The 104,202-nt window shown below is 62.4% G+C and carries 156 protein-coding genes (2 of these 156 running past the window's edge); 104 read left to right on the top strand and 52 right to left on the bottom strand.

Annotated features, from left to right (window positions below):
* The 13 genes from M1R55_RS29945 to M1R55_RS29885 all read left to right on the top strand — a co-directional run.
* A protein-coding gene (locus M1R55_RS29945; RefSeq protein ID WP_249396641.1) for a S49 family peptidase crosses the window boundary here: on the top strand, positions 1-770 show its 3' portion. 853 nt of this gene lie to the left of the window's left edge; only the last 770 of its 1,623 coding nucleotides appear in the window; its start codon lies off the left edge, out of view; the stop codon is at positions 768-770.
* Positions 771-825: 55 nt separating this feature from the next.
* Entirely contained in the window at positions 826-1,185 is a 360-nt protein-coding gene (locus M1R55_RS29940) for a hypothetical protein (RefSeq protein WP_249396640.1), read from the top strand.
* An 81-nt stretch (positions 1,186-1,266) separates the two neighbouring features.
* Complete coding sequence (locus M1R55_RS29935; protein WP_249396639.1) at positions 1,267-2,352, top strand: phage major capsid protein; 1,086 nt, start codon at positions 1,267-1,269, stop codon at positions 2,350-2,352.
* Between the two features lie 66 nt (positions 2,353-2,418).
* Positions 2,419-2,910 carry a hypothetical protein gene (locus M1R55_RS29930; protein WP_249396638.1) on the top strand — a complete coding sequence of 164 codons (492 nt, stop codon included), beginning with the start codon at positions 2,419-2,421 and terminating at the stop codon, positions 2,908-2,910.
* Between the two features lie 3 nt (positions 2,911-2,913).
* Positions 2,914-3,333, top strand: a complete 420-nt coding sequence (locus M1R55_RS29925) for a hypothetical protein (RefSeq protein WP_249396637.1) — start codon at positions 2,914-2,916, stop codon at positions 3,331-3,333.
* Positions 3,330-4,049: a hypothetical protein gene (locus M1R55_RS29920; protein WP_249396636.1), complete on the top strand. Its 720-nt coding sequence runs from the start codon at positions 3,330-3,332 to the stop codon at positions 4,047-4,049. Before M1R55_RS29925 ends, M1R55_RS29920 begins: the two co-directional genes overlap by 4 nt.
* Positions 4,046-4,579, top strand: a complete 534-nt coding sequence (locus tag M1R55_RS29915; RefSeq protein ID WP_249396635.1) for a hypothetical protein — start codon at positions 4,046-4,048, stop codon at positions 4,577-4,579. Before M1R55_RS29920 ends, M1R55_RS29915 begins: the two co-directional genes overlap by 4 nt.
* A gap of 18 nt (positions 4,580-4,597) precedes the next feature.
* Complete coding sequence (locus M1R55_RS29910) at positions 4,598-4,984, top strand: hypothetical protein (RefSeq protein WP_249396634.1); 387 nt, start codon at positions 4,598-4,600, stop codon at positions 4,982-4,984.
* Positions 4,981-5,358, top strand: coding sequence for a hypothetical protein (locus tag M1R55_RS29905; protein WP_249396633.1), 378 nt, complete (start codon positions 4,981-4,983; stop codon positions 5,356-5,358). The genes M1R55_RS29910 and M1R55_RS29905 overlap by 4 nt, the downstream gene beginning before the upstream one ends.
* A 16-nt stretch (positions 5,359-5,374) precedes the next feature.
* The gene (locus tag M1R55_RS29900; RefSeq protein ID WP_249396632.1) at positions 5,375-5,857 is read left to right on the top strand and encodes a hypothetical protein; all 483 of its coding nucleotides are present in this window, start codon (positions 5,375-5,377) and stop codon (positions 5,855-5,857) included.
* A 5-nt stretch (positions 5,858-5,862) separates the two neighbouring features.
* Complete coding sequence (locus M1R55_RS29895; RefSeq protein WP_249396631.1) at positions 5,863-6,132, top strand: hypothetical protein; 270 nt, start codon at positions 5,863-5,865, stop codon at positions 6,130-6,132.
* Positions 6,092-6,865, top strand: coding sequence for a hypothetical protein (locus tag M1R55_RS29890; protein WP_249396630.1), 774 nt, complete (start codon positions 6,092-6,094; stop codon positions 6,863-6,865). Before M1R55_RS29895 ends, M1R55_RS29890 begins: the two co-directional genes overlap by 41 nt.
* A gap of 35 nt (positions 6,866-6,900) precedes the next feature.
* The gene (locus M1R55_RS29885; RefSeq protein ID WP_249396629.1) at positions 6,901-7,317 is read left to right on the top strand and encodes a hypothetical protein; all 417 of its coding nucleotides are present in this window, start codon (positions 6,901-6,903) and stop codon (positions 7,315-7,317) included.
* 110 nt (positions 7,318-7,427) lie between these two features.
* On the opposite strand, the gene M1R55_RS29880 is transcribed toward M1R55_RS29885, so the two are convergent.
* Complete coding sequence (locus M1R55_RS29880; RefSeq protein WP_249396628.1) at positions 7,428-7,913, bottom strand: hypothetical protein; 486 nt, start codon at positions 7,911-7,913, stop codon at positions 7,428-7,430.
* 89 nt (positions 7,914-8,002) lie between these two features.
* Positions 8,003-8,215, bottom strand: a complete 213-nt coding sequence (locus tag M1R55_RS29875; RefSeq protein WP_249396627.1) for a helix-turn-helix transcriptional regulator — start codon at positions 8,213-8,215, stop codon at positions 8,003-8,005.
* Between the two features lie 136 nt (positions 8,216-8,351).
* On the opposite strand from M1R55_RS29875, the gene M1R55_RS29870 reads away from it, so the two are divergent.
* The 24 genes from M1R55_RS29870 (at position 8,352) to M1R55_RS29760 (ending at position 35,947) form a co-directional block, all read left to right on the top strand.
* Positions 8,352-8,789 carry a hypothetical protein gene (locus M1R55_RS29870; RefSeq protein ID WP_249396626.1) on the top strand — a complete coding sequence of 146 codons (438 nt, stop codon included), beginning with the start codon at positions 8,352-8,354 and terminating at the stop codon, positions 8,787-8,789.
* On the top strand, positions 8,786-9,016 hold the full coding sequence (locus tag M1R55_RS29865) for a hypothetical protein (protein WP_249396625.1): 231 nt from the start codon (positions 8,786-8,788) through the stop codon (positions 9,014-9,016). The genes M1R55_RS29870 and M1R55_RS29865 overlap by 4 nt, the downstream gene beginning before the upstream one ends.
* Complete coding sequence (locus M1R55_RS32550) at positions 9,013-9,336, top strand: HNH endonuclease (protein WP_371827345.1); 324 nt, start codon at positions 9,013-9,015, stop codon at positions 9,334-9,336. The genes M1R55_RS29865 and M1R55_RS32550 overlap by 4 nt, the downstream gene beginning before the upstream one ends.
* A complete protein-coding gene (locus M1R55_RS29860; RefSeq protein WP_249396624.1) occupies positions 9,329-10,261 on the top strand; it encodes a GIY-YIG nuclease family protein in 933 nt (310 codons plus the stop codon). The genes M1R55_RS32550 and M1R55_RS29860 overlap by 8 nt, the downstream gene beginning before the upstream one ends.
* A 169-nt stretch (positions 10,262-10,430) precedes the next feature.
* Complete coding sequence (locus M1R55_RS29855) at positions 10,431-19,181, top strand: phage tail tape measure protein (RefSeq protein ID WP_249396623.1); 8,751 nt, start codon at positions 10,431-10,433, stop codon at positions 19,179-19,181.
* A 10-nt stretch (positions 19,182-19,191) separates the two neighbouring features.
* Complete coding sequence (locus M1R55_RS29850) at positions 19,192-20,916, top strand: hypothetical protein (RefSeq protein WP_249396622.1); 1,725 nt, start codon at positions 19,192-19,194, stop codon at positions 20,914-20,916.
* An 8-nt stretch (positions 20,917-20,924) separates the two neighbouring features.
* Positions 20,925-21,536, top strand: a complete 612-nt coding sequence (locus M1R55_RS29845; protein WP_249396621.1) for a hypothetical protein — start codon at positions 20,925-20,927, stop codon at positions 21,534-21,536.
* The gene (locus tag M1R55_RS29840; protein WP_249396620.1) at positions 21,520-23,532 is read left to right on the top strand and encodes a hypothetical protein; all 2,013 of its coding nucleotides are present in this window, start codon (positions 21,520-21,522) and stop codon (positions 23,530-23,532) included. The genes M1R55_RS29845 and M1R55_RS29840 overlap by 17 nt, the downstream gene beginning before the upstream one ends.
* A gap of 66 nt (positions 23,533-23,598) precedes the next feature.
* Complete coding sequence (locus M1R55_RS29835; protein ID WP_249396619.1) at positions 23,599-24,072, top strand: hypothetical protein; 474 nt, start codon at positions 23,599-23,601, stop codon at positions 24,070-24,072.
* Between the two features lie 5 nt (positions 24,073-24,077).
* Positions 24,078-26,267, top strand: coding sequence for a hypothetical protein (locus tag M1R55_RS29830; protein WP_249396618.1), 2,190 nt, complete (start codon positions 24,078-24,080; stop codon positions 26,265-26,267).
* Between the two features lie 133 nt (positions 26,268-26,400).
* Entirely contained in the window at positions 26,401-26,763 is a 363-nt protein-coding gene (locus tag M1R55_RS29825; protein ID WP_249396617.1) for a hypothetical protein, read from the top strand.
* Positions 26,733-27,101 carry a hypothetical protein gene (locus tag M1R55_RS29820; RefSeq protein ID WP_249396616.1) on the top strand — a complete coding sequence of 123 codons (369 nt, stop codon included), beginning with the start codon at positions 26,733-26,735 and terminating at the stop codon, positions 27,099-27,101. Before M1R55_RS29825 ends, M1R55_RS29820 begins: the two co-directional genes overlap by 31 nt.
* Positions 27,098-27,592, top strand: coding sequence for a hypothetical protein (locus M1R55_RS29815; RefSeq protein WP_249396615.1), 495 nt, complete (start codon positions 27,098-27,100; stop codon positions 27,590-27,592). The genes M1R55_RS29820 and M1R55_RS29815 overlap by 4 nt, the downstream gene beginning before the upstream one ends.
* A complete protein-coding gene (locus tag M1R55_RS29810; protein WP_249396614.1) occupies positions 27,589-28,305 on the top strand; it encodes a M23 family metallopeptidase in 717 nt (238 codons plus the stop codon). The genes M1R55_RS29815 and M1R55_RS29810 overlap by 4 nt, the downstream gene beginning before the upstream one ends.
* Before the next feature lie 15 nt (positions 28,306-28,320).
* Positions 28,321-29,904: a hypothetical protein gene (locus tag M1R55_RS29805; protein WP_249396613.1), complete on the top strand. Its 1,584-nt coding sequence runs from the start codon at positions 28,321-28,323 to the stop codon at positions 29,902-29,904.
* Positions 29,905-29,971: 67 nt separating this feature from the next.
* Positions 29,972-30,748, top strand: a complete 777-nt coding sequence (locus M1R55_RS29800; protein WP_249396612.1) for a hypothetical protein — start codon at positions 29,972-29,974, stop codon at positions 30,746-30,748.
* Between the two features lie 46 nt (positions 30,749-30,794).
* Positions 30,795-31,208 carry a hypothetical protein gene (locus M1R55_RS29795; protein WP_249396611.1) on the top strand — a complete coding sequence of 138 codons (414 nt, stop codon included), beginning with the start codon at positions 30,795-30,797 and terminating at the stop codon, positions 31,206-31,208.
* Positions 31,209-31,217: 9 nt separating this feature from the next.
* Positions 31,218-31,637, top strand: coding sequence for a hypothetical protein (locus M1R55_RS29790; protein WP_249396610.1), 420 nt, complete (start codon positions 31,218-31,220; stop codon positions 31,635-31,637).
* A 14-nt stretch (positions 31,638-31,651) separates the two neighbouring features.
* On the top strand, positions 31,652-31,852 hold the full coding sequence (locus M1R55_RS29785; protein ID WP_249396609.1) for a hypothetical protein: 201 nt from the start codon (positions 31,652-31,654) through the stop codon (positions 31,850-31,852).
* Positions 31,853-31,860: 8 nt separating this feature from the next.
* The gene (locus M1R55_RS29780; protein WP_249396608.1) at positions 31,861-32,355 is read left to right on the top strand and encodes a hypothetical protein; all 495 of its coding nucleotides are present in this window, start codon (positions 31,861-31,863) and stop codon (positions 32,353-32,355) included.
* The gene (locus tag M1R55_RS29775; RefSeq protein WP_249396607.1) at positions 32,355-33,167 is read left to right on the top strand and encodes a hypothetical protein; all 813 of its coding nucleotides are present in this window, start codon (positions 32,355-32,357) and stop codon (positions 33,165-33,167) included. Before M1R55_RS29780 ends, M1R55_RS29775 begins: the two co-directional genes overlap by 1 nt.
* A gap of 1 nt (position 33,168) precedes the next feature.
* Positions 33,169-33,927 (top strand): hypothetical protein, encoded by a 759-nt coding sequence (locus M1R55_RS29770; protein WP_249396606.1) that lies wholly within the window; start codon positions 33,169-33,171, stop codon positions 33,925-33,927.
* A 200-nt stretch (positions 33,928-34,127) separates the two neighbouring features.
* Positions 34,128-35,210 (top strand): AAA family ATPase, encoded by a 1,083-nt coding sequence (locus tag M1R55_RS29765; RefSeq protein WP_249396605.1) that lies wholly within the window; start codon positions 34,128-34,130, stop codon positions 35,208-35,210.
* Positions 35,207-35,947 (top strand): HNH endonuclease signature motif containing protein, encoded by a 741-nt coding sequence (locus M1R55_RS29760; protein ID WP_249396604.1) that lies wholly within the window; start codon positions 35,207-35,209, stop codon positions 35,945-35,947. Before M1R55_RS29765 ends, M1R55_RS29760 begins: the two co-directional genes overlap by 4 nt.
* A gap of 186 nt (positions 35,948-36,133) precedes the next feature.
* Here M1R55_RS29760 and M1R55_RS29755 read toward each other — a convergent pair whose 3' ends face one another.
* From M1R55_RS29755 to M1R55_RS29745, 3 genes are read right to left on the bottom strand one after another with little or no spacing between them, the layout of a single operon-like run.
* A complete protein-coding gene (locus M1R55_RS29755) occupies positions 36,134-37,294 on the bottom strand; it encodes a transposase (RefSeq protein ID WP_249396603.1) in 1,161 nt (386 codons plus the stop codon).
* A 2-nt stretch (positions 37,295-37,296) separates the two neighbouring features.
* The gene (locus M1R55_RS29750) at positions 37,297-37,770 is read right to left on the bottom strand and encodes an HNH endonuclease (RefSeq protein WP_249396602.1); all 474 of its coding nucleotides are present in this window, start codon (positions 37,768-37,770) and stop codon (positions 37,297-37,299) included.
* The gene (locus M1R55_RS29745; RefSeq protein ID WP_249396601.1) at positions 37,767-37,973 is read right to left on the bottom strand and encodes a hypothetical protein; all 207 of its coding nucleotides are present in this window, start codon (positions 37,971-37,973) and stop codon (positions 37,767-37,769) included. Before M1R55_RS29745 ends, M1R55_RS29750 begins: the two co-directional genes overlap by 4 nt.
* A gap of 174 nt (positions 37,974-38,147) precedes the next feature.
* On the opposite strand from M1R55_RS29745, the gene M1R55_RS29740 reads away from it, so the two are divergent.
* The 4 genes from M1R55_RS29740 to M1R55_RS29725 all read left to right on the top strand — a co-directional run bounded on the left by M1R55_RS29740 (position 38,148) and on the right by M1R55_RS29725 (position 40,032).
* The gene (locus M1R55_RS29740; RefSeq protein ID WP_249396600.1) at positions 38,148-38,423 is read left to right on the top strand and encodes a hypothetical protein; all 276 of its coding nucleotides are present in this window, start codon (positions 38,148-38,150) and stop codon (positions 38,421-38,423) included.
* Positions 38,420-38,680: a hypothetical protein gene (locus tag M1R55_RS29735; protein ID WP_249396599.1), complete on the top strand. Its 261-nt coding sequence runs from the start codon at positions 38,420-38,422 to the stop codon at positions 38,678-38,680. The genes M1R55_RS29740 and M1R55_RS29735 overlap by 4 nt, the downstream gene beginning before the upstream one ends.
* Positions 38,677-39,087 carry an IS200/IS605 family transposase gene (tnpA, locus tag M1R55_RS29730; RefSeq protein WP_249396598.1) on the top strand — a complete coding sequence of 137 codons (411 nt, stop codon included), beginning with the start codon at positions 38,677-38,679 and terminating at the stop codon, positions 39,085-39,087. Before M1R55_RS29735 ends, tnpA begins: the two co-directional genes overlap by 4 nt.
* Positions 39,088-39,282: 195 nt before the next feature.
* Positions 39,283-40,032: a helix-turn-helix transcriptional regulator gene (locus tag M1R55_RS29725; RefSeq protein ID WP_249396597.1), complete on the top strand. Its 750-nt coding sequence runs from the start codon at positions 39,283-39,285 to the stop codon at positions 40,030-40,032.
* Between the two features lie 381 nt (positions 40,033-40,413).
* On the opposite strand, the gene M1R55_RS31950 is transcribed toward M1R55_RS29725, so the two are convergent.
* Together M1R55_RS31950 and M1R55_RS29715 are read right to left on the bottom strand one after the other, a co-directional pair.
* The gene (locus tag M1R55_RS31950; RefSeq protein WP_256566080.1) at positions 40,414-41,316 is read right to left on the bottom strand and encodes a ParB/RepB/Spo0J family partition protein; all 903 of its coding nucleotides are present in this window, start codon (positions 41,314-41,316) and stop codon (positions 40,414-40,416) included.
* Complete coding sequence (locus M1R55_RS29715; RefSeq protein WP_249396596.1) at positions 41,313-42,086, bottom strand: ParA family protein; 774 nt, start codon at positions 42,084-42,086, stop codon at positions 41,313-41,315. The genes M1R55_RS31950 and M1R55_RS29715 overlap by 4 nt, the downstream gene beginning before the upstream one ends.
* 33 nt (positions 42,087-42,119) lie before the next feature.
* Here M1R55_RS29715 and M1R55_RS29710 point away from each other — a divergent pair, with 33 nt between their 5' ends.
* A complete protein-coding gene (locus M1R55_RS29710) occupies positions 42,120-42,479 on the top strand; it encodes a hypothetical protein (RefSeq protein ID WP_249396595.1) in 360 nt (119 codons plus the stop codon).
* An 18-nt stretch (positions 42,480-42,497) separates the two neighbouring features.
* Here M1R55_RS29710 and M1R55_RS29705 read toward each other — a convergent pair whose 3' ends face one another.
* The 38 genes from M1R55_RS29705 to M1R55_RS29520 all read right to left on the bottom strand — a co-directional run bounded on the left by M1R55_RS29705 (position 42,498) and on the right by M1R55_RS29520 (position 62,485).
* Complete coding sequence (locus tag M1R55_RS29705; protein ID WP_249396594.1) at positions 42,498-42,779, bottom strand: hypothetical protein; 282 nt, start codon at positions 42,777-42,779, stop codon at positions 42,498-42,500.
* 23 nt (positions 42,780-42,802) lie between these two features.
* Positions 42,803-43,588 carry a hypothetical protein gene (locus M1R55_RS29700; protein WP_249396593.1) on the bottom strand — a complete coding sequence of 262 codons (786 nt, stop codon included), beginning with the start codon at positions 43,586-43,588 and terminating at the stop codon, positions 42,803-42,805.
* A 13-nt stretch (positions 43,589-43,601) separates the two neighbouring features.
* Positions 43,602-43,838, bottom strand: coding sequence for a hypothetical protein (locus M1R55_RS29695; RefSeq protein ID WP_249396592.1), 237 nt, complete (start codon positions 43,836-43,838; stop codon positions 43,602-43,604).
* Positions 43,835-44,584: a helix-turn-helix transcriptional regulator gene (locus M1R55_RS29690; RefSeq protein WP_249396591.1), complete on the bottom strand. Its 750-nt coding sequence runs from the start codon at positions 44,582-44,584 to the stop codon at positions 43,835-43,837. The genes M1R55_RS29695 and M1R55_RS29690 overlap by 4 nt, the downstream gene beginning before the upstream one ends.
* Positions 44,581-44,817 carry a hypothetical protein gene (locus M1R55_RS29685; protein ID WP_249396590.1) on the bottom strand — a complete coding sequence of 79 codons (237 nt, stop codon included), beginning with the start codon at positions 44,815-44,817 and terminating at the stop codon, positions 44,581-44,583. Before M1R55_RS29685 ends, M1R55_RS29690 begins: the two co-directional genes overlap by 4 nt.
* Positions 44,814-45,302 (bottom strand): hypothetical protein, encoded by a 489-nt coding sequence (locus tag M1R55_RS29680; RefSeq protein ID WP_249396589.1) that lies wholly within the window; start codon positions 45,300-45,302, stop codon positions 44,814-44,816. Before M1R55_RS29680 ends, M1R55_RS29685 begins: the two co-directional genes overlap by 4 nt.
* The gene (locus M1R55_RS29675) at positions 45,299-45,670 is read right to left on the bottom strand and encodes a hypothetical protein (protein ID WP_249396588.1); all 372 of its coding nucleotides are present in this window, start codon (positions 45,668-45,670) and stop codon (positions 45,299-45,301) included. The genes M1R55_RS29680 and M1R55_RS29675 overlap by 4 nt, the downstream gene beginning before the upstream one ends.
* Positions 45,667-45,969 (bottom strand): hypothetical protein, encoded by a 303-nt coding sequence (locus M1R55_RS29670; protein ID WP_249396587.1) that lies wholly within the window; start codon positions 45,967-45,969, stop codon positions 45,667-45,669. Before M1R55_RS29670 ends, M1R55_RS29675 begins: the two co-directional genes overlap by 4 nt.
* On the bottom strand, positions 45,966-46,337 hold the full coding sequence (locus M1R55_RS29665) for a hypothetical protein (RefSeq protein ID WP_249396586.1): 372 nt from the start codon (positions 46,335-46,337) through the stop codon (positions 45,966-45,968). The genes M1R55_RS29670 and M1R55_RS29665 overlap by 4 nt, the downstream gene beginning before the upstream one ends.
* A complete protein-coding gene (locus M1R55_RS29660; RefSeq protein ID WP_249396585.1) occupies positions 46,334-46,984 on the bottom strand; it encodes a hypothetical protein in 651 nt (216 codons plus the stop codon). Before M1R55_RS29660 ends, M1R55_RS29665 begins: the two co-directional genes overlap by 4 nt.
* Positions 46,981-47,175 carry a hypothetical protein gene (locus M1R55_RS29655; protein ID WP_249396584.1) on the bottom strand — a complete coding sequence of 65 codons (195 nt, stop codon included), beginning with the start codon at positions 47,173-47,175 and terminating at the stop codon, positions 46,981-46,983. Before M1R55_RS29655 ends, M1R55_RS29660 begins: the two co-directional genes overlap by 4 nt.
* A complete protein-coding gene (locus M1R55_RS29650; RefSeq protein ID WP_249396583.1) occupies positions 47,168-47,686 on the bottom strand; it encodes a hypothetical protein in 519 nt (172 codons plus the stop codon). Before M1R55_RS29650 ends, M1R55_RS29655 begins: the two co-directional genes overlap by 8 nt.
* Positions 47,683-47,871, bottom strand: coding sequence for a hypothetical protein (locus M1R55_RS29645; protein WP_249396582.1), 189 nt, complete (start codon positions 47,869-47,871; stop codon positions 47,683-47,685). Before M1R55_RS29645 ends, M1R55_RS29650 begins: the two co-directional genes overlap by 4 nt.
* 247 nt (positions 47,872-48,118) lie before the next feature.
* Positions 48,119-48,772 (bottom strand): hypothetical protein, encoded by a 654-nt coding sequence (locus tag M1R55_RS29640; RefSeq protein WP_249396581.1) that lies wholly within the window; start codon positions 48,770-48,772, stop codon positions 48,119-48,121.
* Positions 48,769-49,245, bottom strand: a complete 477-nt coding sequence (locus tag M1R55_RS29635; RefSeq protein WP_249396580.1) for a hypothetical protein — start codon at positions 49,243-49,245, stop codon at positions 48,769-48,771. The genes M1R55_RS29640 and M1R55_RS29635 overlap by 4 nt, the downstream gene beginning before the upstream one ends.
* A 4-nt stretch (positions 49,246-49,249) precedes the next feature.
* A complete protein-coding gene (locus M1R55_RS29630) occupies positions 49,250-49,531 on the bottom strand; it encodes a hypothetical protein (RefSeq protein WP_249396579.1) in 282 nt (93 codons plus the stop codon).
* A complete protein-coding gene (locus M1R55_RS29625; protein ID WP_249396578.1) occupies positions 49,528-50,061 on the bottom strand; it encodes a hypothetical protein in 534 nt (177 codons plus the stop codon). The genes M1R55_RS29630 and M1R55_RS29625 overlap by 4 nt, the downstream gene beginning before the upstream one ends.
* Positions 50,062-50,374: 313 nt before the next feature.
* A complete protein-coding gene (locus tag M1R55_RS29620; RefSeq protein ID WP_249396577.1) occupies positions 50,375-50,752 on the bottom strand; it encodes a hypothetical protein in 378 nt (125 codons plus the stop codon).
* Between the two features lie 178 nt (positions 50,753-50,930).
* On the bottom strand, positions 50,931-51,734 hold the full coding sequence (locus M1R55_RS29615; protein ID WP_249396576.1) for a nucleoside 2-deoxyribosyltransferase domain-containing protein: 804 nt from the start codon (positions 51,732-51,734) through the stop codon (positions 50,931-50,933).
* A complete protein-coding gene (locus M1R55_RS29610; RefSeq protein ID WP_249396575.1) occupies positions 51,731-52,111 on the bottom strand; it encodes a hypothetical protein in 381 nt (126 codons plus the stop codon). The genes M1R55_RS29615 and M1R55_RS29610 overlap by 4 nt, the downstream gene beginning before the upstream one ends.
* Positions 52,108-52,578: a hypothetical protein gene (locus tag M1R55_RS29605; RefSeq protein ID WP_249396574.1), complete on the bottom strand. Its 471-nt coding sequence runs from the start codon at positions 52,576-52,578 to the stop codon at positions 52,108-52,110. The genes M1R55_RS29610 and M1R55_RS29605 overlap by 4 nt, the downstream gene beginning before the upstream one ends.
* On the bottom strand, positions 52,575-53,582 hold the full coding sequence (locus M1R55_RS29600; protein WP_249396573.1) for a hypothetical protein: 1,008 nt from the start codon (positions 53,580-53,582) through the stop codon (positions 52,575-52,577). Before M1R55_RS29600 ends, M1R55_RS29605 begins: the two co-directional genes overlap by 4 nt.
* Positions 53,579-55,375 carry a MarR family winged helix-turn-helix transcriptional regulator gene (locus M1R55_RS29595; RefSeq protein WP_249396572.1) on the bottom strand — a complete coding sequence of 599 codons (1,797 nt, stop codon included), beginning with the start codon at positions 55,373-55,375 and terminating at the stop codon, positions 53,579-53,581. The genes M1R55_RS29600 and M1R55_RS29595 overlap by 4 nt, the downstream gene beginning before the upstream one ends.
* A 113-nt stretch (positions 55,376-55,488) precedes the next feature.
* Positions 55,489-56,601, bottom strand: coding sequence for a winged helix-turn-helix domain-containing protein (locus tag M1R55_RS29590; RefSeq protein WP_249396571.1), 1,113 nt, complete (start codon positions 56,599-56,601; stop codon positions 55,489-55,491).
* On the bottom strand, positions 56,598-56,915 hold the full coding sequence (locus tag M1R55_RS29585) for a hypothetical protein (RefSeq protein WP_249396570.1): 318 nt from the start codon (positions 56,913-56,915) through the stop codon (positions 56,598-56,600). Before M1R55_RS29585 ends, M1R55_RS29590 begins: the two co-directional genes overlap by 4 nt.
* Positions 56,912-57,055, bottom strand: coding sequence for a hypothetical protein (locus tag M1R55_RS29580; protein WP_249396569.1), 144 nt, complete (start codon positions 57,053-57,055; stop codon positions 56,912-56,914). The genes M1R55_RS29585 and M1R55_RS29580 overlap by 4 nt, the downstream gene beginning before the upstream one ends.
* A complete protein-coding gene (locus tag M1R55_RS29575) occupies positions 57,052-57,534 on the bottom strand; it encodes a hypothetical protein (RefSeq protein ID WP_249396568.1) in 483 nt (160 codons plus the stop codon). The genes M1R55_RS29580 and M1R55_RS29575 overlap by 4 nt, the downstream gene beginning before the upstream one ends.
* Positions 57,531-58,316 (bottom strand): N-6 DNA methylase, encoded by a 786-nt coding sequence (locus tag M1R55_RS29570; RefSeq protein WP_249396567.1) that lies wholly within the window; start codon positions 58,314-58,316, stop codon positions 57,531-57,533. Before M1R55_RS29570 ends, M1R55_RS29575 begins: the two co-directional genes overlap by 4 nt.
* The gene (locus M1R55_RS29565; protein WP_249396566.1) at positions 58,313-59,155 is read right to left on the bottom strand and encodes a DNA adenine methylase; all 843 of its coding nucleotides are present in this window, start codon (positions 59,153-59,155) and stop codon (positions 58,313-58,315) included. Before M1R55_RS29565 ends, M1R55_RS29570 begins: the two co-directional genes overlap by 4 nt.
* Complete coding sequence (locus M1R55_RS29560) at positions 59,152-59,952, bottom strand: hypothetical protein (protein WP_249396565.1); 801 nt, start codon at positions 59,950-59,952, stop codon at positions 59,152-59,154. Before M1R55_RS29560 ends, M1R55_RS29565 begins: the two co-directional genes overlap by 4 nt.
* Entirely contained in the window at positions 59,949-60,155 is a 207-nt protein-coding gene (locus tag M1R55_RS29555; RefSeq protein WP_249396564.1) for a hypothetical protein, read from the bottom strand. The genes M1R55_RS29560 and M1R55_RS29555 overlap by 4 nt, the downstream gene beginning before the upstream one ends.
* Complete coding sequence (locus M1R55_RS29550) at positions 60,152-60,763, bottom strand: hypothetical protein (RefSeq protein WP_249396563.1); 612 nt, start codon at positions 60,761-60,763, stop codon at positions 60,152-60,154. The genes M1R55_RS29555 and M1R55_RS29550 overlap by 4 nt, the downstream gene beginning before the upstream one ends.
* The gene (locus tag M1R55_RS29545; protein WP_249396562.1) at positions 60,760-61,059 is read right to left on the bottom strand and encodes a hypothetical protein; all 300 of its coding nucleotides are present in this window, start codon (positions 61,057-61,059) and stop codon (positions 60,760-60,762) included. Before M1R55_RS29545 ends, M1R55_RS29550 begins: the two co-directional genes overlap by 4 nt.
* Positions 61,056-61,292: a hypothetical protein gene (locus tag M1R55_RS29540; protein WP_249396561.1), complete on the bottom strand. Its 237-nt coding sequence runs from the start codon at positions 61,290-61,292 to the stop codon at positions 61,056-61,058. Before M1R55_RS29540 ends, M1R55_RS29545 begins: the two co-directional genes overlap by 4 nt.
* Complete coding sequence (locus M1R55_RS29535) at positions 61,289-61,465, bottom strand: hypothetical protein (protein WP_249396560.1); 177 nt, start codon at positions 61,463-61,465, stop codon at positions 61,289-61,291. The genes M1R55_RS29540 and M1R55_RS29535 overlap by 4 nt, the downstream gene beginning before the upstream one ends.
* Entirely contained in the window at positions 61,462-61,698 is a 237-nt protein-coding gene (locus M1R55_RS29530) for a hypothetical protein (protein ID WP_249396559.1), read from the bottom strand. The genes M1R55_RS29535 and M1R55_RS29530 overlap by 4 nt, the downstream gene beginning before the upstream one ends.
* Positions 61,695-62,090 carry a hypothetical protein gene (locus M1R55_RS29525; RefSeq protein WP_249396558.1) on the bottom strand — a complete coding sequence of 132 codons (396 nt, stop codon included), beginning with the start codon at positions 62,088-62,090 and terminating at the stop codon, positions 61,695-61,697. The genes M1R55_RS29530 and M1R55_RS29525 overlap by 4 nt, the downstream gene beginning before the upstream one ends.
* Positions 62,087-62,485 (bottom strand): hypothetical protein, encoded by a 399-nt coding sequence (locus tag M1R55_RS29520; protein ID WP_249396557.1) that lies wholly within the window; start codon positions 62,483-62,485, stop codon positions 62,087-62,089. The genes M1R55_RS29525 and M1R55_RS29520 overlap by 4 nt, the downstream gene beginning before the upstream one ends.
* Positions 62,486-62,692: 207 nt before the next feature.
* Between M1R55_RS29520 and M1R55_RS29515 the strand changes: the two genes are divergently transcribed.
* Together M1R55_RS29515 and M1R55_RS29510 are read left to right on the top strand one after the other, a co-directional pair.
* Positions 62,693-64,165: a hypothetical protein gene (locus tag M1R55_RS29515; RefSeq protein ID WP_249396556.1), complete on the top strand. Its 1,473-nt coding sequence runs from the start codon at positions 62,693-62,695 to the stop codon at positions 64,163-64,165.
* Between the two features lie 258 nt (positions 64,166-64,423).
* Positions 64,424-64,600, top strand: a complete 177-nt coding sequence (locus M1R55_RS29510; protein ID WP_249396555.1) for a hypothetical protein — start codon at positions 64,424-64,426, stop codon at positions 64,598-64,600.
* Here M1R55_RS29510 and M1R55_RS29505 read toward each other — a convergent pair.
* Positions 64,597-65,055, bottom strand: a complete 459-nt coding sequence (locus M1R55_RS29505; protein WP_249396554.1) for a hypothetical protein — start codon at positions 65,053-65,055, stop codon at positions 64,597-64,599. The genes M1R55_RS29510 and M1R55_RS29505 overlap by 4 nt on opposite strands.
* Positions 65,056-65,335: 280 nt before the next feature.
* On the opposite strand from M1R55_RS29505, the gene M1R55_RS29500 reads away from it, so the two are divergent.
* A complete protein-coding gene (locus M1R55_RS29500; protein WP_249396553.1) occupies positions 65,336-65,587 on the top strand; it encodes a helix-turn-helix domain-containing protein in 252 nt (83 codons plus the stop codon).
* Between the two features lie 101 nt (positions 65,588-65,688).
* On the opposite strand, the gene M1R55_RS29495 is transcribed toward M1R55_RS29500, so the two are convergent.
* Positions 65,689-66,204, bottom strand: a complete 516-nt coding sequence (locus tag M1R55_RS29495; RefSeq protein ID WP_249396552.1) for a hypothetical protein — start codon at positions 66,202-66,204, stop codon at positions 65,689-65,691.
* Positions 66,205-66,266: 62 nt separating this feature from the next.
* On the opposite strand from M1R55_RS29495, the gene M1R55_RS29490 reads away from it, so the two are divergent.
* Together M1R55_RS29490 and M1R55_RS29485 are read left to right on the top strand one after the other, a co-directional pair.
* Positions 66,267-66,560, top strand: a complete 294-nt coding sequence (locus tag M1R55_RS29490; protein ID WP_249396551.1) for a hypothetical protein — start codon at positions 66,267-66,269, stop codon at positions 66,558-66,560.
* Positions 66,557-67,054 (top strand): hypothetical protein, encoded by a 498-nt coding sequence (locus tag M1R55_RS29485; protein WP_249396550.1) that lies wholly within the window; start codon positions 66,557-66,559, stop codon positions 67,052-67,054. Before M1R55_RS29490 ends, M1R55_RS29485 begins: the two co-directional genes overlap by 4 nt.
* Here the strand turns inward: M1R55_RS29485 and M1R55_RS29480 are convergent.
* A complete protein-coding gene (locus tag M1R55_RS29480) occupies positions 67,043-67,222 on the bottom strand; it encodes a hypothetical protein (RefSeq protein ID WP_249396549.1) in 180 nt (59 codons plus the stop codon). The genes M1R55_RS29485 and M1R55_RS29480 overlap by 12 nt on opposite strands.
* Before the next feature lie 58 nt (positions 67,223-67,280).
* On the opposite strand from M1R55_RS29480, the gene M1R55_RS29475 reads away from it, so the two are divergent.
* The 6 genes from M1R55_RS29475 (at position 67,281) to M1R55_RS29450 (ending at position 71,930) form a co-directional block, all read left to right on the top strand.
* Positions 67,281-67,646, top strand: coding sequence for a hypothetical protein (locus tag M1R55_RS29475; RefSeq protein ID WP_249396682.1), 366 nt, complete (start codon positions 67,281-67,283; stop codon positions 67,644-67,646).
* Positions 67,646-68,425, top strand: a complete 780-nt coding sequence (locus M1R55_RS29470; RefSeq protein ID WP_249396681.1) for a hypothetical protein — start codon at positions 67,646-67,648, stop codon at positions 68,423-68,425. The genes M1R55_RS29475 and M1R55_RS29470 overlap by 1 nt, the downstream gene beginning before the upstream one ends.
* Positions 68,426-68,762: 337 nt before the next feature.
* Complete coding sequence (locus M1R55_RS29465; RefSeq protein WP_249396680.1) at positions 68,763-69,164, top strand: hypothetical protein; 402 nt, start codon at positions 68,763-68,765, stop codon at positions 69,162-69,164.
* Positions 69,165-69,172: 8 nt separating this feature from the next.
* Entirely contained in the window at positions 69,173-69,667 is a 495-nt protein-coding gene (locus M1R55_RS29460) for a hypothetical protein (RefSeq protein ID WP_249396679.1), read from the top strand.
* 566 nt (positions 69,668-70,233) lie between these two features.
* Positions 70,234-71,478 carry an IS200/IS605 family element RNA-guided endonuclease TnpB gene (tnpB, locus tag M1R55_RS29455; protein ID WP_249396678.1) on the top strand — a complete coding sequence of 415 codons (1,245 nt, stop codon included), beginning with the start codon at positions 70,234-70,236 and terminating at the stop codon, positions 71,476-71,478.
* 38 nt (positions 71,479-71,516) lie between these two features.
* A complete protein-coding gene (locus M1R55_RS29450; protein ID WP_249396677.1) occupies positions 71,517-71,930 on the top strand; it encodes a hypothetical protein in 414 nt (137 codons plus the stop codon).
* Here the strand turns inward: M1R55_RS29450 and M1R55_RS29445 are convergent.
* Positions 71,914-72,882 (bottom strand): site-specific integrase, encoded by a 969-nt coding sequence (locus M1R55_RS29445; protein WP_249396676.1) that lies wholly within the window; start codon positions 72,880-72,882, stop codon positions 71,914-71,916. The two genes, M1R55_RS29450 and M1R55_RS29445, sit on opposite strands and share 17 nt — an antisense overlap.
* Positions 72,883-73,078: 196 nt before the next feature.
* Here M1R55_RS29445 and M1R55_RS29440 point away from each other — a divergent pair, with 196 nt between their 5' ends.
* From M1R55_RS29440 to M1R55_RS29300, 30 genes are all read left to right on the top strand, one after another.
* The gene (locus M1R55_RS29440) at positions 73,079-73,555 is read left to right on the top strand and encodes a hypothetical protein (RefSeq protein WP_249396675.1); all 477 of its coding nucleotides are present in this window, start codon (positions 73,079-73,081) and stop codon (positions 73,553-73,555) included.
* Positions 73,552-73,929 (top strand): hypothetical protein, encoded by a 378-nt coding sequence (locus M1R55_RS29435; RefSeq protein WP_249396674.1) that lies wholly within the window; start codon positions 73,552-73,554, stop codon positions 73,927-73,929. Before M1R55_RS29440 ends, M1R55_RS29435 begins: the two co-directional genes overlap by 4 nt.
* Positions 73,930-74,003: 74 nt before the next feature.
* On the top strand, positions 74,004-74,816 hold the full coding sequence (locus M1R55_RS29430) for a phage antirepressor KilAC domain-containing protein (protein WP_249396673.1): 813 nt from the start codon (positions 74,004-74,006) through the stop codon (positions 74,814-74,816).
* Positions 74,813-75,106: a hypothetical protein gene (locus M1R55_RS29425; protein WP_249396672.1), complete on the top strand. Its 294-nt coding sequence runs from the start codon at positions 74,813-74,815 to the stop codon at positions 75,104-75,106. The genes M1R55_RS29430 and M1R55_RS29425 overlap by 4 nt, the downstream gene beginning before the upstream one ends.
* Positions 75,103-75,354: a hypothetical protein gene (locus M1R55_RS29420; RefSeq protein WP_249396671.1), complete on the top strand. Its 252-nt coding sequence runs from the start codon at positions 75,103-75,105 to the stop codon at positions 75,352-75,354. The genes M1R55_RS29425 and M1R55_RS29420 overlap by 4 nt, the downstream gene beginning before the upstream one ends.
* A gap of 251 nt (positions 75,355-75,605) precedes the next feature.
* Positions 75,606-77,054 (top strand): helix-turn-helix domain-containing protein, encoded by a 1,449-nt coding sequence (locus M1R55_RS29415; RefSeq protein WP_249396670.1) that lies wholly within the window; start codon positions 75,606-75,608, stop codon positions 77,052-77,054.
* Between the two features lie 49 nt (positions 77,055-77,103).
* Positions 77,104-77,316, top strand: a complete 213-nt coding sequence (locus tag M1R55_RS29410) for a hypothetical protein (RefSeq protein ID WP_249396669.1) — start codon at positions 77,104-77,106, stop codon at positions 77,314-77,316.
* Complete coding sequence (locus M1R55_RS29405) at positions 77,313-78,212, top strand: 3'-5' exonuclease (RefSeq protein WP_249396668.1); 900 nt, start codon at positions 77,313-77,315, stop codon at positions 78,210-78,212. The genes M1R55_RS29410 and M1R55_RS29405 overlap by 4 nt, the downstream gene beginning before the upstream one ends.
* An 80-nt stretch (positions 78,213-78,292) precedes the next feature.
* Positions 78,293-78,622, top strand: a complete 330-nt coding sequence (locus M1R55_RS29400; protein ID WP_249396667.1) for a hypothetical protein — start codon at positions 78,293-78,295, stop codon at positions 78,620-78,622.
* Between the two features lie 105 nt (positions 78,623-78,727).
* Positions 78,728-78,982 carry a hypothetical protein gene (locus M1R55_RS29395; RefSeq protein WP_249396666.1) on the top strand — a complete coding sequence of 85 codons (255 nt, stop codon included), beginning with the start codon at positions 78,728-78,730 and terminating at the stop codon, positions 78,980-78,982.
* 85 nt (positions 78,983-79,067) lie between these two features.
* Positions 79,068-79,466 carry a hypothetical protein gene (locus M1R55_RS29390; RefSeq protein ID WP_249396665.1) on the top strand — a complete coding sequence of 133 codons (399 nt, stop codon included), beginning with the start codon at positions 79,068-79,070 and terminating at the stop codon, positions 79,464-79,466.
* On the top strand, positions 79,463-79,705 hold the full coding sequence (locus M1R55_RS29385; RefSeq protein ID WP_249396664.1) for a hypothetical protein: 243 nt from the start codon (positions 79,463-79,465) through the stop codon (positions 79,703-79,705). The genes M1R55_RS29390 and M1R55_RS29385 overlap by 4 nt, the downstream gene beginning before the upstream one ends.
* Positions 79,702-80,040, top strand: coding sequence for a hypothetical protein (locus M1R55_RS29380; protein WP_249396663.1), 339 nt, complete (start codon positions 79,702-79,704; stop codon positions 80,038-80,040). Before M1R55_RS29385 ends, M1R55_RS29380 begins: the two co-directional genes overlap by 4 nt.
* Entirely contained in the window at positions 80,037-80,276 is a 240-nt protein-coding gene (locus tag M1R55_RS29375) for a hypothetical protein (RefSeq protein WP_249396662.1), read from the top strand. Before M1R55_RS29380 ends, M1R55_RS29375 begins: the two co-directional genes overlap by 4 nt.
* Positions 80,273-80,935, top strand: a complete 663-nt coding sequence (locus tag M1R55_RS29370) for a hypothetical protein (protein ID WP_249396661.1) — start codon at positions 80,273-80,275, stop codon at positions 80,933-80,935. The genes M1R55_RS29375 and M1R55_RS29370 overlap by 4 nt, the downstream gene beginning before the upstream one ends.
* A 9-nt stretch (positions 80,936-80,944) precedes the next feature.
* Positions 80,945-81,358: a hypothetical protein gene (locus tag M1R55_RS29365; RefSeq protein WP_249396660.1), complete on the top strand. Its 414-nt coding sequence runs from the start codon at positions 80,945-80,947 to the stop codon at positions 81,356-81,358.
* Positions 81,351-81,569, top strand: a complete 219-nt coding sequence (locus tag M1R55_RS29360) for a hypothetical protein (RefSeq protein WP_249396659.1) — start codon at positions 81,351-81,353, stop codon at positions 81,567-81,569. Before M1R55_RS29365 ends, M1R55_RS29360 begins: the two co-directional genes overlap by 8 nt.
* Positions 81,566-82,084: a hypothetical protein gene (locus M1R55_RS29355; RefSeq protein WP_249396658.1), complete on the top strand. Its 519-nt coding sequence runs from the start codon at positions 81,566-81,568 to the stop codon at positions 82,082-82,084. Before M1R55_RS29360 ends, M1R55_RS29355 begins: the two co-directional genes overlap by 4 nt.
* Positions 82,081-82,812 (top strand): hypothetical protein, encoded by a 732-nt coding sequence (locus M1R55_RS29350; RefSeq protein WP_249396657.1) that lies wholly within the window; start codon positions 82,081-82,083, stop codon positions 82,810-82,812. Before M1R55_RS29355 ends, M1R55_RS29350 begins: the two co-directional genes overlap by 4 nt.
* Positions 82,809-82,940, top strand: a complete 132-nt coding sequence (locus M1R55_RS31945) for a hypothetical protein (protein WP_256566081.1) — start codon at positions 82,809-82,811, stop codon at positions 82,938-82,940. The genes M1R55_RS29350 and M1R55_RS31945 overlap by 4 nt, the downstream gene beginning before the upstream one ends.
* Positions 82,937-83,236 (top strand): hypothetical protein, encoded by a 300-nt coding sequence (locus M1R55_RS29345; RefSeq protein WP_249396656.1) that lies wholly within the window; start codon positions 82,937-82,939, stop codon positions 83,234-83,236. Before M1R55_RS31945 ends, M1R55_RS29345 begins: the two co-directional genes overlap by 4 nt.
* Positions 83,233-83,475, top strand: coding sequence for a hypothetical protein (locus M1R55_RS29340; protein ID WP_249396655.1), 243 nt, complete (start codon positions 83,233-83,235; stop codon positions 83,473-83,475). The genes M1R55_RS29345 and M1R55_RS29340 overlap by 4 nt, the downstream gene beginning before the upstream one ends.
* Complete coding sequence (locus tag M1R55_RS29335; protein WP_249396654.1) at positions 83,472-83,939, top strand: hypothetical protein; 468 nt, start codon at positions 83,472-83,474, stop codon at positions 83,937-83,939. Before M1R55_RS29340 ends, M1R55_RS29335 begins: the two co-directional genes overlap by 4 nt.
* Positions 83,936-84,274: a hypothetical protein gene (locus tag M1R55_RS29330; RefSeq protein ID WP_249396653.1), complete on the top strand. Its 339-nt coding sequence runs from the start codon at positions 83,936-83,938 to the stop codon at positions 84,272-84,274. Before M1R55_RS29335 ends, M1R55_RS29330 begins: the two co-directional genes overlap by 4 nt.
* Positions 84,274-84,888 (top strand): hypothetical protein, encoded by a 615-nt coding sequence (locus M1R55_RS29325; RefSeq protein WP_249396652.1) that lies wholly within the window; start codon positions 84,274-84,276, stop codon positions 84,886-84,888. Before M1R55_RS29330 ends, M1R55_RS29325 begins: the two co-directional genes overlap by 1 nt.
* A 201-nt stretch (positions 84,889-85,089) precedes the next feature.
* The gene (locus M1R55_RS29320) at positions 85,090-85,797 is read left to right on the top strand and encodes a metallophosphoesterase (protein WP_249396651.1); all 708 of its coding nucleotides are present in this window, start codon (positions 85,090-85,092) and stop codon (positions 85,795-85,797) included.
* The gene (locus tag M1R55_RS29315; RefSeq protein WP_249396650.1) at positions 85,794-86,906 is read left to right on the top strand and encodes a hypothetical protein; all 1,113 of its coding nucleotides are present in this window, start codon (positions 85,794-85,796) and stop codon (positions 86,904-86,906) included. Before M1R55_RS29320 ends, M1R55_RS29315 begins: the two co-directional genes overlap by 4 nt.
* A 119-nt stretch (positions 86,907-87,025) precedes the next feature.
* Positions 87,026-87,628: an HNH endonuclease domain-containing protein gene (locus tag M1R55_RS29310; protein WP_249396649.1), complete on the top strand. Its 603-nt coding sequence runs from the start codon at positions 87,026-87,028 to the stop codon at positions 87,626-87,628.
* An 88-nt stretch (positions 87,629-87,716) separates the two neighbouring features.
* Positions 87,717-87,950, top strand: a complete 234-nt coding sequence (locus M1R55_RS29305) for a hypothetical protein (RefSeq protein WP_249396648.1) — start codon at positions 87,717-87,719, stop codon at positions 87,948-87,950.
* 65 nt (positions 87,951-88,015) lie between these two features.
* Positions 88,016-88,216 (top strand): hypothetical protein, encoded by a 201-nt coding sequence (locus M1R55_RS29300; protein WP_249396647.1) that lies wholly within the window; start codon positions 88,016-88,018, stop codon positions 88,214-88,216.
* Here the strand turns inward: M1R55_RS29300 and M1R55_RS29295 are convergent.
* Positions 88,213-88,446: a hypothetical protein gene (locus M1R55_RS29295; protein WP_249396646.1), complete on the bottom strand. Its 234-nt coding sequence runs from the start codon at positions 88,444-88,446 to the stop codon at positions 88,213-88,215. The two genes, M1R55_RS29300 and M1R55_RS29295, sit on opposite strands and share 4 nt — an antisense overlap.
* Before the next feature lie 600 nt (positions 88,447-89,046).
* Between M1R55_RS29295 and M1R55_RS29290 the strand changes: the two genes are divergently transcribed.
* From M1R55_RS29290 to M1R55_RS29210, 17 genes are all read left to right on the top strand, one after another.
* Positions 89,047-89,229 carry a hypothetical protein gene (locus M1R55_RS29290; protein WP_249396645.1) on the top strand — a complete coding sequence of 61 codons (183 nt, stop codon included), beginning with the start codon at positions 89,047-89,049 and terminating at the stop codon, positions 89,227-89,229.
* Positions 89,230-89,265: 36 nt separating this feature from the next.
* Complete coding sequence (locus tag M1R55_RS29285) at positions 89,266-90,165, top strand: terminase small subunit (protein ID WP_249396644.1); 900 nt, start codon at positions 89,266-89,268, stop codon at positions 90,163-90,165.
* Positions 90,162-91,934 (top strand): hypothetical protein, encoded by a 1,773-nt coding sequence (locus M1R55_RS29280; RefSeq protein ID WP_249396643.1) that lies wholly within the window; start codon positions 90,162-90,164, stop codon positions 91,932-91,934. Before M1R55_RS29285 ends, M1R55_RS29280 begins: the two co-directional genes overlap by 4 nt.
* 174 nt (positions 91,935-92,108) lie before the next feature.
* The gene (locus tag M1R55_RS29275; RefSeq protein ID WP_249396642.1) at positions 92,109-93,527 is read left to right on the top strand and encodes a hypothetical protein; all 1,419 of its coding nucleotides are present in this window, start codon (positions 92,109-92,111) and stop codon (positions 93,525-93,527) included.
* Between the two features lie 36 nt (positions 93,528-93,563).
* Positions 93,564-95,186: a S49 family peptidase gene (locus M1R55_RS29270; RefSeq protein WP_249396641.1), complete on the top strand. Its 1,623-nt coding sequence runs from the start codon at positions 93,564-93,566 to the stop codon at positions 95,184-95,186.
* A 55-nt stretch (positions 95,187-95,241) separates the two neighbouring features.
* A complete protein-coding gene (locus tag M1R55_RS29265) occupies positions 95,242-95,601 on the top strand; it encodes a hypothetical protein (protein WP_249396640.1) in 360 nt (119 codons plus the stop codon).
* An 81-nt stretch (positions 95,602-95,682) separates the two neighbouring features.
* Positions 95,683-96,768, top strand: coding sequence for a phage major capsid protein (locus tag M1R55_RS29260; RefSeq protein ID WP_249396639.1), 1,086 nt, complete (start codon positions 95,683-95,685; stop codon positions 96,766-96,768).
* 66 nt (positions 96,769-96,834) lie between these two features.
* Positions 96,835-97,326, top strand: coding sequence for a hypothetical protein (locus M1R55_RS29255; protein ID WP_249396638.1), 492 nt, complete (start codon positions 96,835-96,837; stop codon positions 97,324-97,326).
* A 3-nt stretch (positions 97,327-97,329) separates the two neighbouring features.
* Complete coding sequence (locus M1R55_RS29250; protein WP_249396637.1) at positions 97,330-97,749, top strand: hypothetical protein; 420 nt, start codon at positions 97,330-97,332, stop codon at positions 97,747-97,749.
* Complete coding sequence (locus M1R55_RS29245) at positions 97,746-98,465, top strand: hypothetical protein (protein WP_249396636.1); 720 nt, start codon at positions 97,746-97,748, stop codon at positions 98,463-98,465. Before M1R55_RS29250 ends, M1R55_RS29245 begins: the two co-directional genes overlap by 4 nt.
* Entirely contained in the window at positions 98,462-98,995 is a 534-nt protein-coding gene (locus M1R55_RS29240; protein WP_249396635.1) for a hypothetical protein, read from the top strand. Before M1R55_RS29245 ends, M1R55_RS29240 begins: the two co-directional genes overlap by 4 nt.
* A gap of 18 nt (positions 98,996-99,013) precedes the next feature.
* Positions 99,014-99,400: a hypothetical protein gene (locus M1R55_RS29235; protein ID WP_249396634.1), complete on the top strand. Its 387-nt coding sequence runs from the start codon at positions 99,014-99,016 to the stop codon at positions 99,398-99,400.
* Positions 99,397-99,774 (top strand): hypothetical protein, encoded by a 378-nt coding sequence (locus tag M1R55_RS29230; protein WP_249396633.1) that lies wholly within the window; start codon positions 99,397-99,399, stop codon positions 99,772-99,774. Before M1R55_RS29235 ends, M1R55_RS29230 begins: the two co-directional genes overlap by 4 nt.
* Before the next feature lie 16 nt (positions 99,775-99,790).
* Positions 99,791-100,273, top strand: coding sequence for a hypothetical protein (locus M1R55_RS29225; RefSeq protein WP_249396632.1), 483 nt, complete (start codon positions 99,791-99,793; stop codon positions 100,271-100,273).
* A gap of 5 nt (positions 100,274-100,278) precedes the next feature.
* A complete protein-coding gene (locus M1R55_RS29220) occupies positions 100,279-100,548 on the top strand; it encodes a hypothetical protein (RefSeq protein ID WP_249396631.1) in 270 nt (89 codons plus the stop codon).
* The gene (locus M1R55_RS29215; protein ID WP_249396630.1) at positions 100,508-101,281 is read left to right on the top strand and encodes a hypothetical protein; all 774 of its coding nucleotides are present in this window, start codon (positions 100,508-100,510) and stop codon (positions 101,279-101,281) included. The genes M1R55_RS29220 and M1R55_RS29215 overlap by 41 nt, the downstream gene beginning before the upstream one ends.
* A 35-nt stretch (positions 101,282-101,316) precedes the next feature.
* The gene (locus tag M1R55_RS29210) at positions 101,317-101,733 is read left to right on the top strand and encodes a hypothetical protein (protein WP_249396629.1); all 417 of its coding nucleotides are present in this window, start codon (positions 101,317-101,319) and stop codon (positions 101,731-101,733) included.
* 110 nt (positions 101,734-101,843) lie between these two features.
* On the opposite strand, the gene M1R55_RS29205 is transcribed toward M1R55_RS29210, so the two are convergent.
* Together M1R55_RS29205 and M1R55_RS29200 are read right to left on the bottom strand one after the other, a co-directional pair.
* The gene (locus M1R55_RS29205) at positions 101,844-102,329 is read right to left on the bottom strand and encodes a hypothetical protein (RefSeq protein WP_249396628.1); all 486 of its coding nucleotides are present in this window, start codon (positions 102,327-102,329) and stop codon (positions 101,844-101,846) included.
* Positions 102,330-102,418: 89 nt separating this feature from the next.
* On the bottom strand, positions 102,419-102,631 hold the full coding sequence (locus M1R55_RS29200; RefSeq protein ID WP_249396627.1) for a helix-turn-helix transcriptional regulator: 213 nt from the start codon (positions 102,629-102,631) through the stop codon (positions 102,419-102,421).
* Between the two features lie 136 nt (positions 102,632-102,767).
* Between M1R55_RS29200 and M1R55_RS29195 the strand changes: the two genes are divergently transcribed.
* The 4 genes in view from M1R55_RS29195 to M1R55_RS29185 are tightly spaced (each overlapping or abutting the next) and all read left to right on the top strand, a layout consistent with a single transcriptional unit that may run on beyond the window.
* Positions 102,768-103,205: a hypothetical protein gene (locus M1R55_RS29195; protein ID WP_249396626.1), complete on the top strand. Its 438-nt coding sequence runs from the start codon at positions 102,768-102,770 to the stop codon at positions 103,203-103,205.
* Positions 103,202-103,432, top strand: coding sequence for a hypothetical protein (locus tag M1R55_RS29190; RefSeq protein WP_249396625.1), 231 nt, complete (start codon positions 103,202-103,204; stop codon positions 103,430-103,432). Before M1R55_RS29195 ends, M1R55_RS29190 begins: the two co-directional genes overlap by 4 nt.
* Positions 103,429-103,752 carry an HNH endonuclease gene (locus tag M1R55_RS32545; protein ID WP_371827345.1) on the top strand — a complete coding sequence of 108 codons (324 nt, stop codon included), beginning with the start codon at positions 103,429-103,431 and terminating at the stop codon, positions 103,750-103,752. Before M1R55_RS29190 ends, M1R55_RS32545 begins: the two co-directional genes overlap by 4 nt.
* Positions 103,745-104,202, top strand: the beginning of a protein-coding gene (locus tag M1R55_RS29185) for a GIY-YIG nuclease family protein (RefSeq protein ID WP_249396624.1). Its footprint extends 475 nt past the window's final position; only the first 458 of its 933 coding nucleotides appear in the window; the start codon lies at positions 103,745-103,747; its stop codon lies beyond the right edge, outside the window. The genes M1R55_RS32545 and M1R55_RS29185 overlap by 8 nt, the downstream gene beginning before the upstream one ends.

The raw sequence follows: 104,202 nt of genomic DNA, 5'->3' as shown, positions 1-104,202 counted from the left end.
AGCAATCTGCCGCCGCCCGTGAGCCTGCCCGAACCGCCCGCCGCGCCCAGTCGCCGCGCATGCTCGAAGCCACGACGCAACTGCGCCTGGCCGAGCAGCGTGTGCGCGTCTCCCTCACCCCCGAAGCTGCTGCTGAAGAGCATGCCGCCCTCAACCAGCTTGAAGCGGAGCTGCAGTCCGCCGCGCCCTACGCGGACGCTGATCTCAGTCACGACCTCGCCCAGCTCACGCAGCGCCTCACCGCCACCCGTGCCCGCATTCAGGTTTCCGCCCCTTCCCCGGAGGTTTCCCCCATGAAGATCACCCTCAAAGACCGCAGCGGCGCGGCACACGAGTTCGACGCCGCCGATACCGCCGCCATTCAGGCCTTTCTCGCCGAGCAGGACCGCCTCGCGGTGGCTGCAGGCCGTCAGCAGGAGCGCGAGAGCACTGCCTCTGCGTTGGGCCTGGAGCCCAAAGACATGGGTGCAGACAGCCTGAGCCGCCTCGCCGCACAGGCGAAAGACGGTGACGCTTACCGCACCGAGCTGCTCTCCGAGATTGAAGCGCTGGCCCTCGCAGTGACCGGTGATGAGACCAAAGCCGCCCGCGTGCGCAAGGCCAACAGCGCCCTTGACACGGACATGTTGAAAGAAGTGGCCCACGGCTACCGCGATCAGCGTGATGCCTTGGTCCCCAATGGCCGCCAGAGCAAAGAGCCGGACCTCAATCCTGCCCCTCCTGTCGAGGCCCAGACCACGGCGCGTCGGCCCAAGCCTGTCCGCTGGTAAGGGCCCAGTTCGTTGATCCTCGGCCCTCCGTCCTCTCTTGCCCCAGGAGGCATTCATGAGCACTATTGTTGCTGGCATCAACCTGAACGACACCACGTCGTTCCCCACCCTCGTTATCGCTGCCGGAGCCGTCGTTGGTGACGCTGTGGCCTACACCGCTGAAGGCACCGTTGGACGCGGCGCAGACGGCGATCCCTTGTTCGGCAAGGTCCAGAACATCGAGAGCGACCGCAAGGGCCTGGTCAACACCATCGGCAGCGGCGCCCAGACCCTGACCGCGCAAGCTGCCGTGCCCCTTGGCCCTCAAAACCTCGTGGTGGACGGTGCAGGTGGCGTGAAAGTCGGCGCTGCTGGCACCCGCGTGCACGTGTACAAGTACGACGCGGTCACCAAAGCCCTGTTCATCCGTCTCTAAGTCCGGTTCTCGCCGCGCCCACTGTCTGCCCACCGCAGGCCGGGGCGCTTCTCTTTGCCCCATGTCCCCAGGAGGACTTCCATGAGCTACAAAATTGCCAAGCGCACTGACCTTGCCGACAAAGGTCTCTATCAGGACGCCAAAGCTGCAGGCGTCAACCTCGCCGATTACATGCAGATCCAGGCCGATGAGGGCAAGATCAGCGAGGAGTTCTACAACCCCGACGACTCCACCCCGGCCTTTAAGCAGGTGCTGGGCAGCCTCGGCGTGGACCCCAAAGGCCGCGACGCAGCCCGTCCAGTGGAAGACGTTTTTATGCAGGACCCCAGCAAGCGTGTGCTGTTCCCCGAGTACATCGCCACCCGCTACCGCGACCTGTCGCGCCCCATGCGCAATGAACTGACCGTGGAAGACCTGGTAACGACCATCACCCCTGTCCGCAGCGGTGCGTACACCTACGGCGTGATCACCGAAGAGCACGACGCCGGGGCCAACCTGAGCCGCGTGGCAGAAGCTGCTGAATTCCCGACCATCACTGTGCAGATGGGCGAGCAATCGATCCGCCTGCTGAAGTACGGTGGCAAGCTGAAAGTGAGCTATGAGGTCATCCGCCGCTCCAGCGTGAGCGTGATGGACCGTTGGATTGGTGCGGTGGTGCGGCGCGCCCTTAGGAACAAGGTGAACGCCGCCCTGGCCGTGGTTCTCAACGGCGACGGCAACAACGGTGCGGCTCCCAACCTTGATGTGGCAGGCCCCGGCTACACGGTGGCGGACATTGTGGAGCTGTCTCTGTTGGCCGGTGATTACGGTGCAGACCCCACCATCCTGGCAGGCGACCGCACCGAATTGGGCAAGCTGCTGACCCTGCCCATATTCACGGGCACGGACAGCACCACGGCGAGCGACTTCCGCGAGACCGGCCGCTGGCCCGCCGCGTTCGGCATGATGCCCAAGCGTGCGCCGAAAGGCAGCCTGCTGGACGGTGCGGCCAAACTGTTGGCCCTGGACCCTGAAATGGGCCTGGAAATGGCCTTCGATCCCAGCATGGACCTGGTGGAGAACGACAAGATCATTGAGCGCCAGATCGAGTTCATCACCTTCAGCGAAATGATCGGCTTCGGCAAGCCTGAACTGGGCGTTGGCGTCACCGCACACCGCTCGAGCTAAGGCCCACCGCCTCCCTTGCGTCGTCCCTGATGTCTGGGGGACGGCGCGTGCTGTGAAGGAGTTTCCATGGCCACCCGTGCCGAGAATGCCAAGGCGATTCAGACCGCCCTTAGCCTGCAGATCGATACCGAAAAACCCGACCCCAAAGCCGCGCAGCTCGAAGGCTGGGCCACCCGCCTCACCACTGAACGTGATGCGGTGCAAAAAGAAATCCTGACTTGGCAGGTGCAGCAGGCCCTGGACGTGGAAGTCACCGATCCGGGCGTGACAACTGAGCAGCTCCAGGGCTGGCTGGCCCGCGCCGAGACTGAGCGCGACGCGGTGCTCGGTGAAATTCAGAGCGCTTCTACGCCCACGCCTGCGGCTGACCTGCCCACGCCGCTTGCCGACGGTCTGCCCACCGTGACCGTTCGCGTTGTGGGCCGCACTGCCAGTTATGGCGGCGCTTACACCGATCCCGAAAGCAAGAAGAGCCTCGGCGTGGAGCCGGTCACCGTGCCGCTCACGGGGTTCGTGCAGTCCTTGCTCGACAGCGGCACACTCGTCGAGGCGGAGTAAGCCGTGGCGCTGGCCGTCTCGCCAGATCAGGTCACTGAGCTGATCCCAGGGGCGCCGGAGCCAGAGGACGCACATGTCACGCTGGCCCTGATTTGGGCGCGGGGTGAGCTGGCGCGTCGGCAGGTGGTGGCGGACACCTTGACGGGGGATGCCCTGATGGCAGCCCGGACAGCAGTGGCGGCCAAAGCGCTGGCCTACCGGGCGGGCCTAGGGGGCACGCTGACGTTGCTAAGCGGCAGCACCGGCGGCGGGCTGAAAGCCATTAAGCTGCCCGGACTGGAGCTGAGCCTCACGCCTGCTTCGGACAGTCACGGTTCCTCGGTGCTGGCGGCGGGTGACCTCGATGCTTTTGCCGCCGCCCTGCTGCTGCTCGCGGTTCCAGTGGGCGGGTTTGCCTTCGCCTTCCCTGGGGCCGCTCGGTGACCCTGCTGGACTCGGCCTACGAATCGGTGCTGGCTGCCCGGCCTTACGTGGACGAGGCGCTTAGCAGTCCCTTTGCCCAGACTGTGACGGTCACGCGCTTCACGGGCCAGAGTGTGCAGGTGCGTGCCCTGATCGGACAGGAAGAGGACGGCACCACCGTCGCCCCTGATCCCGACGAGCCAGGGTTCACTTCGCGTTCGACCACCCTTGTGTTGGCGCATACGCCGCTCGCTCAAACGCCCGGCTTCACGGTCGCGGCGGCAGGTGGACGGGTGTTCGTGCCCGTGGCTGAGCCGCTCAATCCGGGCGGGCTGGACTGGGTGACGGTCGTGCGCGGTGCGCCGCTGATCGAGCGCACCCGTGTCGATCAGCTCTCTTTTCAGACCGCTGGCCCGCTGGTCGCTGATGCACGCGGCAACCAGCGCCCTGGCCCCGGCGTGCCCATCAACGTGGCTGTGCGCCTCACCGCGACTACCGACCCCCGCATCCGCGAAACGGTGGGGGCAGACGCGGCCGAAGTTGCCCTGATTGGGCGCTGGGGCAGCCTGACCGCACCAACGGCCAGGCCTCCAGGCGTGGTGTGGGGCAGTTCCAGCCCCCTCACGTTGGATGGCCAGCCCGGCACCCTGACCGTACAGCTCGCCTTTCCCGACGCCGATCTCTGGCGAGAAGCGCAGTTCGGCGGACGCTTTTTAAGTCTGTGGAGGACACGATGAAGACCCCTATTCCTGAAGCGCTCAAACGGGTCATGGTGACCGAGGACGCAGCGCAAGAGGCTGCGGCCCAGATTGCGGTGGACTATACCGGCGGCGCGAACCTCGCCACCCTGACCATCAACCCTGATCTCGTGCCACCCGAAGCCCTGGAAGGCTACCGCGTCCGCGCCGCCATCCAGGCCGCACTGGAGCCGCTGCGGAAGTACAACCGCGCGGTGACCCGGCGCTACGGCAGCTACGACCATGAGCAGGCCCTCTTCAAGTCCGGCATTGAGCAGGCCGCCCGCGAGATCGAGCAGCTTGTGCACCTCACGCCCACAGGGGAGGCCGTTCCGGAACTGGCTGAAGTGGCTAAGGCTGCCGCTGTTCAGGACGCTCTTTTGGCAGATGACTTCCCGGAAGTCGAAGGCCTGCGTTCGATTGGCCTGCGCACCCTCCAGGCTGTGCGCGACGCCACCGACGCGGAACTGCGCGAAGCCCCCGGCGTGGGCGTCAAGCGGCTGGAGGCCATCCGCGCCGCGCTGGAATAGGCCGTGGGGAGCGTCCGAGTGACTGTGGATTTAGGGGCCTTCGACCGCAAAGTGGGTCTCGCCTTCCGCCGCACCGTGCGGGACGTGGAGGTGGCCGCCCGCGCCGCTCACGATGAGGTGATCTGGGGTTGGAGCGGCTCTACCCGGCGGGAGAATGGTTCCACGGCCAGCAGCCCCCGCAATGTGGTCGATCTGGGCACCCTGCGCAACAGTCAGCAACCGGCGGTCTACGCGGGCCTGAGCGCCCGCGTGGTGTGGACGGCAGAGCACGCCGCCGCCACCTACCTGGGTGCGGTCTTCCGCAAGCGGGCCTACTCCCTCCCGGCCCGCAACGTGCCGCGCTACGCCCTCCAGAAAGTCAACCTGGTGGCCAGCTTTGACCGCCACCTGCGGGCGCTCCGGTGAATTCTGCCCTGATCGCCGAACGGGTGCGGGTGGCGTTCGTCGAAGCTGGGGTCGTGCTGGGTGTGGCCACCTTCCCCGGTGGTCAAACTGCTGACGGCCTCACCGTGGGCGACTGGCCAGAGGGCACCACCGTCACGGGCCTTGAAGTGATCATCTCCGCCAACCCCCGGCAACGGGTTGTCCCCGCGTTTGCCTTCCTCGGCTTCCAGACCTCGTTTCCCATTCGCCTCGTGAACCAGAGCGGACAAGAAGACCTCGAAGCGGCGGTCAACGCCATTGCTGAGGCCTTCTGGCCGCTGGCTGACGATCCGGCGCTGCTCGAAGAGAGCCGCGATTACCCCGAACAGGTGACGCTCGCTGTCACCGCCGACTAATCCCCAGGAGGGACTCATGGCTCCAAAGTTTCGTTTCGGTAAGAACGCCATTATTCGCGTGGCCCCCGTCACCGCCTTCACCGGAGAACTGGCCACCAAGCCCGCCACCGCCGCTTTCAAGCTCCTGTGCCTTGCGTCCGAAGTGACCATCGGCATTGAGAACACCACCATCGACATCGAGAACTTCTGCACGGGCGGGCGCACCATCTCCGTGCGTGACGGGGGCCGCGACGGCACCATGAGCCTGGGCGAGACCACTTGGGTCGAAGACGATCCCGCCGTGGTGATCATGCAGACCGCCGCGTTTGCCGAAACCGAAACGGGCGGCCTGGTGTACGTGGAAGTGTTGCCCCTCGGTGCGGGCGCGGGCAAGCCAGTGTTCGATCTGGTGGTCGATGTGCGCACCTGGGAACTGACCGTACCCAGCAAGGGCGTCATCACGGCCACCCACGAGCTCAGCGTGCAGGAAGGCCCCCTCCCCGGCGTCATCCCCGCCTAAGCCGCGTGATCTGGCGTGACGTGTGGAACGACACGCCCAGACTGGTGATTCTCTCTGAGGAAGACGCACAGGACGGCGTGATTGAAGACGCCGTCCTGTTCCTTTTGGAGCTCCTCCCCAGTCCCGTGACCGTTTCGGACGCTGAAGGCCACCGCCTGAGCGTCACCTTGCCCCTCGACCTGCCTGAAGGCGTCGGGATGTATCCCCATATCGACCTGCCCGTGGAGACCCCAAATGAAGAAAAACAAATTGATTCTGACCACCCGCTTCCATGAAAACCGCCCCGTGTCGATTGGTAATGTGGGTTTCTGGAGCAAGCGCCTGAACGGCGAAGAGGAAATGCTGTTGCAAGAGGTGAACCTCAGCGGCATCTCCACCAAGACGGTTGACCGCCTGCACGCCGAAATTGACCTGGTGCGCCACCTGCTGAATTCCCGCAAACAGGGCGAAGGCTACCTTGACCGGGACTGGGTCACTCAGCATGTAGGGAAAGTCAGCGGCACACGCCTGATTTCCTACCTGCGGACAGGCGAGGGGCTGGCTCCCGGCGAAACGCTCGACCTGCCGGTGTTCGAGCCGATCGAGCTCGAAGGCCGCACTTTCACAGCCCGCGCCCTGAGCTACGCCGAGGTGCTGGCCGCCGCTGAGAAGGCTGACGAGCTGGACGCCCTGACGGTGGCTGACGACGCGCAGAGCCTGAGCGAGGTTGAAGTGCTCGACGGCGAAGACTCGGCAGCCATGTTCGAACGGGTGCGTGGGAAAGCCTTCGAGTTGCAGGGCCGTTCCAAAATCATCATCCGGGCTACAGCCGACCTGCTCGCGGACAACCTGAACGCCCGGATTGCCGACGACGGCGCGGCCATTGACGGCGCGTGGCTGCTGTCGCACCTGATGAACGAGGGCCTCGGTCAGGTCACGGCCTACCTGCGCGACGGCTCGACGCCGGACGACGAGCCCGAAGAGGGTGAGACCCCAAACGCCGGGGCGGACGCCGCCGCGTCGACCTAGCCCCGATTGATTGGGGAGAAATCCTATGCGACATCGTGGAGCATTACCCGGCTTACACTTGGCGGGCGGCCTGCGACGAAGCCAGTCTGGTGCTGGCGGTGCTGTTCGGACGAATTCCCGGCATCCATTACAAGCGGGCGTGGCCGGTGGCCCAGCTCACGGCCATGCTCGGCAACGTCAACGGCGGCAAAAGCAAGGGCGGGGGCAACACGCCGGACTGGAAGCTGTTCAAGGGTTCGGAGTTCCTGCCTGCCTACGCCCGCACACCTGACTTGGACGGCCCCCAACTGCTGGCCCCCCACCACTGTGCGGCGCTCGCTGAAGCCCTGGAGAACAAGCACCTCGCCCACGCGAGTTGGGTGGTGCAGCTCGTGGCCGCCGATGACTCCCTGGAGCGCATCTTCACGGTGGCCGAGCAGTACCTGGCCTTGGACGCTGGTGCTCCAGCTTAATTTGGGGGTGAATCCAGCATTCCACGGCACCTGACGGGGCTGGGTGTGCGTCCACCCGGCCTTTGAGGGGGAAAATCTGCTATTGCCCGCAGCCGCGCTTTCCCCTTTGCTTAACGTGATTCACTCATAATAGTGACCAGGGCGATTCCAGTATCCACGCAAGTCATCTTGCTCTGTATAGCTTCCTGGGTGTCAGAGAGCTGGTTCATAACGAAGATCATTGGGAGATCTTGTCCAGTTTCGCTCTTGATCAAATTTTTGATGTTGGTCGCAATGTCAGCCACCTTTTCTCCGTTTTCCGGGCAGGCTGCATCTAACCGCGCAAAGGCCGTCGCCATCTGGGGGTCGTTCCGTTCTCGGCCATCGCCAGTAGCTAGCAATTGAGCGGGGGTCATTCCAACTGTGGAATTCGAAGTGGCCGTAGTGGTACTTCCGCATCCTCGAAACATGAACATCAGAAAGGCAATCCCGCCAAGCAATAGTAGGCCCGTGACGGCATTGAGGGCCATGCGCTTCTGAGGCGATAACGCGGCTACGGCAGCAGCATTCTTCCGATTCCGTTCCGCCTTAGCAGCAGCCTGTTCCTTTTTATTCATATCCCCAACCGTACCCCACATCTTTTGAGCGAGGGGCTTCACTTGCCCAACCCTCTTCAAGATGAAAGTACGTAAACCGCTAAAGCACGTTATTTAGGGAGCTTTTGCCGAGGCTGGGCCACCAGTTCAAGGTCTAACTCATCCAGAATACGTTGCCAGTTCTCAGGGACGCGCCCAACCGTGCCATTCAACAACTTGGAGACAGCGGGGCGCACTAACCCGGTACGTCGAGCCAACTCACCCTGCGAAAGCTCACGCTCAGTCATCGCTTCCTGCACCGCCTTTCTGACCTGCTCATTCATTCCAGTCACAATATCACCCCTCTAGATGGTAGCAGCTATTGCTTCCGGTAGCAATGGATGCTACTATGCAGGAACCAAAGAAAGCTCAGCGCCTAGGAAACGCGCCTTCTTTGGAATCCGAACTAGAGGTGGATTAATGACAGTTTACACCGAAGCACACGCAAAAGCACCCGCCATCACCCGCACTTGGGAAGTTGTCACCCTGTACCGCGAATGCGGTGTGGTGACGGACAAAGCACGTGACATCGTGACCCTGACCCGCACGGCGGCAGGCATCGAAGGCACAGTCAACTGTGAGCCCGTAGAGGCCATCAAAGCCATCGCCCTGCTGCACGGCGCTCACGACCTGACCGTCATCAGTGAGAAGCTGGAACCCGCCGCTATCGGCAAGCCTGCCGCCGAAAGCCTTCACCGCCGTTTGGCCCGCGCTGGTGTGCCGAGCAAAGAGCATTACGGCTTCGCCTCCGCTGCACTGGACACGCCTGTCTACAGCCTCGCCCTCTTGACCGCTGACGAACGGGACACGGTGCTGGCTTTTCTGTCCTTCACGCACGGCAAGGAGCGGGCGGCATGATGAAGTCCACCCCCCAGTTGGACAGGAAATATAAGCTGGCGAACGTCAGCATCAGCATTAATGAGCTGGAATCCATCAGCAGCCTTATTGCGACTACCGTAGAGGTTGACCAAGACGGGCGGTTCCTGATTGCTTTCGATACCGAAAATGATCGCCACACGGCCAGTTTGGTGCTGAGCGCCCTGCGGATGCACCTCTGGCGCAATCACAGGCGAGATCACGAGTGATTCGCGGCGGCGATGCGTACAGGTCGAAGCATCGCCGCCGCGCCCAGCAACACGGCGCGGTTGGCAGCTTCGACAAGTGGGATGTTCAGATCAGGTTCGGCAAACAGAAAGGGCTATGTCATTACTGTGATGAAAAGCTTGACCTCATCGGCCCGAACAAGTTTCAGGTAGACCATTTCATTCCGCTCAGCAAAGGGGGCAGCAACTATATGAACAACCTCGTATGCGCGTGCCCCGACTGCAACCGGGCGAAGTCAGACAAGATGCCTTGGGAGTACCGCCCAGCGCGGTTTGAAGTGGGGTGCAAAAGAGATGGGTAAGTCGGCTGTGGTTGGGGAGCGTCAATGCACGAAATGTCAGCGTATTTTGCCCGAGACTTCCAAATTCTTTTACCGCGATAGGGGCGCTTGGGCAGCTCGCTGCAAGCCGTGCTTTATTGCAAAGCAGAAGGACTGGGCACTGTCTAAACGGGTCGCAGGAATCTATGTCATCCAACACTGCTCATCGGGACAGGTTTATGTTGGGAGCGCAGGCTGCTTGCGGCAGAGATGGAGTCAACACCGACATCTTCTGCGCTCGGGAAGGCATCACTCGCCCCGGTTACAACGCGCATGGACGCGAGATGGAGAAAAAGCCTTTGCCTTCAAAGTGCTGGAGTTAGTGGATCGGGAAGACTTGCTGATAACAATTGAGCAGGCTTGGATTGAGTTTTTGGGGGCGTACAACAAGCGCGGTGGGTACAACGCCCTCCCGCAAGCCGGACGCGTCACGGGGTACCAGCACACTGAGGAAACCAAGGCGTTACTGCTTAAGCAAAACGTTGCTAAGGCGCAGGCTTACATCGTCACGTTTCCTGATGGGCGGGAAGAAGAAGTGCAGCATTTGGGCCAGTTCTGCCGTGAGCGTGAGCTTCACACCAGCACGATGTTTCAAGTGGGCAAAGGTTCAAAACGAACCTACAAAGGATATTCATGTCGCCTCGCCACCATGTCGCGAGAGGCTTGGGAATCAAATGTTGCTCTAGAAGAAGCGAGGGTAGTCGCCAAAAGAGATCCAAACAACCGCAGATTCCCAACACAGCGGCGAGTTTTGATACACCCCGATGGCACAAGGCAGGAGTTTGTAAATATTTTAAAAACGGCCAAAAGCCTTGGCGTGCCCCCTCGCACCTTCCATGCATTTGTGACTGGAGAATATAAAACGCCTGTTCTGTTTGCAGGCTACGCAGTTCAAGACATCCATTAGCTCTGAATCCTGATGTAGCTACAAAACCGCCTTTTGGGGCGGTTTTTTGATCGCGTGGAGGTGATCTTCTCTGTCTACTCAAGTCGCGTCGGCCCATTTAGACGTCACCGCCAACACCGGGCGTGCCCGGCAGGCCCTGCAAGACTTTGCCAAGCAGGCCCAGACCCAGTTGGCCGGGCTGACCGGCCTCAAGCTGGAAGCCACCGTCAAGCTCAAGGCCCCCACCAAGGCTGAGCTGAACGCCGCCCTGTCCGGCCTGAAGGGCGAAAAGACAGTCAAGATCGCCATCGACTCGGCAGACGCGGCTACCCGGATCGCGCAGATTCGCACTCTGCTGACCAGTCTCGGCACCACGGTGTCGGGCTTGTTCAACATCAACACGGCGGGTTTTGGGGCCATCCTCTCTGGCGGAACAGCCATGATTACTCAGTTTCAGGCGGTTGTCGCTGAGCTGAAGCGCGTCTTGGCGGAAATCCGCAACACGCGGCCTCCTAACGGGCCACCCGCTGGGGGCGGCGGGGGTGGCGGTGGAGCGAACCTCAATCCGTATGCCGCCCAGCTCAAGGCCCTGCAAGGTGACTTGCGGAACAACATTCTCTCCACTGCTCAGTTTGAAACGGCCACCCGCGCCCTGAAAGCGCAGATTGACGCTGAAATCGTCTCGCTGCGGAGCCTCGGGGTGCTCACAGCGGATCAGCAACGGAAATTGGATGCTTTGCGGGCGGCATCCGGCACGGTCGCGCAGGCTTTGGGGCGGGTCGGCACTTCGGCGGGCGCGGGCATTCAGCAGCTAGGACGTGAGCTAGGGGTAGCGCAGTCGCAATACGAGCGGGGCGCGATTGGTCTGCGTACCTACTTGCGCGAAATGGAGCGCATCCGCACGGCTGGGGCTTCGCTCGCCACGGGTTTACGCGCAGGCAGTACCGAAGCTCGCAACCTGGAACGGGTCATGGGTGGGCTGTCCACAGCAGCTCGTAACATCAACTCCACGTCCATCACGAAGATTCGGACGGATATGGCTGCTGCCCGTGCTGAATTTGAGCGTGCCACCGTCGCGGCAGGTAGCTTTACGGCCAAACGCGCTGCTTTGCAGTCCTACGAAGCTTCTATGCGGGCGCTCGAACAGCGCATCCAGGCGGTGGGGCAGCGCAGCAACGTCAGCGAGAAGCAGATGCGTGCTTTGGCTCAGGCGACTCAGCAACTCGCTTCTCAGCGGGGAGCCTTGCAGGGCATCTTCACGCCTCTGGGTTTATCGGGCGGCATTCTTAATGCCCTGCGCTCCCTGCCCCAGTTTGCGGCTCAGGCAGGCGGGAGCCTAGGGGCCGCTGCCGCGCAGGCCACCGGGTTTGCGGGCGGTCTGGGAGGCATTCTGGCCGCTGCTGGGCCAGTCGGTTTGGCGATTGCGGGCGTGACGGCTGGAGTGGTGGCCTTTACCGCTGCGGGCGTGGCCTCGGTCGGGGCGTTCGGCACCTTTGAGAACGGCATTCAGAACGCGAAAGCAACGCTGGGGCTGTTCGGAGAAGAGGGCAAGGCACTTGGCAAAGAGCTGGCGGGACTGGCGCAAGATCCCTCGCTGACCAAGCTGGGCTTTAACTCCAACCAAGCCGCTGCTGCGATTGAAGAACTCGGCTCTCGTGGCCTGAGTACCTCTGAGATCATCAGCGGTGGCCTGCAAACGGCGGCCAAGCTTGCTGCTGCATCGGGCGTTAAAGACCTCACCGTGTCTTCCGAAATTCTGGTCGGCTCTATGCGGGCCTTCGGGCTGGAAGGGGCAGCCGCGGCCAAAGTGCCGGATTTGCTGGCAGCGGCCAGCAACGTTTCTGCATTGCGGCTCGACGATTTTCGCCTAGCTATCGCAGCAGGCGGTAGCGCCGCTCGAACCGCAGGCATCGACATCACTGAATTCACCACCGTGATGAGCCTGATGCGCGACCGCCTGATCGGGGCGTCGGACGCAGGCACTAGCTTCAAAGCGTTTACGGCGGCGTTTACGTCTAACTCCCAGCCTGCCCAGGCTGCGATGGATAAAATCGGGTTCTCTGCCTTCGATTCGGCAGGCAAGATGAAAAGCTTGCGCGAGATCACACAGCAGCTCGCGGAAGGGCTGGAAGGCTATACCGACAAGCAGCGCCTCGCCACGCTCGAAACAATCTACGGTAGCGACGGGATTCGCACCGCGACCACCCTGCTCGATGCTTACAACGGCGCTAATGCTCAGGGCACACGTCTGCTCGACGAACGCAGTGCGGCGGTAACCCAGACTGGGCTTGCCGACCTTGCTGCTAAAGAGCGCACTGACAGCTTAGTGGCGGCGCAGGCGGAGCTATCCAACAAAATTTTGCTGCTCAAGCAAAGTTTGGGCGCAGAGCTGGCCCCCGCTGCGGAAGCGGTGGTCGTCGCCCTCACTGGACTTGTGGATTGGCTTGGCAAGACAGGCCCTGCTCTTGAAGAGCTGCGAGGTTATTTAATTCCTGCGGGAGTGGCCCTGATTGCCTTTAAAGGCAGTGTCATTGCCACAGCCACAACCGCGGCTTGGGGTACATTAGCTGGCGTTTTGACAGCTTTGCCTGCGCTTATAGCAGCCGTAGGCGCGTCGCTCGCAGCGTTCGTCGCCTCCAACCCTATCGGTCTTATTGCCACTGTTGCCGCAGGCATCGCGGTCTACGCCAATAATATTTTTAATGACATCCAGAAAATCTACGATGCCACTGATCAGTTAGCCGCTCAGAGCAGCGGCACTATGCTAGCGAGGGTCGCAGAGCTTAACGCAGTGGGAACCGAATTGGCAGATGCTCAGGCACGCCATTTGCTTGCGTTGGACGGTTTAACACAGGCGCAAAAAGGCAACTTTTCTGGTTCTAATTTTTTCACTGGGGAAAGGTATTTCACTGTCGATCCCGAAGCGGTCAAAGCCGCAGAAACACGTCTGGCGGCAGCCAAAGCAGAACTGGAAGCCGCCAAAGAGCGCAACCGCATTCGCAACCCCAACACATTGCCGGGTCAGGGGCCTCTCCAGCCTGGTCAAGTGCGGACTGGGCCAGCCAGCGATTTCGGATTGGCGGTGGCCCAGCAGACCCTGATCAAAACAGGCAACCAGCAGGCCGACGCCGTCGTGAACTTCTGCTCCAAATGGGTGCGCCTCACGCTGGGCCAAGCACAACCGGAGATCGCCGGGTACATCAACCGCATCTTCAGTGACAGCAACAGCGATGGGCGCGTCAACGCCAACGACGCAGCCAACAATGCCCGCAAAGCGGGGTTGCTGCGCGGGTATACGGGTGTCAGTGACCTGAAACCCGGCGATACCGTGTTCTACGAAGATGGTGGCGACGGGCATGTGGGCATCTATATCGGGGACGGCCTGGTGCGGGGCAACAACCGCGTCAGCAACAAGGCCACAGGCAATCCGGTGGGTAATGTCGGGGTGAACCAGCTGGGTAAAGTCACGGGCTTTGTCCGGGCCGACGACCTTGCGGGTGCGGCAAAAGGCGGCCAGGCGGGAACAGCGGCAGGGAATGCTGCAGCAACAGCCGCCGCCAATACCCAAATCGAGAAACTGAACAAACAAGCCCAGAGCCTGTACAACCAGCAGCAACTGGCCTTGAAGTCGGGCAACAAGGTGTGGCTCACCAAGGTCAACACCGACATCGCCGCCTTCAAAAAAGCCCACGCCAACGTTTGGAAAACCATCACCCAGACGAACAAGGACGGTTCGGCCAGCTCCGTCAAGGCCGCTGAGGTCACGGCCGCCGAGTACGCCAAATTTCAGAAGCGCGCCAAGGAACTCGCCGCCCTGGAAGCCCGCACCAAGGGACAGGGGGCGGCCTCCGCTGCGGCAGGACGGGAAATTGCCGCGTTCACCAAGAACAATCCGGTGGCCGCCAAGGTACTGGACTTTGAGCGTCAGGCCCTGAAAGAGCGCGAGCGCCTCGCCAAAGAGGCCAAGGCCCTCGCCAAAAAAGCCTCGGATGAGCAGGCGTCAGTGGCCCGTGAGGCCGCCCAGGGGCAGGTGGCTGCGGCCCGCTCGTCCTTGGAACGGCTCAAAACCATTCAGACCCGCGCTCTCGTCAACGCTGGAGACGATGTCACCGCCCGCGCCAAGATTGCCCGCGACGGAGCGAATGCGATTGCGGGGGCAGAGAAAAAGATTGCTGCCGCGCAACTCAAGATTGACCAAACCGAAGCCCGTGGGCTGGCCCCCGCCAACCGTCAGGCCGGGCTGGATCAGGCCCAAACCGACTACGCCAACAGCCTGCGCGAAATCGAAACCGACCGCCTGCGGGCCATCAAAGAATCGGGCAAGACCATCCAGGAAGAGCAGAGCAAGCTTGATCAGCAGTTGCGGGAAGGCCGGGTGGCCGATGCCCGCCTCACGCTCGACCGGATTACGGGACTGAATGAGCGTGAACTGATCCGTTTCAAGGGCACGGCGGAACAGCGCATCAAGATCGTGGCCCGGCAAGCGGGGGCGGAAGCGTCCGCCGCACTGAAGGTCGCCCAGGCCCAGAAGAAGAGCGACGACGCGGCGGCCCGTGCCCTTCCGGCAGGAGAGCAGGCGGCGGCCCTGGCCCGCTCAAAGAAAACTTTCGAGAATGCCCAGCGCGAGATCGAAAACACCCGTCTTCGCGTGGTGCGCGAGGGGAACGACGCCCTGAAGGCAGAGCGTGACCAGTTCGAGGCTCAACTGCGGGAAGGCCGGGTGGCCGACGCCCGACTGACCCTCGACCGGATCGCGGGGCTGAACGAACGCGAGTTGGTTCGCTTCAAGGGCACCGCTGAAGAGCGGATCAAGATTGTCACCCGTCAGGCGGGCGTCGAAGCAGCCGCCAAGCTGAAACTGGCTGAGGCACAGAAGAAACTCGACGACGCGGCTGCCAAGGCCTTGCCTGCCGGTCAACAGGCCGCCGCCCTCACCCGTTCGAAGACGACGTTCGAGAATGCCCAGCGCGAGATTGAGACCACCCGTCTTCGTGTGGTGCGCGAGGGGAACGACGCCCTGAAGGCAGAGCGCGACCAGTTCGACGCGCAGGTGCGTGAAGGGCAGGTAGCACAGGCCCGCCTCACTTTGGAGCGCATCGAGCAACTCAACGAGCAAGAACTCCAGCGTTTTGCTGGTACGGCGGCCCAGCGTGAGGTCATCATCCGGCGGCAAGCCGATGCCGAACTGGCGGCCAAAAAGCAAATTGCTGTTGCTCAGAAAAAGATCGACGATGCAGCCGCGCGGGCGCTGGCTCCAGCGCTGCAAGCGGGTGCACTGGGCACCGCGACGACCACCTCTCAAAACGCGATTCGGGCGGCCCAGATCGACCGCGACCGCACCGTCCAGGAAGCCAAAGCGGCGACCAGAGAGGAACTCACCCAAAGTACAGCCCGTCAGAAAGCGGTACAGGCGCTAGAACGTGACCTGCGGCAACTCAACGAACGCTTTGCCCAGCAGGTGAAGGCCGGAACCGTCACGGCAGACAGCGTGCTGCGCTACAAGCAAGCGCTCGAAGACTTAAGGGCCAAGGCATCTGAACTGCCCGCCACCTTGCAGGCCACCATCAAGGCCCTGCTCACCCAAAGTGGCACCCTTGGCACGCAGGGCCAGGGGATTGCCAACTACCGCAGCGAGATCGACAAGCTGCGCGAAGCCGTAGAGAAGTGGGCGTATGCCGAACTGACGGCCGCCCGAGCCCGTGTGATTGCCAATGGGGGCGATCCGAAGAAGCTGGCGCTGCTTGATGCAGAGATCGCCAAACGCAAGACCCTGACTGGGGTACAGCTCGGCCAACTGCAGGCGGAGAATGCGGTGGCTGCCGCCCGTACTGGCAGTGAGACGCTTGAAGGCCAACTGGGGAATGCTCAGGCCCAAGCCAAGGGCAACCTGGCCACCCTCTATCAGCTTGAACTGGATTTCGGCGAGAAGATTCAGACCGCGCGAGACGCCCGTGCCCGCGTCGAAGCCGACGAAGAAATCCGGCAGGTCAACGAGAAGTACAAGAAGCTGGGTGAACTCGAAGGATTGAGCCGTCAACAGCGGCTTGAACTCGCGGCGGCACAGGACAAAGCTCTGGCCGACATCGACACCCGTCTCGGCATCGTTACAGCCAAAAACGCCAGCGATCGCAGCGCTGCCGAGTTGAACGCCAAGAACGCCCTCGACGCGGCCCTGCTCTCCGCAGACCGGGCCACCCGCGACACCATCCGGAAGAACGCACTCGACCTGCTGGCCCGCCAGACCGCCGATCTGGAAGCCCGACAGGCGGAGGAACTCTCTGCTGAGGGCCTGACCCAGGCGCAGGTGCTGGAGATCCGCAAGCGCTTCCAGCCCTTGCTGGTTGCGCAGAAACAGAAAGAAGTGGCCGCCAGTCGTGAGATTGAAACACAGGCCGAGAACGACCGCTACAGCGATGCAGTGGAGGCAGCACGGCAAAACGGCACTCTCCAGACGGTGGCCGCCAAGCTGCTCGCCGAGCACACCTCCAATCTAGGAGCGATTGAGCGGCGCGGCACCGACGCCGTGCGCGATTACGAGCTGAGCACCAAGCGCGATGTGGGGCAGGCAGTCCTCGCTGCCGCCAAAGCGACCAGCGACGACCTAGTCAAGGTTGGACAGGAGCGGATTGACCGCGAGCTGGAAGGCCTGTCCGAGATGAACGAATCCCAGCGGCAACTGGCCGTCCAGACCCTGGAATTCTGGCGCGAGGTGTACACCGCACAGGGGACAGTCGGGAAGGCTGCCATGGCCGACGTGGACGCGGCTATTGCCAAGATCGGGGCTGCAGGACGCACCGCTCGGAGGCAGACCGCTGACCTGGGCGTGGTGGATGCTGCGCTGCCCGGCACCTTCGCCCGTGACCTGAACGGCATAGGCAAAGACGAAGACGCTGACGACGCCCGTGCGACGGCGGAGGCGAAATACAACGGGCTCCTGGAGACCTATCAGGGCTTCCTGAAGAAGACAGAGGACGCCGCTCGTCAGTTCGAGGGCCTCTCCGATGACCAGCTCACTCCGGATGAACGCCTCACCCGCGATGGACTGCTTGCCAACATCGTCCTCTACGACGGGTTTATCGCCCAGATCACCGGCAAGGCCAAAGAGGCTGGCACCAAAGCTGCTGCTGCTTTCACGCAGGCTGAAGCCGACAAAACTGAAGAAGCTCGCCTTGCGCTGGCGGAGGCAGAATACGCCCGTGCACAGCAGGCCGGGACAGATGGCAGCGTTGCATATCGAGCAGGGCTCAATACCTCACTGGCCTATTGGCGAGCACGCAAAGATGGGCTCAAGACCGATAGCCCAGAATATCTGGCTGCGCTGCAAAAGGTCACTGAGTTGGAAGGCAAGTTGCTGGCAGTCAGTCCGGAGAAAACTGCAGATCAGAATCAGCTTGCTTCACAAGCCTTGGATGAAGCCGAATATGCTCGGGCTCAGCAGGCCGGGACAGATGGGAGTCCAGCCTACCGGGAAGGCTTGAATGCATCTTTGGCTTACTGGAAGGCCCGCCTGGTCGGGCTCGACAAAAAGAGTCCGGAGTATCTCGCGGCCTTACAACAGGTCACTGATCTGGAAGGGAAAATCAAAGCGATCACTCCGGAGAAGTTGGCCGATCAAGAGCAGGAGGCTTCGCAAGCCCTACTTGAAGTGCGGTATGCACTGGCGGAAGCGGAAGGCAAAGATGGAAGTCCGGCCTATATCGCGGGTCTGAATGCTTCCCTGGCCTACTGGCGGGCTCGTCTGGAAGGATTGAAAAATGATGCCCCTGCTTATTTGGCAGCCCTGCAACGGATCAATGATCTCGAAGGCAAGATCGGCACGGCGCAGGCCAACACTCCCCTGGTCAACCGACTGAAAAACCTGTCGGGGATCGTCGGTAAGAACGGTACCTTCCAGAAGACCGTCACGGCGGGTCTGGATGGCCTCGCGGCGTATTTCGGGGCTGGTGGAGCCAAGAGCGGGAGGAAGGCCATTCTCGCCGGAGCTGAGGCGCTGGTCGGGGGCCTAGGCGAGGTTTTCAAAACGGGAAACGAGGAGACCGATCAGGTCATCTCCACCTTCGTCTCTGGCGTGCAGGGCACCCTCTCGGCGCTCGCCAAGGGCGATTGGATCGGGGCCATCATCGCTGGAGTCGCCACCGTGGTCTCCACCATCCTGGACATCTTCCAGGGTGGCAAGAAGTCGATGGCAAAGGCCAAAGCCGAAATCGAAGAGGCCACCAAAGGAATCAAATTCTTTGACCTCTCGAAGTACGCCAAGGTCGAAAGCCGGGGCGGGTTCTGGGGTTTCCTGGGCTTCAAGAAGTCGGTCATTGATCAGGAATCCGTGGACATCGCCCGCACCTTGGGTGACGCCATTTACGACGCCATCAGCGGCGGCATGCTGGATGGCATCAAAGCTGGCAAGACCTCGTTTGGTGAGCTGGGCATCGATCTGAAAAAGTCGCTGGCCCAAAACATCCTGCAGGGATTGATCGATGGCTTCCTCCAGGGCGCGATCATGAAAGATCTGATTCAACCGTTCCTCGACCAGTACATCGCGGCGCGGAAAACGGCTGACCCCACAGACGACGTGAAGGCGGCGGCTGACTTGCAAGCGGCCATCGTGACCGGCAACAACGAACTGGCGCAGTTCTACCAGGGCGTGCTGGTGCCGACCGCGCAGCAACTCGGCGTGTTTGGCAGCGACGCCACGAGCGCGTCTGCTGGACTTGGTGGAAATGCCGCCCAGCAATTGGAACTGCCTCAATCCGTGCAGGTGGCTCTGCGTTCGACTGACGCCCAAGCGCAGGCCCAGAACACGGCGGCCCTGTCGCGGGTCATCGAGAAACTGGACGGCACTGTGTCCAACCTGCAGCGCAGCGGCCTCACCGCCGAAGTGCTGATCACGCAACAAGCGCCCCCCGCCACCCGTGCCCGCGCCCGCACTGGCTACCTGTTCTAGGAGGTGACCCATGACCAACCCGAACGACCATCCGCCCCTCTACAAACTTGTCGTTCAGACCCATGCGGGCGTGTTCAAGCACGAGTTGGTGCTGGACGGCATCTTGGGGCTGCAACCGGGCCAACAGGCCCTCAACCTCACCGATGGCCCATCCCTCGAAGTCCGGCCCAATGGCGATTGCCGACAGGCCACCTTTGGGGGCGTGGGCGACCAACTGAACATTGGCTATGAGGACGTAGTGGACATCTTCTGGAGTGAGGACGGCGGCCTGACCTGGCGCTCCCGCTGGGCCGGGTACGCCGACACGGTGGCGCCCCGCCGAGATCCGGAACCGCACGGTTACGTGCTTAACGGCCTGCGGCAACGGTTAGACCGGGTGGAGGCCCGCTTGCCCATCGCACAGGCCGCGCCCAATCAACAGTTCGCGCAGTTGATGAACGACCTGATCGACTCCGGGCAGGTGGGGGAGGCGCTGCGGCGTCCGCCCCTGCCCGCATTGGGCACGGGTAGCCAGCGTGCCCGCATCCTGCCGCGCTATGAGTCGGTCATGGAGATTGCCGAGAAATGGCTGACGGGTGACCTCGAAGACGGCTCGCCGGGGCTGGGCGACTACGGCGTGAATGCCCAGCGCCTGCCGATCTGGGGGCCTGCTGAGGGACTGCACGTATTTGATGAGCAGGACGGCGTATTGATGAACGGCAAGGCGGGATCCAGCGCGAAACTTCGCACCCATGTTCGCGCCACCTGGACGAAGCCGGGACGCGGGCCGTATGCCGTGTTCGGTGAAAGCCTGTTGGCCGATCAGGAGGGGGTGCAGACCACGGCACTCATTCAGGTGGCTGATCCAGCGGTGTACGGTTACTCCAGCCGCCGCGAACCTTTGAAGCCACTCGCGTCCTACTTCACCCGCGCTCCCTGCACCTCCGTGGCTGCCCGCTGGACACCGGGCAGCGGCTACACCTCCACAGGCCGGGCCATTGCCACCAGCTCGGCCAGCGTCGTTCTTCGGGGGGTTACCGTCTGGGCACCTGCGCTGGTAGACGGCGGCGTCGACATCCTGAATGACGCCAGCATCACCACGGCTGTTTCGGTGCAAACGCCGGAGCCAACTTCAGGCGCACTGCCTGCCCAGGGCGGCACTTTCGAGATTGAGGCCACCTACGCGCCCAGTCCAGTGCCCTGGGGGGTGGCGGCTCACGCGGTGGGCGGCATCATCACGGGTTTCATTTTCGATCAGGTGCTCGACGTGCGTTGCCCACCCCCGGACGACGGCGGACTGCTGCTGTTTCCGGACGAGGTGCGTCAGTGGATCACCGAGCACTGGGACGCTTCCTTGACCAGCCGAGTGGCCGTGCGGATCGCCCGCACGGGTACGGGGCCGGTGCATTTGACCACGCTGGGGGCGCTGTTTCTCAACGAACCGGCGGTCAAGAAAGCAGTGCAGCGCCTCGCTCACTTGCCTGTTCAAGATCCGGAGAACATCCGAGTACCGGGCTGGAACGTGGAGCCGCGCGCTTGGGTGACCTGCATCTACCGGAACTCAGACGGCACCGAGCAGGGCCGTACCGAAGCGCGGCGGGCCGACCTCTACCGCTACACCATCGACGAAGGGGGCCAGCAATGGACGGAAGTGCAGGTCGCTCAGGCCGATGAAGCCGATGAACTGGCTTTTGCCGCCGTGCTGGAACGGCAGGCCAACCGCGCCGCCGTGCAGGCCAGCATGAACAGCAACTAGGAGAAGATATGCAGATCATCATCGGCACCCGCGATGGCCGCCCCTGGTTGGTGCCGTACCCAGCAGGGCACAAGGACGGTACGTTGGAATTCAACCGCACCCTGGCCCAGACGCGCGGCAGTGGCCGGGCATTCCAGACGGGGGCAGGCACGAGTAAAGCCCTGACGATGGAGATCGAGATTCCTCTCTCGAAACCCATCAATCCGGTGCAGGCCCCGTGGGATACGGGTGGACTGAATTCTGCCCTCATCACCCGCCGCAAAGAGTTTTGGGAAGGCGTGCTGGAGCGGGCCGAGCGCTGGTACTGCGGCGCACGTTTCCGGCAGGTGCTGGGGGTGGCGTCGTTCGACCGTTCGGAGTTCGCCGTGCTGCGGGCCACACTGAACCTGCGCGATCCGCTCTGGTACCTGAGTCCCGACGACCGCCGCCCCCGCCGCTATCCCTTCGAGAATGACCTCGGCCTCTACCCCCTGGGCATGTTGCGGGTAGTGGGCGAGGGCGACAGCTACTACGACGTGGAATACCTGGGCGGCATCGTGGGTACGTCTGTGGTGACGACCCTGCCCTACACCGGCCTCACCTTCTATCCCTTGGAGCTGACCTATGACGAATCCATCTAGACCCCGGGTACTGACTGAGCGGGATGCTGGCACCATGGACACCCTGATTCAACGGGGTGAAACGGCCATTACGGGCGCAGAGCAAAAAAGCGTCCAATTGACTGGCGTCATTGCCAGCGTACCGCAGCAAGTGCTGAATGCGGCCGCCCCAGCCCTCGCCAACCTCTATATGCAGACTCAGGGGGTGCAGGCCGCCATTACGGCCGCCCAGCTCGCTGCCACCACCCTGCCCAAGTTCAGAAGCACGTCCACCGTGAACCCGGTCGCGCCAACTCAGGCTGAACTGGACGCCAACCCCAACGGAATCGGGGGCCTGAAACTCACGGCAGACGGCGGCACCCAGCAGCTCGTGTGGACACCGCACACGCTGGCAGGGGCGTGGACGGCCATCGGAGCGCCCAGCGCGACAGCGGCCCAGGTACAAGCGGCTGAGTTCAACGCCGCAGCCAGCGTCCTCAGCGTGCAGGGCACTCAGCTCACCCGCGAGGTAGCCGCCACCTACACGCCGCCCGCCACGACCACCACCCTGCTGATTGAGGGGGCGCCTTACACGGTGGAAAACGGTGTGGTGCCGCCCCACGCGGGCAGAGGCGGGCTCTTCCTCCCCCTGGCGGGCGGCAAACATGCCAAGCGCATCACCGATGGCCGGGTGTTCGACCTGCGGGCCTGGAAGTTCGCCAACGGCGCAGATATTGGCCCCACCTTGAATTACCTGCTCAGAGATGTGGCCCTTAAAAAGCCGTGCCTGATCTTGATTCCCCCCGGTGCGTTTGTGCTGAGCGAAGCCGTCGCCCAGTACATCGGTCAAGAAGTGCAGGGTGTGGGTGCAGGCATTACGTACTTGACGGGGCAAGGGCCTGAGGAGTGCGTGTGGTACGTCAACCGCCATGCAAACGCGGCCAGTTTTGGCGGGGCACTCTTGGGCGTGACCCTGACCAACGGCAAACCCCCCGCAGGCGTAGGCCAGCCCGTCAATCTGAACGGATTGAAAGGCATCCGAATCAAAGGGCACGGCTTCCGGGTCGAAGGCTGCGAAATTGCCAACTTTACGCAGGGTCTGCGCTTCAACGACGGTGCTTACGCCGAGGTGAACGGCGTGGGCAACGATGAGCAGTCGTATTACAACGTGGTTCGCAATACCACGTTCGCCAGCTGTTACGCGGCTGTGCAGCTCCGGGGCGCGGCCAATCGCAACGACATTGGTGGCGTGTGGACGAACAACGATTACTGCATTGACTGTTCGCAGCCTGGCAACGTGTCCGAACACAACTGGATTCGCGGGAACATGGAAGGCAACAAAAATATTCTGTTGCCGGATTCAGGTACGGTCTATACCCAGAACTGGGACGTGGCGGTGGAGTGTTCCACTGCCAACACCCATGTCTGCGAGTTCCGCGATCCGGGCCGACAACTGTTTTTGCGCTTGGACATTGTGCCTGCGCCGAGACTCAATCCGCTCTGGGATGACCCGGTACCGGCCAATCGGCGCGGCGTGCGGTTCGTGCGGCATGTGGAAGGCGGGCGCTGGTCAACCCGCCTGTTTACCAACGGCAGCAGCGGTGGCTTGGGAATTGGCGCAGTCATCGATGAGGCGTTAGAGCTTCGGGCAACGTGGGATGAGCCGCTGAATCTAGGAGAGCGCGGCTTCATGTGGAGCAATGTGGCGACGGGCTTGTTATACGGCAAATCAGGGACTGCGCCCCCAAATAACGATACTGATGGACAACCGCTCGTGGCATCGGCTGAGGTCGTTTTCGCGTATGACCCTCCAATCATCCCTCCGGGTGGACTGGCACAGCATGAGTTCCCGATTCCGGGAGCTATTGTGGGTGATTTTCTGGAGGTCGCCAAACCGTATTACACGAAAGGTGTGATCGTAGACCCTGATCTGAGCAGCAACGGCAACGGCGTGTTGACCCTGTTCAATCCGAGTGGGGTTGAAGTCAGCCTGCCCGCAGGCAACTGGGCGGTCAAAGCCACCCGTAGACGAGGCTGAGCCGCCCCCTTCACACCGCCCACGCGTTCGGCTGCTGGGCGGTTTTTCTTGGCCTGAAGGAGGCCTATGAAACGATTGCTGTTCTTTCTGGCGCTGCTCTTGAGCGCCTGCTCTGTGACCGTGCCACCCCGCGACAACGCGCAGTGGACGACGACCGTGCTGGATACCCAGATCACTTGGCGTTGGGTCAGTCCGGGTGGACTGGGCGGCAACCTCGGCGGCTACGCCATCAGTGCACCGGGCGGCAAATCCTGCGTGGTGGACATCGACCCGTCCCTCTCCCGTGACCAGATTCCGATGGTGGCTGCGCATGAGGCGGGGCACTGCCTGGCGGGGCGCTACCTGATCCTCGGGTTTTCCCGCCCGGATCTCGGCCCGTATTTCGACAACCCGTTCGAGGGGTTCGCGCAGACCTACGCGCTGGCTTACCTTGCGGCGTGTGGGCAGTCCCTCAAGGCGTTGGGGTGGATCGATCTCCGTCCGTCTCGCTGCGAGGCCCCGCCCGATCCGCGCTCGATTCACCCCCCAGAGGTGCCCTAGTGGCCGTGACCGTCATCACGCCGGCTGAAGCGCAGGCCCTCAGCACCTTGCAGATGCCGCCTGAACCGGGCACACCATTGCCCTCCTTCAGCCTGAAAGGAGACAAAGGCGAGCCTGGGCCGCATCCCCTGCTCCTCACCGGCAAAACAGGCGGCACAGTTGGGAACATCTGCATCCCCTCTCCGGGCAATCCCAGCGTGCTGATCGACGCTGCCAACACGATGAAGGCCGAGCTGGAGGGTGGCGCACCCTTGTACTACCGCTACTCCGCGACCGAGGTGTACGTCCCCGGCGGCATCGCTCCAGGAGATTTTGCGGCTGCAGACGTGGGGAAGCTGGTGGCGCTCGGTGACACCGGGGGCACCTCAAACCTGATCTTCTATCCACGCGGAGCGCGGCCTGCCTCCCTCGCGCCGAATGAAACCCGCGCCTTTGTGCCGTGCGGCGTGGTGGAGTCCCAGACTCAGTTGCGGTTTGTGGAGGCCCGGAGCCTTCCGCTCCCCGTCCCCGTGGCTCCGACCATCTCGGCCCGCATCACGTTCTCCGCTCAAGGCGCTGACCTCCAGTGGCCCGCTGCTTACGAAACAGGCGTACAGGGCTACCACATCGAGCGCAACCACGAACTTGGTGTGCCTGAGTGGGGCTGGACGCGCCTGACTGCTGTGCCGCAGACGGGGCTGACCTTCCGCAACCTGTGGGCCTGGGAGGGCGAAGCGATTTCCTACCGCGTGCTGGCCGTCCTGGCCAACGGCACCGAGGTGGCGCACGTGACCCTGTCCGGCACCCAATCGGCATTCTCGGCCAATCCTCGTACGACTCAACTGGTGATCGACGATAGCAACACGGTGGCGGGTGCTGAGACGGTCTTTGAGGGCTACGTCTTCGACACCGGCGAGCGGGTGGACTGCATCCGGGTCAACACAAAAAACAAGGTCAGAATCCGGAAGAACAAGGGGCGCACCAGTGGCAACTTCTGTAGCACCAACGGCAACGCGAACGTCGTGCTCGAAGACAACTACGCCTACGGCAAAGTTCCAACCACCAAGAATTACGCTGTGGGACAGTTTTTTGTCGGTGACTACGGTTCCACGCACTCCGAGCGCCGAAACCTCGTGCGGGCGATGGGCGGCACGTCGCTGGGACAGTGGCGCGGGAAGAAAGCCGCTGAGGGCGGGGCGGTCACGACCGGATACGGGAACATCTACTGGGACCTGGCGCGTAAGCGCAGCAACGGGGTGGGCGGAGATTTGTCGAACGACACGATTGTTAGCAAGCACAAGGAGAGCTCCACGCGAGGGCAGAGCAACCCGAACGATACGGACGGGTACACCATGCCCATCGGCCATGATTTCGCCCAGCTCCTCAATCTAAACGGCAACAACAACGCGGACGAAAACCTGCCGGGGCAGTTTTTTGGCGGGCTGGACTGGGCGGGCATCTTCGTGTACTCGACGCACATGAAAAGCCTGATGGAAGACCAGTTCAACTTCTACCTGATCGGTGGTGAAAGCCTCGACGTGCGCGTCAAGCTGCGCGGGTACTTTACGTTCGGGAACCCTGGCAACGGCATCAGCAACACGGGCCAGCGGTGGCAGCCGGGGATGCCGTTCAACATGGGCGGCCAGCGGCAGCCGACGGGCAGTTACATTCCCGGCGCGCCCAAGCCAGCGGGCGACTACAGTTTCCCGTACCAGAGCATGACGGGCGGGTTGCCTGCCGATGAAAAGCACCTGACGCGGTACGCGAACACGGGCGCGTTTACGCTCATCGAGGACTTCTGGTTGGTCGGCCCCGGCACGCAGCTGGGTGCGCAGCACGGGAACAATCACCAGTTGAACCGGGGCAAGGTGATTTTTACGGGCAAGCTGCGGGACGGGACGCCGCTCACGGGCGACCCGCGCATCGGCGTGTACATGAGTGGGGACGCGGGCTTCACGGTCGAGGGCAAAGCCGTGTCGCACAGCCTGGGCATCAGCAACGTTCATACCATCAAGCCCACGAACCTGAACACGCAGCCGCAGGGCTTCGGGGAAGAGTGGACGACGAAGGCGTTGACGTTCGGAAACACGTGCGAGAACCGCCTCGCGACGGCGGCAGAGGAGCGGGCGGCGCACCACCAGTTCCTGCTGTGGTGCCACAACGCAGGCATTCAAATGGGGCCGAACTACGGCACGCCGGAGGTGGTGTACGACTGACCGGAGACGAGCTCGGCAACCGTAGCCCCCCAGATCAGTCCGGCCAGTGCGTTCTCTGTAGCCTGATTCCCGTACCTCTTCACCCGCCCACGCTTCCGGCTGCTGGGCGGTTTTCCATGCCGATTGGAGGCCCATGCACATCCTGACCCTTGCCCTTGTCCTCGCGGCCCCCGCGTGTGGCATCAGCCTGATCCCGCAAGCCACGCGCGGCGTCACGTACACCCCTCTGCTGCAGGTTGCTCGGACGTGCTCCCCGGCCACCGTCTTCCGGGTACGCAAGTCCAGTACGCTCAACACCCGGGCCGCAGGCGCACGCTACCAGCCCATCAAGCCCCAAATCGGCGCGTGGGTCGTCACCAAGACCAGCAGCACCATCCCTGTCAAGGAACTCTCGACGCTGTTCACGTGGCGCTGGGAAGTCTTCGATCCCAAGGTGTGGGACTTGCAGACCGGCCAATTCGGCGCGTGGCTCCCCATCCGCGTGGGACAGCCATGACCGGGGGCGGCGATACCCAAACCGCCCTCTTGGTGGAAGTCCGGGCGGGGCTCGACGGCATGAAAACCTCGGTGCAAAAACTCGAACGAACCGTTCAGGGCGACGTGGACGCGGGCACCCCCTCCCTGCGGCAGGCCATCCGCAGCGTGGCCGATGAGCTGAACACGGAAACCGAAAGCTTGGCCGACCGGATCGACAAACTTGAAAGCGCCAATAACACCCAACAGGCTTACCTGCGCGGCATCACCACGGTCGTCAAGTGGCTGGGGGGCGGCACGTTGGCAGGCTTACTCGCCGTCATCGGGCTGCTTTCAGGCGTGTTTGGAGGAGGCAAATGACCGGTTTAGAAGTTCGCAGTGTCCAGCGCTGGGCACGGGGCGTGGTGTGGGGCGTGATGGCGTGCTTGCTGATTCTCGGCAGCCTGCTCGTCATTCAGACCTACCGCCAAGTGTTCCGCCCACCGCCGTTTACCTTCACCGAGGAGGTGTACCTGCCGACCCGCGGCGACATCTGTCCCGGCGACGTCGTGGAGTTCCGGCCCCAGCTGATCGTCGACCGGGTGCCTACCCTGCTGGTGGTGGTGCGCACGCTCTGGAACGTCTCCGAACAGCGCACGCTGGTGCCAGAAGTGGCCCCCAAGTTTTTCGTCTGGACGGAAGAAGAACGCGGTCAAGGGGTCACCCGGACAATTCGCTACCAATTGCCCAAGACCTTGCCCGTAGGCCTGTATGAGGTGCGCGGCGCGGCCACCGCCTTCAACTCGGACGCCTCGGCCTACCGCGTGCCCTTCGTCATTGCGGCCAGTTGCTTTCAGAAGGGAGACGCATGACCGCATTTTGGCCCACGCTCGATACGCCGACCACCCGCTACACCGTGCAGACCGGCTGCGCTTTCCTGGACGCAGCCTATTACCGGGCAGAGGGCTCCGTTCACCCTGCAATCGACCTCAATGCCGTCACTGGCGGTAATACCGATCTGGGTGACCCGGTACACGGCGTGGATTCAGGCGTGGTGGTGGCCGTGATGTGGGACGGGTACATCGGCGGCATTGTTGAAATCAAACACGAGGACGGCAGCATTTCCGGCTACTGGCACCTGCGGGACATTCACGTCACGCTGGGCCAACGTGTCAGCGGCGGCGACCTGATCGGGCAGATTGGCAAAGGCGCAAAGCTCAACATGGCCGCGCACCTGCATTTCTACGTCAAGAAAGCGGGCGTGGTGCTGGCCCCGAGCCACTGGCCGAGCGCGCACATCAAGAACCGTCAGGCCTGCGAGGCGTTTGTCCGCGAGCACTACCATCCGCCCGAGCATTGGCTGTACGCCCGTGGCGCCAAGCGCACGCTGGCCTCGCTGCAGGCCCTGCGAGGGGCACCAACGACCCGCGTGCTGGTCAACGACGTAGAAATTACCGGGCAACTGGTGCAGCGTCCCGAACACGACATGAGCATCGACGCCCGCACCGAGACCGTGCGCGTGTACCTGAACAGCCGGGAGCCGACGCTGGTCGTTCCCGCCCTGCCCCCCGGCGTCATTCACTGACGCGAGGAGACTGCCATGACCAATATTCCTTTGATTTTGCAGTCCGACGGCACCTATGCGGGCACCCTGCCAAACGGTGACACCATCCGCCTCACTCTCAGCCTGGCGCTCGCCGTGACGGCCGCGGTGGTGGCCACGCCTGCCCCTCCACCGGTGGTAACGCCGCTGCCGCCTGTGGTAGCTCCTGAACCGCCCGTCGTCGTGGTTCCTCAGCCACCAGTGGTCACGCCGCCTGCACCCCCGCCGCCTGTGCTGGTGCCGACGCCGCCCAGCATTCCCCCGGTGCGGCTGCGGCCCACCATGCCAGAACTGCCCAAAGGCAAAGTCTGGGAGAGCGCCATCACGGTCAAGCCGGGAGACAAGCTGGAAGGGCGCTATTTCTGGAATGAAGGCGAGGGGCCGTGCTTCACGTTGCCTGCCAACACGGTTCTGCCGTCCTTCGACAACGTGGTGGCCGTCTCACGCGGGCCAATGTTCTCTGGATGGCGGTCGCGGCTCAGAGGCAAAGACAGCAGCTACCGGATGCTGCCCCCCATCAGAGCAGGCCAGCCGCCCGCGAGGTTCTTCGACCTTCAGGAGTTCATGGACATCGACTGGCACCATAACGATGTGTTTGGCATCGGTCAGGGCCTGTTCCTGACGGGGTACAGCGAGGGCAACCCTCTGGCCCGTCAGTTTGCCGGGAACCCCAGCAAGGGCGACCGCTTCCGGCTCTACCGCAACCACCTCCACAACCCTGACGGCCGCATGAGTGACGGCAAAGGGGGATACATTCGCAGCCTGTGGGTCTCCACCCACGAAAACAATGACCGGCGCAAGGCCATCGGCGGCGTGATTGGACGCGAGGTGTCCAACTACCTCCGGCTGGGGAAGGTGCTGAACGTCCCTGGCATCGTGGAATGGAATCTCTGCACGGCTGACCTCGGCTACACGGTCGAAGACGGACTGGCCTTTCAGGAAAGTTCGGGCCTCTCCAGTGATCCGCTGGTGGTGCAAGACAATTTCGTGGTCAACACGGGCGGCCCGGACTTGGAGTACGTGCCTGGAGTGAGCAAGAGTTACAACGGCTCCAACAAGGTGATCAGCAATCCCACCAGTCCGCAAGACCCCAGGGAAACCGAGTACAGCGGCACGAGTGGGTTGATTGAAGGCGTGGACAACATTCACGCCCGCAACCCGCACGACATTGTGCTCCGGCGCAATTGGGGGATCGGTTTCAGGGCCATCTGGTCGCAGCAGGGCGGCCACCACTGCGAATGGGACGGCAACCGCAGCTACCTCACCGACCGCCACATTGAGGGTGTGCCGTGGGCAGGCGGCCCGAGCGCTTACTTCCAGATGACCAATTACGAACGGCGGGCGAGGCTGGCCACCGACAACGGCCAGGCGATCTTCGACGCCATCCTGTTCAACCGGAACGTGGAATTTAACGCCACTGCCGAAGGCCCGCTGGCCCTGCCTGCCGACCTGAAGACCTACGGCGGCAGCGGCAAAGACAACCTAAAACGTCTGATGGTCAAGGACGGCGGCAGGGCGGCGCTGGCAGAGTGGTGGGCCTTAGCGCACGCCAACAGTCAGTCGGTCGGCAGACGCTTCTAACCCCAATCTTTCGCCTTCTTCCGGCCTTAGACCTCCATGTCTGGGGCCGCGCCCCTGGAGTGTGCTTATGAATCCGATCGTCGCTCTGTTGTTCCTGTTCGTGGTGTCGCTGCTGCCCACGGCTTTCGCGCAATCCCTTGGGCTGCCTGCGGGCATTCCTGCCGAATACACCGCCATCGTGACCGTCATCATCACGGCGCTGACGGGCTGGCTGGTCACGCCCCTGACCGCAGTGGCGAAGAAATTAGGGCGCACCGAAGGCCCCACAACCGTGCTCATCAGTGCAGTGCTGAGCATCGTCATTGCCCTCGGTCTGACCATCATTCAAGCGGCCCTGTCCAGTGGGACTGATCCGCTCTGGCCCGCCGTGATTTCGGCGCTCGTGGGGTGGGTCAAAGCCAACGGCGACTACCTGATGCGCGTGCAGGCCAACACCAAGGCCAATGTGCTGGCAACGGAGTCGGCGCGCGAGCAAAGCGGTGAGACGAAGACTTCAGAGGGTGTTCAGCAGGAGCCGCTACGCCCTTCCGGAGTGGAGGCGATCTCCACGCCTTCGCCTTACTTGAATGGCGTGCCTGAAGGCGCACGTTTGCTGGGCGGCAATCTGGGCGGCGCGGCCCTGGGCGTCATGACGGGGCTGATTTCCTCGCCGCTGCTGGAGGTGGCAATTGGTCTGCTGACGAGTGCCTTCCCCAGCGGCGTACCGAAAGGCTTAGCGGAACGCTTTCTCACCGAAGCCGTTCGCCTCGCGCCGGAGCTGCTGGACGGCGACGGGTACGTTTCCAACGCCGGTCGCCAGCGCCTGAACGGAGTGCTACTGGATATCAAAGCAGGCCGACTTTAATCCACTCGCCCTCGCCTCTTCGCTGACCTTTCCCAGGAGACCTCCAATGAAAAAAGTCTTGTTCCACTCGCTGCTGCTTTGCACGCTCGCCCTCGCTTCCTGCGCCCCGGTGGCTCAACTCCTCCAGCCTGCCGAGCGCAGCACCCTGACCCGCGACGGCTCCAGCCTGGTGCTGACCAATCCCGGCCCGGACGCCCTGACCGGCGACCCGACCAAGCCCACGGACGGCCCCGCCCTGACCATCGACACGTCGGACACGCTGCGCCTCGACGCGGTGGCGCAGGCCTGGTGCACCTCCGAGAAAATCTCGGTTGGCCTGCGCTGGTCATGCAACGTGCCAAACCTGCTGCCGGGCACCCAAATCCGCGTGCGGTTTGAGGACGGCACCGTGATTGACGCAACGGTGCTGGCTTACCGCCCCAGCAGCGGTGTGCGCCCCGTCTCCATCTGGCTGAAGTAAGGAGGCTCCGTGGCCTACAAAGTCAAGCTCGAAAAGGGGCGGCGGGGCGACGGCTTTGAACGGGCCGTCGCCCTCACTTACGCAGGCCCCGTGGTCGGTGGCCAACCCACCCGCATTCCCATGCCGCCCGCCGCCGTCGCGCAGGTGCAGGCCGCATACACCGTCATGCGGGCGCAGTTCAAAGTGGACGCCACCGACGAGGCCGCGCTGATCGAGTTGACCAGCGCGGCGGGCGACCTGCGCATCGAAGCCGCCTACCCGCTCCCGGACGGCACCACTGGCCCGGCCCTCGTGTTCCGTTTTACCCCGCTACACACGGCTAAAGTGATCGACACCTGCGTCTGGGATTTGGAATTCAGCAGTCCCGGTCAGTCGCCGCAGACCTGGGCGCAGGGGACGTGGAGCATTGAGCAGGACGTGACGCGGTGAGCTTGTTGGAGCGAATGCAGCCGGGGGTGAGCTGGACGCCGGGAGTGCTGGCGAAGATGCTGCCCGGCACCGCGCCGGATCCGGTGGCCTCTGCGATTGCAGGCATCCCAGTGGAACAGGGGGTGGCCTTCGTGCCGGTACCGGGCCGAGACGGCCAGAACGTGGATGACCTTTCCCTTGACCTCGAACTGATCTATCAAGTTGCCAAACTTTAAGGAGTGCCATGACCCTTGCCGCCAAATTGACCGCCCTTGCCACTGCCGTAGGCGTAGACATCAAAGCCCTCATCACCACACGGGGCAATCTCGCCGCCCTGACCACCACTGAAAAGACCACCCTGGTCGGCGCCATCAACGAAATCAAGGCTGCTGTTGCCAGTGCCTCCGGCATCAATGACGCGGCCTCGTCCTCGACCAGTAGCTACAGCTCCAGTAAGGTCATTGACCTGTTGACCACGCTGGAGAACAAACTGACCGGTGGGGCCAGTTCCGCGCTGGATACGCTCGGCGAGATCGAAGCGCGACTGGGCACTGACCAGACCGCGCTGGGCAACCTACTCACCGCTGTGGGCAACCGGGTGCGGTTCGATGACGTGCAGAGCCTCACTGCGCCGCAACAAGCGCAGGCACGGGCCAACATCGGGGCGGCCAGCGCTGCGGATACAGGGGACGCGGCGGGCGCTGATCCAGTCGCGGCCTACACTGCCGCCAAAGCCTGATGGGCCTTGCGGAGAAGGTCACGGCACTGGCCACCGCCATCGGTGCAGATGTCAAAACGATCCTGACCAAACTCAGCCTGTTTCCCACACCCACAGGCACGCCCACAGCCAGTACGTTTCTCCGGGGGGATGGAGCGTGGGTGGCCCCAGCGGGCAGCGGCTCTGGGGACATGCTCAGAAGCGCCTATGACAGCAACAATTCCGGCGTGGTGGACAACGCCGAGGCGCTGGGCGGGGTCAGTCCATCGGGATACGCCCGCCGCGATCAGGAAGAAACATTTGCGGGGCGCGTTATCGCCCCGATTGTGCGGATAGACGGAGGCAGCGAGGCGCTGCAACTCAGGGGCGGGGCCGCCGATCACGTCTATATGGGCTTTTATCCCGACACGGAGCAGCCCGGCATCCGTGCTGGGTTTCTGGGTTACGGGGACGCGGGCAGCGCCGTGATGTACGTTGCCAATCAACAGGGGCCGCTCGTCTTGCTGTCTGTGGGTGACGTGACGGTGAACGGGCTTGCGCTCTGGCACGCGGGGAACTTTCAGCCGGGCGTGCCCACACAGTCTGGATCCGTGACAGCCACCGTGCCCAATTCCCGGCTGGAACACCGGCAGACCCTCGCCGCACCGGGTCTGACGCCTGCCAGCCGGGTGGTGTTGAGCCTCGCGCCAGTGCCCGACTCCGCCGAAAACGATCCTGAACTGCTGGACGTGCTGAGCCTGAGTGGACAACCCGGCACCGACACCCTGACCGTGACTCTTGCGTTCGCGTCCCGCACGTCGGGGCCGATCCTCCTCAATTACTTGGCGGTCTGATATGGCAAAACTTTCCTTAGACAGTACGGGGCTGACCCAGCATCCGCGTGAAAACCTCTCTGTGGCGGGAATGCTGGCCGCTCTGAACGCTGTGCTCGATTGCCGCTCGGACGGCTGCGCGACCGTCTCGCTCGACGTGCGCGGCACGTTTAGCCTCACGCTCCAGGTGCAGGGCACCGTGGACGGCGTGACCTGGGTGCCCTTGCCCATGCGCTCGCTGACCTCTGCCGCCTCCAACAGTGCCGTGCTCAGCATCACGGGCAGCACGGCGGGTCTCTGGACAGGCAGTTGCGCGGGCTACACCCAGCTGCGGGTGACCTGCACGACCTACACCTCTGGATCGGCAGTCGTGACGTTGGCGGCCTCGCTGGGCTATATGGACGACTATTCGCGCAACGGCAGCGTGACGCCGCTGCTGGGCACGGCAGTGGGCGCGGCGGGCGCGGCGTTGACGCTGACATTGGCTGCTCCAGGAACGGGCCTGCGCCACTACCTGACGTACCTGGCCATCAACCGGTTTGCGGCGGCGGCCCTGACCGCAGCGGCGGTGCCGGTCACGGTGACCACCACCAACCTGCCCGGCCCCCTGGCCTTCAGCTTCGGAGCAGAGGCGGCGGCGCAGGGTACGCTGGATCGCTGGCGCGAGGACTTTGCCGCGCCGCTGGTGTCCAGTGCCCAGAACACGGCGACGACCATCGTGTGCCCGGTGACCACGGGCGTGATCTGGCGCGTGACCGCCGGGTACTACGTCGCGCCGTAAGGCAAATTCAGCGGATGCGCCTGTGTCGATCCTCATTGGGCCAAATCCAGTGTCCTTAACGGCAGAGCGTCCCCGATACTCTTCGCTCTTTTTTTCAGGGGGGACAGCTTGAGTAGCAGCTTTCAGGCTGCCCCTTGTCCGAGGTGCGTGTGCAACCAGACCCGTCACACCGTACTCTGCTAGGCAGCGAGGTGCTTCCTATGCAATTTGAGTCGGTCACAATGTTGGATTTTCCGCCATTCAAAGATTTTTCACTCAACCTGCCTGAAGGGCTCACTGTCATTGCTGGGACAAATGGTGTTGGGAAATCTAGACTCCTAGCCTTTTTATCTCAGCAAAGACCAACTTCGCGACACAATATAAACTGGCCAGGTGTGAGCCTAAGGGGGAATTTGGCTGACGGTAAAGTGATCAACTTTGACGTGAATAGAGCCCTCTCTGCGACAGTAATTTCTTCGTTACGGCCTTACGACCATCGATACCAAGCTGAGACTGCTGTCGTTGATCAGACAAACTTTTCAAATGTAGGTCGCGTTTTTAAAAATTGGTTTGTGCATATGGATCATTTTGAGATGAGAGGTTGGATTGAAGATCCCAACAGCGCTAGCAATTTCAATTTATGTAAGCAGATTTTCTCCCTTCTTGATCCAACCTATCGATTTCTAGAGGTCAATCGAAATTTTGAAGTGCTGCTCGAAACTCCTGCAGGACCGCTCCCTTACGATCGGACGTCAAGTGGCTTTCAAAGCGCTTATCTCTTGCTTTTTGGTATCGTTTTCGGAATCGACTTTTATTCACAGGGTCAGCAATCTGCAGAGGAATTTGAGGGATGTATTCTCATTGACGAAATTGACGTGCATTTACATCCAGCTTGGCAAAACAGAATCTTGGGTTTGATTCAAGAAATTGTGCCGCGTGCACAGATTATTGCGACTACGCACAGTCCACACATTATTCAGGGACTGAGTGAACATCAGTTGGTGGTGTTGGAAACCAACACTAAGGGTGTCCCACACATCAAAGAAATTTCGCCAAGACCGAGTGCATACGGCTTCCAGGGTTGGAGTATTGAGGAAATACTGCGGGACGTCATGGGAATTGAAGATACCCTCTCGCAAGAGCGCCAACGCATAGAACAGGCTTTTAATGACGCTCTTGACAGCGACGACCTTGCTGCTGCTCAGGCACCGTATGAGCAGCTCATGACCATGTTGCATCCAACCAATCCCCTCCGGCGGGTCTATGACATGCAGTACAGGGCTATGGGTGGAGTCAGCGTGTGATTCGACTGCAACGAGGCGGCCCGCCCGAATCACTTGACACACCCGAAAAAGAACAGACCCTAGGACGGCATTTCGAGCAATACCGTTCCACCCGTCCATGGCGGGCTGCTGACATCTTGGCCGCACTGTTCCTGGAAGCGCATGAGAAATGCGTTTACTGTGAGTCGTTGCTGGGATCCATTGACAATATGCAAGTCGATCATTTCATTCCCAAAAACGAGGAGCCTTTATTGGCGGCGACTTGGAACAATCTCAACTGCTCATGCGCTGATTGCAACCGTCTCAAAGTGGTAGGGCCTGCATACGTCAATCCCTATGAGGATGAGCCTGCACAGCATTTCTTTTACTCGGGTGCCCGTTTGCATGCCATTACTGAGGAGGGTCGGGCCACTTTGAAACGACTGCGCCTCGGCTCCCGACTGTCCGGCAAGCATGATGTGGTCTGGGAAGGAATCGTCAGACTGGTGGAGACACTGCATCACAAACTGGATAGAGTGGTGGGCGGCGAACTAGATGAGGTTGTGAAAGCGGATATCTGGTCAGACGCTGTGGCCATCGTGGAAAGTGGGACACCTGAGAAGGAATTTAGTGCGGTTATGGCCTCGCAACTGCTTCAGTACTCTGAATGGGAGAGGGCTGAACAGGTGTTGCGGCACCTTGAGGTTTGGGATGATGAGCTTGAGCGGCTGGACGTCCTGATGCGGTTGCAAGCCTTGCCGATTCGGAGGCCGGCTTAAGTCAGGCGACGGAGTTCAGGTAATTCCCTTGCCCGGTCTCATCTAGCGAAAAGCCCCCGCCCCAGCTTCGGCTGGCAGGCGGGGGCGCTTTTTCTGTGTTGTCTTGACTCGTGTCAAGAAGGGGGTTAGGCGAGGGCTCTCGTGGCTAGGCTTTGCACAGTAATGACTCGAAGAATTCTATGTGACTTACCACGGCTCAACCGCTAACGCGGTGTGAGCGCGGCTTCTCAGTGGACGCTTGACCTGTTGGCCTACGTTCTCCACTGATGGCAATGCCCTTGCCAGGATGTTGCGTGCCGCGTTCACATCAGCGTTATCGGTATGCCCACAAGCCATACAGACAAAGCGTGACTGACTGACCCGGTTGCCCTTACAGGTGTGACCGCATTGGTGGCACGCCTGACTGGTATATCTGGGGTCTACGGCGATGACTTTCCGAGCGGCACATTCTGCCTTCTGGGAAAGGAGAGAAAAGAACTGTGACCATCCCACGTCATGAATGCTGCGGGCAAGATTGCCGCGCCCCATCCCTTCAACGTTCAAGCCTTCATGGGCAATCAAATCATTTTCTCTGACGAGTTTGACTGCTGTTCTGTGATGAAAGTCGAGTCGCTGACGGCTGACCTTCCGATGCAATTTGGCGACGTGCTGGACAGCTTTTCTTCTGCGGTTGCTGCGCTTGTTTTTCTTGCGACTGACTGAACGCTGAGCCACACGCAGTTTCTTCATTGCAGTTTGAAAGTAGCGGGGGTTTTGCGTGAATTCTCCATCGGACGTGATGCAAAACCATGTAGTTCCAACGTCTACACCCACTGAGCTTCCCGTTTCGGGAAGCGGTGTTGCTTCCACTTCACACACGTAGCTGACGTACCATTCCCCGCATTCTCTACGGATGGTAGCAATCTTGATAGTGCCCTCTATCGGACGATGCAACCGGACTCGGATATTTCCGATTTTGGAGAAGAAAGCCGTTTTGTCTGAGAGGCTGAACCCGGATTGTGGGTAGCAAATCGAATCGAATCTATCCCGCCCTTGAAAACGGGGATAACCGGGCTTTTCGCCTGACTTGATGCGCCGGAAGAATGCCTTAAATGCTTTGTCTAACCGCTTGAGTACGTCTTGGAGGACTTGTGAGTGAATGCCTTTGTATTCTGGGAGTGCCTCCTTAATTTCGCTGAGATGCTTCATTTGGTCATAGCCCGTGATCGTTTTGCCCGCTTTCTTATAGGCATCCCGGCGTTCCTGCAAAGCGCAGTTGTAGAGGTTCCGGCACAGTCTGAGTTGTTCCAGCAACGCGGTTTCCTGCGTTTTAGTGGGGTACAGACGGTAGCGGAATGCTTTCAGCATGGTTAGGCCCGTACCGTTTCAAAGATGTCTGAAAGCTCAACAGGCCGCCCTACAAGCTGCTCTAGGCCCACCATGAGCTTTCCTAACGTCTCAAAGTGAACGCCGTCCATTTGTCCACCTGTGATGGCTCCTTTTGCATCAGCCGGGGCAGGGCCATCTGATTTTTTCAGGTTGCATCCTCGACAGCTTGGAACAAGATTCTCCTTGTCTCCACCTCCCTTAGAAACGGGAATAATGTGATCGAATTCGATTGCTGTCCAAGCAAGAGCCTCACCACACCACCAACACCGATGTCCATTTGCTTGCCAGCGTTCAACCGCAACTTTGCGATTCCCGCTCTGCCGTTTCTGGTCACGCTTCAAAATGGATTTGAACTGGCAGGCAGGGCAGCGAATAGTTTTATGGCAGCGTTTTGGAGTTGTCACACCACAGTCCGCACACGCCACATCCCCTCTTTCACGCTTGCCCTGTCTCACTTGCTGACCTCCTTTGCCTTAACCGTCAGGTCTAGATTGAAGTGATCCAGAATTTTCACCCAAACAGGGGGGATTTTCCCTTGTTTCTGCAACGCACGGCTCAGTTCCTGCGGTTCCATTCCCATTTGACGGGCGACCTCCGCTTGGCTCTGGCCAGTCTTGGCAATTTCGGTGCGGATGGCAGCACGGATAGAGTCATTCACCCCTATAGGGTACAGGGGCATCTGCTGTTTTGGTTGATGTCTCATGTATGGAGTATAGGCTAAAAGTGTTGACATGTCAACACTTTTAGCCTATACTTACATCACCAAAAAGCCCCACCGAACTTTGCACGGCGAGGTAGGAGCTTATTGGAATCCCCGATAGGAAGTGGATTAATGCAAGATTACACCACCCAGCCCGCCACTGTTCCCGCTCTTTCCCGCACTTGGGAAACCAAGACTCTAGACCGCATGGATGGTGCTGTGGTTCAGGTGCGTTATCAGATCGTCAGCATCAGCAACCGCACAGGTGAGTACACCGCTGAAATTGACGGGCAGCCTGCCACGGTCTTCCAAGCTGACCGCATCTTGCGCGGGGCTGATACCCGCACGATGGTCAGTGAAGTTATCCCCATGCCCGTCAGCATGACCCGCTTGGGAGTCTGGGCATGATCGGGGGGCGCAAGTTGCCCCCTATTGAAGGGGATACGAACCGCTGGTACATGCCCGGACGCCAACAGGACTTTCACGGGCGCTACTCCCTTTCGGAAGCGGAATTCTTAGGAATGCAGAGCCTTGTCCCGATGATCGTTCAGATCAGAGATGGACGCTTTGAAGTGACCTGTGTGAATTCCAGTGATGAACGGGATTTGAGCATGATGTTGGCTGCCGTCCGGCAAACCCTCTACCGGGATGCCAACCGCAAATGAAGCAATTTCGTACCAGTTCACATAGCGCCTTCCGGCTGTTCTACCACTTGGTACTTATCACCAAGTACCGTCGCAAGTGCATGAACAATGCCGTACTAGACGATTTGGAGGTCATCACACGAAATATCTGCGAGAAGTGGGGGTGCGCGTTGGTGGAATTCAATGGAGAAGCTGACCATGTTCACATCCTGTTTGAGGCGCATCCGCACATGGAGATGAGCAAGTTTGTAGGCAACTTGAAGACCGTGACGAGCCGTTTGATTCGGAAGGCCCACGCCCGATACCTGAGCCGTTGGTACTGGAAGCCTGTGTTTTGGTCAGGCTCTTATGCGGTGGTGACGGCGGGCGGCGCACCTTTGGAGATCATCAAGCGCTATATCGAAAGCCAACAGCGGCCTCTGCAATAGCTTAAGAACCGCCCCCCTTCGGGGGGCCTGGGCTATCCATCCCCAACCAAACCGCAAAGGGCGCGGTTCTGGTTGGGGCCTTCCGCCCAGACCCATTAGGTAAATCGCTTGGCTAGTTCCGTTCATGGCTAAATAATAGCAGAGTATTGAGCGTAATACTAGACTGTAGACTAGCATTAAGATACACTGGCCCTTATGAATTGGGAGACTCTACAGCAGACTTTGCGCCAGCTCGTGCGCGAAAAACGTGGTGCTCAGGCGGAAATTGCACGTCGGCGCGGCATCTCTACCGCAAGCGTAGCCGCCTATATCGCTGGTGGGAATGCCATTCCGGCAGAGCACCTAGACACCATCTTGGAAATCCTTGGTTTGGAGTTCGAGTTGGGCGGCCTGGCGCGGCGTGGGCCGTTGGCTCCAGAAAATTTGACGCACACCGACGCTGCGGTAGCGAACATGGCCTCAGTGGGTGAATTTGGCGTTAGCGGTGTGCGGGCCATGCGGCCGCAGGACTTTGCAGTGTTGGTGTTGGGGGATGGGCCAAGTGCCCATCTCCCAGACGAAGTATCTGCTTACCTGTACCGCGCCCGCGCCTGCATGGCCTACGCCGGGTTCTATTTCCCCTTTTTGTCAGTTGGGGCTGGACAATTGGGTCTGGCTGCTGAGGCTGGTCTTCGAACCTTTGCAGAGCAAGCAGGCATTCCTGTTCGTCAGAGCAACGGCAGAAGTATCGGCATGAGCTCTCTGATTGATCGATTATCGAATCAAGGTCATTTAACGGCGCAGCAAACCCTCCAATGGAGAGCGATTCTGGATAATCGGAACGAATTGTTCCATCCCAAAAACGCTCCTGTGTTTTCTTTGGGACTGGTGATGCCCTATCTCACAGGCATCACTGAAGCGTTGGTCGCTTTGTTCCCCGCACCTTTTGAGGACTTGCCCTCCTGATGTAGAGCGGGCAGGTCGCCATACCTGTCCAGCAATAATGCCTGCAATCCGCTTGCTGTCCACTGGCTTCTGACCTGAGCGGCCACCTCTGCCCAGCCAATGCCCTCTGCCACCGCCCGCCACACCTCACGGGCCAGTGCTGAAGAGGCGCACGCTGGGCAGTGCAAGACGTTGCCTGCCACCACCCAGTCTTTTGCCCTTAGTTGTTGAGCGAAGAGTGTACGAAGCTGATCGTTTGGGCAAGGCCCCAACACCCACTCACTGCGGACAGTGATGGCACACCCGTCACAGGCAGCGCCGATCTGAATGGAGTGAGGCATACTCCAACGGTAGGCCAAGGCCTATCAGGGTGTCAAAGTCGAGCCTAGGGCGCTGACAGAACTACTCCAGTTCCTTCAGTCGCTCCGCCAGCAGAGGCGGCATTTTTTTGAGCCAGCTATCCAGCGCCCGCTGCTCGGCGTCCGTCAACCCGCGCAGGAGCCGCACGCTGCCCAGTTGCCGGGCCACACTGACCACCCGCGTCTCGTCGAAGCGCTGTCGGGGCGCCGGAGGCATCAGCTTCAGCCCCAGCGCCCGCAGGTCTTCCCGTGATGCGCCAGCGATGGCCGCTTCGAGCAATTGCGCCCGAATCTCCACGGGTGCCCCCGCAATCACCCCCGCCAGCGAGTAGGGCAGCCCATTCCGCATCGCGTCCTGCAAGTCTTCGGGCCACCCCGCGATGCGAAGCTTGTTCTTGACAAACGACAGCCAGCTCTCGCGCCCCAGCAGGGCAAACACGTCCTCGAACACGGCAGCGTCGGGCGTCTCCTGCCCCTTGGCCCGCATCAGGCGGTGGCGGGCGTCTTCGGGCGTGGTCTGGAGCCGCAGCGCGATCAGGCGCAGGGTGCCGTCCACCTCATCGATGGCGGTCAGGTCTTCGCGTTGCAGGTTCTCGACCAGGGCAGCGGTCAGAGCCGCGTCGTCGTCCAGTTCCCGGATCAGCACTGGCACGTCCGTCAGGCCCGCGAGCTGAGCCGCCTGCCAGCGCCGCTCTCCGGCCACGATCTCGTATCCCTCACCCACAGGGCGCACCAGTAAGGGTTGCAAGATGCCCTGCGTGCGGATCGAAGCGACCAGCTGTTCCAAACTCGAATCCTCGACCCTCCGTCGCGGCTGGAATGGGCTGGGCGTCAGGGCATTCACGGGCAGGGTGGACACGATCCGGGCAGGCTGGGCGAGCGCGGCACTGGCCCCCAGCAGACTGGCGGTGTCCTCGCGGGGCTTGGGGCGCTTGGCGCGGGTCATGCGGGCACCGTGAAGGGCAGGCCAGCGGCGGCGGCAATCTCGCGCGTGAGGCGCTGCACGTCCTGATGGACAGGCGACCCCGGTGCGTAGACCCCAATCGGTTCCCCAGCCGTCGTGGAGTCGAGCCACTTGGCTTCCCGCTGCGGCACGGGCGTGGCGAGGGGGGACAGATGGTCACGCAACTGGGCCAGCAATTCCTGGTCGTGCAGTCGGCGGGCGTCATAGAACGTGGGTACGTATAGGGCAACCGTGAGATCAGGCCGCAGGCGATGATAGGTGCTCATGGCTTTCTGCAAGCCCGGCATGGCATCCACGCCCTTCTGCCGCGTCGGTACCGGCACGATCAGATGATCGGCGGCGAGGGCGGCCATGACGGCCAGTTGACCCAGACTCGGCGGGGAGTCGATCAGGCAGACGTCGTAGCGATCTGCCACTTTTGCCAAGGCCTGCCGCAGGAACAGCACCGCGCCCACCTGGCCGAGCATCTGCGACTCGGCCAGCGCCAGATCCACGTGCGAGGGAATTAGATCCAGCCCATGCACCCGCACCGGATCAGGCAGGTCTGCGCCTTCCACCGCCACCGGGTAGGCCGTGCCCTGAACCTGTACGCCGTTCACCCCCAACCAGCCCGTCAGGTTGGCTTGGGGATCGAGGTCGATCAGGAGCACCCGCGCCCCGGCAGCGGCGAGTTCGGCCCCCACGTCGCGGGTCAGCGAAGTCTTGCCGACCCCGCCCGCGTGATTGAAGAAGGTCAAGGTTTTGAAAGGCATCTGGCGCGAGCATACCGCGCTAGGGTAGTTCGCATGACGGAAACCGAGATGCACGCCTTGGGGCAAAAGGTGATGGCTCAGCTGTGGCAGGCAGAGGCCTTCGCCATGCACGTGAGCAGCCACACCAGCCCAGACCCCGAAGCACTGGTGTTCATGGCCCGCCAACGTGACGGCACTGGACGCTCTGCACGGGCAGGCACCGTGTACGTCTCCAGAGAAGCCCTAGAGGATGACGGTGAGGCCGCCGCCCTGGAAGGCCTGGACTACCTGCTGACCCGCGTGCGGATGGAGACTTTGCCAGTATGCCCGATGACGCGCAAAGCCCCCGTTCTCGCGGTGCGCGATTCCGAGGGCATGCGGGTGATGCGGGAGGGCGACAGCCTGCCATTTTGAGGATGTAGATGTAGTGCCCTAGCGCTTGTAGAGGATCGTCGGCCCGGAGTCGATGTACTGCAGGCCCTGGTTGTCCACGAGGCAGATGAATGGCTGATCGGCCCGCCCGCCCCAGGTGCCCACGAAGTCGTAGGCGGTCACCGGCTCACCACTTCGCGGCTTGATCACGCTGCGGGCCGTCAGGGCGAGATTGGAGGTGTTCTTCTCTGCCAACTTTGCTCGGCACAAGCTTTCTCCGTTGGCTTGTGCTTTCGGAGCGCAGGAGATGAGGAGGGCCACGATCAGAAACGGGGCTTTCATTCTTCCCAGATTAGTTCAACATTTTAGCTTGCCTTGCCTGATGTCAACGCCCGGTACAGCAGCAGGTTCCCGACAGGCCGCAGCTCCAGCAGGCCGTTTGCTTCAACCAGCGCCAGCGCTTGTCTCAGCCGTCCGTCATCACCCTGGACGCGGGCCAGCAGCTCCCCCCGCGTGACACTGATGTTCCGCGCTGTGCCGTACTTCAGGACCTCGAAGAGCGCCTGGGCGTCTGCCGTCAGCGGCCCCGCCTGCACCGCACTCAGGCCCGACGACGCCACCCGGTAGCCCGTGGCTTGTCTTTCCTTGTACCTCGGCGTGGAGATCAGCACCTGCCTGGTCTGCACCGTGAGCATCGCCAGCGCCTCACGCGTCTGCGTGCCGGTCAGTCCATCCACCCCGGCCACGATCTCGCGCTCGGTGAAAGCGCGTGCAGGATCGGTATGCAGGAAGGCCAGAATGCGGGCGGCGTGCTCCTGCTGGGCCGCGTGACGCTTCTTGAGGGTCTCGGCGCGGCGGGCAGATCGGGCGACCAGACCGGTCTCGGCAGACTGGGGAGGCGGGCGCGAAGGGAGGCGCTCCGGAGGGAACTGGACGAAGCGGTACTCGAAGCGGTTGGCCGCCCTCAGTGCCCGGCGCTCGGCGTAGCCTGCCCGCGTGAAGTTCAGCGCAGACGTGGCCGCGTTCTTGGGCGTCCAGCCGGTGAGCTCCGCCAACTGGTGCGGCGTCAGCCACGCCCCAGCATTGGCGTGCAGCGCCCGCAGGCAAACAGGCTGGCGTCCGGGAGTGGGCGGGTTCATCAGAGCAGCCATAGACCCAGCCAAGTCATGCCAGCCACCGGAGGAACCATGGTAGGGCAGCACGTCGCTCGGCCTTGCGCCGGGCCATATGTCGTGCGGCCCAGTTCGCTGACACCGTCTCTATCGCCCGGTCGAGATCGCGCACCGCCTCGGCAGCCGCTTCGAGCGTGGGGTGGCTGCGCTCCGTCCACTCCCAGCGCAGGGAGTCAGCGTCGATACCGTACTCCTTCGCCACACGGAGGTATTCCGGATTGTCGGTCATGGGTTGTTCCTTGCAAATGGGGGCAGGTTGGAGAATCTGGCCGGAACCACACCCAACGCCCGTAAGGTGTCCTGACTGCACTTGACCAAGCGGGCCAAATCCAGTGAGCTGAGCGGTTGATCGACCACGTGGGGGGCGGCGGCCAGGGCCTGTCGGTTGGGCGCACGCACCAGGGCCTGTGCCCCCAGCGCCGCACAGTAAGCGTCGTCTACGTCGTCGTGGTGGTCAATTAGTTGGGCACCCGCGCTCAACGTGATGCGGGCGGGACGGGCCAGCTCCAGCAGCCACTCTGGCAACCGGGCGAGTCCCGGCCAGACCATCCCTGGCAACAACATCAGACAGGCCCGGCCCAGCAGGTAGGCGTACCCCTGCACGACCTTGAAGGCGTGCTCGATGTCGAATGTTCGGCCCACGGTCAGTGGGAGCGGCGGCAACGTCGGAAAAGCGGGCAGGGCGGGCAGTGACACAACGAACACCTGGAGATCGACAGGGGGGAGTGGTAGAGGTGCGGATGGACGGGTCGTGGGGAGACTCGGCCAGTCGGGTGGCGTGAGCGGTGAGTCGATCAGGGCGCGGCCTTTCAGCTCCTGACGGGTGCAGCCCACGAGGGCCAGCGTGACCCGCACGTAGTCTTTGACCGTGTGCGGGCTGAGACCTAGGCGCTTGGCAATTTGCTTGTTACTCAGCCCCTCGGCCAGCAGTTCGGCCACTTGGCGGCGGCGCAGGGTAAAACGGCGCTGGATCATGATTGATCCGTCCCAAACAGGCTGTTGGGTGCGCCCGCGCCGTCCGTAATGTTCGCTGCGTCCATCAGGGCTGCAGCGATGGCCCGCGCCCGGTCAGGGGTGAAGTAGACCGGAGGCAGCTCGTAGTCGCCTTCAGTGAACAGTGTGACCCGGTCATGCTCGGTGCTGATCGAGACGTGCAGGGTAAGTTCACTGCCGTCGAAGCCGTCCTCTTTAAACTCGGCGTGGATCATCGTTTTTTCTTCCTCGCTGCCCTATAGCCCGCCTGCACCCGTGCCAGCGCTTCCGGCTCCACCGTCCACAGCCCCTGACTGCCCTTGTGTAGCACCGGCTCCGGCAGGGGCGTGACGTCTAAAACCCAGTGGTATTGGCCCTGCGCGGCCCACGGGGAAGAACTGTCTTGCCGCACCTCGACGAGTTGAGCGACAGCCACAATGCCGGGGACGCATAGGCCGCGCCCGTCCCGCAGCAGCTCGCGGGCCAGCGCCGCACAAGGCAACCCTTGGTGACCCATCCAGTTCACCGCGTCAGTGATTTCGTTCCAGTACTCGCCTGATTTTGGAGGCATCGCGCCGCCGTGCAGGGCGAGGTACATACCAATGCTGCCGCCTTGCCTTTCTGGGCGCCACGTCCGGTTCTCCACCGGTTTGCCATTCAGGAAACCCCAGGCCCAGGGGTGTCGTAGGGTCAGGCCTTTGATTTTGGGTTCAGGAGTCATAGGCGACGCTCCTGAATGGTCTTCAATATCGCCCGGCACCGGATCTCAGGGGATGCAGTCAGGCAGTAAAACGAATAACTCATCGTTCGGCCATCGGGCAATTGCCGGGCCTCTCTGCCGTCGGCAATCATCTGATTCGTGTAGGCCTCGCCCCAACCCAGTGCCACAATCCGCGCTTCGGCCTCGGCGCAGGTGTTGCGGTCGGTGGAATAGGACAGGGGGCCAGGCCAATGGGACGCGTAGTCGTCCTGTCCTTTGGTGCCCATGCTCCAGGTCTTCACGGCGCGGCGATCAGTTTTGTCGGGCGCGTAGCCCATCCAACGCGAAAGGGCTTCGTCGAGTGCGTATTGCTCGTCTGTTCTGGTCATGGCGTCCCCTTGGCCGCGAGGCGCAGCCGCTCCAGCATGGCTCTCCCGTCCGGAGTGATAGCGAACAGCTTGGCCCGGCCCGCCGCGTCTCCGGGGGGCGCAGGCACGACTTCGACGAGGTTGCTCTTCACCAGTTTCACGATGCCCTCGCGAATGGATTGCTCAGACATCGGGTTCACGGCGAGGGTGTCGAGCCGCTCTGTCCAGGCCCGCTGGCTCTGGCCTTCCGCACCCGCCGTCGCCAGTAGGAGGGCCTGGAGGCTGCCGGGAACGAGGAGGCGGGGCAGGGTAGCGGTCATAACGTCCTCTCCAGTGCGCTTAATAGGGCCAGCGCCAGTGCTTGACCGGGCGTGTCCGCGCACATATCACCGCTGGCACGCTGATCGCCGCAATAGACCTGTGCCCACGCCTTAGCGTCTTGGTCACGCCGGGTCTCTAAATCCCACGTCCAGCCACGTGCGTCACACTCTTCCCGCAGTCCGTATTCCAAAAACAGCAGCCCCGTGGCGTCTGGGGCGCGGCCCAGCAGGTCATTCATCCAGTACACCTTGCGTTGCCTGCCCCCGGCCAGAATCTTGAGCACGCCCTGCTGATAGTCCATCGCTGCCCGCTCCGGCAGCGCTTCGGCCAGTTTCCCCAGCGTCTCCGACAGGCGAGGGGCGCTCACTGTGGCTCCGCTGGGCTTGGCATGAGATCAGCAAACGTCAGCAGGCGCAGCGGCACATCAGGGTGAAACGGGTAGCCGGGATCACCCTCTTTCAGGCCTTTTCCACACGTAAATTCCCCAGTGTCCCCAATGGCAAACCATGGGCCCTGCTCGCCCACCAGTTCCGGAAACAACAGGCTATCTGCATACCGAAAATAGTTACGGTAGATGGCCTCGGAGGTGTAGTGGTCATCCAGCGGTGCTTTGATAGCGATGCATCGGGCCAGCGCCTGGCCACCCATCCCTTCAATCGACCAATAAACGTTTCCTGCCCAGGCGCTTTGCCGCATCACGCTGGTTGCACTGTTGATGGCACAGAACATCCGGCGCACCTCCATCAACAGCTCGTCGCGGCTGAAATTGTCCCACGGCGTCTGGCCGAATCGCAGTTCGTTACTGTCGGGACTCTCGCCCAACTGCACGTCTTGTATGGGTGCATCTGCAAACGGCTCCCACAGCACAGGAATAGGGCAGTTTTCGCTGTGGCTTGGTGCCTGTTGGGAGCACACGGCACACCGTCCGCCCGCATTGCTCAGCAGCTCACCACACAACAGGCCGTACAGCGTCTCAGCAGGCACGCTCACCATGCGACCGCTGAGGCCGGTCATTGGCGTACCCACTCTTGGGGCAGGCCCAGAACGTTATGAACCTCGGCCAGAAAAGCCACGTTGCAGCGCCCGCGGATGTACCGTTTGAGGGTTCGCAGTCCTGCTACCACGTCAGCCAATGCCAGCCGCCTCTGGGCAGCTACAGCACGGGCATAGTCCATTTCGGAGTCGGTCAGCGCCGGGTTAACCATGAGCCACCAGCTGCAAGCGGGGAATGACGACCACGCGCTCGGCGCCGCTCTGGGGATTGCGCACGATGACCTCCGTGAAGCCCTGGCGGGCCAGTTGTTGAAACGTGTGGTTGACCAGGAGCGACTCGCGCACGCAATCGGCCATGCTGCTGTACTGACCTTCCTGAGTCATCGTCGATAACGTGGCAAAACTCAGGGCGTCAAACGTAAATTCCACGCGCTTGCTGGTGCTGGAGGCGGGGTCATCATGGATAACCTCGCCAACATCACTGCGCCACTCTGCCATCACCCCCGCCAGCTGGTCTTCCTTCTCAATTCGGTTCCGCTGATAGGTGGCATTGAGCCAGGTGCGAGCCTCATCTTCGTCATCGAAACGGAGCTTTTGGCCGGCATCATCCGTCAGAAATTTGGCCTGGTCGTATTCGTACTCGTCAAAATCTTGCAGGCAGGCAATCTGCAGTTTGTCGTCTCTGTTCAGCAGGATGCGGTAGTAAACCGGGTTTGCACTCACGTCGTCTCTCCTTCGCCCACGCGGGCGGCTTTGTGCAGGACGCAACCAAACTCCGGGCGCGTCACGATGCTGGCCTGAATCGGAAGTTCCCGAATCTTCAAATAGGTGTCGAAATTGTCGGGATCATCTGTCTGAACGATGTTGAGGTAAGCGGTCTTTGCCCCGTGTGGGTTGTTGAGTTCCATGCACCCACCTGTTGCGCCATCGTTGGGTTCCCAATACATGCACGTTCCACAGGCCGGCCCGCTCATCCGCGTTTATCTTTTTTTGCCTTTTTCCGGGCCTTACGCCGCTTCTCTTTCTCTGCTTCGGAGATTGGAGCACGAGGAGTCTGGGCGGGAGTGGCCTGATTTCCTTGCCGACTTTTGGGGTCAACCACTCCCAATGGGTTGCTGTGTGCGTAAGGACGAATCGTATTGCCAGTGCGTACCATTAGGTCCCCGTCCCTTCTGCCGGAGCGGGGGCTAGGGCGCGGCAAGCAGCAAACGCCTGTAAGTAACTGGCCCGCGTGCTAGCAAGATTGGCGACTTCAATTAGCGCGTCCCGGTAGGCTCTGGCGCAGCTGAACAACGTGCCATAGAGCCTCCGCTCTTCCCCGTTCAAGCGTTCCCAATCCGGGGCTACATATCTCGTCAGCCTGCCAATCAGGGCATCCACTTCTTCCCTGCTCTCAGCTTCAGCCGGGGCAGGCGCCGGGCTGGAGGCAGCAGCAAGAGTGCGGAGAGTGCCCGCCTCATCACGCGGGGCATAGTCAAAAGTGGCAACCGCCATATCCTCATTGATGTCCCGCAGGATCAGCGTCTTCCCACCGAAATAGAAACCTTGCCCGACTTCGACGGTGGCTGTTCCGCATTCTTGCTCTGTGGCGAGGGCAGCTTGTAATTCCACCATTGGACACTCTGGGTTATGGGGTTCATGTTCGTGTGCACTGCATCCGAAGCACAAACTTTCGTCCAATTCACCTTCATCACGTTCGGTTTCGCGGTAGTAGTAAGGATCAGAAACAATCCTGCTCAGTACCTCGCGGGGAACCTGCACCATGCGGCCGTCCTTCACTTCGGAGTCCATTCGTAAATCACTAGTCATGGCGTCGTCTCTCCTTCGCCCATGCGGGCGCTCTCAGCTAGGGCTTGGCGGGCCATTGCTTGCCTGAGAACGATCTGTCCAACACGTTTATGCAGCGCAGCAGGCGGGGCAGGAATCAAGCCTGCAATCGTTGTCGGAATGCAGGCGTCCCGAATGCAGCGGTACTCGCAGTCAAAACACACCCGGACTGAGGCAGCGAGGGCGCGAACAAAGTACGAATTCTTTGTGTGTTCTCCGCAGACGCCGCACGGTTCAGGTGCGGCAGGAAACATAGCGGCAGGCTCAAGGCCGAGTGCCCGCACCGTTGCGCCTTCCCGTTGAACATGGCAGGCATCACAGGCGTAAAACGTCTGACGATCCAGCGCAAACCGACTGGAAATAGAGGTGGTTTCAGGTGTTGCGCCACAGGCACAGCGGCGCGGGAAGAGGGCGTTGAGTTCCTCGTATGTCTGAATATGATCAAAGGTGCTCATCGCCTCACCCGGCCTCGGCTGGCGCTGGCAGCCGCTCTTTGATCTCGCCCCGCGCCTCACGCCACGCCCAGCTATAAGGGCACAGGTCGCGATCACTGCTGAAACCATCCAGCCGTACCCAATGCACAGCCACACCCTGTTTTTCGAGGTACGCGGCGAAATCGACTAATTCTTCATCAGTCAGTGGGCCGGGGTTGAACAGCCGATCGCGCATGTACTGGCGCAATTCAGGGCTGGCCTTTTTGGTTGGCTCATAGCGTTTAATGCCGTCACAGAGCCCACTCATCCCGTCCCGCCCTCGTGCGCCCCCGCCTGAGCCTGATTGAGTGCTTCCACTTCCCGCGCCATCAGACCAAACATGCCATCACTGGCAAACGGCCCGGTCTTGCTGATCGGGTCAGCATCCAACTCCACACCAAGCGACAGCAGGGTGTGCGTGGCCGTGTTGTGATCGTTGGGCGCGTAGGTACTCCGGCCATCGCAGTAGCGCCGTGAGTAGCCGTGCAAGGTTTTGGCTGCCCCTTCTAAAGCTTCAGCCCGCGCCTCAGCCGCCTGACAACGGGCCTCCAGGGCAGTGTTCGCGGCAAAGAGGGAGAGAGCGGTGTGGGCAAGATCTTCACCATAGGCATCTACTTCCTCGCGTGCCTCTCTGCTGGCTTTGATCGCACTACGGTAGCGCTGTAAATCATCCACAGAGAAGGTGTCAAATGGCTTGCTTGTCACCAGTGTTTCTATCTGCCCCAGTTGCACGTCGGCTTTCTCTATCCCTTCCAGAAATCCCCGCACCCGCGCCTCATCCAGCACGGTAACGGTCACGAGCGGGCCTCAGCGGGGGCGAGAGCGGCTCTAAGTTTCGGTAAGCTGTCGCGCTTTAGGTCTGCAACGGCTAAATCCAACAGCTGTAGGGGTGCAGAGCGTCCATACACGTCTAGAACATCCTGTTCGCATTGAATGGCAGCCTGTACGGCTTCTCGCAGCCTCAGTACTTCCGCCTGCGCCTGGTCTCGCTCCGCTTGCAGGGATTTAACGACGCATACAACCTGCTCCGTACCCATCCAGCGCACAGAATCCTGCTGAGTTTCATTTAGGACTTGTGCAGTCTCTCTGTCGGTGACGTTCTGACGGTCGCTCACCCTTCGCTCCCTAGCCCCACCAGAGCTTGTGCCCGCGCCCACGCAGTGGGTTTGCGGTTCTGGTACTCCAAGAAATCGCCATGCCCTAGACGGTCTTTCAGGGTCTTGAGTTCGACCAGCTCAGTCAACGCGGCCCGCAGGGCGTCACGCTCAGGCACGACGGCAACGTACTGGCGGGCAATCTGCTGCGAGGCCGCCATTAAATCCATCTCCGCAACTGTGGCCGCGCCCTCATGCCCATCGGGAACCAACAGGCCCAGACCACCCTCGTTCGAATACTGGATGCCCCAGCCCAGCTGGAAGTACCAGTGGCTACCCCTGGATTTGTCCAGCAGGGCCTGAATCTGCTCTGTGCTCAGCGTTGGGTCAGTCATCTGTTGCTCCTATATTTCTTGGGCAGGCAGAGAGGGCAAAGTAGGCGGCGGCGCAACAGGCCCCAGCCTTCAAGCGCAAAGTGCTGGTCTGTGCCTGTCCAAGTCACTTCGCATTTGCCGCACTGCCGTGTGACCGTCTTGCTATCGTCAGGCCGATTCAACTCCACCGTTTGTATGGTCATGCGCTGGCCTCGGCGGAATATTCCGGCGCGTACCAGGTCATGTCGATCATGCCGGGATGGGTCTCCGACTCACGGGTGTACTCGCCAATGGCCCAATTGTTGAGGTCGGCTACCTCTGCGGGATCGTTTTTGTACTTCCGCTGATAGGCCTTCCACCGCTTGCCGATGACCTTCCCAGTAGGGATCGTGTGGCTGTACTCCAGCAAGGCCTTGAATTCCTGCGGGGTCACGACCAAAACGGGCAGCATGACGCCGTTGCGCTCGGCATACCGCTGGGCAGGTTCCACGAGTTCGGGCAAAGCTGGAGCTGGTTCAATCGGCTCAGATTCTCGCTGGGCATCCGGCAACAAGATGGCGGCCAACAACTCCAGGCCTGTCTCCACGGTTTCGGCGCGGAAGCCCCAGCACTGCATCAACATGGCGTGTCCGTCGTGCACGTTGCCGCTCGGCTCCATGACCACGACAACGGGCTTGCGCCAGACGTGCGCCCACGCGATCTCCATGACCGTGCCGATACTGACGTGGGTGGCTCCCAGCAGGTTGACGAACAGGGCGTCCACGCGCTCGACGTCAAAGCGGTCGCGGGCAAAGATGGCCTGCGGGGAGCACAGGGGATGCTCTGGGTTGTGGCCGCTGTCGAGCACCGCCACGCCGCTGAGGTGGGTTTTGCAGCGCAGGGGCGAGTAGGCCGTGATGCCCAGCCGCGCCAGGTCAGACTGGGCAGCCAGGCGCCAGTCGGTGGCCCCAGCGTAGGAGCAACCGGCAATCGGGCCAGCTAAATAGGCGCTGGGGCGGCTCACGAGCGGGCCTCGGCATCAAACTGCGCCCGCAGACGTTCAAAGGCAGTATCGCCGCCTTGCTCTGGACGCAAGCTCAGACACGCGCGGCCCTTGTTCCAGCGCATGAACGCCACGTATTGGGAATCGTTCGTTTGCTCTGCGAAAGCGGTCACGCGCTCCATCCACGCGGCTTCGCTCTCCTGCTCATACAGCATGCCGCGGCAATGGGGGCAGGCAGGCATCCGGTGGCCGCCCAACGGCAGCGTCTGAATGCTGTAGATGTCGCCCCAGTAGGTGCAGCCTGCCCCATATACGATCCGGAGATCACGGGCCTCACCGGACGGGGGGCCGGGCACGTAACTGGGCGTCCCAGAAGCCCGGCGCTGCTTGCGGTTCATGGGCGGGCCTCTGCGGGCTTGAGGCCATCAAGTCCTTGTTGCAACTCTTTTGCCGCAGCCAACAGCATCGGATTCCCAATCTCGCGCCACAGGTTCATGGCGTCATCCATAATCTTGCGCAGCTGTTCGGCCTCCGTTGGCCCCGCCTCCACTTCTGGCTCCCGTGCCACCATCTCTTCCACCGCCAAATCCGGGTAGCGCAGCAGAATGCGCCGAACCTGCGCGGCGTCGGCCTGTGCTGCCATCGTGTCGCCCTCGAACAGCGCGTAATTGATGGCGTCCAGCAGCTCCTGCAACCGCATCACGGCGGCCCGGCGCTTGCTGCCTGACCACGCATCGATGGGCTGGCCGTAGGTGGCCACGCCTGCTTCCAAGCGGGAATCGACGACTCGGTTCAGCCGACGGTCTCCTAGCATGGCTTTGGCGCGGTCTGCGATAGGGCTGTGCGACACAGTCGGGGGATTCACGCTGCTCGTCCCTTGAACACCACGGCCCGCACTTGCTTGAGCTGACTCTCTTTCGTCGGGTACGTTGCCCGCCAGCCGGAGAGTTGTTCGTCACTGATGACCACTGCACCCAACTTGATTTTCGGATCGTTCAAAGTGTCACGCAGGTAATTCGTGAGCGAGGCTTCTTCCAACGCGTTCTGGGGCAGATCAGGGTTCGGCATGCGGGTAACCACCTTGGGTTGAGGGACGTGCGAGGCTTCCAGCCGCTCACACTCGCTGTTGAGGTGGGCAATGGTGGTCTGTGCGGCGGCCTGATCGGCCAGCAGCTGGCGGCGCTGTTCGTTCCAGCTGCGTTCCTGATCGGCGGCGATCCGGGCAGCGCGGGTGAGTTGCTGCTGAAGCCCGGTCACGTTGGCGGCGTGCGCGGCTTTCAGGTCGGCCACCTCACGGGCAGAAGCTTCCCGCTCGCGCACCAACTGGGCGGAGGCGGCCTCAGCAGCGCGGCGGTATTCGGAGAGTTCGCGCTGCACCTCGTCTGCACCAGCGGTGGCCATATCGCGTTCCTGCTCAAAGGCGGCTTTTGCCTCGGCCAGCAGCGCATTCGCCTTCTCCTCCGCCTGCTCGCGCAGGGCCACTTCCGCCTCTTCGGTGACGCTTTTCACCGTCGCCAACATCTGATTCAAAATGCCTTGCAGCACGACATCGCTCCGGTCTCTCAGCGCACGGCGGGCATCAAAGGTCGATCCGGCAAAGGCGTCGATTCCGAACGCGGCCAAATCCAGTGAACGCTGAACGAGGTCGGCGGCCACGGCGCGGCCCAGATCGGTTGGACGGGTGACCGCCTCATCCAATTGCTCCCGGAGCACTTTTTTGAGCGTGTCGCCATACGCCCCGCGCCACTCGTCCGAGGAGAGACGGCGGGCACGGCTGTCCGAGAGCGCCATCTTGCGGGGCTTGGGGGTCTGCTGCTGGGCGCGGAATTCAGCCAGTGAGGCGGTGTCGATCAGGGTGCTGGTCGTCATGCCGCCGCCTCTGCTGCCGCGTTGCGCAGGGTGTACGTCACGAGGTTCGCAATGCGCGTGTAGGCCAGTCGCCCCTGTGCGTTCAGGACAGCGAGGGCCTGATCCACCTCAACACGGGGCAGGCGCAGGCCTGTAGCGATATTGGTGGCGGTGTCAGACGCGCTGCGGGCCGTGACGTGCGCCAGGTGCGCCGCCACCCGTTCCCCTTCCGGCGTCAGGGTGTCGCCCTCCGGTTCCGGCAGGTCGAGCTGTTCCAGGCGGTACATCGCCCGCGTGCCCACCCCGTCCAGCCGCTGCACTTCTCCGGTCGCCTGCAGGTTGCCCAGAGCCATGCGCAGGTGAGAGAGGGCCAGTCCCGTCGCCTTGACCAGGTCGGTTTCGACATACGCCTGCCCTGCCTCCAGCACGCCCAAAACGAGCGCGGCATTGGCCCGCATGGTGATATTCAGATCTTCCTGGCTGGGTGTCGAGCGAAACGAGGTGACCTGCTCCACCACCTGAGCCTTCTTACCGGGCTTCGGGGGCAGAGCGGGCTTGATTTCCCCGGACGCGTAGGCGGCCAGACGAGCCCGCCCCAATGGGGTCAGTGAGACGGTGGTAACGGTCTGGCTGGGTGTCATCTCCACCAGTCCTTCCTCTTCCAGGGCCGTCAGCAACCGCTGTAGCGTCGTAATCGAGAAGTCCACGTCCATGTACCCGTGTAAGCCTCGGTGACTCTGCGGGCCATGCAAATCGAGCAACAGCAACGCGCGGTGCGTGCGGTCGCTGGGCAAGGGCACGGAGCGGGCGGCAGGTTCTGGCGTCTTGGGGGCCTGCGCTTCAATCGGCGGTACGGGCAGCGGCGTTCCGGGTAGGGCGTAGATCACGGGCGAGGTTCCAGGGAACGTCATCAGGAGGCCTTCTCTGACCAGGGCATTGAGTTGGACGGCGCAGGGGCCGGGATACAAGTTGAATGCGGCGGCCACATCTTTGGCGCGGTGCGGGCCATGCTCACTGACCCACGCCACCAGTTGAGTTTGCAGGCTGCTGGGCTGGGGGGCAGGCTCGGACGTGGGCTCAGCCTCGCTTTGTTCAGCCTCGGCCTGAGCTTCCGTCTCCACCGGCGCTGACTCGACCTCTGCAACCACCGGAGGCAGCACTTCAGCTTCAACCAGCACCCCAAAGTCGCACTGGGTCTGCTCGCTGAGGCGGTAGCGGTAGGGCCAATCCGTAGAGTCCACGGTCAGGTATCCCTGCGTGGTCAGGCGGGTGATCCACTTGGCGGTCGTGGAGTCGCTCCACCCCAGCCGATTCTTGACCTCACGGTTGCTGGAATCGGGATGGGCGGCGAGATCGGCCAGCAAGGTCGTTTGCCGTTCTGCCTGAGTCATTTCAGGAGGTTTGCGAGCGGGGACCGCTGGTGCCGGTTCTTGGGGAGTACCTTCGGGAGGCCCAGCGGCTTCACTTCCCACCACCAGCACCTTCCCGACTTGCAGGCCTGGCGTGGAATCAGGTTCGACGAGCGGAGACTGCGCATCTGCCTCCTGCACGGCAACCTCTGCAACAGCAGGGGTGGCAGCACTTTGGGCCTCTGCGGGCGTTCCGCCATTGAGCACGGCGGAGAGACGCTTCAGTGTCGCCTCGGCATCCTCTCCGGCGTAGATGATGTCCTGCGTTGCCTCGATAGCCGCAGCGACCTGATTCTGTTTTTGATAGAGCTGGGTCAGGGTTTCCTGCGCCTCATGGCCGCTTCGGGCGGTGCGTTCCAGCTCGGCAATTCGGGCCGACAGGGTGAGCAGTGTGGTGTTGGACATGGGAGTCTCCGGGCTAGTCTTTTCGAAAAGACTGGAAGAGGAAAGGGAGGTTTTGTGCGGCCTGGACGGAGTGAACGGGCGAGGCCGCACGGGGAAGTTTTATGAGAGAGGGGCTAATCGGCGGCGTGAGCAAGCACTTTGCGGGGCCGTCCGGAAATGGTGATGACACGCTGCGGCGGCTCCGGCGCGTGGACGAAGCGGGCTGCGCGGTACACGAACGGGTCGAGGGTGGTTCCGGTGCGGCACATCTGGATGGTTCCGGCTCCCCGCAGCGCCAGCACGTGAATCCGCACGGCGGCGCGGGAGCAGGGCAGGGCTTCAAACAGTTCGCGCTCGCTGCGGCCCGCCTCACCCCCGGCCTCGATGGCTTGGAGGATGCCTGCCCGGCCCACCACCGGGGCACGGGGCGTTTTGGCCGCTTCCCGCACCGACTGGCGCAGGCGCAGGGCGTCTTCGGTGCTGACGTAGAGCCGGGCCTGTCCACCCTTGACCGGGGTGCGCAGGTAGGCCACGCTTGCCGTCAGGCGCTGCGCGTGGGTGCGGCTCAGGCCCAGTTCTGCCCGCAACTCACAGAGCGCCACGTCGTCGGGCGTGGGCGGCTGCCACTCACTGAGAACGGTCTCGACCCACGCATCAGGCACGAGGGCGTGCGTTCGCCGTTGCTGGCCTTTCACGCCCACGGGATAGGTCAGCACCCCGGCGTGCTGGGCGCGGCTCCAGAGCATCACGTAGTCCCGCTCCACCAAATTCGCCACGTCGGTGAGACGCACGTAGCCCGCCACATCGCCTGCTTCCAGGCCCAATTTGCGGGCCTTGGCGTGCACAGCGCTCGGTTCCATGTTCAGCAGCTCCGCAGCGCGGCGGTGGCCGAGGGCGGCGTAATGCGCCTTCAGCCACGCCACGCGCTCCGCTGACCACAGGCGGCCTGTCGAGAGCGGTGCAGCGCGGTGCACGTTGCGCAGCGTCACCGACCCGCTGACCGGGGGCAGGTGCGCGAGGGCGGCTTCTCCGGCGGGCGTGATGCGGTATACGCCGCGCACGGGCCGTTCCAGTAATCCGCGCCCGTACAGCCCTTTGACGTTGTCCCACACCCGCGCCGTCGTCCAGCCCAGTTCGGCCATAAGCGCTGGAACGCGGGCCGGCTCGCGTAGGGCCAGCAACACGGCACGGGTGTCTGCACCGTACACACCCCGAACACGGCTGGGAGCAGCATTCGTGGCGCTCATGGCTGCACCGCTGGGGCCTGTTCTGCCCGCTTCTTGCGCTTGCGCTGCGCTTTGCGCCTGCGGTTCTCTGCGCCCCGGCTACGGCTCATCACTGCTGTGACCACCACCCCGCCCACGCAGCGCACTACCCGCATGGAATCTGGCGTGACGGCGAGTCGTATCTCGAACTGGTCTTCGCTGCGGAACTGCAATTGCCCGTCCCGCAGCACCTCGTGAATGGCCGCTTCCGCTGCCTCGGAGGGAGAAACGTGCCAGCGTTGCATGGCCTGCGCCACGGCGTGTTCGGTCACGCGCCAAGTCTGGGGAGCGGTCATGGCTGCCGCCCCAGGTGCGCCCGCCGTGCTTCGCCCGCTTCCTCTTCCCGGCTGAGCTGGCTGCTGAGCATGGCCGCGCACAGCAAGGACACGCTGTTCAGGGTCACGTAGGCCCCACCCAACCACAGCCACCAATTCACCGCGCCGCCTGCTTTTTCGGGAAGAGGGCGTAGAAGTGGCGGTCGCCGTAAGGGATGCGCGTCGGCCCCAGCCCGGCCAGCAGCATTACCAGCTCCGCTTCTTCCGGGTGGGTGGTCGCGGGCGGGCGGCTGTTGAGGCGGGCGGCAAACTCTGTGGTGCCCAAATCTTGAAACCACATCTGCACCTCGTGATGGGACGGCACCCGCCAACTGCGCCCGGTGCGAACCACGTCGCGCTCCTTGAACCACCACGTCTCGCCGCATCCGGTGGTGAATGGCACGGCCCGACAGAGGAATTGAGCGTCCCCTGAGCGGCCATGCACCTGCCAGAAGGGCATCAGCTGGTTGCCCCGGTCGCACAGAATCCACGGCCAAGACTGGCGCACGATGTCCCCTACTTGAATGGACTCTTCCCGGAAGTCGAAGGAGAAGAGGGAAGGAGCGGCCAGCTGCGCCGCGCGGGGTTTTTGGCTGCTCATGCCACACCCGCTAAGAAGCCGCGCATGGCCGTGACGACCTGCCCAAAGCGGACGTCCTCTGCCTGCGTTTCCTCTGGCTTAGGCCAGGGCAAAGCCGCGTGCCAGAAGACGTTCTGCCAGCTCCACAGGCATTCCACTTTCAGGGTGTTGCCGCACACGACGGTGGCCGGAATGCCCCAGAGGGTGGTGTTGATGAACGCGCCGTAGCAGGAGCGGTCGGAGATGTCCTGCACGACCCAGCGGGTGTGCAAGGGATTGATGCCCTGATCGGCCAACGCCTCAGCAAAGGTGAGCACCATGCCGCCCGTGCCTGCGGTGGGCTCATTGCAGTTCAGGACTTCACCGGGCGTGAAGATGTGCGCGGCGTCAGGGGAAACCTGCAAGCGGGCCAGCAGGCACGAGAGGGCAAAGGGAGTAAAAAATTCGCCGCCCGAATCCCGGTCTAATTTGTGGTTGATCTCCATGTACAGCGGCCCCAGCAAATCCATATAGGGCCGGTCGTCCATATCCACCACCAGTTGCCGGAACGAGCGCACGACCACATCAAGGTCATGGGCGCTCAGCCCCTTGATGGCGTCCAGGTAGAGAGCTTCCTGCTGCCCACCGGTCAGGGCGCAGGCTCCAGCGGTCACCATGCGGCGGTAGGCCTCGGACACACGAATCTGCTTGACGTCCTGGAGGATGCGGGCAAACGGAAGTTTCAGTGGGTCGCCCAGGAAACCACGGGTGGACTGCTCGGCTCCGGCGTCGCGCTGGAAGGAACGGGCGAGTTTGGACGTCATAACGCACGCTCCAAAATCAGAATGGGCGAGGCGTGCGTCAGCCTCCGCCATGCGACGGGATTGATCCAGAGCGTTTCGGCCCGCTGGGCATTGGTTTGGGTGCGGGCTCCTGTGGCCACCGTCTGCCAGCCGGGCAACGCCGCACTGTAGTAATCGTTGGCGTAAGCGCTCAGCACGACTGGGCCGAGGTGGGCGCGGAGAACGTCCAGCAGCTCGTCATGCTGGTCGCGGCCCCGCATTTCGTGTTCATAGAGGCGGGAACTGCTGCGAATCTCGCTCAGGTAGGGCGGATCGACGTACAGCAGGACGTCTTTGCCTTGCGTCTGGGCAATCAGCTTGACGGCGGGCATCTCGCTGATCTGCGCGTCTTTCAGGCGGGCGGCAGCTTGCAGTACTCGCTCAGGCAGAATCTGCCAAGCCGTGACAGGAGACTGTCCCGCAACGTCCCGAAACCGCCAATTGCTGCGCACTGTGAGAGGTCTACGGCCAATCTGCTGCCAACTGGCCACGATCAGGCAACGGGCACGTTCGAGGTCAGTCAGGTCAGGCTGCTGGAGCTTCGCGTGCGCGTCGCGGTACTCGCCCTCAGCCCAGGGCGTGACGGAAAGCATCCCTGCCAGTGCAGCCCCTTGCTCGCGCAACACCCGGAACAGAGTCACGACGTTGCGATCCAAGTCGTTGATAACTTCTACGCGGGAAGGCTCTTTATTGAAAAAGACCGCGCCACTGCCGAAGAACGGCTCTACGTAGCAGTCATGGGCGGGCAGGTGGCCGCACACCCACTCGGCGATACGCCACTTGGCACCAGGCCAGCGCAGGACAGGAGCAAACTCACTCATGCGTCTACCCGCTTAAAGTTGATGTTCCAGACCCAGGGGTTGGCGTCCCAGCTGCCTTTCCCGTTCAACTGATCCCACTTCTGACGGAAGAGGTCTCGGCCTTCACCCCGATACTTGCTTTCAATCTGCCCCGCTGGAAACACACCTTCTGCACGCGCCTCTTTTTCGGAGAGGTGTTGGAGGCGCTGCACTTCGACACTGGTCAGCTCCAACGTGATCCGACTGGCCCAGCGCGGCATGTAGATGGGCGACATGCGCTTGCGCTCGCTGAACCAGCCCCAGGGGTCTTCGGTTCCGTCATACCAGGCAGCTTGTTGCCAACCCTGGAAATGCCCGGTCTCAATGATCGGCCCACGCTTCAGCAGGGAGCCGCCTTCCATTTCGAGAGGAATGACGCCGAGCGTGAATGCTTCACGCACCCACAGCCGGGCGGCACGCTTCATGCAGTTCGCTCCTGAGCCGTAGGGCGATTCCATGCCACCGGGGCCATACCAGCCGTCTTCTGCCGGCTCATCACTGTCGTCATCGTCAGGCGGCCAGAGCAACAGGTCGTCGTCGGCCTTGTACGCTGCCTCGCCAGACACGTAGTTGCACCAGTAATGGCGAGGCTCACTGACCCCGGAGTACGTGCCTACCGCGCCCCAGTAATAGGGGTAGGAATACGGCATATCGTCTTCGACAGGCGGCTGCGGCTTGATGAGTCTCCGCGTCTGGCTTTTCGTCCCCGCCAGGATGGCCTGTACCATTAGGGCGCTAAAGATGATGGGTTTGGCTTTGACTTCCGTTCGGACGCTCATGCCCCACGCCCCGGCGTGCTGAGGAAGTAGCGTCCGGCGTCCTGGCGTAGCAGCCCCTCGGCAGTGTCCAGCCCATCCTTATCTAGGGCCGACTTGCAGATACGCGGGTTCATCTTGCGGGTTTGGGCATGGCGCTTGATGATGTTGTCAGCCTCAGAGACCGTCACATTGCGGGTTTGACGGAGGATGCGGGTCGGGCTCATGCGGGCTGCCAGCAGAACGCGTCGCTGCCCGCGTCATACGTCACGCTGAACAGGTGGGCGGCTTCAGCGAGGTGCATCAGGGCCACCCGCAGGCTGACCGTCTGCTGGGCCGGCGTCGAACCGTCGGCCACCTGATCCTGCAAGGCCACCTGCGCCTCTGCGGCCGTCAGGATGCCCCGCGAGCGCACCAAGTTCCGCAGCAGGCTGAACAGGGGCAGCCCCTCTTGCATCAGCGTCTTCTCCACTCCGTCCAGCGGCACGCCCCCGCGCAGCCCCACCGAGCGGTGCAGGCCTTCGGGGAGGAGCGGCGCATCCAGGCGTTGCCACAGGTGCAGGCAGAACTCGTGCTGGTTCACCCACTGACTGGCCGGAGGCATGAGCTGCACGACGGTGGCGTCCGCGTCGAAATACTGCTCGCGCACCGCGCCCAGTTCCTCATAGGTGGGCAGGCGATCTTGACAACTTACGGAGACGTGTCGCCACTGGCCCTCGCCCGCGTGGTCTTCCTGCGGCGAGATCAGGAGTCTGAGGGGGCCATGTTGTACCGCCTGCGCGTCGCCCCATTCAGCGGGCAGAGTCAGGGGCCGGGCCGGAGCGAGGGCGGTCATTCCAGCCACTCCAGCTCGCCCAAATCCATGTACTCGCTGACTTTCCCCGGAGCGGCGCGCACGCCCACCGCGAACAGCAGGCAGCCCGTGACCAGCACCCCGGCCAAGGGCAGCAAATCCGCACGGGTCGCCCCGCCCAAACTCATCAAGGCCACCAGCGCCACCATGAAGCCCAAGGCCATTAGGGGGAAGGCCATTCGCCGCACCACGTTCGGGCGGGGACGATGGGGGAGGCGTTCGTGCAGGGCATAGACAGGCACGGGCACAGGCTGGGGCGTGGGCTGGATCTGGGTCATGGACGGGCCTCCGGGCGGGTGATGGGACGAGGGCGAGACAGCGAGCCAGTCAGGTGCGCCACGTCGTACAGGGTGAGTTGGCGGAAGGCCTCTTCTTCTGCGGGTGTGCCGAGGGTGTCAGGGTCGTCATGCAGGACTTTCCAAGCGTTGAACAGCGCCAAAGCCACGGCAGGGTTTTTCTGATGGGGATCAGGTGCCGGTGCAGGCTGCCGGAAGCGGAGGGGCCAGATCACAGCAAGACGTCCGACAGGGGCGCAGGTTCCAGGCGGCGCAGCACAGGCAAGGTGAGGTCACGGACAGGCGGCTGGGCGCTGGCCTGCACCTCCGCCACTGCTCGGCGCAGAATTGCCAGTTGCGCCTGGTTGCGCCGGGCATGCTCGGAGAGGACGGGTTCAGCCCGCGTCATGCGCCTGCCGCCTGCCGAATCAAGGCGTCGATCTGGGCGGTGAGGTTGGACTTGAAATCCACCGTGCCCAGCGCGTCGTGCAGGTCAAGCTGTGTTTCGACTGGCAGGGGATGAGGCAGCGCGGCGGTATAGGTCAGGCTGAGGGTGACCGTCACGGCCCGGTCATCCCGGATGCAGGTCTTGATCAGGTAACCGCTCTCGACCATGACGGCGGGGGCAGGGGAGACGGTCATGCACGGGCCTTGGAAGCTCGGTAAGCCGTGCGGGCGGGCACAGGTTCGTCGATGTCCCCGTGCTTCCAGTCCAGCGGCTGCGTGGCGATGTAGAAATAAATGAACTCCGGTTGCTGGGTGGCGAATTGCACCCGTGCTCCTGCCCAGGCCACCGCCGCGATCTGCACCGCTTGCAGGGCGGGCATGTCCCAACGGCGCAAGATTTCCTTGGCGAGCGCGTCCGGGTCATTCACCGGCACGCTGTCCTCACCCAGGCCCACGCGAAGGTCAGAGAAAAAGGCGAGGCGGGGCGTGGGCGTCTCGGCGGGGCCTTCTTCATCACAGCTCCAGCACGTCCCGTGGTTGTCCAGCAGTCGCCCGCAGGCGGGGCAGTCGTCCGGCTCGAAGCTCACGCCTGCACCGACTTCACGCTGTACCCCTGGAGGCTCCGGGGCTTGATGGTGAGGATGTACGTCCGGGTACTGACCTCAATGCGGTGCTGCAACTTGATGCCTGCGCGGTCTGCCCACACGATGTACTGGCTGAGTGCGTCATGTGAAGGAATCCAGCTCAGGCCATCTGCGGAGAGCTGGAGCTTCAAACGCACCTCGCCCCGAGCTACCAGCAGCGCCAAGGGGCCAGCAGCGAGGTCGGTCAGCGCGGCGTTGACGTGCTTGATGCACTCGGGGCCAACTTCACCGATGCCCAGGACGACCGTGCCAGGGTTGCTCAGCTTGATGCCGCAGCGGGCGCAGCAAGTGGCGGGGGTGCGGGGGGTGGTCTTGCGGGTGGGGGTGATTTCACGCATACTTAGCTCCTTCCGGCCCTCGCTTGCGTGCTTCTCAAGGCATTTGCGCTTGCGGGGGCTGGCCCTTTTTGGTGTCGATAGTGTAACAGATGGATACACAGTGTGCAAACTGTGTATCATGCCGATATGCATACCAACGAGGGTCTCCCACCAACTTGGTCAAATGTGTCCACGTCAAACCTTTTGGTGGGTCAAGATGGGGAATCCATGCCTCTGCCACTGCACGACCCCGCCGCCTTCGACGCGCTGCTCAACAGCGGTCAACAGGTCGAATGGTGGTCTGCGCCAGAGGACGAAGCGATCAGCATGGTTCGGCGCACGCAGTTGGCGTTGGCCAAGGCCAACCCGCAGGAGTGGGGCGCCTTATTGAACGCACTTTCTGACATCACGGCGTATCCAGCACAGGGCGTCCGCATGCTGATTCAGGTGGCTCTGCGGCTCTATGACGACGTGCTGGCGGCCAGGGTTGAGATCACTGGGCACAGTCCACTTGAACTGGAGAACACTTGTCTGGTGCACAGCGCCTTAGGAATGGCGGCAGTCCAGCGCAAGCAATACCAGCGGGCTCAAGAGCACCTGATGGTGGCCGTGACTCTCGCCCAGTCCTTGGGGCTGCAATACCGCCTGCAGGCTCTGGAATTTGAGTGGCAGCGGGTGCGGAATATCGTTGGCTTGGCCGATCCAGCCAAGCTCAAGCTGATGCTGATGCGCCCGATGTCCAGCCAGCGGCGCAACTTCGGTCAACGCACCCTGGCCGGGTCATTCATGTCGCTGGGAGCCTACGGAGATGCCCTCATGGCGCTGGGCACCCATGACAACGACACCGTTCATGACGCAGGTCTACGAGAGTTCCTGCATGTTCTCTGTATGTTGCCGCCCGCCCGCTCTTCTGATGACGCCCTGCTGAGCCCAAACGATTCATGGTTCCAGTTGGCGACCGCCCTGCGCGGGCTGATCAACAAAGAAGAGGTGCCCGATCTCAGTGCCATTGAATATGAGCCACAAGCCACCTATGCCCGTCATATGGCCTCGTCCGCCATGAAGCGTGTCCCAAAGCTAGCTGGAGCCGCGCTCCATCTTTTGGGCGACACGCCCCCACTCAGCCCAGATCAGGGCGTGCCCTGGGCCTTGCTGGGGCTGTCAGCGGCGGCAGATGGAGTCCCCATCCCGAATAGCTTGAAGCGGATTCAAACCCTGGAAGAGCAGTTGCCCCGGCTGCTGGCCTCTGCAGAACTTTCCAGAATCTACCGCCTCTATATGCCTGAGCAGCTGGTTCTGCTGATGCTCAGCCCGCTCGCCCCCTTGGCGCAGGGCTGGCACCTCAACGGGCAGGCCCTGTTGTGCGGCCAGACCGTCATTGCGGGTTCAGAAGAGATCAAGCTACCGGGCCGCACGGGGCGTACCGTGGTTCTGGAAGCCATCGGTATCGCGGAGCGGGATGAGCTGGCACGCTCTGAGCGCAAGCGCCTGCAAGAGGGTCTGGCCGCGTTTGGCGGTGAACGTGTCGTCAATCTGGGCCGCGTGCTCCGAGCTTATGGGCTGATTGCCAGCAGTCTAAAAGCAGCAGGCGAGCCCGTCCGGCACGCAGAATGGGCGCTGAGCATCCAGCGCATTGAGGACATGTTATCTCCAGACGTACAGAGTGTGCTTTCCTTGCACCGTCCCGAATACCTATGCTAGGTGGCGTGAAACCATTTCTTAAGGCGTTGGTTCTCTTTGGTGCCCTCTTGAGCGCAGTTGCGGCTGCCGCCCCCCTGGCGACGGTCTCTGCCCCACCCGCCAATATCGTGCAAGATCCCTGCCCCTGGTGCCGACCCTGAGTTCTGGCCTGACCTAATTTTTGTTACGCTTTTGTTACGCATAGAAATTTGAACTGTTCTAGTATTGGGCGACACAGTGAGGTGAGCCCAGAGAATGTCGCATCAGCTACAGTCACCAATGTCGCGGGAAGAAGCAGATGTTTTGGCAACAGCACATGCCTTTCGCCGCGAAATCAAGCAGGGTGCGATCATCGCGCATTTTGATACGCCAGAACAGCGTACAGCCGCCGCAGAAACCCTCCGTGCCAACCGCATGAAGCTGTGGCGAGAGACCAACGCCCCCCCAACGAATTAAAAGTGGGCGGAAAGCAGCGTTCCCAAATGCTCTCCGCCTGCCCGTTCCAACATCAGCGCATTCACCGAGTACAGGCGACCGTCTTCCAGGCGGATGACCTGCATTTTGCCATCGGTCACATTCGGGTCAATCCGAACCAGCGTGCCAGCGGGTAAGGGGATTTCGCCCACCATCGGAGCGCTCAGCCGGATCTCAATGACTTCGGACACTTTCCGGCCATGTCCCTCAGGGAAGGGGCGGAACGTTCTAAATGTTGTTTTGGCATCATCGGGGATCCCCAGCACTTCCCACGCTTCCCAGTCCGTCAGTCCCATTGCGGTGATCAAGCCTTCAGCCCGGTCTTGGGGCATGTAGGCAAGATCGATCACTCGGCCCTCAGGGTCTAGTGCTTCGCCCCCCAGATATCGGTACAGCTGCTGGCGGCTCATGCCCGAGGCCGTAGCGAAGGCAGTCACAGGGACTTTATGTAAATCAAGCCAGTGTTTGAGAGCCTTGCCTCGGTCAGCAGCTGTCTCAATGGAGAGGGGACGGGGGGTTACGGAACGGGTACGGTATCTGGTCACGGTGTAAGCCTCTGCAAAGCTTGCATACAATGCGCTTCTTTGCTGCTTGCAGTGTTTATCGTAGCATCAGATCCGTCAAATTTTGCTCTGTATTGTCCACTGCGACACTTTTGTGTATCGGGTGGTTACACTAACCCTTGCTCTTTGTGTAACCACCCGATACACTGTGTGCATGCAGCGTAACCAAAATTACCGTCCAAACGGCAGGCGCTTGCTGGAGCTGCGGATGGCTCGTGATCTCACGATGGAAGATGTTGCACTTGCCGCAGAGATTGATAAGCGCACGCTCGTGGAGTACGAAGACGGAACACGGGGCGAGAAGTTCCAGTACAACCAATTGCGCCACCTCGCTGACTTCTACGAAGTGTCTTTCGAGAGCCTGTTGCAACCCATCGAAACCTCTGTGGCCTTCGCCTCTGTCTGATTCCAGGCAGAGGTTGTCTTGTTTCGATCTCGTTACTGAACTGCCTCACGCATACGCCGGAGCCACCCATGACTGAGCAAAAGCCCTCACCGCCACTCTCCCTACATGCCTTCAATCATCAACGTGGCAAGCAGGGCTCCCGTTTCTGGGCAGGTCGTTCCGCCCTCTTGGGCCGGGCCTTCTTGCGCGTTGATCAGCTGCGTCATGACGTTTTCAATGCTGAGGTCGCGGCCCGATTCACTGAGAACCATCTGTTGCAGGTTCACGACGATGTCCGCGACGTGGCTGCCGTTTTCCGGGCAGGCGGCATCAAGGCGGGCCAGCAGGGAGGCGATAGCGGGGTCGTTGGGATCGCGGTCGGCCAGGATCGCCAGGTTTTGTGCGGGGGTGCGTTCCGTGGTGGGGGCGGTCACGGCGGGGGCAGGAGGCGGCGCGGTGGACACGGTGGCGGGCGTTCCGGGGAGATTGAGGCTCGTAACGGTGAAGAGCAGCAGGGCCAATCCGGAGGCCAAGCCCCAGCCCGCGGCGCGAATGGGTTGGCGGGCGCGGGTGCGGCGGATCAGGAGATTGGTGTTGTAGATCAGCAGCGCGATGGCGAGCAGGGCAAAGATCAGCATTCCTCAGCGTACCGCGCCCGCCGCCTGCCTCTGACTGCACTTGCCCACGCCGGAGCCTACCTATGACTGAAGCTGCCCCCGTGCCCACCGACATTCTGATTGAGGCTCACAGCACGCTGCGGCATCACGTGTCCTTCCCCGCAGTTGCTGGCGTGCCCAGTGGACGGGTGACGTTCGAGACGGATGGTCGGATGAATTCCGCCGAGGCGGTGGTGCACGCCATGAAGCTGTTGCAGGTGCTGTACCGCCACGGCGCGACCAACCCTGAAGCTCTGAGCCTGCTGCTGAGTGCTTTCGGCCACTTGCCCAAGCCAGACGCTGTGCGCTCGCCCCTAGAAGAAGTGAGGATCAAATGACCACGTCCCCACTTCCTACTTCCACCTCGCTGTCCTTTGACCTGTACGCGCCGCACGAGCTGCATACCCGACTTGACTTCACCTTGACCCTGCCAGACAGCCTGTCGGCCCGCGCCCGCTTGCGGCTGACGCACGCGCTGGCGATGAGCTTAGAAGCTGTAGTGGACGCAGAGCTTCAACGCATTGCTGCGGAATTGGATAGCCCGGTTTCCGAACAGCAATTGCTGGCCCTTGGAAGCGACGAGAGTGCAGCGGTCTTGCAGCAAGGCCCCGACGCGGTCGCTGACCTCATGCGTCAAAACGGCGTGGCTGAAGACCAGATCGGCGCTTTCCTCGCCCAGCAGTGGCCCTCCAGCCCAACGAACGCCGCCCCCCAATCTGTGCTCGAACACAGCCCGGAGGACGACGACCTACACACCTTGCTGAAAACGATGGCTCGCAAACTCAACAGCCTGCACGACCGCGTCACCACCCTTGAAGGGCTAGGAGAGTGAGCGAGTCAGTCTGCGAATCGTTTCGTCTGGCATTTTTTCTGACTGCTTCAGTGCCGACCGCAGCAGTTCAGTGGCTTCTTCTTGGGTCATCAGCTCTTTTTCGACCAGCCGTTGCACGACAACCTGAACGGCGATCCACGCCGCCTCTCCTCTTTTTTGTTGAGTCATGTTGAGTTTCACCTCCTTTCGCCCAGCCTAGCGCGCCCCCACGTCCCCTGGAGGACTTATGAGTGAATCACTGGACTTGAACCTGACGCACGCTTCTCTTGGAGAGCTTCAAGGCGGCGGCATCGGCTATGCCATCGACCAGGCGCTTGGAGACGCCATGCGCGATTGCCACGCTCGCCCCGCGCTCGCCAAGCCTCGCAAGGTCACCATCACCGTCACGCTCACGCCCACCAGCACCGGCATGGACATGGGCACCCCAGTGATTAACGGCGTCGGCGCCAAGGCGGACGTGAAAATCGCGCTGCCTTCCCGCGCAGGTAACGAGGAATTCTTGGGCGTCAGCATGGGCGTCGGCCTGGACGGCACGCCGGAGCCCAAAGCCGTCTTCACGCAAGTTCCGCTGCTGCGGGCTGGGAGTAATTAATGACGCAGGTTGACGGCGGGGCCATCCGGGAAATTGAACGTCTGGTGCAGAACGGGCAGGAAGCCTTCACGGTGCACGGCGAAGAGAAGGGCGTCTACTTCATTCGCGACGCGGCGGGCAATGCCGAGCGCTTCGAAGCCAGCCTTGACACCCATTCCACGACCGTGCTGGATCTGGCGACCCTGAAGGCCCTCGCGGTGGCCGAGCATGACGACACCGATCTCGACGGCGTCTACGTCACCTATGACGCTGCCTTGGTGCAGTCGTCTACCCACAATCACCGCTGGTACGCCACGCTCGCCCTTCCCACGCACCCCGCCTTCGCGCAGATGCAGAAGTGGAAGTCGCTCACCAACATCAGCCAGAAAGACCTCGTGCGCCTGCTGCGCACCGAACTGAGCGAGTACGTCGATCCCACCGTGATCGCCAAATTCGCCACGCTGAAGTTCACCTCAAACTCCGAAGGCACCAGCTCCGTACGCCCGGCCAGCACCGCGCTTGACACCCGGATCGTGCGCCAGGTGCAGGCAGATGCAGGCGGCGACGTGCCGGAAACCATCAAGTTTCATGTGCCGGTCTATGACATCCCTGAAGCACGGGGCGATCAGTACTTGATCACTGTCTATGTGGAATACGACCACGATCAACAGAAGTTCCAGTTGCTGGCCGTGCACAACGAAGTGCGGGCCGCGCAGGAAGCCGCGGTCAAAGAAATCATCGACGACCTCACGGCCCACGCCTCCAGCCAGTGGCCCGTGTACTTCGGCAAACCGGTCTAACACCCCTCAGCGTTACGACGATGGCCGTCCGTCGCTAATCCCGGCCACCATCCCCCCAGTCTTTCAGCCCTTGCTTCTTTTGGGCGCGGTTCATGACAGCTCTTGTAGGCGGGAACTCCCACCGCCAAACAGCCAGGGAACACGGCCCGCCGAGATTCGGTATAGGCAGCCGTCGTCCGACCCCATGCCGAAACAGCCGTTGCCCGCGCCGTGAGGCTGCTGCACCGGAGAGCATCAACCCATGTACCCCGCGCCCTGAGATTTGATTCAGGGCGCGTCTGATCTGGCGAGCTGCCCCCGCCCTGGTGCAACTCCAGTGCAGATCCCCGGAGGCCCCATGAAGAAAGGAATTGCCCTGATCGCCTTCGGCGCAGTGGCCCTGTTCGCCCTGCCCTTCGCGGCGGTCAAGTATCAAAAGACCTTCGCGACGACGACCGCCTCAGACCGCGCACGCACAGAGGCGCTGACCACCGACCGGGCGCTGGCAAACTCCGAGCGCTTTTACGACCTCGCAGGCCGCTTCGACGTGCGGGTCGCGCAGGTGCAGGCCATCAAGGATCAACTCGCCCTAGTGACCGATCCCGACGAACGCGCCCGTCTGAACGTGGACTACGGCGGGGTACGCAGCTCCTGCCTGGACGTGGCCGCCCAGTACAACGCCGACGCCCGCAAGACCACCCGTGCAGGCCTGCGCGACGCCCAACTCCCCGAGTCGCTTGACGCGGCCCGCTGCCCCTGAAGGTGCCCATGAAGACATCCCTCCTGATCACCTGCCTGCTGCTGGGGCTCACCGCCTGCGCCCCTGAAACCCCGGCTACGGTTAAACAACAACAATCCAGTCAAGCCGAGGCCGCCGCCAACAGCTTGACCTTCACCGGCAACGCTGAGATTGAGAACATCAAGAAGCGCCTGGAGCTCACCAGCAAGCCCGGCGCACTCGGCTACATCGTGCTTCTGAACCAAAGCGGACAGCCGGTGGCCTACCACGCGGTCAAAGGCAAGGTCACGTCCAGCGGGAAACGACTGACCCGCACAGATGAGCGCTGGAGCACATCCAGCAGCATCGGCTACCGCCCCGCCGCCAGCGATGAAGGCACGTTCGGTTCCTCTGACCCGTACATCTACTTCTGGGATGTCAGCGGGCGCTACGTGCAGTGGTCAGGACAGTACCTGTACAGCGATCAACCGATTCGTCTGCGCGTTGAACCCCTCGTGATCTCGGCCCCAGTGGTCAAGAAGTAACCCCTCACGCCCCTGTGCCTTGGGGCGCGTTCTGGGAGGTCAGGCCTTGTTCAGGCCGGTTCGATTCCGGCCCTTCCCTCGTCCGCTTTCGCCTTTCGCCTCTTCCCCGCCACACCGTCTTTTCGTTGCCTCTGGCGGGCAGCCTCGTCGCTTCCGGGGGAACACCGAAGCCCCTCTGTAGTCACAGAGGGCGGGCTTGATGGCCCACGATCACGTAGCAGGCCGCGCAGGCTGGGCATGATGGAACATGACCTAGAACCGCGCAGCTCGTCGGACTGGACGCACACCAGCGCCGAGACTGTGAGGTGTAAACCGGGCCACGGTGCAGGCCCACTGTCCGCCCGCACTGCCCCGAGTTGGGGCGCTTCTCTCTGAGGTGGGGCAGACGTTGCGCACCTGCTCCACTGTTTCACCCTTCTGGCCTGCATACAGGCCCCAACTACAGCGGCATCCGGCCCGACAGGGACGATAAATCTGAGATTTCTGTGCTAAATTGGAACGGCAATGCCCCCACGCCGCGTCAACGGCTGGGAGCGTGGCAAGCACCTGTAGGAGGGTGTTGCAGCATGGAATCTACCATGACCCCCAAAAGACATAAAGCCTTTGTTGTTCGGCTTTATCCCAACGCGGCACAGACGGAGCGCATCAACCGCACGCTGGGCTGTGCCCGGTTTATCTACAACCATTTTCTTGCTCGCCGGATTGAAACGTACCGTCAGGACGGCAGGGGTATGACCTACGCCGCAACAGACAAGGCGCTGACCCTGCTTAAACGCGAAGAAGGAACAGCTTGGCTCGCAGAGGTGGATAAATTTGCGTTGCAACAATCGTTGCGCGACCTTGAGCGTGCGTACCAGAATTTTTTCCGCACCCTGAAGCAGTCCGGCAAGAGAGCCGGGTTCCCGAAATTCAAGAAGAAAAGCACGGGGGAGGCGTACCGTACCCAGTTCAGCAACAACAATATCGAAGTGAGTGAGGGGCGTATCAAGCTCCCGAAGTTGGGCTGGGTCAAGACCAAAGGTCAACCCGGAATCACGGGTAAGCTTCTGAACGTTACTGTCAGACGCATCCACGAGACCCATTACGAAGCTTCCGTTCTCTGCGAAGTCGAAATTCCCTACTTGCCTGATGCACCCCGGTATGCAGCGGGCGTGGATGTCGGCATCAAAGATTTTGCCATCGTCTCCGATGGACAGGAGTTTAAGCATCATGCCAATCCCAAATATTACCGATCCGCCCTAAAGGTTGTCCGCAAAGCTCAGAAAACCCTCTCTAGACGAAAGAAAGGCAGTGCGCGATACGGGAAAGCGAAAACCAAGCTGGCTCGAATCCACAAGCACGTCGCCAACAAACGTCAGGACTTCTTGCAGAAGCTCACCACCTCTTTGATTCGTGAATACGAGATCATCTGCACCGAACATCTCAAGCCCAGCAACATGGTCAAAAACCACCGCTTGGCTCTGAGCATTACCGACGCAGGCTGGGGAGAATTTATCCGGCAATTGGAATACAAGGCGACATGGTATGGACGACTGATCTCCAAAATCAGCCCCTACTTTCCGTCTAGCCAGCTGTGCCATGACTGCGGATTCAAAAATCCCGAAGTGAAAAATCTTGCCGTCCGTGAATGGACTTGCCCAAACTGCGGTGAGACCCATGACCGAGACGAGAACGCCGCACTCAACATCCGGCGTGAAGGCTTGGTGGTCGTCGGGATGCCGAACACCTTAAACGCTCATGGAGACCGTGTGAGACCCGCGAGTTTGGGCAATGGTCTGCGAAGTGAGAATCACGCGACTCCCGTCGTGTGAAGTTCAATCCCACGGCTGGCCACCCACAAGGAGCCCCCTTGACCACCCCGATAGATCGCCTCTGCACCCTGCCCTCTGCTGACGCCGCCGCGAGACTCATGACGCCGAACGCTGCGGGGATCCGGGCACAGGCCGCCTTCCACTTGGAGGGCGCGTTCAAGACAGTCATCGCACCTGCTGCTCGGAAGGGGCGCACCTCGGTCGTCCTGGCCTTCGACATAGCGCAGGTTCAAGACGCGGCAGAGTTGGCCTCGAACGCGGGCTACTCCGTCACACTGCTCAAGTGGCGCGGCAAATCCACGGGCCGGATTCAACTCGTCTGGCCGGAACGTCCCCGCCTGCCCATGACGCGGCCCTATCCCCGCCGCTCGCCTATTCGGCACGCTACCGACCCCGAGTGCACATTCTGGTGGCGCATGAAACGCTGGCTGGGGGTTACCAGTCCCGATTGACCGCTTTCTCGCCCTGTCTCGCGTAGTTCACATAGGTTTCTGAGGTGGTGATGCTGGCGTGCCGGAGATGATCTCGCACCGCCAGCACGTCTTTGGTTTCCTGATAGACCCGCGTGCCCGCCGTATGGCGCAGGCCGTGCACCTGCCGCCCGTCGTAGCGCACGCCCGCCCGCTCACAGAGTTTGCCGATGCGGTCTTCAATGGCCCGGCGGTTCCGCAGCGTGATCACGTGCGGCTTGTAGCTGGGGGTCATCTCAACCCAGCGTTTCAGAGCAGCCTCCGTCCGTCTGGAGAGGGGCACCTCCTGGCGCTTCTGCCGTTTGCCGGTGACCACCAGATACGGGGTGTCACCGCCGAAGTGCAGGTCGGCCCGGAGCAGTGTGGTCATCTCGGTGGCCCGCAGGCCGCAGTCGGCTCCCAGCAAGATCAGGACCGCGTCTTCCTCATTGGCCTCCGCGAGGAGTTTTCGGACGTCTGCATCTGGGTAAGGCTTTCTTTTCTGCCAGGCTGGTACCGGGTCAGTGGCTGCCCGCACGTCAGTAAATGGCGCGGCATCGGTGGCCCCAGCCCAGCGCAGGGCAGCAAACACGGCACGCGCTCCAGCGAGGCGCACCCGGACGCTGGACGGCGCGAGGCCCAGTCCTTCTAAGTGCCGCACGAAGGCGTACCCATCATTGGGGCGGGGACGCAGGAAAGACAGGCCTGAAGTCTCCCCCCAGGCCAGGAGCACCCGCAAGCCTATCGCGTAAGCCTCCAGCGTCTGGGCACTGACCCGTGCGCCGCGTCCACCTCGCATGACCAGGAATGCTTCGGTGACGGCCCACAGTCCGGCCTCGTCCCGGTCGCGGGCGGCCCGGATGGCTTCTTTGCGTAGCGCTTCCGGATCCAGCAAGGCGAGACGTTCGGCTCGGGCCTGGAGGGTGAGATTCGAGGCCATCAGTTCGAGCGTCATGTTGCTCAGCATAAGCCGGGGCGGGGGCTGAATCCCTTGTCCGGGGTGGTCAACGAGACACCCGTAACGGTAATTATGCGAAGTCTCATGAAGATTCAGGCCAAGTACCACGTCCATCGGAATCCCGATCCACCCCTGAGGTGACCCCCATGACCATTCCCCCCACCCACCCCCAATCTCTCAGCCCGGTACTGACATGAGTCCCGAATACACCGGACGCCTGCACGAGGCCTTGGGCATCCTCGGGGTGGAGGTTCGAACCTTCGAAGAACGGCAGGGCGGCTGGCTCACTAAATTTGAGCGGGTCACCAACCTGTTCCGACAAGGACCCACACATGCTGACGTTGCCCGCGTCCTGACGCTGAGCGTGAACGAACAACTGGTCACCGAAGAGAACATGGAAGCGAGTGACCGCGCCGATCTTGAAGCCTTGGCTCTGGCGCTGAACAACCTGCACGTCCAGATGGATGCGGGACAACCCACTGGGCTCACCCAAGATCAACTGGATCTCGGCCTTGTGTGCGCGGTCTACACCCTCGAAAGCCACTGGGGCGGCGGTCCTCTACCAGACGGTCTCAGCCTGCCTGACCTGCTGACGACCATCCCCAGCGTCATGCTCCTGGTGCTGCGACTCCCCGAACTGCCGCGCGCGGATGGGCAGGCCAGCGCGTGAGCGACCCAGACCTAGAAGCCGAAATCACCCTCACGATGCTGGCGGCCACCAGCCTGATGCTCGACCAGCTCCAACGCTTCGGCGACCTGACCTATCCCGCCACCGCTGAAAACATGCTCCGGCTGCGCGACGATCTCGAAGGCCTGTCCCTGATTGCAGCGCCGCCCGCACTGACACCAGACGATCTGAACACCGTGTTCGTGAATCTGGTGTCAGTGCGAACCCTGCACGACTCACTGAAGGGCCGTGACCTGCCGGTGAGGGCCATTCCCGATCTGTTGGAGGCGCTGAGCCTGCCGCGTCTGGAATCGGCCCTGAACTACACGCTGGACGCCATCGACCGAGGCGCGGGCCTACGGGTAGCGAGCGCGTAGACCCCCTCCCCCCGCCAAGGCTTTTACAACAACAGAACCTCAGCATTCATCGCTAGGGCAAGGAGCTGACGCTTATGACTGAACCGCTCTCTGACCTTGTGCCCATTCATCAGGAAGGCGATCAACTGTGGGTGGACGCCCGTACGTTGCATGCCTCCCTTCAAGTGGGCCGGGACTTCAGCAATTGGATTCGGGGCCGCCTGGAAGAATCGGGCGCCACCGAAGGAGAAGAATTCGTTGTGCTGGACGGCTCGCCCGTTTTGGCGAGCGGCTTTAACCCTACGCCCCGGCGCGACTACTGGCTGAGCATTGACCTTTCCAAAGAGCTGGCGATGCTGGAGCGCAGTCCCACGGGCAAGAAAATTCGGCGATATTTCATTGAGGCCGAGAAGCGCTACCGGCAACAGGTACTGGCGCTCCCCAATTTCAGTGATCCAGTGGCGGCGGCCCGCGCCTGGGCCAATGAGATGGAAGGTAAGCGCCAGGCCCTCGCCGCCCAAGCTCAGGCCGAAGAGCAGGTCGCGCTGCTGGCACCCAAGGCCGAACAGTTTCAGGCGCTGATGGCCACCGAGGGCAGCTACAGCGTGTCCGATGCCGCCAAGCTGCTGGGCACGGGCGAGAGACGTCTTTTCCAGCTGCTGCGAGACCGTCAGATTCTGATGGATGCTAATCGCAGCGGTGCAGAGCACCACAACATCCCGTACCAGAAATATCTGGACGCTGGTTACTTCGACGTGATCACCCGGCCTCGCCCCGACGGCAAAGCGGTGACCTACACGCCCCGGATCACGCCGAAAGGACTAGCCTGGCTCGATCGCAAAATGCGGGAGGAAAAGCTCCTACCCATGCCGCCTGCCCTGCCTCCCGGCTCGGGTGCCCAGGCATGATGACGGCCCTGTTTCTGTTCCTGACCATTCTGTCCGTGTCACTGGTTGTTGGGTTGAGCCTTGACCTGCGGGCTGAGATCAAGCGACGGAAAACCGCTGAGGCCCAGCTGGAAACCAGCAACCAGCAAGCCAAGACCCTGGCCCACGACTTGTCGGTTTCCCAGCGGGCAAACACCCGCCTGACCAATGAACTTGCCTTTGTGCGCAACACGCAGGCGTTCACGGTCACGCAGACCGGACCTGATGGCTGGAGCCTGAAAGACATCCTCAACGATCGGCGGACGTCATGAACGATCCACCCCTGACTGACCTGCAGCAGGAGCAGTTCGCCACGTTCATGCGTGAGCGGTTGCCGGTGCCCAAAGGGGCCAAGGAGCACCGGCTGTACACCTTCACCGAGTACAGCAACCGCGTGCTGGGCCGCAAGCTCCTGCACTGGCGCGGACTGAGGATGAGCGAGGCGCAACAGGTGATGGCAGCGGTGAAAGCGGAGTACCCGAAGCAACCCCAAAACGTAACGGATGTGAGCTTTAAGTGATACGCTGAGCGTAACCGAGTAGGTCAACTTGAGCAGGATGACCAAAAGGCGAACGCCCCAGTGCTGGAAACACTAGAGCGTCCGTACAACAAAGGGTTTTTAGCAGAGGCCCTTAACACCTGGCAGATCCCTTACGGGATTACGGCCTGCACCTATGTTAGCCGACATGGGCGCTAGGGTCAACGTATCCAGAGCGTTGATCTACCCCCTGTGAAGGGAGGCCCTCAATTTTCGGCCCTGAGGACACCACAGTGAGCACCAAGCGAGACACGTTCAAAGTCGAAGACAGCCGGGATGATCTCCCCTTTCAAATCCACTGGGAATTGGATGACGCCCCCCTCAGTGTCTGGGCTTTCCGGGTGTACGCCCACCTGGTTCGCCGCGCAGGAAAAAACGGGGAAATCTTCCCGTCGTATCAAAGTATCGGCGAGGCCTGCTTTCGGGCCACAAACGGCCCTGAGGCCAGCCCGTTAACCTTGCGCAACAAGGCCATGCTTGCCATGAAGGAACTGGTCACCGCGGGTTTGGTTATTAAACAGAACCGCAGCAAAAAGGGCATGAAAGAGCACGACACCAATGTCTACACCCTGACCCCTCGCCGCCAGTGGTTGGATGAGCTCAAAGCACGACGCGCCTCACTTGAAGAGGCAACTGAAGCGGCTCAAGTGCAGCGGCAAGCTGACGCAAAGGCGGCAAAAGGTGGCACGCCCACCGTGCTACCTAGCACGCCCACCGTGCTACCTAGCACGCCCACCGTGCTACCCCCTAGCACGCCCAGCGTGCCACCTAGCACGCCCAGCGTGCCCAAAGTTACTTCAACTGAAGTTCTTCAATCTTTTGAAGTTAATTCAATTGAAGCACCATCGCAGGAGCCGGAAAGCCCGCTCATCAGTTCACCGATCAGCGATGCCGCTGCTGCCTTTTCGCCTAACGGCTCCAACACCACCCCGGCAGAGCATTCAAACCCGGAAGGCGGCGATGACCTGCCCGAGTTCTTTACAGGTTCCTCTCAGGAGCAAGGCAAGCCAGAGAATGGCACCACGTCATCTGAAACTGTTCCGGCGGGCGGCCCGGCGCCGAAATACGCGATTCTGGGACTGGCGGCCATTCCTCGCACTGTGTTGAATGCTCGCCCTGCCCGTGATCCCGAGCGCATGCCCCAACTCCGCGCCCTACTCAGTGCCAGCCATAAGAGCCGTCTGCCTCATCTGATGGCTCAGCTCGCTACCGCCACCCAGACGGGCGGCCTCCCACGTGACCTGCTTACCCGCCTGACCGATGAGGAACTGACGCTGGCTTCGGCGGCGGCCAAGCTGGATGCGGGCAACCCAGGTGGGTTCGCCAAATTCAGCACCCTGGCGCTCGACCGACTGATCGGTGCGCCGATCACGCAGGCCATTATCGAGGGCGCAGCATTCAGCGTCCCCGCGCCTCAGGGCCGCGCCTACGACGTGAAGAACGAACCCGCCCGCGCTTCTGTTGAGCAACCCGCTGAACCTGTTGAAGCTGCGCCCCGCGTGGATTTTTCCAAATATCTCGGCCTCTGGGAGCTGAGGGCCAACCCGAATCAGGTGGTCGATGTGGTGGAAGTCCAGGAGCGCCCCGGCAGCACGCCGCTGCTGCATCTCAAGACCGAAGACACCCTGAGCGTCACGGACATCACCCTGAAGTACCGCCGCCCCGCTTACGCTGCCGATTAACCCCACATGCCCGCTCTGGCCCGCGCCAAGGCGGGCAGAGGACGCGCCCATGCCCAAACGCAAGATGAAAATTCCCACCTATCAGCAAACGCATCCGCCTGAACTCGCGACTATTGAAGCCCTAGAAACCGCAGGCCTGCAACCCGCCGAGGGCCAACTGGTGGCCGCCCTGTTCCGCTTTAGGGGGCCGAATATGGAGCGCACCTCGGCGTTGTACGCCACAGCCGATGCGGTGCCGTTCAAGGTCAAGGAACCCAAATGACCCTGCCCGTGCACGAGCGGATTCCGGACGGCCTCAACCACCGCACCGGCCTGAAGAATTTAGGCGTGGTGCCGGTGGGTCAACCGGTAGCCAAGTATCGGTATCGCACCCGGAAGGGGTATCTGACCTGCGAGCTGTACGACGTGACGCAGGTGCGGCCAGTCGATCCCATGCGGGTGGCCGCAGGTCTCCAGGCCACCGAGACCCGGAAGTTGGCAGAGAAAGCCCGCCGACAGGCTGCATGCGCCCAGGCTGAACAGGACGCCCTGAAGATGTACCAGCACGCGGTGGATCGCGCGGTCAAGCGCTTCCGGTTCTGGCATGACGACCCTCAGACCGGGTACCTGGACACCGAGACGACTGGCCTCTCCGGACAGGTGATTGAGGTTGCCCTGGTGGACCGGCACGGGCACATGCAGTTTCACAGTCTCGTCCGGCCCACGATTCCGGTGGAGCCAGAGGCGCAGGCCGTGCATGACCTGAGTGACGCGGAGCTCGCGGATGCCCCCAGCTGGACAGAGGTGGCCCAGCAGCTGCGGCCCTGGCTGGACGGACGGCGGATTGTCGCCTTCAACGCCGACTTTGATCAGGCCCGCCTGAAGACCTCGGACGAGGCGCATGGGCTGCCTCCGCAGGACAACCCGCCCATATGGCGTTGCGCGATGGAAGCGTTTGGCCCGCTGCACGGCGATTGGTCGGACTATCACGGGGACTGGCGCTGGGCGTCGCTGCTCGGAGCGTGCCGTCAGATGGGTGTCCCTCCGGAAGCGGCCACCCACCGGGCACTCGGCGGCGCGCAGGCCCTGGCTCGCCTGGTGAGTGCAGTGGCTACCCGTGAGTGGCCTGTATTGACCGTGGCTGACGTGCCGAAAGATTTCGTGGAATGGCCGGAATGACGGAGGGCGTGGATCTCAGCAAGCTCAGACTTTCGGCGAAGGATCTGAGGGTCACTCAGAAGCGGGCAGAACCTGATTTTGTGTCGGAGCTTGACCACCTGTCCTTGCCTTCCCCGGAGTTCATTGACCTTGACGGCAGTTTTGAAGTAACAGGGGAACCGGGTGCAGTGCAGGCGTTGCTGTCGTTGCTTCAGGCCTTTTACCTTCAGAGGGTGTTCCGTAGATTTGAGGTTGTACTGATGCGGCCCCAGATGTCGATCATTATCGAGTGGCCGTATGAGGCAGCTCATTTCGAGAGTTACCGGGTGTACGTCAGTGCCTCGGTGTTGCCTGGTCACGTCACCCTGAGCCCGCTGATTCGGGCGCTCTCGCCGTCCGCCCAAGCGTTGCCCCCTTCCCGCCGCGCCTGACGTTCTCATGAACCGTCGAAAACTCGGCTTTGACTCAAGCAATGCGTCGTCTTGAGTGAAGCGTTGCAACAGAATTCAAGACCCTGACTGGATAGGATGGAAAGCATGCGAGAACTTGCCGGTGAATTTCGCGTTGGACGCCTGACGCCTCCTGAACAAAAAATTACCCTGACGAATGCCGATCTGTCGCCAGAAGATTTGGCGGCGTTGCTCAAGGCCAGCAGGGAGGACGCAAAGGTGTTGTTGAAAACGGAAGCCGGACGATGGCTGTTTCTGGTGGTGGAGTCCAGCCACAAAGTCCGTCCCTCTGGTTCTAGTTATCATTTCTCGCTAATCAGTTCAGGAAATCCTGGTGCTTAAACACTCCTAACAATCCATCCGTTTCACCCCTGCCCGCCTTGGCCCCCTGCCTCGGCGGGCTGCCCATTGCCGTGAAGGAGTGCCTGTGTCCAAAGCGATAGAAGCCCGAATCGAAGCTGAGCTGGACGCCCTGCCGCCCCAGTTTGAGGCGTTGGTGAAGAAATTGACGCCCTACCACGATGAAATTGGCGCCGCGCCTGTGCTGCTGCTCATGGAGCTGACCGTGCACCTGACGCGGATGCTCGCCGTTGCCAAGGTCGCGCTCACAGAGGCTGAGTACGCCGAGTTTCAGAAGATGTTCGGGAGCAAGGCCCCGGACGCGGCGCTCGATCCTTTTTTTGCGGCCCGTGACGCCCAGCTCACGGCCAGTCGCGCCCGCTTCCGAATCGAGCAGCATCTCAACAGTCTGTCTCAAGGCGGCCTGGAACAGTTGGCGAGTGCTTTGGCTGAGGGAGGCCGCCTCATGGGTGTGGTGCGGCGATGACCACCCTGCGCGAATTCAATGCCGCTATGCAGGGTCTAGTGGACGCGCCCCTGTCTCAGTTGAATGCCCAGCTTGATCAGTTTCTGGACGACTTGACCCGGCGCATTACCGTGCACCGCTTGCGGGCCAGCCTGCCCATTATTCTTGCGCCCAGGCCCCCACTCAGCCTGCGCCAGCGCCGCCGACTGAAGCGGATCATTCTGCGTGAACTGCGGCAACAGTGCCGGGTACGGCGATGAAGCCAGGCCCCAGCTTCGACTCGTTTGAGGCGTTACGCATCCGCCCCCGTGAGCACCTGGACTCCATTGAGCCCCGCTCCTACGCTCGTTTGCAGTTCAAGCGCGCTACGTTCGTTATTCTGCGCGAACCTGATTTTCAGGCGCTAGAGCGGGCCAGTGACTTCGGGCACTTGGAGCGGGCGGTGCAGGTGCTCGAAGCGGCGCTGGGCGTGCTGACCGATAGCCCCGACACCAGGTTGGTGATGTTGACCGCGCAGGCCGTGCGCCGAGAACTGAACGGGCTGCACTTCCATGCCGGGGACGCGGGGCAAGGCATTCAAGAGGCTTCCTCATGACCGATCTCCGGCCCCAGAAAGACGGGGAGCAGGTGACCTTTACGGTGCCTCAACTTCCTGATGGCTACAACGAGGCGTTGGGCTTCATGCCGGGGCGCTACAGCGGAGTTGCGTTAATGCGCTCCCACTGGTGCTTGGTGCGCGGCACCGTCTGGTACGTGCAGGGGCCGGGTGGGAAAGAGCTTCATATCGGGGACGCTGACCCCAAATACGACCTAAGAAGGGTGATTCCATGACCGACACCTGTGAACACTGCGGCCTAGAGCGTCAGCCTGCCCATTTCGGTGACCCGCGTGGATGTGCCTTCAAAGACGAGACCTTCAGCGGCAACAACTGGAACTGCGGCCTGGTGAGTTCAATCCGCCGCGCCTTCTCTGACGGCGACGGACGGGAGTCGCTGCACTACCGCAACGACGACATCAGTACTTACGGGGCGCTGGTGGTGGCCGTCCCTGAATACGACGAGTTCTATGGGTTTGGCTACGGCCTCTCTGGTCTGCTGGTGGGCAGTTGGTACAAAGAGCGGGGCCGGGTGGACGACCTGAAATGGGCGTTCCGGTCACATGGGCACGGCGATGAGACCCTGACCCGCACCGAGGCAATCCGAATCGCGGCGTGGCTGCGGGAGCGTGAGGAAGAGCCCGCCCCAATCATCTGGCCATCGGCTGCGGACAAGTCCACCGAGCAAGCTCCAGCGCTTGGGGCCCTTCGGAAGGGCACGCCAGTGTATTTCTCTTCCTCCGCTCTGAAGATCAGCCCGGTCTTTTTCACGGCTGATCGTCACGCCCGCCCTGTCTTCCTCCCCCATCCGGCCCTGAGTCTCACCAAAGAGGCCCCTGAACCCCAGCCTGCGCCGGGCAAAAAGCCCAAGCGCCGTTTTCCCATTCCCCGATAGGAGGTCTGCATGACTGACACCACTGAGTGTCCCCCAGAGACCATCTACAAATACGTTCTGCGCCCAGTGGGGCACACCACAGCGTTGACCCTGCCTACGGGTGCCGTGCCCGTCCTGGTGGGCGAGCAGGGCGGCGTCGCCTGCCTGTGGGTGCGCCACGCCCAGTTTCAACCCTTTGACACCGAAATGCGCGTGTTCCGCATGGCGGGCACCGGAGACACCCTGCTGGCCCATGAGCGGCACGTCGGCAGCTTTCAGAGTGGCCCCTACGTCTGGCACGTCGTGGAAGTGCTGACCTCCAAAGACTCTGAGCCGCCCTCTGCGCGTGCCCAGGCCATCTCGGCGGCACTAGCGAAAGGAGGAATTCTCCGCATCACGCCGGAGCAGGCGCAGGTGGCGCTGGACTGGAGACAGGATGACTGACTGGAGAGAGGGCCTGACCGAGCAGGAAGTCGCGGTCATCGAAACGCAGGCGGGGGGCATGGCGGCAGCAGGGTACCCCTACCGGCCAGAAGCCCTGGCGAACATCGTGCGGAACGCGAAGTTCGATCAGATGGTCAAGCAGGATCAGCACCAGCAGGCCAGGTACAACCGGCAGGGGCATCCGGCCCTCCGCAAAGGCGGGCGGCGATGAGCCCTGAACTCGTGGAAACGTTTGAATTCATTTCTACCACAGAACTCGAAGCCCTCCGGAAACAGGTGACAGAGCTGCAGCGCGATCTTGCAGGGCAAAGACGTGCACGGAGCCATGACGGACTGGACACGCACTTCGCTACGGCAGCACTACGCGTCCGGAGCACCGAGCGGCGGTACTGGCCCATCAACAGCGTCCACTGGGCTGGGACTTACCCAGGCAAACGGAACGTCACCACTGCTGACCGGTCCTCCCAGCGGAATTTCGGACTTCGTGCAGGCCTGCGAGCGGCAAGGCATGCTCAGCCTGGTCAGCGCTGGAAAGAATTCCTCAGCCACTTCGGGTGGAGCTTCGGGCGCCGAGGCGGTTTAGCCCACTGGTACGGCGTCAGCGTCGGCCTGTCCATCTACCGCTTCCGGATCGGGCTGGGCCAGTCAGCCGAGCTGGAGGCGTTCGAAAAGCGAGAGCGGGCCCGCATTGCACAAGGGCACGAAGAACTCAGGAAGCAGCTGTGAAGCCCCTCCCCCACTCCGCCCTTGTCACCGTCACCGGCTGGGCCACGCCTGGTCCCATCGGCATCATTGTTGGAGGTCTGAGCATTCGCACCCGCTGGGAACTGACCGGCCCGCAGCGGGTGACGGTTCGAGCTTACCCACGCACCCGGCCAGACGGCACGCTGCGCGAGTTGTTTGCTCTACGCCGAAACGTCAAGCCTGCCCGTGTCCCCAACGGCTCCAGCGTTCGTGTGACCGGACAGCTGCTCAAGCTTGACCGGGGTGAAGGGGTAATTCGCGTCAAGGTTTGCCCTGCGGTGTCAGACGACAAACCGTTCGTGATCGCACTCCAAGCCGCAGGCGCGGTGCTGGATCTCGATCCCGTCACCTTCCACGTCCGCGTGACTGGACGGGTGCTGGGCGTCGCCGGCGGCGTGCTGCTGGCTGAAGCGGTGGAGGCCGTCTATGCTCCCGTGCCCGCCAAGTGGCACCGCTGGCGGCCCAAGCGGGCCAAGATTGTGCCCTGGCCGCCGGAGGTGGAATGGGTCTGCCCTGAACCGGGAAAGATGCTGTTTCCCCTCTATGCCGCTCCACGCCCGACAGCCGCGCCCCCCGGTCTCTCCCTGATTGACCTCCTGACCCACCACCGCGAGCGGTTGAACGAACACGGCCCAGACCACAACCATTTGCCCGGACTGGTGGCGGCGCTGGAGACGCAGCGCCAATCCACTCCAGAGGAGCCCAAGTGATCGCCTTCCTGCGCCGCCTCTTCTGCCGTCCGGTCAAGCCCCGCCCCCATCCCACGTCCCGCCCCCATCCCACGTCCCGCCCGGTCGCTATGGACGACATCCTGCGGGGCTTCGGGTGTGACCTGTGACCGCGCTCCTGCCGCCCCTGATCTCCCGCAGCGCGCTGCTGCCTCAGCCCGACGACCTGTTGGAAGCCGAGCGGGCGGCCATCTGCAAAAAGCTCCGGTACTTGGCCTCACAGGACTTGCCTGTGCTGCCCGCCCACCACGTAGGGCGCCCAGTACTACGAATATCGGTGCTGCCCCTGACGCCGGAACAACACGCCGCCCTGACCGCCCTGCTGACCCACCTGCACGACTTACCGGTACCGAGCTTGGCCGGGCACGAGCGGGCCTTTCTGGACGCGTTTGGAGGCATGCCTTGAACCCCAATAATCTGGCCTTGCTGATTATTTTCCTGTTGTTTGTCGGCTACGGGGTACTGATCTACGCCCTGGCCCGCCCAGAGCGCCCCGCCGCCTCCCACCGGCTGAATCCCCAGCAGTTCGCCGCGCTCGAAATCACCAAGGCAGCCCTCAGAAACTACGGGCTGACGGCCCTGAAGCCCGAGTACGTCGAGCAGGCCAAACGCGCCGCCGCACTGATCGTCGAGGAGTCGAATTGACCCCCACGCCCGAACTGCGCCGCATCCACCTGCACCTGCCCCGCGTGCGCCTGATGAGCGTGAACGAAATGCTGCGCACGAACGAACACGCCCGCGCCAAAAGCCGAGACCACCTCTGCGGCAAGCTGGCCTATGAACTGGCGAAGACCGGCCAGCGCCCTGCCACGCCGTTGCGCTACGTGGAAATCGACGTGGTGCTCTGGACGCCGTATCCCTTCGATGTGGATTCCAAGGTCGGCGCCTGCAAATTTCTGCTGGATTCGCTGACCCGCCCCAAATCCAATCTCGAACTGGTGCGTCAGGCCCAGCGCCAGAAGCGCGGCCTGTTCATCCCCCTGGGCGTGATCCATGACGACACAGATGGGGAGTTCGGCCTGGGCGGCTGTGTGCGCCGCCTCACCGTCGTGCAGGAGATGGCGCAGTCCCACTCGCTCACTTTGACCCTTCAGGAGGTTTTGCCGTGACTGTGACTCCCTCTCCCCGCTATACCTACCGCCCCGCTGAGGGTGGCGGCACCCGCGTCATGGAAGTCTTCGACACCCAGCAGCGGGCGACCATCCTCGCGGTGTACGAGAGTTACCACAACCGCAGAGGCCTGATTCTGCCCGACGCCGACACGCTCGCCACCGACCTCTGCGCCCGCCTGAACGCCGAGCATGACCAGGCGGTGGAGGCCGAGCGCCTCAACTCCGAGCTGCTGGACGGCCTTGCGGAACAGCTGGAGGGCAAAACGCCTGCTGAGCTACAAGCCATCCAGCAGAAACTGACGGCGCTGCTCTCGCTTCCGGAGGCCCCCTGATGGCCCGCCGCACCCTGGCCCTGCTGGAAAGCTGGATCAAAGACGCCCAGCACTTCGTCCCCTGGCACCATTGCCAGATCTGGGCCAAGGCCTTGCGCCGGGGGCAGACGCTCACCCTGACCGATCAGGCCACCCTCCTGAACACGGTGACCCGCATGGGCGCGGCCCTGAACGGTGAACCGGTGCGCCCGATCCTACTGGTTCCGCCGATTCCTGAAGTCCCGCCTCCAGTGGCCGCGCCGCATGACCCGGTGGATCTGGATGATCTGCTGGCCCGTGCCCGCCCGCATCCGGAGTGGGAGGGCCTCATCGCCTTCCCCCACTGGCTGGGCAACGACGCCATGCGCCCCTACGAGCCGCCGTATCTCGGACTGAGATTGCGCGTGCCGCTGGAGCTCTACCGCGTTCACCTCGCGCCGCACCGGGCCGCCTTGCTGCGCGGCCACGTCACCTTGCTGGGTCACCCCTACGTGCTCTTAAGCACCAGCCTGACGCTTAACCCACCCGGTGCAGGCCTGCCCATGTTGGCCGACCGCGCCATGAACTGGGAACTGAAGCCGCTCGCCCTCTGGACAGGCCCGCTGCTGGGCGTGTGGCTGCCCGATGCCCCCTGACCCGCCCCATCCGGCCTCGCTGAACTGTCCGGCTTGCGGGGTGGTTCTGCACGTCAGCACCCGGACATCTGAAGGCGAGATCGCCAAGTGCTTCTCATGTAAAACGCCCCTTGCCTATTCTCCAAATTCGCCGTGCCTGACAGTCTTTTTCGCCCCCGCCCCTTCCAGTCTTTTCGAAAAGACTGAGTTTTCGGAGGACACTTGACCCCACGTCTGCCCCTCGTGATCCCTGATCTGCACGGCTGCTCGGACTTGCTGACCGCCACAACAACGCAATACCCAGACCGTCAATTTATTTTCCTCGGCGATTACCTTGATCGAGGCCCGGACGCGCCCGGTGTCCTCCGGCAGGTGCGTGAACTCGTGGATGCGGGCCGCGCGGAAGCCCTGTGGGGCAACCACGACGCGATGTTCGTGCACGCGATGCTGGAGATGGACGGCAAGCCCCGCCCAATTGAGCATGCCGTGGTCGCCCTCTGGGATTTCACCATCCTCTCCCAGTGGCCCTCTCTTGAAGCTGCCTATGCCGACGCCCGCTGGATGCGCGACCACCTCACGCACTGGACGCGGGTAGGGCACGTCTACCTCTCTCATGCCGCGCCGCACCTGTTGGAAGGGTATTGGGGCAACGCACCTGACCACCTCTGGAAGCGGCCCGACCAGTGCCGACAGGAAGGCCGCGCCCCACTCCCCTCCGGCTGCACCCTCGCCGTGCACGGCCACACGCCCACACCCACGCTGCACCCGGACGGCCTCGCGCTGCCCACCCGCCTTGACTGGCCGGATCAGACCCAGAGCCTGTACCTCGACTGCGCCGCCTTCCACACCGGGCAGCTCGCAGTGCTCGATCTGGACACGCTCCTCGTCACCCTGCTAGAACTTGCCCCGCCTGCCCCTGCCTCGTCATGATCCCTTTGCCCCCACAGGAGCCGCCGCTGACCCCCACTGACCCTTCCCAGACCGGCCCCTTCCTCACGCCCGAAGAGTTCCAGGCCACCTACCACGCCCGGCCCGCGACGCTCCCCGCCGAGCGGCGTGCCCGTGCCCACGCCCTGAACGTGTGGGCCGATGACACCTTGCCTGACCTGCGCCGTGCCCGCCGGGAAGTGGTGGCCCTGATGTGGGCGGCCCGGTCTGACGGCGATACGGCCACCCGCGCCGAGGTACGTGTGCCCTACGAGAGACTGCTCGCCCGCGAGACCAAAGAGCGCCAGCGCCAGGCCGCCCTCCAGAAGTCCCGCCGCAAGCTCGTCAGGCAGATGTGGAAGGCCCGCCGGGCAGGAGAGACCTGCACGTTCACGGAGGCCAAGCGTTCGTATGACCGGGTCTGCCGCCGTCAGCGCACTCCTGGACGCCTGCCCCTCGCCGAGGAAGCTGCCCGCCGCCCGCTCTCGCGCACCCCGCCTGCTCAGCAACTTCGCCTGGCCCAGCAGCGCGTGGCTGCCGACGCCGGGCGCATCCCCGCCGAAACCTTCGCTCAGACCCGCCGCGAGCGTGACCGCACCCTCATCGCCGCCAATGCACTCGCGCACGCCCTGTGGGGGATCCATCAGGGCCACCGCTCGTGGACACCGCTCGGGGTCAAACCCTCTACGGCCCAAGCCACCGCGCCGCAGGAACAGCGCACCAACGGCACGTTCCCCAGCCCCGAACGCCTAGAGCTGCAGGTGCCGGGTGAGGCTATGGAACTCCACCTCTACCGCGCCGAGTACGACGCCCTGCTGGAGTCGTGGGGCTGGGGAAGACTGGTGAAAGCCGAAAGCCTGTCCGCCCGCCTGAAACTGGGGGCAGGCAGTGAAGCTCGCCGCGACGTGGACGCGCTCTACGACCTCGCGCTATCCGCCGCTGGCCACCCCAATCTGGCGCTGAGTTGGCACGGCTATGTAACGAGGGCATTTTTGGGGGACGTGTTCACGCCCCATTCCAGCGGCACCATGCAACTCGCCTCCCGGCGCAGCGGCGACCTGCGGGAAGCGGTACTGGCGATCTACGCGCTGTGCCGCCTGACCGGAGTGTGAGAGAATTGGTCTTGTGTGAGAATTGCCGGTTGACATTCTGCAACGAAACGGGTTAACTATAAAAAGATACCGGTAGTGTAGTGCGCCCCCCTAAAATCTTTTTTTCTGCCTGCGAGGTGATGATGAGAGCCTACATCGGGGCTTTGCCAGAAACACCTGAGGAACGGCTGGAGCGGTTGGAAAGCTCACCCGTTGCCTTCAAGCCTCTCGATCTCAGCCATATCGCGCCAGAAGTTTTTCAAGAGGTGCCGCCCGTCAATCAGAAGTTGCCTGTCGCCACCCGCGTTGGCGCAGACGGCACCCAGGAGCGCCGCTGCCGCTCTTGTGGGGAGTATCTGCCGGAAGACAAGTACTTCTTCCATGTTGCCCACCGCAACCCCGAACGCCTGTCTCATACGTGTCGGGATTGCCAAGTCCTGTTGCATGAGGGCAGGCGCAGAGCATCGAGCAACTTGACCAGGGCGCGGCGGGTAGGCCAGGACATGACCCACTTGCCTGAGATCCCTGCCGCGTTGTTCAAGCAGCAGCAAGGGCGTTGTTATTACTGCGGGTTGTCGTTCGATGTCTTCTACAACGGTTACTACGACCTAGAACATAAAATTCCATTGTCACGGGGCGGAACGAACGAGCATGACAATCTGGTGCTGAGCTGCCGCCCGTGCAATTTTGATAAGAAGAATCGCACGCCGGACGAATGGCGTGCCCCCACTTACCAACCTTAGCCTGACCAACAAAGAAGTGTGCTTGCAGCCTATGCAGCACACTTCTTTCTTTTTGTCTTGAGTTCACGCCCACCTCTGGAGGTTCACCATGCCCAAGACCCGCGCCAAGTTCTTCTGCAGTTCCGTCACCTTGCACTCCAGCGACCCTTCTCACGGCAAATCGGTCAAGCTGCACCCGGTCAACAGCGGCTCTGAAGAGAACAAAGAATTTTGGAAATACACGCCTGCGGGCGAGATCACCATGACCATTTCCAACCCGGACGCGGCCAAGATGTTTGAGCCGGGCAAGGAGTTCTACGTCGATTTCACTCCTGCCGAATAATTCCACTGGCTTACGTGCGCCCTTCGGGGCGTTTTTTGTTGCCCCCTCAACCCCAGGAGCCTGCCATGCCCGACACCAAACATCCCTTCGAGTACCAGCCCCCCACGCCAGAGCAGGTTCAGCAGATCGAAACCGTGCGGACGGCCCTGAAGCAGGTGCACGACACGATTGTCGAGACGTTGCCGCCCAGCCGTGAACGTTCGCTCGCCATCACCAAGCTGGAAGAAACCAGCATGTGGGTGAACAAGGCCGTCGTCTTCAGTTAATCCGAGCGCACCACGCGGAACTTGGCCCCATTTCCCATGCTCATGACGCTGATGGTGCCTTGGATGCTGAATTCCGGGCCGATGATCTGCACGGGCTCATGCTTCGTGCTGGCGTCGGTGAGGGCTTTGACCTCGTCGGAGGCGCTTCCCATGGGGTAATCCACCCAGGCGAAGCTTTCCATACTGCGGTACATCTTGCCGTCTTCAATGCGGATAACAGGAACAGGCATGGGGCATTTGAGCATGCCAAGCCACTTGGCAGAGGAGAACCATGAGTCATTGCCCGCATTGTTGGCACGGTACAGGGATTGTCCTCACGAGTATCCCCCCGCAATACCCCCAGATTTGCTGCCATTGCGGAGAGAGGCGGGTATTTCGTGAAACCACCCCTGCTGAGCACCTGCACGGTGCTTATGCCCCTGAGAAACAGGTGGGGCGTCAGGGCTTGCAGGGGCATCAGACAGACAATGATGGCGGCCCCGGCTGGCCTTACAACACCTAATCCCGCTGGAGAGTCTGCGCCAGCCCCCGCGCCCACCGACTGACGCGGCCAAAGACAGGCGACACTCACGTGCTGAAACCTCGGGCGTGCTCGCAGGTGTGAGGGAAGAAAGATGCCCACGGCAACGCCCCGAAGAGCACGACGGGCGAGATACAGGGCTGACGCTGCCCAGTGCGCGGGTGCAAGTCCCGCCGTTGTCTCCTCTTCAAAGACATTTTCCTGGCAGTCGCTCGCTAGACTTCCTGCATCCCAAACAATTCGAGTTGTGCCCGCCGACTGTGGCGGGTTTTTTTTGTGCTGCAAATCCACCCGCTGGAGGTGTCCCCACTTGACCCATGCCGAGATCGCGTCCCGTTGCCCCCTCACCACCGCCACTGTGGGGAAGATCGCCACTCACCTAAAGGGCCTGACCCACGCCGAGAGCCTGCGCCTAATCGAACTCGCCCGCCTAGGCCTGAGCGAGCGCGGGCTGATCGAACGTTTAGAGCAAGACCGCACCAAGCACGGCTGACCTGTGCGTGTGCACCGACTGAGGAGGTGATGCCCCGTGACCGAAAAGAAAAAAGCAGATGCCAGCAAGTCGGCGCGGGGATCATCCTCCAAAGCCAAAGGCAACATCGGTAAGAAGTCTGAAGACCGCGCCATTCCCCTCACTCCGGAACACACCCGCTTCCAGGAAGCGCTGCGGGCCTGCACCGTGATGGAACGCAAACTGGTGCTCGGCATCCTCAGTGGACATAACAACACCCAGGCGGCCATTGCGGCGGGCTACAGCGCCAAAAGTGCGCCGGAACAGGCGTCCACGATCCTAACAAGACAAAGGGTCAAAGATGCGCTCGAAGCTGGATATGAGGCGGCGGGCATCAGCTCGTCCCGTACCCTGGCCTTTATCGCGGCCTTGGCGAACTTCGACCGTTCCCAGATCACCACCGTGGTCCGGCAACGCACCGTCGACCATATCGAGCGTCCGGCTCACGAGGTGGCTGGCGAGGTTAAACGGGAACTTGACATCGTGCGCTCAGCGGTCGAAGACCTGAAGGTGGAAAAGGCCAGCGACGCCGAACTCAAGCCGCTTGAACAGCGCCTCAGCCGCCTGCGTCTGCGCCTGATGGACCTGGAGATTCTGCTGGACCGTGACCCCGATGCCTTCACCATCGTGGAAGTCGAAACCCTGCAAGACATTCCCCTGATCGACCTGAAAAAAGCCCACGCGCTGGGCCTCTCCCGCTTTATCAAGAACGTCAAACGCGACAAGTACGGCTATCAGGTCGAACTGCACGACTTCCTGGACGGCGTCGACCGCGCCGCCAAGGTGCACGGCCTCTACAAAGAAACGCTCAGCGTGCAGAATCCCGACGGCACACCACTGGAGCAGGTGCGTGGGGCCGGGCCGGAAGACATGGCCAAGCTGCTACTGGCCTATGACCAGCTCCGGAGTGGATCATGACTGCCGCCACGTGGATGCCCACCCGCCCAGCGTCGGCCTTCCCGGTGTTCACCGACATCGACCAGGCCATTGACGTCACGCTGGGTTGGCACCGCCAGCAGCGCCAGCTGGAAATCCTGCAAGAGGTCAAGCGCCGAATTGAACTCCTCAACCGGATCGCTCACGACCCGGCCATGCAGGCGGCCACCATCGCGGCCTGCATCCGGGATCCCATCGCCTTCATCAACGACTGGTGCTGGACGTATGACCCGCGCAACCTCGCCATTGGTCTGCCGGGCAATGTGCCGCTGGTGCTGCGGCCCCGGCAGGTGGAATTCGTGCTGTGGTGTGAGGCCCGCGTGGAAGGGCGCGAGTCCGGCCTGATCGAGAAGAGCCGGGACGAGGGAGCCACCTGGGTCTACGTGGCCCGTGCTGTCCGCCGCTGGCTCTGGTGGGACGGCTGGAAGGTCGGCATCGGCAGCCGCAAGGTCGATTTCGTGGACAAACGCGGCGTGCTCGACTCCATCTTCGAAAAGGCCCGCTTCATCATTCGCTTCCTGCCTGCTTTCATGCTGCCCAAGGGCTTTGCCGAGAGCGAGCACATGCCCTTTATGCGGATCCAGAATCCGGCCAATGGCGCGACAATCACGGGGGAAGGCGGCGACGACATCGGGCGCGGAGGGCGCTCCACCGAGTACCTGGTTGACGAACACGCCAACATCGAGCGGCCCATGCTGGTGGAAAACGCCCTCAGCCAGAACGTGGAAACCGTGTTCTACCTCTCCACGCCGCGTGGTCGAGGCAACCTGTTCGCGCAGAAGCGCTTCGGCGGGCGCATCAAGGTCTTCACCTTCTTCTGGAAGGACAACCCCGACAAGAATTTCACCGCCCAGTTGCGGGTCAATGACGGGTCAGGCGAGAGGCTGGTCACCATCTATCCCTGGTACGAGGGTCAGAAGCGGCGCAAGGATCTCAAGGCCGTCACGATGGCACAGGAAATCGACATCGATTACGACGCCTCGGTGGAAGGCATCCTGATTCCCAAACAGTATGTGGACGCGGCCTTCGAGCTAGACCTGCCCGGCAACGGCCAGCGCAGCGGGGGACTAGATGTCAGTGATGGGGGAGCCGACAGAAGCGTGTACACCGGGCGCGACGGCCCCCGCGTCACCCGCCATGAGGACGTGACCGGCACGGCGGCCCACCCAGTGGATACCCGCGTGCACGACCTCGCCCTGCGGGACGGTCTCCAGCACCTGCATTACGACCGCCTGGGCGTCGGCGCCAGCATCACGGCCACCCTGGTGCGCCGCAGCCTCGCGGGCGAAGTGCCTTACGCGGTACAGGGCATCGCCAACAGTGAACGGGCCAGTGAAACCCTCTACGAGGACGCGCCCGACACGCCCGCCCACCAGCGCTTTGCCAATTACGCCACCGAACTCTGGTGGCGGCTCTTCTTGCGGTTCAAGGCCAGCTATGAGGTGTTGCATAACATCGCGCACCACGAACCGGAAGATTGCATCAGCCTGACTGCCCTGCGTGGTACGGAAGAAGAACAGACCTTGCGTCAACAACTGACGCAGCCCACCACCCGCCGCATCGGGCAATCCGACCGGCTCCTGATCGACAAGCGCGGCGGCGACCGCAACGCGCCCAGTCCGGATCATGCCGAGAGCCTGATGTACGCCTTCGCTATCACGCCGCCGGCTGAACCCACCAAAGCGGTCGGCAGTGCGGGCGACTTCGTGGGCCTGATGCAGACCATGAACAACCTGCTCAAAGGGAGGTGATCCACCATCGGCATACGAGATTGGCTTGGCAATGCGTGGCGCTTCCTGAATGCGCCCATTCACGTCGGCAGTGGCCCTGTCACCATCCACCCCAGAGAACACCGGGAGGGAGCCACCACCCTCGCCAGCGGAGCCCTCCTGGGTTTACGTGCAGGCAACCGGCAGAAAGGGGAGATGGGCGGCGAACGCCTCTCCCGCGATCCAGACGACCATGACAGCTGGCTGGGCTACATGCACAAGGCCTACGCGGGCTACCCCAACGATGACCGCAAACGCCTGACCGACATCCTGCGCGGCCTTGCCCAGCGTGACGAGGACGTGGCTGGGACTCACGGCGACTACCTCGCCATCGTTAATCCCGGACACAGTCTGGAATTTGTCGGCGGCGCACGGGCCGTCAAACTGGCCCGGCAGGAGCTTGACCTGCTGCTAGGGCGGCTGTATCCGGAAGGCGGCGGCGTTGATGGGTTGATCAACAACCAGATCGGCGAACTGCTCTTCTCTCCGGCCAGCTCCCTGGAGTGGGTGCCCACGCCGGGGCGGGATGGCGTCGCCAGTGTGGCGATTGTGCCCGCCGAGGACATCGCCTGTGTCCGCGATTCGGCCAGTGGCGCCATTCGGCATGAACAGGTGGGGGTGGGCGTCGAAGGCATTCAGCTTGATCCACTGACCTACTGTTACGCGCCACTCAGCACTGCAGGAGCCAGTCCCTATGGTGTGCCGATGTTCCTGGCCGCCCTAGAGAGTCTGGAGCGCAAGCGCCGGCTGACCGCGGCCACTGACCGTGTGATTGACCTGATGCGCCAGGTCGCGGTGGTGGCCGCTGAGATTCCCATGCCCACCCCCAAAGACCTGGGCGTCGCCAGTGAGTCCGATCCCCTGTTCGAGCAACGCAAACAGCAGTGGTTCGAAACAGCGCTCAGTCTGATCATCGACCGGGCTGAAACGGGCCTGTTCGTCGGCCCCAGCGGCACCAAGTTCAGCGTGACCAACGTGACGCACAGCCTGCAGGGGATTCCCGACGTCACCAAGGAGAACAGCCGCCGGGTGTTTAGTGCGCTGGGCACCACCTCCTTCCTGCGCGGGCAGATGGATGGAGCGACTGAGGCCCTGGCCCGCGTGGTCTACCCGATGGTGGAGGCGCGGGCCACCAACATTCAGGCCGTGATTGCCCGCCAGATCGAGTTCGGTCTGAACCTGCACCTGCGCCTCAAGGGCATACCTGCCACGGTGTACGTGCGCTTCGGCGCGGCGCAGTCCGGCTTCGCGTCTGTGGATGCGGAGACCGAACAGACCCGCATGAAAACGGTGGAAATCGGGAAGAAGGTCTTTGGTCGCGCCTTCGCTCGACGCGCCGCCGACACCTTCGATCTCGGCGACGCGGAAGACGCGCAGGCCCCGCCGTGGGCCGAGCGCTGGGATGAGGGTGCCAACGGCCCGGTTCCCGAGGCCAGCACCCTCAATCCAGCCACCCGCACGGCGCATGGCGAACCGCTGACCCGTATGGCGTTCGCCTATGACCGCCGCACGCGCACCTACCACCAGACCGGGCTGAAGGAGGTGAGAGAAGCGCCCGATCTGCCTGCCGCCTGAGCCCGCCGCCTCTCCCAAGTTCCACAGGAGTCCGATGTGACCAAGATTCGCAGTCCAGCCCGGTTTCAGGGCGTCACCACGCTCCTCGCGGGGAGCCCCTGGGCCATCCGGGAACGCGACCACCGTGAACTGGTGGCGACGTTCAACCGTTACCTGTCTTCGGACGTCACAGAAGAGACGCTGAAGACCCTCAAGACCGAGCGCGACAATCGCGCCGCCCAGCAGGGTGATGCCCAGGCCTCGGCCCCCGGTGTGGCGGTCATCGGCATTTACGGCACCATCGTGCCCCGTGGCAGCCTGATGGCCGAATACTGCGGGGCCACCGACCCCCACACGTTGGCCGACCGCGTTTCTGCTGCAGCGGACGACCCTAGCATTCATTCCATCGTGCTCGACATCATGAGCGGCGGCGGCGCAGTGACCGGAATCCGGGTGGCGGAGGAAGCCATTCGGCGGGCCAGAGACGTCAAACCCGTGATTGCTGTCGCCAACACGGTCATGTGCAGCGCGGCCCTCTGGCTCGGTGCTCAGGCCTCTGAACTGGTAGCCGCACCAGGGGCCGAAATCGGCTCCATTGGCGTGATCGGTACTCACGTGGATGAGTCGGTGGCCATCGACAACATGGGTCTGAAAGTCACCTATGTGCGTTCCAACCCCGGCAAAGCGCTGGGACAACCCACCGAGGCCATGGACGGCCCGGCGCTGGAGCAGTGGCAGAGCGAGGTTGACCGCATTCAGGCCGACTTCGTGGCGGCAGTTGCTGCGGGCCGCTCCATGACAGTGGCGGCTGTGGGTGCCCTCGCCAACGGCAACGTCTGGTTCGGGCAGGAAGCGGTGGATGTGGGCTTGGCCGACCGGGTGGCGACCCTGGGCGACGTGCTCCGTGAGCAGCAATCTGCCGCCGCCCGTGAGCCTGCCCGAACCGCCCGCCGCGCCCAGTCGCCGCGCATGCTCGAAGCCACGACGCAACTGCGCCTGGCCGAGCAGCGTGTGCGCGTCTCCCTCACCCCCGAAGCTGCTGCTGAAGAGCATGCCGCCCTCAACCAGCTTGAAGCGGAGCTGCAGTCCGCCGCGCCCTACGCGGACGCTGATCTCAGTCACGACCTCGCCCAGCTCACGCAGCGCCTCACCGCCACCCGTGCCCGCATTCAGGTTTCCGCCCCTTCCCCGGAGGTTTCCCCCATGAAGATCACCCTCAAAGACCGCAGCGGCGCGGCACACGAGTTCGACGCCGCCGATACCGCCGCCATTCAGGCCTTTCTCGCCGAGCAGGACCGCCTCGCGGTGGCTGCAGGCCGTCAGCAGGAGCGCGAGAGCACTGCCTCTGCGTTGGGCCTGGAGCCCAAAGACATGGGTGCAGACAGCCTGAGCCGCCTCGCCGCACAGGCGAAAGACGGTGACGCTTACCGCACCGAGCTGCTCTCCGAGATTGAAGCGCTGGCCCTCGCAGTGACCGGTGATGAGACCAAAGCCGCCCGCGTGCGCAAGGCCAACAGCGCCCTTGACACGGACATGTTGAAAGAAGTGGCCCACGGCTACCGCGATCAGCGTGATGCCTTGGTCCCCAATGGCCGCCAGAGCAAAGAGCCGGACCTCAATCCTGCCCCTCCTGTCGAGGCCCAGACCACGGCGCGTCGGCCCAAGCCTGTCCGCTGGTAAGGGCCCAGTTCGTTGATCCTCGGCCCTCCGTCCTCTCTTGCCCCAGGAGGCATTCATGAGCACTATTGTTGCTGGCATCAACCTGAACGACACCACGTCGTTCCCCACCCTCGTTATCGCTGCCGGAGCCGTCGTTGGTGACGCTGTGGCCTACACCGCTGAAGGCACCGTTGGACGCGGCGCAGACGGCGATCCCTTGTTCGGCAAGGTCCAGAACATCGAGAGCGACCGCAAGGGCCTGGTCAACACCATCGGCAGCGGCGCCCAGACCCTGACCGCGCAAGCTGCCGTGCCCCTTGGCCCTCAAAACCTCGTGGTGGACGGTGCAGGTGGCGTGAAAGTCGGCGCTGCTGGCACCCGCGTGCACGTGTACAAGTACGACGCGGTCACCAAAGCCCTGTTCATCCGTCTCTAAGTCCGGTTCTCGCCGCGCCCACTGTCTGCCCACCGCAGGCCGGGGCGCTTCTCTTTGCCCCATGTCCCCAGGAGGACTTCCATGAGCTACAAAATTGCCAAGCGCACTGACCTTGCCGACAAAGGTCTCTATCAGGACGCCAAAGCTGCAGGCGTCAACCTCGCCGATTACATGCAGATCCAGGCCGATGAGGGCAAGATCAGCGAGGAGTTCTACAACCCCGACGACTCCACCCCGGCCTTTAAGCAGGTGCTGGGCAGCCTCGGCGTGGACCCCAAAGGCCGCGACGCAGCCCGTCCAGTGGAAGACGTTTTTATGCAGGACCCCAGCAAGCGTGTGCTGTTCCCCGAGTACATCGCCACCCGCTACCGCGACCTGTCGCGCCCCATGCGCAATGAACTGACCGTGGAAGACCTGGTAACGACCATCACCCCTGTCCGCAGCGGTGCGTACACCTACGGCGTGATCACCGAAGAGCACGACGCCGGGGCCAACCTGAGCCGCGTGGCAGAAGCTGCTGAATTCCCGACCATCACTGTGCAGATGGGCGAGCAATCGATCCGCCTGCTGAAGTACGGTGGCAAGCTGAAAGTGAGCTATGAGGTCATCCGCCGCTCCAGCGTGAGCGTGATGGACCGTTGGATTGGTGCGGTGGTGCGGCGCGCCCTTAGGAACAAGGTGAACGCCGCCCTGGCCGTGGTTCTCAACGGCGACGGCAACAACGGTGCGGCTCCCAACCTTGATGTGGCAGGCCCCGGCTACACGGTGGCGGACATTGTGGAGCTGTCTCTGTTGGCCGGTGATTACGGTGCAGACCCCACCATCCTGGCAGGCGACCGCACCGAATTGGGCAAGCTGCTGACCCTGCCCATATTCACGGGCACGGACAGCACCACGGCGAGCGACTTCCGCGAGACCGGCCGCTGGCCCGCCGCGTTCGGCATGATGCCCAAGCGTGCGCCGAAAGGCAGCCTGCTGGACGGTGCGGCCAAACTGTTGGCCCTGGACCCTGAAATGGGCCTGGAAATGGCCTTCGATCCCAGCATGGACCTGGTGGAGAACGACAAGATCATTGAGCGCCAGATCGAGTTCATCACCTTCAGCGAAATGATCGGCTTCGGCAAGCCTGAACTGGGCGTTGGCGTCACCGCACACCGCTCGAGCTAAGGCCCACCGCCTCCCTTGCGTCGTCCCTGATGTCTGGGGGACGGCGCGTGCTGTGAAGGAGTTTCCATGGCCACCCGTGCCGAGAATGCCAAGGCGATTCAGACCGCCCTTAGCCTGCAGATCGATACCGAAAAACCCGACCCCAAAGCCGCGCAGCTCGAAGGCTGGGCCACCCGCCTCACCACTGAACGTGATGCGGTGCAAAAAGAAATCCTGACTTGGCAGGTGCAGCAGGCCCTGGACGTGGAAGTCACCGATCCGGGCGTGACAACTGAGCAGCTCCAGGGCTGGCTGGCCCGCGCCGAGACTGAGCGCGACGCGGTGCTCGGTGAAATTCAGAGCGCTTCTACGCCCACGCCTGCGGCTGACCTGCCCACGCCGCTTGCCGACGGTCTGCCCACCGTGACCGTTCGCGTTGTGGGCCGCACTGCCAGTTATGGCGGCGCTTACACCGATCCCGAAAGCAAGAAGAGCCTCGGCGTGGAGCCGGTCACCGTGCCGCTCACGGGGTTCGTGCAGTCCTTGCTCGACAGCGGCACACTCGTCGAGGCGGAGTAAGCCGTGGCGCTGGCCGTCTCGCCAGATCAGGTCACTGAGCTGATCCCAGGGGCGCCGGAGCCAGAGGACGCACATGTCACGCTGGCCCTGATTTGGGCGCGGGGTGAGCTGGCGCGTCGGCAGGTGGTGGCGGACACCTTGACGGGGGATGCCCTGATGGCAGCCCGGACAGCAGTGGCGGCCAAAGCGCTGGCCTACCGGGCGGGCCTAGGGGGCACGCTGACGTTGCTAAGCGGCAGCACCGGCGGCGGGCTGAAAGCCATTAAGCTGCCCGGACTGGAGCTGAGCCTCACGCCTGCTTCGGACAGTCACGGTTCCTCGGTGCTGGCGGCGGGTGACCTCGATGCTTTTGCCGCCGCCCTGCTGCTGCTCGCGGTTCCAGTGGGCGGGTTTGCCTTCGCCTTCCCTGGGGCCGCTCGGTGACCCTGCTGGACTCGGCCTACGAATCGGTGCTGGCTGCCCGGCCTTACGTGGACGAGGCGCTTAGCAGTCCCTTTGCCCAGACTGTGACGGTCACGCGCTTCACGGGCCAGAGTGTGCAGGTGCGTGCCCTGATCGGACAGGAAGAGGACGGCACCACCGTCGCCCCTGATCCCGACGAGCCAGGGTTCACTTCGCGTTCGACCACCCTTGTGTTGGCGCATACGCCGCTCGCTCAAACGCCCGGCTTCACGGTCGCGGCGGCAGGTGGACGGGTGTTCGTGCCCGTGGCTGAGCCGCTCAATCCGGGCGGGCTGGACTGGGTGACGGTCGTGCGCGGTGCGCCGCTGATCGAGCGCACCCGTGTCGATCAGCTCTCTTTTCAGACCGCTGGCCCGCTGGTCGCTGATGCACGCGGCAACCAGCGCCCTGGCCCCGGCGTGCCCATCAACGTGGCTGTGCGCCTCACCGCGACTACCGACCCCCGCATCCGCGAAACGGTGGGGGCAGACGCGGCCGAAGTTGCCCTGATTGGGCGCTGGGGCAGCCTGACCGCACCAACGGCCAGGCCTCCAGGCGTGGTGTGGGGCAGTTCCAGCCCCCTCACGTTGGATGGCCAGCCCGGCACCCTGACCGTACAGCTCGCCTTTCCCGACGCCGATCTCTGGCGAGAAGCGCAGTTCGGCGGACGCTTTTTAAGTCTGTGGAGGACACGATGAAGACCCCTATTCCTGAAGCGCTCAAACGGGTCATGGTGACCGAGGACGCAGCGCAAGAGGCTGCGGCCCAGATTGCGGTGGACTATACCGGCGGCGCGAACCTCGCCACCCTGACCATCAACCCTGATCTCGTGCCACCCGAAGCCCTGGAAGGCTACCGCGTCCGCGCCGCCATCCAGGCCGCACTGGAGCCGCTGCGGAAGTACAACCGCGCGGTGACCCGGCGCTACGGCAGCTACGACCATGAGCAGGCCCTCTTCAAGTCCGGCATTGAGCAGGCCGCCCGCGAGATCGAGCAGCTTGTGCACCTCACGCCCACAGGGGAGGCCGTTCCGGAACTGGCTGAAGTGGCTAAGGCTGCCGCTGTTCAGGACGCTCTTTTGGCAGATGACTTCCCGGAAGTCGAAGGCCTGCGTTCGATTGGCCTGCGCACCCTCCAGGCTGTGCGCGACGCCACCGACGCGGAACTGCGCGAAGCCCCCGGCGTGGGCGTCAAGCGGCTGGAGGCCATCCGCGCCGCGCTGGAATAGGCCGTGGGGAGCGTCCGAGTGACTGTGGATTTAGGGGCCTTCGACCGCAAAGTGGGTCTCGCCTTCCGCCGCACCGTGCGGGACGTGGAGGTGGCCGCCCGCGCCGCTCACGATGAGGTGATCTGGGGTTGGAGCGGCTCTACCCGGCGGGAGAATGGTTCCACGGCCAGCAGCCCCCGCAATGTGGTCGATCTGGGCACCCTGCGCAACAGTCAGCAACCGGCGGTCTACGCGGGCCTGAGCGCCCGCGTGGTGTGGACGGCAGAGCACGCCGCCGCCACCTACCTGGGTGCGGTCTTCCGCAAGCGGGCCTACTCCCTCCCGGCCCGCAACGTGCCGCGCTACGCCCTCCAGAAAGTCAACCTGGTGGCCAGCTTTGACCGCCACCTGCGGGCGCTCCGGTGAATTCTGCCCTGATCGCCGAACGGGTGCGGGTGGCGTTCGTCGAAGCTGGGGTCGTGCTGGGTGTGGCCACCTTCCCCGGTGGTCAAACTGCTGACGGCCTCACCGTGGGCGACTGGCCAGAGGGCACCACCGTCACGGGCCTTGAAGTGATCATCTCCGCCAACCCCCGGCAACGGGTTGTCCCCGCGTTTGCCTTCCTCGGCTTCCAGACCTCGTTTCCCATTCGCCTCGTGAACCAGAGCGGACAAGAAGACCTCGAAGCGGCGGTCAACGCCATTGCTGAGGCCTTCTGGCCGCTGGCTGACGATCCGGCGCTGCTCGAAGAGAGCCGCGATTACCCCGAACAGGTGACGCTCGCTGTCACCGCCGACTAATCCCCAGGAGGGACTCATGGCTCCAAAGTTTCGTTTCGGTAAGAACGCCATTATTCGCGTGGCCCCCGTCACCGCCTTCACCGGAGAACTGGCCACCAAGCCCGCCACCGCCGCTTTCAAGCTCCTGTGCCTTGCGTCCGAAGTGACCATCGGCATTGAGAACACCACCATCGACATCGAGAACTTCTGCACGGGCGGGCGCACCATCTCCGTGCGTGACGGGGGCCGCGACGGCACCATGAGCCTGGGCGAGACCACTTGGGTCGAAGACGATCCCGCCGTGGTGATCATGCAGACCGCCGCGTTTGCCGAAACCGAAACGGGCGGCCTGGTGTACGTGGAAGTGTTGCCCCTCGGTGCGGGCGCGGGCAAGCCAGTGTTCGATCTGGTGGTCGATGTGCGCACCTGGGAACTGACCGTACCCAGCAAGGGCGTCATCACGGCCACCCACGAGCTCAGCGTGCAGGAAGGCCCCCTCCCCGGCGTCATCCCCGCCTAAGCCGCGTGATCTGGCGTGACGTGTGGAACGACACGCCCAGACTGGTGATTCTCTCTGAGGAAGACGCACAGGACGGCGTGATTGAAGACGCCGTCCTGTTCCTTTTGGAGCTCCTCCCCAGTCCCGTGACCGTTTCGGACGCTGAAGGCCACCGCCTGAGCGTCACCTTGCCCCTCGACCTGCCTGAAGGCGTCGGGATGTATCCCCATATCGACCTGCCCGTGGAGACCCCAAATGAAGAAAAACAAATTGATTCTGACCACCCGCTTCCATGAAAACCGCCCCGTGTCGATTGGTAATGTGGGTTTCTGGAGCAAGCGCCTGAACGGCGAAGAGGAAATGCTGTTGCAAGAGGTGAACCTCAGCGGCATCTCCACCAAGACGGTTGACCGCCTGCACGCCGAAATTGACCTGGTGCGCCACCTGCTGAATTCCCGCAAACAGGGCGAAGGCTACCTTGACCGGGACTGGGTCACTCAGCATGTAGGGAAAGTCAGCGGCACACGCCTGATTTCCTACCTGCGGACAGGCGAGGGGCTGGCTCCCGGCGAAACGCTCGACCTGCCGGTGTTCGAGCCGATCGAGCTCGAAGGCCGCACTTTCACAGCCCGCGCCCTGAGCTACGCCGAGGTGCTGGCCGCCGCTGAGAAGGCTGACGAGCTGGACGCCCTGACGGTGGCTGACGACGCGCAGAGCCTGAGCGAGGTTGAAGTGCTCGACGGCGAAGACTCGGCAGCCATGTTCGAACGGGTGCGTGGGAAAGCCTTCGAGTTGCAGGGCCGTTCCAAAATCATCATCCGGGCTACAGCCGACCTGCTCGCGGACAACCTGAACGCCCGGATTGCCGACGACGGCGCGGCCATTGACGGCGCGTGGCTGCTGTCGCACCTGATGAACGAGGGCCTCGGTCAGGTCACGGCCTACCTGCGCGACGGCTCGACGCCGGACGACGAGCCCGAAGAGGGTGAGACCCCAAACGCCGGGGCGGACGCCGCCGCGTCGACCTAGCCCCGATTGATTGGGGAGAAATCCTATGCGACATCGTGGAGCATTACCCGGCTTACACTTGGCGGGCGGCCTGCGACGAAGCCAGTCTGGTGCTGGCGGTGCTGTTCGGACGAATTCCCGGCATCCATTACAAGCGGGCGTGGCCGGTGGCCCAGCTCACGGCCATGCTCGGCAACGTCAACGGCGGCAAAAGCAAGGGCGGGGGCAACACGCCGGACTGGAAGCTGTTCAAGGGTTCGGAGTTCCTGCCTGCCTACGCCCGCACACCTGACTTGGACGGCCCCCAACTGCTGGCCCCCCACCACTGTGCGGCGCTCGCTGAAGCCCTGGAGAACAAGCACCTCGCCCACGCGAGTTGGGTGGTGCAGCTCGTGGCCGCCGATGACTCCCTGGAGCGCATCTTCACGGTGGCCGAGCAGTACCTGGCCTTGGACGCTGGTGCTCCAGCTTAATTTGGGGGTGAATCCAGCATTCCACGGCACCTGACGGGGCTGGGTGTGCGTCCACCCGGCCTTTGAGGGGGAAAATCTGCTATTGCCCGCAGCCGCGCTTTCCCCTTTGCTTAACGTGATTCACTCATAATAGTGACCAGGGCGATTCCAGTATCCACGCAAGTCATCTTGCTCTGTATAGCTTCCTGGGTGTCAGAGAGCTGGTTCATAACGAAGATCATTGGGAGATCTTGTCCAGTTTCGCTCTTGATCAAATTTTTGATGTTGGTCGCAATGTCAGCCACCTTTTCTCCGTTTTCCGGGCAGGCTGCATCTAACCGCGCAAAGGCCGTCGCCATCTGGGGGTCGTTCCGTTCTCGGCCATCGCCAGTAGCTAGCAATTGAGCGGGGGTCATTCCAACTGTGGAATTCGAAGTGGCCGTAGTGGTACTTCCGCATCCTCGAAACATGAACATCAGAAAGGCAATCCCGCCAAGCAATAGTAGGCCCGTGACGGCATTGAGGGCCATGCGCTTCTGAGGCGATAACGCGGCTACGGCAGCAGCATTCTTCCGATTCCGTTCCGCCTTAGCAGCAGCCTGTTCCTTTTTATTCATATCCCCAACCGTACCCCACATCTTTTGAGCGAGGGGCTTCACTTGCCCAACCCTCTTCAAGATGAAAGTACGTAAACCGCTAAAGCACGTTATTTAGGGAGCTTTTGCCGAGGCTGGGCCACCAGTTCAAGGTCTAACTCATCCAGAATACGTTGCCAGTTCTCAGGGACGCGCCCAACCGTGCCATTCAACAACTTGGAGACAGCGGGGCGCACTAACCCGGTACGTCGAGCCAACTCACCCTGCGAAAGCTCACGCTCAGTCATCGCTTCCTGCACCGCCTTTCTGACCTGCTCATTCATTCCAGTCACAATATCACCCCTCTAGATGGTAGCAGCTATTGCTTCCGGTAGCAATGGATGCTACTATGCAGGAACCAAAGAAAGCTCAGCGCCTAGGAAACGCGCCTTCTTTGGAATCCGAACTAGAGGTGGATTAATGACAGTTTACACCGAAGCACACGCAAAAGCACCCGCCATCACCCGCACTTGGGAAGTTGTCACCCTGTACCGCGAATGCGGTGTGGTGACGGACAAAGCACGTGACATCGTGACCCTGACCCGCACGGCGGCAGGCATCGAAGGCACAGTCAACTGTGAGCCCGTAGAGGCCATCAAAGCCATCGCCCTGCTGCACGGCGCTCACGACCTGACCGTCATCAGTGAGAAGCTGGAACCCGCCGCTATCGGCAAGCCTGCCGCCGAAAGCCTTCACCGCCGTTTGGCCCGCGCTGGTGTGCCGAGCAAAGAGCATTACGGCTTCGCCTCCGCTGCACTGGACACGCCTGTCTACAGCCTCGCCCTCTTGACCGCTGACGAACGGGACACGGTGCTGGCTTTTCTGTCCTTCACGCACGGCAAGGAGCGGGCGGCATGATGAAGTCCACCCCCCAGTTGGACAGGAAATATAAGCTGGCGAACGTCAGCATCAGCATTAATGAGCTGGAATCCATCAGCAGCCTTATTGCGACTACCGTAGAGGTTGACCAAGACGGGCGGTTCCTGATTGCTTTCGATACCGAAAATGATCGCCACACGGCCAGTTTGGTGCTGAGCGCCCTGCGGATGCACCTCTGGCGCAATCACAGGCGAGATCACGAGTGATTCGCGGCGGCGATGCGTACAGGTCGAAGCATCGCCGCCGCGCCCAGCAACACGGCGCGGTTGGCAGCTTCGACAAGTGGGATGTTCAGATCAGGTTCGGCAAACAGAAAGGGCTATGTCATTACTGTGATGAAAAGCTTGACCTCATCGGCCCGAACAAGTTTCAGGTAGACCATTTCATTCCGCTCAGCAAAGGGGGCAGCAACTATATGAACAACCTCGTATGCGCGTGCCCCGACTGCAACCGGGCGAAGTCAGACAAGATGCCTTGGGAGTACCGCCCAGCGCGGTTTGAAGTGGGGTGCAAAAGAGATGGGTAAGTCGGCTGTGGTTGGGGAGCGTCAATGCACGAAATGTCAGCGTATTTTGCCCGAGACTTCCAAATTCTTTTACCGCGATAGGGGCGCTTGGGCAGCTCGCTGCAAGCCGTGCTTTATTGCAAAGCAGAAGGACTGGGCACTGTCTAAACGGGTCGCAGGAATCTATGTCATCCAACACTGCTCATCGGGACAGGTTTATGTTGGGAGCGCAGGCTGCTTGCGGCAGAGATGGAGTCAACACCGACATCTTCTGCGCTCGGGAAGGCATCACTCGCCCCGGTTACAACGCGCATGGACGCGAGATGGAGAAAAAGCCTTTGCCTTCAAAGTGCTGGAGTTAGTGGATCGGGAAGACTTGCTGATAACAATTGAGCAGGCTTGGATTGAGTTTTTGGGGGCGTACAACAAGCGCGGTGGGTACAACGCCCTCCCGCAAGCCGGACGCGTCAC

The sequence above is a fragment of the Deinococcus sp. QL22 genome (assembly GCF_023370075.1).
Classification (GTDB): Bacteria; Deinococcota; Deinococci; order Deinococcales; family Deinococcaceae; genus Deinococcus.
This window is presented reverse-complemented; position numbering and strand designations above follow the sequence as displayed.

What these genes read in the sequence shown, in the direction of transcription:
- M1R55_RS29940 (WP_249396640.1), top strand. Translation starts at nt 826, where the DNA reads ATGAGCACTATTGTTGCTGGCATCAACCTGAACGACACCACGTCGTTC.
- M1R55_RS29935 (WP_249396639.1), top strand. Translation starts at nt 1,267, where the DNA reads ATGAGCTACAAAATTGCCAAGCGCACTGACCTTGCCGACAAAGGTCTC.
- M1R55_RS29930 (WP_249396638.1), top strand. Translation starts at nt 2,419, where the DNA reads ATGGCCACCCGTGCCGAGAATGCCAAGGCGATTCAGACCGCCCTTAGC.
- M1R55_RS29915 (WP_249396635.1), top strand. Translation starts at nt 4,046, where the DNA reads ATGAAGACCCCTATTCCTGAAGCGCTCAAACGGGTCATGGTGACCGAG.
- M1R55_RS29900 (WP_249396632.1), top strand. Translation starts at nt 5,375, where the DNA reads ATGGCTCCAAAGTTTCGTTTCGGTAAGAACGCCATTATTCGCGTGGCC.
- M1R55_RS29890 (WP_249396630.1), top strand. Translation starts at nt 6,092, where the DNA reads ATGAAGAAAAACAAATTGATTCTGACCACCCGCTTCCATGAAAACCGC.
- M1R55_RS29880 (WP_249396628.1), bottom strand. Translation starts at nt 7,913, where the DNA reads ATGAATAAAAAGGAACAGGCTGCTGCTAAGGCGGAACGGAATCGGAAG.
- M1R55_RS29875 (WP_249396627.1), bottom strand. Translation starts at nt 8,215, where the DNA reads ATGAATGAGCAGGTCAGAAAGGCGGTGCAGGAAGCGATGACTGAGCGT.
- M1R55_RS29870 (WP_249396626.1), top strand. Translation starts at nt 8,352, where the DNA reads ATGACAGTTTACACCGAAGCACACGCAAAAGCACCCGCCATCACCCGC.
- M1R55_RS29865 (WP_249396625.1), top strand. Translation starts at nt 8,786, where the DNA reads ATGATGAAGTCCACCCCCCAGTTGGACAGGAAATATAAGCTGGCGAAC.
- M1R55_RS29860 (WP_249396624.1), top strand. Translation starts at nt 9,329, where the DNA reads ATGGGTAAGTCGGCTGTGGTTGGGGAGCGTCAATGCACGAAATGTCAG.
- M1R55_RS29850 (WP_249396622.1), top strand. Translation starts at nt 19,192, where the DNA reads ATGACCAACCCGAACGACCATCCGCCCCTCTACAAACTTGTCGTTCAG.
- M1R55_RS29845 (WP_249396621.1), top strand. Translation starts at nt 20,925, where the DNA reads ATGCAGATCATCATCGGCACCCGCGATGGCCGCCCCTGGTTGGTGCCG.
- M1R55_RS29840 (WP_249396620.1), top strand. Translation starts at nt 21,520, where the DNA reads ATGACGAATCCATCTAGACCCCGGGTACTGACTGAGCGGGATGCTGGC.
- M1R55_RS29835 (WP_249396619.1), top strand. Translation starts at nt 23,599, where the DNA reads ATGAAACGATTGCTGTTCTTTCTGGCGCTGCTCTTGAGCGCCTGCTCT.
- M1R55_RS29825 (WP_249396617.1), top strand. Translation starts at nt 26,401, where the DNA reads ATGCACATCCTGACCCTTGCCCTTGTCCTCGCGGCCCCCGCGTGTGGC.
- M1R55_RS29815 (WP_249396615.1), top strand. Translation starts at nt 27,098, where the DNA reads ATGACCGGTTTAGAAGTTCGCAGTGTCCAGCGCTGGGCACGGGGCGTG.
- M1R55_RS29810 (WP_249396614.1), top strand. Translation starts at nt 27,589, where the DNA reads ATGACCGCATTTTGGCCCACGCTCGATACGCCGACCACCCGCTACACC.
- M1R55_RS29805 (WP_249396613.1), top strand. Translation starts at nt 28,321, where the DNA reads ATGACCAATATTCCTTTGATTTTGCAGTCCGACGGCACCTATGCGGGC.
- M1R55_RS29800 (WP_249396612.1), top strand. Translation starts at nt 29,972, where the DNA reads ATGAATCCGATCGTCGCTCTGTTGTTCCTGTTCGTGGTGTCGCTGCTG.
- M1R55_RS29795 (WP_249396611.1), top strand. Translation starts at nt 30,795, where the DNA reads ATGAAAAAAGTCTTGTTCCACTCGCTGCTGCTTTGCACGCTCGCCCTC.
- M1R55_RS29785 (WP_249396609.1), top strand. Translation starts at nt 31,652, where the DNA reads ATGCAGCCGGGGGTGAGCTGGACGCCGGGAGTGCTGGCGAAGATGCTG.
- M1R55_RS29780 (WP_249396608.1), top strand. Translation starts at nt 31,861, where the DNA reads ATGACCCTTGCCGCCAAATTGACCGCCCTTGCCACTGCCGTAGGCGTA.
- M1R55_RS29775 (WP_249396607.1), top strand. Translation starts at nt 32,355, where the DNA reads ATGGGCCTTGCGGAGAAGGTCACGGCACTGGCCACCGCCATCGGTGCA.
- M1R55_RS29770 (WP_249396606.1), top strand. Translation starts at nt 33,169, where the DNA reads ATGGCAAAACTTTCCTTAGACAGTACGGGGCTGACCCAGCATCCGCGT.
- M1R55_RS29765 (WP_249396605.1), top strand. Translation starts at nt 34,128, where the DNA reads ATGCAATTTGAGTCGGTCACAATGTTGGATTTTCCGCCATTCAAAGAT.
- M1R55_RS29755 (WP_249396603.1), bottom strand. Translation starts at nt 37,294, where the DNA reads ATGCTGAAAGCATTCCGCTACCGTCTGTACCCCACTAAAACGCAGGAA.
- M1R55_RS29740 (WP_249396600.1), top strand. Translation starts at nt 38,148, where the DNA reads ATGCAAGATTACACCACCCAGCCCGCCACTGTTCCCGCTCTTTCCCGC.
- M1R55_RS29735 (WP_249396599.1), top strand. Translation starts at nt 38,420, where the DNA reads ATGATCGGGGGGCGCAAGTTGCCCCCTATTGAAGGGGATACGAACCGC.
- tnpA (WP_249396598.1), top strand. Translation starts at nt 38,677, where the DNA reads ATGAAGCAATTTCGTACCAGTTCACATAGCGCCTTCCGGCTGTTCTAC.
- M1R55_RS29725 (WP_249396597.1), top strand. Translation starts at nt 39,283, where the DNA reads ATGAATTGGGAGACTCTACAGCAGACTTTGCGCCAGCTCGTGCGCGAA.
- M1R55_RS31950 (WP_256566080.1), bottom strand. Translation starts at nt 41,316, where the DNA reads ATGACCCGCGCCAAGCGCCCCAAGCCCCGCGAGGACACCGCCAGTCTG.
- M1R55_RS29715 (WP_249396596.1), bottom strand. Translation starts at nt 42,086, where the DNA reads ATGCCTTTCAAAACCTTGACCTTCTTCAATCACGCGGGCGGGGTCGGC.
- M1R55_RS29710 (WP_249396595.1), top strand. Translation starts at nt 42,120, where the DNA reads ATGACGGAAACCGAGATGCACGCCTTGGGGCAAAAGGTGATGGCTCAG.
- M1R55_RS29705 (WP_249396594.1), bottom strand. Translation starts at nt 42,779, where the DNA reads ATGAAAGCCCCGTTTCTGATCGTGGCCCTCCTCATCTCCTGCGCTCCG.
- M1R55_RS29700 (WP_249396593.1), bottom strand. Translation starts at nt 43,588, where the DNA reads ATGGCTGCTCTGATGAACCCGCCCACTCCCGGACGCCAGCCTGTTTGC.
- M1R55_RS29695 (WP_249396592.1), bottom strand. Translation starts at nt 43,838, where the DNA reads ATGACCGACAATCCGGAATACCTCCGTGTGGCGAAGGAGTACGGTATC.
- M1R55_RS29690 (WP_249396591.1), bottom strand. Translation starts at nt 44,584, where the DNA reads ATGATCCAGCGCCGTTTTACCCTGCGCCGCCGCCAAGTGGCCGAACTG.
- M1R55_RS29685 (WP_249396590.1), bottom strand. Translation starts at nt 44,817, where the DNA reads ATGATCCACGCCGAGTTTAAAGAGGACGGCTTCGACGGCAGTGAACTT.
- M1R55_RS29680 (WP_249396589.1), bottom strand. Translation starts at nt 45,302, where the DNA reads ATGACTCCTGAACCCAAAATCAAAGGCCTGACCCTACGACACCCCTGG.
- M1R55_RS29675 (WP_249396588.1), bottom strand. Translation starts at nt 45,670, where the DNA reads ATGACCAGAACAGACGAGCAATACGCACTCGACGAAGCCCTTTCGCGT.
- M1R55_RS29670 (WP_249396587.1), bottom strand. Translation starts at nt 45,969, where the DNA reads ATGACCGCTACCCTGCCCCGCCTCCTCGTTCCCGGCAGCCTCCAGGCC.
- M1R55_RS29660 (WP_249396585.1), bottom strand. Translation starts at nt 46,984, where the DNA reads ATGACCGGCCTCAGCGGTCGCATGGTGAGCGTGCCTGCTGAGACGCTG.
- M1R55_RS29655 (WP_249396584.1), bottom strand. Translation starts at nt 47,175, where the DNA reads ATGGTTAACCCGGCGCTGACCGACTCCGAAATGGACTATGCCCGTGCT.
- M1R55_RS29645 (WP_249396582.1), bottom strand. Translation starts at nt 47,871, where the DNA reads ATGGAACTCAACAACCCACACGGGGCAAAGACCGCTTACCTCAACATC.
- M1R55_RS29640 (WP_249396581.1), bottom strand. Translation starts at nt 48,772, where the DNA reads ATGACTAGTGATTTACGAATGGACTCCGAAGTGAAGGACGGCCGCATG.
- M1R55_RS29635 (WP_249396580.1), bottom strand. Translation starts at nt 49,245, where the DNA reads ATGAGCACCTTTGATCATATTCAGACATACGAGGAACTCAACGCCCTC.
- M1R55_RS29630 (WP_249396579.1), bottom strand. Translation starts at nt 49,531, where the DNA reads ATGAGTGGGCTCTGTGACGGCATTAAACGCTATGAGCCAACCAAAAAG.
- M1R55_RS29620 (WP_249396577.1), bottom strand. Translation starts at nt 50,752, where the DNA reads ATGACTGACCCAACGCTGAGCACAGAGCAGATTCAGGCCCTGCTGGAC.
- M1R55_RS29610 (WP_249396575.1), bottom strand. Translation starts at nt 52,111, where the DNA reads ATGAACCGCAAGCAGCGCCGGGCTTCTGGGACGCCCAGTTACGTGCCC.
- M1R55_RS29600 (WP_249396573.1), bottom strand. Translation starts at nt 53,582, where the DNA reads ATGACGACCAGCACCCTGATCGACACCGCCTCACTGGCTGAATTCCGC.
- M1R55_RS29595 (WP_249396572.1), bottom strand. Translation starts at nt 55,375, where the DNA reads ATGTCCAACACCACACTGCTCACCCTGTCGGCCCGAATTGCCGAGCTG.
- M1R55_RS29590 (WP_249396571.1), bottom strand. Translation starts at nt 56,601, where the DNA reads ATGAGCGCCACGAATGCTGCTCCCAGCCGTGTTCGGGGTGTGTACGGT.
- M1R55_RS29585 (WP_249396570.1), bottom strand. Translation starts at nt 56,915, where the DNA reads ATGACCGCTCCCCAGACTTGGCGCGTGACCGAACACGCCGTGGCGCAG.
- M1R55_RS29575 (WP_249396568.1), bottom strand. Translation starts at nt 57,534, where the DNA reads ATGAGCAGCCAAAAACCCCGCGCGGCGCAGCTGGCCGCTCCTTCCCTC.
- M1R55_RS29570 (WP_249396567.1), bottom strand. Translation starts at nt 58,316, where the DNA reads ATGACGTCCAAACTCGCCCGTTCCTTCCAGCGCGACGCCGGAGCCGAG.
- M1R55_RS29565 (WP_249396566.1), bottom strand. Translation starts at nt 59,155, where the DNA reads ATGAGTGAGTTTGCTCCTGTCCTGCGCTGGCCTGGTGCCAAGTGGCGT.
- M1R55_RS29560 (WP_249396565.1), bottom strand. Translation starts at nt 59,952, where the DNA reads ATGAGCGTCCGAACGGAAGTCAAAGCCAAACCCATCATCTTTAGCGCC.
- M1R55_RS29555 (WP_249396564.1), bottom strand. Translation starts at nt 60,155, where the DNA reads ATGAGCCCGACCCGCATCCTCCGTCAAACCCGCAATGTGACGGTCTCT.
- M1R55_RS29550 (WP_249396563.1), bottom strand. Translation starts at nt 60,763, where the DNA reads ATGACCGCCCTCGCTCCGGCCCGGCCCCTGACTCTGCCCGCTGAATGG.
- M1R55_RS29545 (WP_249396562.1), bottom strand. Translation starts at nt 61,059, where the DNA reads ATGACCCAGATCCAGCCCACGCCCCAGCCTGTGCCCGTGCCTGTCTAT.
- M1R55_RS29535 (WP_249396560.1), bottom strand. Translation starts at nt 61,465, where the DNA reads ATGACGCGGGCTGAACCCGTCCTCTCCGAGCATGCCCGGCGCAACCAG.
- M1R55_RS29530 (WP_249396559.1), bottom strand. Translation starts at nt 61,698, where the DNA reads ATGACCGTCTCCCCTGCCCCCGCCGTCATGGTCGAGAGCGGTTACCTG.
- M1R55_RS29520 (WP_249396557.1), bottom strand. Translation starts at nt 62,485, where the DNA reads ATGCGTGAAATCACCCCCACCCGCAAGACCACCCCCCGCACCCCCGCC.
- M1R55_RS29515 (WP_249396556.1), top strand. Translation starts at nt 62,693, where the DNA reads ATGCCTCTGCCACTGCACGACCCCGCCGCCTTCGACGCGCTGCTCAAC.
- M1R55_RS29510 (WP_249396555.1), top strand. Translation starts at nt 64,424, where the DNA reads ATGTCGCGGGAAGAAGCAGATGTTTTGGCAACAGCACATGCCTTTCGC.
- M1R55_RS29500 (WP_249396553.1), top strand. Translation starts at nt 65,336, where the DNA reads ATGCAGCGTAACCAAAATTACCGTCCAAACGGCAGGCGCTTGCTGGAG.
- M1R55_RS29495 (WP_249396552.1), bottom strand. Translation starts at nt 66,204, where the DNA reads ATGCTGATCTTTGCCCTGCTCGCCATCGCGCTGCTGATCTACAACACC.
- M1R55_RS29490 (WP_249396551.1), top strand. Translation starts at nt 66,267, where the DNA reads ATGACTGAAGCTGCCCCCGTGCCCACCGACATTCTGATTGAGGCTCAC.
- M1R55_RS29485 (WP_249396550.1), top strand. Translation starts at nt 66,557, where the DNA reads ATGACCACGTCCCCACTTCCTACTTCCACCTCGCTGTCCTTTGACCTG.
- M1R55_RS29480 (WP_249396549.1), bottom strand. Translation starts at nt 67,222, where the DNA reads ATGACTCAACAAAAAAGAGGAGAGGCGGCGTGGATCGCCGTTCAGGTT.
- M1R55_RS29475 (WP_249396682.1), top strand. Translation starts at nt 67,281, where the DNA reads ATGAGTGAATCACTGGACTTGAACCTGACGCACGCTTCTCTTGGAGAG.
- M1R55_RS29470 (WP_249396681.1), top strand. Translation starts at nt 67,646, where the DNA reads ATGACGCAGGTTGACGGCGGGGCCATCCGGGAAATTGAACGTCTGGTG.
- M1R55_RS29465 (WP_249396680.1), top strand. Translation starts at nt 68,763, where the DNA reads ATGAAGAAAGGAATTGCCCTGATCGCCTTCGGCGCAGTGGCCCTGTTC.
- M1R55_RS29460 (WP_249396679.1), top strand. Translation starts at nt 69,173, where the DNA reads ATGAAGACATCCCTCCTGATCACCTGCCTGCTGCTGGGGCTCACCGCC.
- tnpB (WP_249396678.1), top strand. Translation starts at nt 70,234, where the DNA reads ATGGAATCTACCATGACCCCCAAAAGACATAAAGCCTTTGTTGTTCGG.
- M1R55_RS29445 (WP_249396676.1), bottom strand. Translation starts at nt 72,882, where the DNA reads ATGACGCTCGAACTGATGGCCTCGAATCTCACCCTCCAGGCCCGAGCC.
- M1R55_RS29440 (WP_249396675.1), top strand. Translation starts at nt 73,079, where the DNA reads ATGAGTCCCGAATACACCGGACGCCTGCACGAGGCCTTGGGCATCCTC.
- M1R55_RS29430 (WP_249396673.1), top strand. Translation starts at nt 74,004, where the DNA reads ATGACTGAACCGCTCTCTGACCTTGTGCCCATTCATCAGGAAGGCGAT.
- M1R55_RS29425 (WP_249396672.1), top strand. Translation starts at nt 74,813, where the DNA reads ATGATGACGGCCCTGTTTCTGTTCCTGACCATTCTGTCCGTGTCACTG.
- M1R55_RS29420 (WP_249396671.1), top strand. Translation starts at nt 75,103, where the DNA reads ATGAACGATCCACCCCTGACTGACCTGCAGCAGGAGCAGTTCGCCACG.
- M1R55_RS29410 (WP_249396669.1), top strand. Translation starts at nt 77,104, where the DNA reads ATGCCCAAACGCAAGATGAAAATTCCCACCTATCAGCAAACGCATCCG.
- M1R55_RS29405 (WP_249396668.1), top strand. Translation starts at nt 77,313, where the DNA reads ATGACCCTGCCCGTGCACGAGCGGATTCCGGACGGCCTCAACCACCGC.
- M1R55_RS29395 (WP_249396666.1), top strand. Translation starts at nt 78,728, where the DNA reads ATGCGAGAACTTGCCGGTGAATTTCGCGTTGGACGCCTGACGCCTCCT.
- M1R55_RS29385 (WP_249396664.1), top strand. Translation starts at nt 79,463, where the DNA reads ATGACCACCCTGCGCGAATTCAATGCCGCTATGCAGGGTCTAGTGGAC.
- M1R55_RS29380 (WP_249396663.1), top strand. Translation starts at nt 79,702, where the DNA reads ATGAAGCCAGGCCCCAGCTTCGACTCGTTTGAGGCGTTACGCATCCGC.
- M1R55_RS29375 (WP_249396662.1), top strand. Translation starts at nt 80,037, where the DNA reads ATGACCGATCTCCGGCCCCAGAAAGACGGGGAGCAGGTGACCTTTACG.
- M1R55_RS29370 (WP_249396661.1), top strand. Translation starts at nt 80,273, where the DNA reads ATGACCGACACCTGTGAACACTGCGGCCTAGAGCGTCAGCCTGCCCAT.
- M1R55_RS29365 (WP_249396660.1), top strand. Translation starts at nt 80,945, where the DNA reads ATGACTGACACCACTGAGTGTCCCCCAGAGACCATCTACAAATACGTT.
- M1R55_RS29360 (WP_249396659.1), top strand. Translation starts at nt 81,351, where the DNA reads ATGACTGACTGGAGAGAGGGCCTGACCGAGCAGGAAGTCGCGGTCATC.
- M1R55_RS29355 (WP_249396658.1), top strand. Translation starts at nt 81,566, where the DNA reads ATGAGCCCTGAACTCGTGGAAACGTTTGAATTCATTTCTACCACAGAA.
- M1R55_RS29325 (WP_249396652.1), top strand. Translation starts at nt 84,274, where the DNA reads ATGGCCCGCCGCACCCTGGCCCTGCTGGAAAGCTGGATCAAAGACGCC.
- M1R55_RS29315 (WP_249396650.1), top strand. Translation starts at nt 85,794, where the DNA reads ATGATCCCTTTGCCCCCACAGGAGCCGCCGCTGACCCCCACTGACCCT.
- M1R55_RS29310 (WP_249396649.1), top strand. Translation starts at nt 87,026, where the DNA reads ATGATGAGAGCCTACATCGGGGCTTTGCCAGAAACACCTGAGGAACGG.
- M1R55_RS29305 (WP_249396648.1), top strand. Translation starts at nt 87,717, where the DNA reads ATGCCCAAGACCCGCGCCAAGTTCTTCTGCAGTTCCGTCACCTTGCAC.
- M1R55_RS29300 (WP_249396647.1), top strand. Translation starts at nt 88,016, where the DNA reads ATGCCCGACACCAAACATCCCTTCGAGTACCAGCCCCCCACGCCAGAG.
- M1R55_RS29295 (WP_249396646.1), bottom strand. Translation starts at nt 88,446, where the DNA reads ATGCCTGTTCCTGTTATCCGCATTGAAGACGGCAAGATGTACCGCAGT.
- M1R55_RS29280 (WP_249396643.1), top strand. Translation starts at nt 90,162, where the DNA reads ATGACTGCCGCCACGTGGATGCCCACCCGCCCAGCGTCGGCCTTCCCG.
- M1R55_RS29275 (WP_249396642.1), top strand. Translation starts at nt 92,109, where the DNA reads ATGGGCGGCGAACGCCTCTCCCGCGATCCAGACGACCATGACAGCTGG.
- M1R55_RS29265 (WP_249396640.1), top strand. Translation starts at nt 95,242, where the DNA reads ATGAGCACTATTGTTGCTGGCATCAACCTGAACGACACCACGTCGTTC.
- M1R55_RS29260 (WP_249396639.1), top strand. Translation starts at nt 95,683, where the DNA reads ATGAGCTACAAAATTGCCAAGCGCACTGACCTTGCCGACAAAGGTCTC.
- M1R55_RS29255 (WP_249396638.1), top strand. Translation starts at nt 96,835, where the DNA reads ATGGCCACCCGTGCCGAGAATGCCAAGGCGATTCAGACCGCCCTTAGC.
- M1R55_RS29240 (WP_249396635.1), top strand. Translation starts at nt 98,462, where the DNA reads ATGAAGACCCCTATTCCTGAAGCGCTCAAACGGGTCATGGTGACCGAG.
- M1R55_RS29225 (WP_249396632.1), top strand. Translation starts at nt 99,791, where the DNA reads ATGGCTCCAAAGTTTCGTTTCGGTAAGAACGCCATTATTCGCGTGGCC.
- M1R55_RS29215 (WP_249396630.1), top strand. Translation starts at nt 100,508, where the DNA reads ATGAAGAAAAACAAATTGATTCTGACCACCCGCTTCCATGAAAACCGC.
- M1R55_RS29205 (WP_249396628.1), bottom strand. Translation starts at nt 102,329, where the DNA reads ATGAATAAAAAGGAACAGGCTGCTGCTAAGGCGGAACGGAATCGGAAG.
- M1R55_RS29200 (WP_249396627.1), bottom strand. Translation starts at nt 102,631, where the DNA reads ATGAATGAGCAGGTCAGAAAGGCGGTGCAGGAAGCGATGACTGAGCGT.
- M1R55_RS29195 (WP_249396626.1), top strand. Translation starts at nt 102,768, where the DNA reads ATGACAGTTTACACCGAAGCACACGCAAAAGCACCCGCCATCACCCGC.
- M1R55_RS29190 (WP_249396625.1), top strand. Translation starts at nt 103,202, where the DNA reads ATGATGAAGTCCACCCCCCAGTTGGACAGGAAATATAAGCTGGCGAAC.